Here is a 115,343-nt window from a genome sequence, read left to right as displayed (position 1 = left end):
GGCGGCCCGCCATCTGATCAAGCACCCCAACGCGGATCTCGACACCCTGATGCGCTTCGTGCCGGGCCCCGATCTGCCGACGGGCGGCCGGATCGTGGGGCTGGCCGGCGTACGGGACGCGTACGAGAAGGGCCGCGGTACGTTCAAGATCCGTGCGACCGTCGCGGTCGAGAACGTCACCGCCCGCCGCAAGGGCCTGGTCGTCACCGAACTCCCCTTCGCGGTCGGCCCCGAGAAGGTCATCTCCAAGATCAAGGACCTGGTCGGCTCGAAGAAGCTCCAGGGCATCGCGGACGTCAAGGACCTCACCGGACGCGAACACGGCCTGCGGCTGGTGATCGAGGTCAAGAACGGCTTCAACCCCGAGGCCGTCCTGGAGCAGCTCTACAAGCTCACGCCGATGGAGGAGTCCTTCGGCATCAACAACGTCGCCCTGGTGGACGGCCAGCCGCTGACGCTGGGCCTCAAGGAGCTGCTGGAGGTCTATGTCGACCACCGCTTCGAGGTGGTGCGACGGCGCAGCGAGTTCCGGCGCGGCAAGCGGCGCGACCGGCTGCATCTGGTGGAGGGCCTGCTGACGGCCCTGGTGGACATCGACGAGGTGATCCGCCTGATCCGCTCCAGCGAGAACAGCGCGCAGGCCAAGGGGCGGCTGATCGAGCGCTTCTCCCTGAGCGAGGTGCAGACCCAGTACATCCTCGACACCCCGCTGCGCCGGCTGACCAAGTTCGACCGGATCGAGCTGGAGTCGGAGCGCGACCGGCTGCGGGAGGAGATCGAGCAGCTGACCCGGATCCTGGAGTCGGACGCCGAGCTGCGCAAGCTGGTCTCCGGCGAGCTGGCCGCGGTCGCCAAGAAGTACGGCACGGACCGGCGGACGGTCCTGCTGGAGGCGCCGGAGGCCACGGTCGGCGCGGTGCCGCTGGAGGTCGCCGACGACCCGTGCCGGGTCCTGCTGTCCTCCACGGGCCTGATGGCGCGGACGGTCACGGGCGAGTCGCCGTCGCTCCCCACCGACGGCAAGCGCGTCAAGCACGATGTGATCGTCTCGGCGGTGCCGGCGACGACCCGCGGTGAGGTGGGCGCGGTGACGTCCCTGGGCCGGCTGCTGCGGGTCCCGGTGATCGATCTGCCGCAGCTCCCGGAGACCGCGGCGGCGCCCAGCCTCGCCGGTGGCGCAGCGGTCGCGGAGTTCCTGAGCCTGCAGGACGGCGAGCAGTTGATCTGTCTGACCTCGCTGGACGAGTCCTCCCCGGGGCTGGCGCTCGGCACGGAACAGGGCGTGGTCAAGCGGGTGGTGCCCGACTACCCCGCCAACAAGGAGGAGTTGGAGGTCATCACCCTCAAGGAGGGCGACCGCATCGTGGGCGCGGCCGAGCTGAGCACCGGTGAGGAGGACCTTGTCTTCATCACCTCCGAAGCGCAGCTGCTGCGCTATCCGGCCTCCCAGGTACGGCCGCAGGGCCGGCCGGCCGGCGGTATGGCGGGCGTCAAACTGGGCTCGGGCGCGAAGGTGATCTCCTTCTCGGCGGTCGAACCGGCCGTCGATGCCATGGTGTTCACCGTCGCCGGCTCACACGGCACGCTCGACGACTCGGTGGCGACGGCCAAGCTCACTCCGTTCGACCAGTACCCACGCAAGGGCCGGGGCACCGGCGGGGTGCGCTGCCAGCGGTTCCTGAAGGGCGAGGACTGCCTGACCCTGGCCTGGGCCGGGCCGGCGCCGGTGCGGGCCGCGGACGCCAAGGGCGCGCCCGTTCCGCTGCCGGAGCCCGATCCGCGCCGGGACGGCTCGGGGTTGCCGCTGGCGAAGAAGGTCGCGGCGCTGGCGGGGCCGGTGTAAACCGGTGCAACCGGTGTGAGCGGTGCAACCGGTGTGAACGCTGCCGCGGAGCGGAGCGGAGAGTGGACAGGCGGACGCCGTCGGGCCGATGAACCGGCCCGACGGCGTCGCCTTTTCCGTCAGTGCTCCTCGCCGACTGTTCCGTTGCTCCGTTGTTCCGTTGCCCCGTTGTTCCGTTGCCCCGTTGTTCCGTCAGTGCTCCTCGTCGGCTCCGTCCACATAGCGCAGCACGCCCCACATGCTGTTCGCGTCGGCCGACGGCGGTCCGGTCTCCCGGCAGTGCTCCAGCTCCTTGCGCAGCGCCGGCGCGTCGACACCGCTGCCGATCAGGACGAGCTGGGTGCCGCGCTCCTCGCCCTTGGGCCACGGGCCGGGGTAGAAGCGCAGGAAGTCGCCGACGGCGTGCAGTGTGAACTTCTGGCGGTTCTCCGGGACGTCGAAGTGGACGAAGCCCTTGATGCGGTAGAGGCCGTGGGGGCGGCTGTCGAGGAAGTCCATGAGGCGGCGCGGGTGCATCGGCTCGGCGGAGGTGAACTCCACGCTCTGGTAGGCGGCGTGGAGGTGGTCCGGGTGGCCGCACTGCCCGTCGTGGTGGTCGCAGTGGCCCTCGTCGTGGCGGTCGTGCCGGCCTTCGTCGTGGTCACGGTGACCGTCATCGTGGTGGTCATGGTGACCGTCATCGTGGTGGTGGCCACGGTGAGCATCGTGGCGGCCGTCGGCCCGGCCGGCCGGCTCCCCGTGCGCGGCGGCCTCGCGCAGCAGGTCCTCGAACGACAGCTGGCGTACGGCCGCATCGAGGTCCTCCCCCGCTCCGCGGTCGAAGAACAGCTCCGGATCGACCCGTCCGTAGGCGGTGCAGATCACCGGCCGGCCGGGGGCGAGCTCCGCGAGGGTGTCCATGAGCGCCCGGCGCGGCCCGGCACCGATGCGGTCGGCCTTGTTGAGCACCACGATGTCCGCGACGCCCACATGCCGGTCCAGTTCGGGGTGCCGGGCCCGGGTGGCGTCGAACTCGGCGGCGTCCACGACCTCGATCAGCCCGCCGTAGACGATCCGGTCGTTGTCACTGGCGAGGATCATCCGGATGAGTTCCTGCGGCTCGGCCAGCCCGCTGGCCTCGATGACGATCACGTCGATCCGGGCCGCGGGGCGGGCCAGCCGCTCCAGGTACGTGTCCAGTTCGCTGGTGTCGACCGCACAGCACAGACAGCCATTGCCGAGCGAGACCATCGAGTCCACCTGCCCGGCGACGGTCATCGCATCGATCTCGATGCTGCCGAAGTCATTGACGATCGCACCGATACGGGTGCCGTCGCCGGCGCCGAGCAGGTGGTTGAGCAGGGTCGTCTTGCCCGATCCGAGGAACCCCGCGAGCACGACGACCGGGATCTGCTGCGTGGCCAAGGGGGCGCCTCCATGGTGCGGGCGGCGGGCCGCGCGGCCCGGCGGCGGACGAGCTGTCGATCGTAACCGACCCGCCGGAACGGGCCCCGGCCCGGCCGGGCGCCACGGGACCGACCGGGCGCCACGGGACCGGGCAGGCGCGTGCTACCGCGCCGCGACCGCGGGCACCGGCTGGGGCGGGGGCGGGCCCACGTAGCGGGCCGCCGGGCGGATGATCTTCGGATCCTCGGCCTGTTCCAGGACGTTGGCGCTCCAGCCGACCGCCCGGGCCGCGCAGAACGTCGGCGTGAACATCTCCCGCGGCAGCCCGCACAGCTCCATGACGACGCCCGCGTAGAGCTCCACATTCGCGTGGAGTTCGCGGCCGGGTTTGAACTCCGCCAGCAGTTCCTCGACCCTCGCCTCCACCTGGACGGCGAACTCCGCCAGCGGGCCACCGAACCGCTCGGCGATACCGCGCAGCATCCGGGAGCGCGGATCCTCGGTGCGGTAGACGGCGTGCCCGAAACCCATGATCCGGTCGCCGCGGCGCATCTGCTCACGCACCCATGCGTCGATGCGGTCCGGTGTGCCGATGGCGTCGAGCATGTCCAGGGCGCGGCTGGGCGCACCCCCGTGCAGCGGCCCGGACAGCGCGCCGATGGCGCCGACGAGGCAAGCCGCGAGGTCGGCGCCGGTGGAGGCGATGACGCGGGCGGTGAACGTCGAGGCGTTGAAGCCGTGGTCGATGGTGGAGATGAGATAGGCCTCGATCGCCCGTACCCGGTCCGGCTCCGGCTCCTCACCGGTGAGCATGTAGAGGTAGTTGGCCGCGTGGCCGAGGTCCGCGCGCGGCTCGATGGGCCGCAGCCCCTGGCCGAGCCGGTGCAGCGCGGTGAGCAGGGTGGGGACGGCGGCACAGGCGGCCAGGGCGTCGGCCCGCCGCCGGTCGGCGTCGATGTCGTAGAGCGGCCGGAAGCCGGCCGTGGCGCCGAGCAGGGAGAGCGCGGTACGCAGCCCGGCGAGCGGGCCGGCGAGCGCACCGGCCCGGGCGAGCGCGGGCAGCGCCTCACGGACCGCGGCGGGCAGCGGGCGCAGCGCCGCCGTCTCCGCCGTGAAGGCCGCCAGCTGGTCCGCGTCCGGGAGCGCACCGTGGAACATCAGGTACCAGACGTCCTCGAAACCGCGGTTCATGGCCAGCTCGACGGCGGAGTACTGGCGGTAGTGGTAGAAGCCCTCGCGCCCCCGGACGTCGCCGAGCCGCGTCTCGGTGACGACGACTCCCGCGAGGCCGCGGGGAGCGTCGATCGGTGCGTTCGCCTCGGCAACGGGCATGGCGGATCTCCTTGGTTCGTCGGTTCGTCTCGTCGGTTCGTCTCGTCAGTTCCTCGCATCGGAGTGCGCCTCGGACGCGCTCCGAATTGATTCGACTATCCATGCTTGACTCAATCATCGTCAATATTGATTGAATCAATGTGAGGGGTTCTGGATACGGTGAGTGCATGGCGGATCAACGGACGACGCAGGACGACCCGGGCGAGCGCCGGCTGACCACCCGGGAGGCGGCCGACCGGCTCGGCGTGAAGCCCGAGACGGTGTACGCGTATGTCAGCCGGGGCCAGCTGACCAGCCGCCGCGCAGCGGACGGCCGGGGCAGCACCTTCGACCCGAAGGAGGTCGAGGCACTGGCCCGGCGCGGCGGACGGCGTGAACCCTCCGGGCCTGCCGGCGAGTTGGCGTTCCGTACGGGCATCACGCTGATCGACGGCGGCCGCTGCTACTTCCGTGGCGTCGACGCCACGGAGCTCGCCGCCCACTACCGCTACGAGGAAGTCGCCGAGTGGCTGTGGACCGGCGAACTGCACCGTGGCGTCCACTTCACCGCTCCTCCGGACGCGCTGTCCGCGGCCCGCCGCGCCGTGCGGGCGCTGCCGGAGCACTGCGGGCAGATGGACCAGCTGCGGGCCGCGCTGATCGCCGCGGCCGCCGCCGACCCGCTCCGCTTCGACCTCTCCGAAGAAGCCGTCCTGGGCACCGCCCGCAGCCTGATCCCCACACTCGTCGACGCGCTGCCCCCGGTCGGCACCGCGCACCGCGGCGCGGGCCGCCTGGCCTGGCGCCTGTGGTCGAAGCTCACGGCGCAGACCCCCGACGACGCGTCGCTGCGCGTGCTCGACGCCGCGCTGGTGCTGCTCATCGACCACGACCTCGCCGTCTCGACCGTCGCCGTCCGGGTCGCCGCCTCCGCGCGGGCCCATCCGTACGCGATCGTCTCGGCCGGTTTCGGCGCACTGGACGGGACGCTGCACGGCGCGGCGAGCGGGCTCGCCCACCGGATGCTGCTGGACGTGCTGGACCGCGGCAGCGCGGCGGCCGTGGTCGCCGACCATCTGCGGGCCGGCCGCAGGGTGCCCGGTCTGGGGCATCGTGTCTATCCGGGTGAGGACCCGCGGGCCCGCGCGCTCTTCGCGCTCCTGGAGGACGTACCGCAGGCCCGTCCCGCCCTCGGGGCCGCCCGCGAGGTGATCAGCACCGCCGCCCGCCACACCGAGCTGCACGCCAATATCGATCTGGCGCTGGCGGTCCTGACGGTCGCCACGGGGATGCCGGCCGAGGCGGGCGAGACGGTCTTCGCGCTCGCCCGTACCGTCGGCTGGATCGCCCACGCGCTGGAGGAGTACGCCGAACGCCCCGCGCGTGTGCGCCCCACGGGCCAGTACACCGGCCCCAGGCCGCCACAGCCGCTGCCGTGACGGGAACCAGTCCGGAGCCGCCCCGGAGACCCCGGGGCGGCTGCTCGGCACCGGGACGACAAGGTTAGGCTTCCCTTCGTGAGTACCTGCGCCACCGCTTCCCTCCAGGCGGCCGAACCGCTCGCCGGAACCGCGGCCACCGCCCGCACCTGGCTGCTCATCGAACAGACCGGGCCCTGGGGAGCCCAGGCGCTGACGCAGAGCCATCTCGACCCCGGTGTCGGCCGGGCGCTGGAGGCCGCGGCCGAGGGCACGGGCGTACGCGTCGCGCTCATCCGCCGGCCCGGCCGTCACGCCGACTGCCACGAGGTCTCCCGGAACCGGCTCTTCGTCGCCCACACCGCCCCGGGACGATCCTGGATCCGCACCACCGTCGCCGACCCCCGGGCGGCCCTCGACCTGGATTTCGCCGCCCTGGGCGCGGGAGAGCACCACGGCCTCTGGGAGCCGTACTCCGGTGCACCGCTGGCCCTCGTGTGCACCAATGGAAAGCGGGACCGCTGCTGCGCCCTCCAGGGCCGGCCGCTGGCCGCCGAGCTCGCCACCACCGGGGCGGAGGCCTGGGAGATCACCCACATCGGGGGCCACCGCTTCTCCCCCACGCTCCTCGTCCTGCCCTACGGCTACGCCTATGGACGCGCCTCGGCGCCCCTGGTCAAGGACGCCCTGGAGGCGGCCCACCACGGACGGATCGCCCTCGACCAGTGCCGTGGCCGCTCGGCATGGGACCGCCCGGCCCAGGCCGCCGACCTCGCCGTCCGCGAGCTCATCCGGGAGGACCGCGCGGACGCCCTCGACGTCGTACGGACGGATCCGGCGGCCGCCCCGGACCCGGCGGACCCCGAACACCCCTCCCCCGCCTGGGCCGTGACCGTCGCGCACGCCGACGGCCGTACCTGGCGGGTGACCGTCGAGCAGCGGGCCGACGGCGCTCCGGCGCCCGCGAGCTGCGGTGCGCCGCTCGGGCCGCCGGCCCGGATCGCGGTCACCTCCGTCACGGCCGTGGCCACCCCGGCCACCGGAGACATGCCCCGGACAGGGACCGGGGCAGAGACCGGGGCAGAGACCGGGGCAGGGACCACCGCCGCCCACGGCTGATCCCGGGAAGGCCCACGGCCGCCACCGGAAGCACCGCACCGGACCCGGACACCTCTCCCCCGAGCACGGGCGCCTCCCCTGCGAGCCCGGGAACTTCGTCCCGCTCGCCCAGGCGCTGGTGGGGGTGCCCGCGCCTCCCCTGCGAGCCCGAGAGCTTCACACCGAACCCGGGTCCTCCCCGCCGGCCCTGTGAAGTCCTCCCTGCCGTCCCTGTGAATCCGCCCACCCCGCCGCCCGACCGGCCGTGACGGCGCCTACTGTTCGTCCGTATGGGCAAGAACGCAGCGTCGGCTCCACGCCCGAGCGCCGCCCGGCCCTCGGGCGCCGCACCGCTGCCCGCCGGCTTCCCCGCCGCCCGCACCACGCTCCTGCCCCGCCCGCGCCTGGGCCGCCCGCGCCGGGTCTTCTCCCAGGTGCTGCTGATGCAACTCGCCATCGCCACCGGGGTCACCGCACTGGCGACCGGCCTGTTCCTCGCTCCGCTCGGCGCCCAGCTCGACGATCAGGCGATGCGCCGCGCGCTCGCCATCGCCCAGACCACCGCCGCCGAACACCGCCTCGACGACGCCCTGGAGGAATCCCGTCCGAGCCGTCACGGACCCGTCCAGAACGCCGCCGAGCGGATCCGCGCCGCCACCGGCGCCGAGTACGTGGTGATCATGGACAAGCATGGGGTGCGCTGGTCCCACACGGATCCGGACAAGATCGGACACCATGTCTCCACCGACCCCGGTCCCGTGCTCTCCGGCCAGGAGGTCATGCAGATCGACGAGGGCACCCTCGGGCGCTCCGCACGCGGCAAGGTCCCGCTGCGCGACGCAAGCGGCGCGGTCGTCGGCGCCGTCTCGGTCGGTATCGCGTACGAGAGCGTGCAGCAGCGGCTGCTCGCCACCGTTCCCCAGCTTCTCGCCTACGCGGGCGGGGCACTCGCCATGGGCGCCCTCGCCGCGTACCTCGTCGCCCGCCGCCTCCAACGCCGCACCCATGACCTGGCCTTCTCCGACATTTCGGCGCTGCTGGCCGAGCGCGAGGCGATGCTGCACGGCATCCGGGAAGGGTTCCTCGCGCTCGACGGACGCGGCCGGATCCGGCTGATGAACGACGAGGCGCAGCGCCTCCTCGACCTGCGCGCCGAGGACATCGGCCGCCCCCTGGACGCCGTCCTTCCTCCGGGCCGTACCACCGATGTGCTGGCCGGCCGGGTATCGGGAGCGGACCTGCTGGCCGTCAGCGGGCAACGGGTCCTGGTGGCCAACCGTATGCCGACCGACGACGGGGGTGCCGTGGTCACCTTGCGCGACCGCACCGAACTGGAGCGGCTGGGCCGCGAACTGGACGGCACCCGTGGGCTGATCGACGCCCTCCGGGCCCAGGACCACGAGCACGCCAACCGCCTGCACACGCTCCTCGGCCTGCTCGAACTGGGGCTGTACGAGGAGTCCGTGGAGTTCGTGACCCGGGCCGTGGGCGTACACCGGGTGACCGCGGAACAGGTCACCGAACGCGTCCACGATCCGCTGCTGGCCGCTCTCCTGGTGGGCAAGGCCACCGTCGCCGCCGAACGCGGTGTCGCCCTGCGCATCGCTGCCGGTACCCGGCTGCCCGACCGTCTCGTCGACCCGCACAGCCTGGTCACCGTGCTCGGCAACCTCGTCGACAACGCCCTGGACGCCACGTCCGGCGAGCCCGACGCCCAGGTGGAGGTGGAGATCCGCGCCGACGGCCGGACCGCGGTCGTCCGGGTCAGCGACAACGGGCCGGGGGTTCCGGAGGCGCGGCGCGCGGAGATCTTCACCGAGGGCTGGACCACCAAGGAGCCGCCCGCCCACGGGCAGCGCGGCATCGGCCTGGCGCTCGTCCGCCGTCTCGCCGAGCGCTACGGAGGCGGCGCCGAGGCCGGTGAACGGCCCGGCGGCGGCGCGGTGTTCACCGTGACGGTGCCCGACGCGCTGTCCGACGGGCCGCCCGCCGCGGCTGCCGACGGCACCGGGGGCGCGCACCGCGCCGACGGCGCCACGGAGGCCGGGCGATGAGCGGCGGGAGCAGCGGGAGCGACGTACCGATCGACGTAATCGACGTACTGGTCGTGGACGACGATCCACAGGTCGCACGGATCAACGCGGCCTACGTCGCCAAGGTCGGGGGATTCCGCGTCGTCCGCGTCGCGCACTCCGCCGCCGAAGCCCTCGCCGCCCTGGAGGAACACCCGGCCGACCTGATCCTCCTGGACCACTACCTTCCGGACGGGACGGGCGTCCAGCTCGTCGGTGACCTGCGGCGGCGCGGTCTGCTCGCCGACGTGATCATGGTGACGGCGGCGCGCGACATCGCGACCGTCCGGGCCGCGATGCGCCTCGGCGCGCTCCAGTACCTGGTCAAGCCGTTCACCTTCGCCGGGCTGCGCGCCAAGCTGGAGGGCTATGCGGCGCTGCACCGTACGTGCGCCGGCGGCGGGCAGGCCGAACAGGCCGAAGTGGACCGGATCTTCGGGGCGCTGGGGGCCGCCGGCGCCGGGGCGGCCGAGCTGCCGAAGGGGCACTCCGCCGCCACCGCCGACCGCGTCCGTTCGGTCCTGCGCACCGCGGACACCCCGCTCTCGGCCCAGGACGTCGCCCTGCGGTCGGGCCTGAGCCGGCAGACCGCCCAGCGCTACCTCAAGCTGCTGGAGCGCACCGGGCGGGTCCGCCTCACCCTCAGATACGGCGAGACCGGCCGCCCGGAGCACCGCTACGAGTGGGGCCGTCCCGCCTGATACGAGTGGGGCCGTCCTGCCTGAGGTGCCGGACGGGCGCGGCCCGCGCGGCCCCGTGTCCGTGAGCGCCCGTGGCTCCGGCTCTCGCCCATGACCTGGAGCGAACGCCCTGAGCGGCGTTCAGACGGCGCCGGAAGCCCTCGACGGGAAGATTCCCCGGCCCGGCGCCGCCGGCGCCCCACAGCCACCGTCAAGCCCCGCACAGGCCCCTCGCAGGCCCCGCGACGGCGGGTGCCTCTCCACTCCCGGGAAGAGGCACCCGCCCGGGAGCCGCCGAGCGCACTCCCGGGTGCCGCCGCACTCCCAGGTACCTCAGGAGCCGCTGCGCTCTCAGGTGTCGATGCGCGACCGGTCCAGGGTGGACGCGGAGTTGGTGATGAACTCCCTGCGGGGGGCGACCTCATTGCCCATGAGGAGATCGAAGGCCTTCTCCGCCGCTTCGAGATCGCTGATGTTGATACGGCGCAGAGTGCGGTGCCGCGGGTCCATCGTCGTCTCGGCGAGCTGGTCGGCGTCCATCTCACCCAGGCCCTTGTAGCGCTGGATGCTGTCCTTGTAGCGGATGTTCTTGGCCTCGAGCCCGAGCAGCGTCTGGCGCAGTTCGTTGTCCGAGTAGGTGTAGAGGTACTTCTCCTGGCCCCGCTTGGGGTTGATGAGTTCGACGCGGTGCAGCGGCGGGACCGCCGAGAAGACCCGGCCCTGCTCGACCATCGGCCGCATATAGCGCTGGAAGAGGGTCAGCAGCAGGATGCGGATGTGGGCACCGTCGACATCCGCGTCGGCCAGGAAGATGACCTTGCCGTAACGGGCGGCGTCGATGTCGAAGGTACGGCCCGAACCGGCCCCTATGACCTGGATGATGGCGCCGCACTCGGCGTTCTTGAGCATGTCCGAGACCGACGCCTTCTGGACGTTCAGGATCTTGCCGCGGATCGGCAGCAGCGCCTGGAACTCCGAATTCCGCGCCAGCTTCGCGGTACCCAGCGCCGAGTCGCCCTCGACGATGAAGAGCTCGCTGCGGTCGACGTCATCGCTGCGGCAGTCCGCCAGCTTGGCCGGCAGCGAGGACGACTCCAGCGCCGTCTTCCGCCGCTGGGCCTCCTTGTGCTGACGGGCCGCGATACGGGTACGGGCCGCGGCGACGACCTTCTCCAGGACGGCGCGCGCCTGCTGCTTGGCGTCCCGCTTCGTGGAGGTCAGGAAGGCCTTCAGTTCCCGGCTGACCACCTGGGCGACGATCCGGGAGGCGGCGGAGGTACCGAGCACCTCCTTGGTCTGCCCCTCGAACTGCGGCTCGGCGAGCCGCACGGTCACCACGGCGGTGAGGCCCTCCATGGCATCGTCCTTGACGATGTCGTCCTCGGCGACCCGCAGCAGCTTGGCCGACCTCAGGACCTCGTTGACGGTCTTGGTGATCGAGCGCTCGAAACCGGAGACATGGGTGCCGCCCTTGGGGGTGGCGATGATGTTGACGAACGACTTGACCGTGGAGTCGTAGCCGGTGCCCCAGCGCAGCGCGACGTCCACGCCCAGCTCACGCGTGACCTCGGTCGGGGTCATATGGCCACGGTCGTCGAGAACCGGCACGGTCTCCTTGAACGTGCCCTGGCCGGTCAGCCGCAGCACATCGCAGACGGCCTTGTCCTGTGCCAGGTACTCGCAGAACTCGCTGATCCCGCCGTCGTAGTGGAAGACCTCTTCGGTCTTGCCGGCGCCGTCGATCCCCCGCTCGTCACGGACCACCAGGGTCAGGCCCGGTACGAGGAAGGCCGTCTGGCGGGCGCGGGCGTACAGCGTCTCCAGGGAGAGCCTGGCGTCCTTCAGGAAGATCTGCCGGTCGGCCCAGAACCGCGTCCGGGTTCCGGTCTTCGTCTTGGGGATCCGCTTGCCCTTGGTCAGACCGCCGCCCGGCTTGAACGGGGCGTCGGGGCCCGCCTTCGTGAAGCTGCCCGGCACACCACGGCGGAAGCTGATCGCATGCGTCTTGCTGCTGCGGTCCACCTCGACGTCGACCCGCGCGGAGAGGGCGTTGACGACGGAGGCGCCGACGCCGTGCAGACCGCCGGACGCGGCGTACGAGCCGCCGCCGAACTTTCCGCCCGCGTGCAGCTTGGTCATCACGACCTCGACGCCGCTGAGGCCGGTCTTGGGCTCCACGTCCACCGGGATGCCGCGGCCGTTGTCCTGCACCTCCACCGACCCGTCGTCGTGGAGGATCACCTCGATATGGTCGCAGTAGCCGCCCAGCGCCTCGTCGACGGAGTTGTCGATGATCTCCCACAGACAGTGCATCAGGCCACGGCTGTCCGTCGAGCCGATGTACATTCCGGGACGCTTGCGGACGGCCTCCAGGCCCTCGAGGACGAGCAGATGCCGCGCGGTGTAGTTGGAACCGTCCCGGTCTGCCCCGGTCAGCACGGCGGTGGACGGCACGGACATCTCGGCGGTCACGCGGTTCGCTCCTCGCTGAATTTCTGGCAGTCCGCATTCCGCGGACTCGGTTGTGGCGGTGTCGCCGGTGAGAGGGTACCGAGGCCTAGTAGAGCCGATGTGACGCCACCCGTACGCATGCTCATGGTAGTAGCATTTCGCTCGCACGTTCGATACCTCGTTGGAGTGACGTCCTCGTGACGTGCACATCACGTTCCCTTCGAGGCATGAACCATTTAGGCTCCGGGCACGTCCTCATCAACAACCGGCAAGCCAGCCGGGGGGACGGACCACCCACCAACGTGCATCAGACCACCACGCAATACGGCTCATTCGCCGCCACCCGGCAGCACCCGGCCCCTCGGAGAAATTTTTTCGAGGAAAAGGCACGAGCGGGAACGTTTTCGGCCTGGTTGGATGTTGACCCTGGTACGACAGCTCGTCGAGCTAGAGAAGAGGCGACGTGACTACTGTTCTGACACCCGCGAGCCCGCTGACGGCCGCTGACCGCTGCGACCGCTGCGGCGCCCAGGCATACCTGCGCGTCGTCCTGATGTCCGGCGGAGAACTGCTCTTCTGCGCCCACCACGGTCGCAAGTTCGAGCCAGAACTCAAGAAGATCGCCGCGGAAATACAGGACGAGACGGAGCGGCTGACCGCCTCTCCCTCGGCGTCCGCACCCGATGAGGAACGCTGACACTCCGCATCCCGACGAGCGAACAGCGGCCCAGCGCCGTGCGGCGGGCGGTCACCCGGCACCACCGGGGAGGCCGCCCGCACTCCTACGCCGATGCGCGCCGCCATGGGCCCGTGCCGCCACTGGCTCGTGCCCCCTTGATGAAAGTGCGCCGTCCGGCGCTCCGCGCCCGCTCAGCGCTCCCCAGCCGCTCCCCTTGTCCGGTTGAGCCGTCCCCGCGTCCGGATCAGCCGGCCCCATGCGCGGAGACCGCCGGCAGCAGGGCCGAGGCCCGCGTATAGACCCCCGGACTGCCCGCCTGGCCACAGCCGGTCCCCCAGGACACCAGCCCCACCAGACGCCCCCGTACGACCAGTGGCCCCCCGCTGTCCCCCTGGCAGGCGTCCCGGCCGCCCTCCGGTTCTCCGGCACACAGCATCGACCGGGACCGGTACGTGCCGTCCGCACTGCCCGGATAGGCCCGGGTGCACACGGTGTCGCGCAGTACGACGATGTGCGCCGCCCGCAGGCGCGTCGCGTAGCTCCCCTCTCCGGTGGTGTCCCCCCAGCCGTAGACCGTGGCCCGGTTGCCCGGGCGATAGGCGGGGTCCTGTCGCCCCGCTATGGTGATGGGCCGGTTCGGGACGGGCTTGGGCAGCGTGAGGACGGCCATATCGCCCTCGTTCGTCCAGCTGTCATAGCGCGGGTTCACCCATACCTTCGCGGGCTTGAGCTCCTGGCCGCCGGCACCGGTGAGGTTGTCGCGTCCTATCACCACCCGCAGATCCCGCACCCGCTGCCAGGGAACGCCCAGTACCTCCTTGCTCAGACAGTGCGCCGCCGTCACAACCGTCGCGTGCCCGACCAGCACACCGCCGCAGAACTGTCCGGAGCGCTGGGACCCGAAGCGCTCGTGGGAGGCCAGTGCGACCGCCCAGGGGCTCTGCGACAGCGTGGTGGCCCTTCCTCCGATCACCGACTCGTCCGCGGCCGCCGGCGCCGGCAGGACGAGGGCCAGCATGAGGGCTCCGAAGGCGGCGCGTACGGTCGGGCGCATACGGACTCCTGACTCTGAGAGAACGTTCGCCAACCCAGCGTGAGCCAAACGGCCTTGCCGCGCACCCGGACGAGGACGCCCCCGGCCCCTGCACACAGCGCGAGCCCGGTCCCTCCACAGGGGAGGAACCGGGCTCGTGGCACGGTCCGGCCAGGACGGCCGGGCTTGGACTAGTCGAGGTAGTCGCGGAGCACCTGAGAACGGGACGGGTGACGCAGCTTCGACATCGTCTTCGACTCGATCTGGCGGATCCGCTCACGGGTGACGCCGTAGACCTTGCCGATCTCGTCCAGCGTCTTGGGCTGGCCGTCGGTGAGGCCGAAGCGCATGGAGACCACGCCCGCCTCACGCTCGGAGAGGGTGTCGAGCACGGAGTGCAGCTGCTCCTGCAGGAGCGTGAAGCTGACCGCGTCGGCCGGGACGACCGCCTCGGAGTCCTCGATGAGGTCACCGAACTCGCTGTCGCCGTCCTCGCCCAGCGGGGTGTGCAGCGAGATCGGCTCACGGCCGTACTTCTGGACCTCGATGACCTTTTCGGGGGTCATGTCGAGTTCCTTGGCCAGCTCCTCCGGGGTGGGCTCGCGGCCCAGGTCCTGGAGCATCTGACGCTGGACGCGGGCCAGCTTGTTGATGACCTCGACCATGTGGACGGGGATACGGATCGTACGGGCCTGGTCGGCCATGGCGCGGGTGATGGCCTGGCGGATCCACCACGTCGCGTAGGTCGAGAACTTGTAGCCCTTGGTGTAGTCGAACTTCTCGACCGCACGGATCAGACCGAGGTTGCCCTCCTGGATCAGGTCCAGGAAGAGCATGCCGCGGCCGGTGTACCGCTTGGCCAGGGAGACGACCAGCCGGAGGTTGGCCTCCAGAAGGTGGTTCTTCGCCCGCCGGCCGTCCTCGGCGATGATCTCCAGCTCGCGCTTGAGCTTCGGCGCGATCTTGTCGGAGTTCGCCAGCTTGTCCTCGGCGAACAGGCCTGCCTCGATGCGCTTGGCGAGCTCCACCTCCTGCTCGGCGTTGAGGAGCGGGACCTTGCCGATCTGCTTGAGGTAGTCCTTGACCGGGTCGGCCGTGGCGCCGGCCGCGGCGACCTGCTGCGCGGGGGCGTCGTCCTCGTCCTCGTCGGACAGGACGAAACCGGCGTTCTCCGCGCCCTCGGGAGCCTCCGGGTCGCCCTTGCCGGGCACCGGGGTCTCCTCGGTCACGTCGTCGTCGAGCAGCTCGTCGACGTCCTTCTTGCCGGTGGCCTTCTTGGCCGTGACCTTCTTGGCCGTGGTCTTCTTCGCAACCGCCTTCTTGGCGGTCGTCTTCTTCGCCGCTGCCTTCTTCGCAGGCGCGGACTCGGACTCACCGGCCGACGGGTCCGCCACGGAGGCGGTGGCCGCGGCGGCGGTGGTCTTCTTGACCGTGGCGGTCTTGGCCGCGACGGTCTTGGTGGCGGTGCGCTTCGCCGGACTCTTCGCTGCGACGCTCTTGCGGGTGCGCTTGGGCGCCTCTGCGGCACTGACCATCAGCGTCACACCCTCCTCGTCGAGGATCTGGTTGAGGCTGCGCAGAACGTTCTTCCACTGGGTTGGCGGAATCTGGTCAGCCTCGAAGGCCCGACGCACGTCATCGCCGGCGATCTGCCCATCTGCCTTTCCCCGCTCGATGAGCGCCATCACAGACTCGGACTCGGCGATCTCCGGCGGGAGCGTACGGGATGTGCTGGCCGACACGAACAACCTCTCGGAACGATGGAAACGGCTTCCGACCCCGTCCTGTGTGGATCGGAGCCGACGACCGCCGGTGGGGATGGACCGACGGCGCGGGGGCAACCGGGGAGTTGAACAGCGCCTCACACGCCGCTCGTATTCCCTCCTCGGCTATCACCTCTTAAGTCATCGCGCTTCCCGGAACAGCGTTACGCCCAATCTGCGTGGCCCGAGTCACACCCCATAACCACCCATTCCCAGTCATATGACATGCAACCCTCCCGGGGCCTGCCGCCGGATCCGGTCGACACTCCGGATCCGGCGATCATGCGCCTCCGCCGCGTACGGCGTGCCCCGCCCGCGGGGGACACGGGGCACGGGGGCCGCGCGGCGCCTACGGTCCGTACGCGGTCGAGTACGGGCCTTCAGTGCTCGCGGGGCGCGGGGACGACGTGGTCCACGGGCGTCCCGGAGCCCTGGCCGGCGGACTCGAGGTGGGCCGCGAGGAGCTGACGCATCGCGGATTCGGCCGCCGCGGCGTCCCCGCCGCCGATGGCGTCGACCACCCTCATGTGCTGGCCCACGGACGTCTCGACCGGCCGTTCGCAGCCGCCGGACCCTCCGGAGACGTGCAGGGCGGCGGAGACGATGCCCGAGAGGTGCTCGAGCATGCGGTTGCCGGCGAGCTGCAGCAGCAGCGAGTGGAACTCGGCGTCGGCCCGCGTGAAGGTCATGGTGTCGCCCTGGGCCGCGGAGTGGCCCATGATCTCGACCATGTCGGCGAGCCGCTGCTGGATGTCCTCGCGGCCGTGGCCGGCGGCGAGCCGGGCCGCCAGCGGCTCGATCGTCCAGCGCAGCTCACACAGCTCGCGGCGCTGGTCGTCACGCTGCGGACCGTAGGCCCGCCATTCGATGATGTCGGGGTCGAGGAGGTTCCAGTCGCTGACCGGGCGCACCCGGGTGCCCACGTTGGGGCGCGCGCTGACGAGGCCCTTGGCCTCGAGAACGCGCAGCGACTCACGGACGACGGTGCGGGAGACCTCGAAGCGCTGGCCGATCTCCTCGGGGACGAGCGGACGGTCGGCGCCGAGATCGCCGGAAACGATCATCTGGCCGAGCTGCTGGACGAGTTGGCCGTGCAGGCCACGGCCGCGGCTGCCGGCCGCGCGGCGGCCGACCCGGCCGATGTCTGCCTCGGAGCCTTCCCAGACCTGTGGGACGCGCTCGGCCCGGTCCGGACTGGCTGTGCTGTTCGCGTTCGCAGCGTTGGCAGCGTTGGCGTAGGGGTAGCGGTCAAGCTCGCCCGGGCCTGCGAGGCCGGTGTCGCCGGGGCGAGCCGCGGTCATCATGGTGTGCGCAAGGGTACTCACGCATCCTTTGTCGGCGGCACTCCGAACGCCCTTGAGGTCTTTGGTGAAAAGCACACGAAAGGGTGATCGCCCCCCATCTCCGAATTGACGCTTTATCGGAAAGAAATGCGCTCTCCATGGCGAGTTGCGGACAACGGCCAGCACAACACAGCGACAAAACAGGCTTCTTACTCGGTCAGAACCCGCAGCCGTATAGCACAACGGATGGGTTTCCGCAGACCAGGACCGGTGGGCGACAACCTCGGGACAGAGCAGGCGAATTGACCTTTGGGCCGCCGCACGACCGAACGGTCACGGTCGAATCGAGAGAGGCACTTGACGACCGCGGAACGGACAGGGAACGACCGCAGGACGAGAAAGCGGATGACCACGGGGAAGACGGCCCACACCCGGCTCGGGAACCTCGTGGAACACAGGCGCCAACTCTGTTGTTCCCGTGCCGAGTACGGCGCATGGCGCCACCCACGCACCACCCCGGTCAAGGAACGTCCCTTTCCCGAAGGGGAGTTACAAGAGCGAAGAGGGGAAGCGAAAAGGGGAGTGGAGAGGGAGGGAACGACGCGGGCGCGTCATCACCGGCGGCGCTCAGACCTCCGGGCGCAGCATCGGCGGGTTGAGCAGCGTCGCCCCGCCGGCTCTGAACAGCTGGGCCGGGCGGCCGCCCTGGCGGGTCGTGGTGCCGCCCGTGGGGACCAGGAACCCGGGGGTGCCGGTCACCTTGCGGTGGAAGTTACGGGGGTCCAGGGCGACGCCCCAGACCGCCTCGTAGACCCGCCGCAGCTCGCCGACGGTGAACTCCGGCGGGCAGAAGGCCGTGGCGAGCGAGGAGTACTCGATCTTTGAGCGGGCGCGCTCCACCCCGTCACCGAGGATCCGTGCGTGGTCGAAGGCGAGCGGCGCCCCCAGCTCGCCCTCGCGGACCCGGGTGTCGCCCTGCCCCAGCAGGGTCTCCACCGGCGCCCAGCGTGCGCTGTGCGCGTCCCCGCCCGGTGTGGGAGCCGGCAGGTCGGGGGCGAGGACCAGGTGCGCGACGCTGACGACGCGCATCCGGGGGTCACGCTTGGGGTCGCCGTACGTCGCGAGCTGTTCCAGGTGGGCACCGTACGCGGGCGACGGGCCCGTCGGGGACTGGGCGTGCAGCCCGGTCTCCTCGGCGAGCTCCCGGGCGGCGGCGGCCTCCAGGTCCTCATCGGCCCGGACGAATCCGCCGGGCAGCGCCCAGCGGCCCTGGAACGGCGGCTCACCACGGCGCACGGCCAGCGCGCACAGGGCGTGGCGGCGCACGGTGAGCACGACCAGGTCGACGGTGACAGCGAAGGGCGGGAAGGCCGACGGGTCGTAGGGAGGCATGCCGTGATCATAGTCGTCCGCCTGACGATAAACAGGCCACTCGGCACCTCACGAGCCCAGCTGCAGACCTTCCGCCGCGGCCTCCACCATGCCCATGCCGAGCCTGCTGATCCGTACGGCGAACGGCTGCTCCGCGATGCTCAGGCCGGTGAGCTGTATCGCGCCGAGCGGGGCGGTGCCGAGCGGCCGCACGGAGACCGTCCCGGCCGGGACGTCGGGGCGCAGACCGGCGAGCGCGATCAGTAGGTGCACCGCACCGGCCGCCGCCACGGCGGCCGGACGGCAGGCGGCCGGATGCGGGACCGGGGCGCCGTCGGCGGTGCGCTGCTCCCCCGCGTACATCTCCGGAAGCCGATACCCGAAGCCCTCCGCCGCGTCGAGGACACCCCTAGTCAGGTTTCCGGCCGCCCGCTCGTGACCGGCGGCGGCCAGGCCGGCGGCGGCGACCGCCGTCTCGTGGACACGAACCGCGCCACCCCGGTGGCCGAACGGGTTGTAGCCGCTCTCCTTGGCGCCGAGCCCCCGCAGGCCCCACCCGGAGTCCATCGCCGGGCCGCCGAGCAGCCTGGCCAGCTGGTCCGTCCGGGCCGCGTCCAGCAGCCCGGGAGCGAGGGCACCACCGCCGAGCAGCCCGGTGTCCAGGAGGTGGGCGGCGGTGGAGCCGAGGTGCGGTACGGGCCGTCCGCCGGCCGTGAGCAGGGCAGCGGGCCGGCCGCCCGCGCGGTCCTCGGCCCAGAAGTCCGAGCGGAACCGGGCCCGGAGCTCCGCCGCCCAGTCCCGGAGCGCCGCCCCGTCGGACAGTCCGTAGGTATCGAGGAGGTCGGCGCCCAGCAGGGCGGCCCGGTGGGCATGGGCCTGGGTTTCGCAGCGGTACGGCCCGCCGGGCGCGGGGTCCGGGACATAGCCGCCGCGTCCGCCGCCCGCGGGGTCGGCGGCGGTCTGCAGCCACCTCAGGCAGCGCTCCGCCGCGGGCATCAGCCGCTCGGTCTCCTGCTCGGGCAGGCCCCAGCGACGCGCCTCGGCGAGCACTACGGGGAAGAGCAGGGTCGCCTCGACACCGGTACAGCTGGGCGGGGCGTGCGGTCCCGCGTCCCGGAGCGCCCCGGGAATTCGACCGAAATCCGCCCCTGGTGCGGCGCATTGGCTGCGGGCGAGCGCACGGAGCGTGCCCGCAGCGAGCCGGGTGCCGAGCGGCAGCAGCATGCGGGCGGTCCACAGTGCCTCGGCCGGTGCCGGACCGCAGCGCCAGGGGAAGCCGCCCGCGACGTACACATCCGCGGGAGCGGCCGGATCTCGCAGCACCAGGCCGTACAGATCGTCGAGACTGCCGGCCATGAGGGCGTCGGCCCGGCGGTCGTCACACTCCAGGCGGGCGGACGTCCAGGGCCGGGGCGGCCGGTCGGCGCGGGCCCGCGGCGCGAACACTCCGCCGCGCTGGCCGGGGATGCGGGTCCCCCCGGAGTAGTGATGGCCGCCCGAGGGGCAGCCGCCCGGCCCGCCGGGGGTGTGCTCCAGACCGACACGCAGTTCGATGGTGCGCCGGCCACCGGGCGGCAGGTCCAGTTCCCAGCGCAACAGCCCCGCCGAGGCCAGGGCGTCCTCGGGTGCGGGCGTCGCGGACACCGTCGCGTGCACCCCCGGCCCGGACCAGCGGAGCCCGGAACCATGCACCGCGGCCCGCAGTTCGGGCCCCGGGAGGCCGACCGCGACGGCTCCCAGTTCCGCGAGGTCCGTCCCCAGCCGGATCTCGACCGGCAGCCGGACGGGCCGGACGGCGCTGCTGTGGAAGGTGATCCGTTCCGTGCCGTCGGCGCACCGCAGGCGTTCCAGACAGATCTCGGGGTCCGGCCCGCGCTCGCCGGTTCTGCGGACCGTACCGATGAACCGGGCGCGGTCCGCGCCGGTCAACCGCCCTTGGACGACGAGCGGTTCACCACCCGCCACCCGCAGTTCGCAGTGGGACAGAACTCTTCGGCCGTCGCGGTAGAAGCCGTCCAGGCCTTGGCCGGTCAGCTGCCCCGAGGCGGACGACACGGCGAGGGCCGGGAGGGCGACACAGACCAATGAATCGTGGACGGGCTGCGGCTGTGCGGCCCGGGCCGGCGCCGCGCGCCGCTCCGCGGGCGGCCGGCCGACCGGTTGGGCGGTGGGGAGGATGCCTGGCACGCTCTGCGCTCCCTGGTGAGGTCGGGGATCCGTACGGACTACGCCACTCAGGTGAACGCGCGGGCCGGCGCCCAGGTCACGCCGGCCGCTCCGGGCGGGCGCGATCACCGCCGGCTCCGGTCGTCGCCCCGGCCGGTCCGGCGCCGACCGCGTCGGTCGGTGGTCCGTACGCCCGGTCCGGTGCCGCCCCGTGGTCCGCGCGGACGGGCGGCGGCTCCGGGACGCGCCGGGGCCGGACGCCTCGTGGACCGCGGGGCGTCCTGGGCGACGGGCGCGGGTTCGGCAGGCGCTACGGATGCGCCGGCGGTGCCGACCGCTTCCCGGTGCTGCTCGCGCAGACAGCGGCGCAACGGCTCGGGATCGAGGCCCTCGTTGATGGCGCGGTGCATCAGCTGGGCGAAGATGTAGTCGGGGTCGATGGCCAAGGCGCAGCCGAGAGCGACACGGGCGGAGGGCCCGTCCCCGGTGGACCAGCAGACCCACCCGGCGAGGGTGAGCGGTGCCACCGCGTGGTCGGCGTAGCTGCCGGCGCACCGGCGGGCGAGGGCCCGCCAGAGCCGGAGAGCGGGTGCGGCGGCGGGGCCGTCCATCCACTGCGCGGCGCGGTCACGGGTGACCCGGTCCTGGAGGCCGAGGATCAGGCCGGCGGCCTCGGCGTCGGTGATCAGCGCGTCGTCGCATGCGTCCCGGGCCCGGTTGCTGCCCGCGGGGGTGTCCCGCCGGAATCGGTGGATCATGGTGGAGGCCCGGTCGAGGGTCTCCTCACGGACCGCCACCGCGCTCGCCCCGCGAAGCATCCGCGGGAGGAGCCTGGCGGCCGCCGCGTCCAGCGCCTTCTCCTGATCGGCGGCGCGCGGTCCGGTGCGGGGCTTGAGCCTGGCTTCCATCTCCTTGAGCGAACCGCGGACCTGCATCCCCGCGTACGCGGCGGCCGCGGCCATCACCGATGTGCCCGGCGCGACCATCGGTGTGCCCTCCGCCGGGCAGCAGCGGAAGTCGGGGCAACAGTACGACCAGAAACGGCCGTTGGAGAGGCAGAGGGCCTCCAGGACGGGGACGTCGAGCGCGCCGCAGGCAATACGCAGCCTCTGGGCAAGGGGGCGGAGCCGGTCCTTGACGTCCTTGCCGCTCTCGCCCGCCGCGGGTTCCTGGCACAGGTAGACGACGATCGCCGAGGGCCGGGCGGCGCCCTCCTGACCGGTCGAGATCAGGCATGCGGCGAGTTCGTCCGCGATGTCCGGCCACTGCCCGGTGTCGGTCGGGATGCCGAGCCGGACCCGGCCGCCGAAGCGTCCGCGCTCGCCGTGCAGGGCGACCATCACGATCGAGTCGTCCGGGTAGAAGCCCATCAGGTACGGGAGGGCGTCGGCGAGCTCGGCCGGGCTGCGCAGGGTGACCTGGGCTCCGGCGGGCGGGGTGTTCGGGTCGGCCGGTCCGCCGGGGCGGACGGTGCGTGCCGAGTCCGGGGAGTCCGGGGAGTCCGAGGCTGTGGGAGCAGAAGGAACGGTCGGGGAAGCCGGGGAGTTCGGAGAGGCCGGGGAAGTCCGGAAGGGCGAGGGGTCGGGGGCGCTCGGGGCCGGGGTGGTCGGCGGTGGAGGCGTGGGCCCGGGCGTCGGGGGCGTCGCCACGGGGTCGGTGTCGGTGCTGTGCTTGCGCGGTTCGCTGTGCGGATTCATGGCTCGAAGATCCCGCGACCGGCCGTTGCACCGCGACCCCTGTGGATAACTCGCGGGTGACGAAGTTATCCACAACTCCGGTCGGGGATCGGCGCGTTGTCAGTGGCATCGGGTTGCATGGAGGTATGAGCAACGAAGATCCGCGTGCCGCGGCAGTGGCGGCCGACCGAGGCGGCGCAGGCCGCGGCTGCGCCGGCCGCCGGCGATCACCGCCGTCAGCCTGCCGCGGCGAGGACCAACGGAAGGACCTGCCCGCTCCCTGCCTGGCGGAGCAGGCGGGCAGCGACTGCGAGGGACCAGCCGGAGTCGGTGTAGTCGTCCACGAGCAGGACAGGGCCCGGGGAGCCCTTCAGGGCGCCGGCCAGCTCCTCCGACACGGTGAAGGCTCCGGACAGGGTCCTGAGGCGTTGGGCGGAGTTGCTGCGACGCGTCGCGTGCGCACCGCTCGGCCCGGTGTATGCCAGGGTGCCCAGAAAGGGGAGGCGGCCGATGGCGGCGATTCCCCGTGCCAGGGAACCGACCAGCTGCGGGCGCACCAGGGACGGCACGGCGACGATTCCCACCGGCCGGGCAGCGGCATCCGGGAGATTCGATGCCCAGCCGCCCGGAGAGCGGGCCCAATCGGCGAGGACGTCCACCGCGGCCCGCAGGACATCGTCGGGTACCGGCCCGTCGGACGCGTTCTCCGCCAGCAGCGGGCGCAGACGGTTGCCCCAGCCGATGTCCGAGAGCCGCCCCAGCGCCCGCCCGGTGGAGCACTGCTCCTCGGCCGGGATACGCCCCTTGAGGTCGATGCCCAGGGCGGGCATCCCCGTCGGCCACATCCGGCGCGGCTCAACCTCCACGCCCGGGCGGTCCAGTTCCTTCGCCGCCCCCGTCAGCGTCTCCGCCGAAACAGCGGGATCGGCCCAGGCTCCCGCGCAGTTGTCGCACCGGCCGCACGGGGCCGCCCCCTCGTCGTCCAACTGCCGCCGCAGGAACTCCATCCGGCACCGGTCCGTGCTCGTGTACTCGCGCATCGCCTGCTGCTCGGCAGCCCGCTGCCGCGCCACCCAGGCATAGCGCTCGGCGTCGTACTTCCAGTCGGCCCCCGTCGCCGTCCAGCCGCCCTTCACGCGCTTGACCGCGCCGTCGACATCCAGCACCTTCAGCATGGTCTCCAGCCGGCTGCGCCGAAGGTCCACCGTCGCCTCCAGGGCCGGCACGGACAGCGGCCGTCCCGCACCGGCGAGGGCCGAGAGGGTCTGCCGAACCTGCGCCTCCGGCGGGAAGGCGGTATCGGCGAAGTAGCGCCAGATGGCCTCGTCCTCCTTGCCGGGCAGCAGAAGCACATCGGCGTGGGCCACCCCGCGACCGGCGCGGCCGACCTGCTGGTAATACGCGATCGGGGAGGACGGCGAGCCGAGATGGAGCACGAATCCCAGGTCCGGCTTGTCGAAGCCCATGCCGAGTGCCGACGTCGCGACCAGTGCTTTGACCCTGTTGCCCAGAAGGTCCGCCTCGGCCTGCAGCCGGTCGGCGTTCTCCGTGCGCCCCGTGTAGGACCCCACCCGGAAGCCTCGCTGCCGCAGGAAGGCGGCGGCCTCCTCGGCCGCCGCCACCGTCAGCGTGTAGATGATCCCGGAGCCCGGCAGCTCGTCCAGGTGCTCGGCGAGCCAGGCCAGGCGGTGTGCGGCGTCCGGCAGCCGGACCACGCCCAGCCGCAGGCTCTCCCTCTCCAGCGGGCCGCGCAGCACGAGGGCCTCGCCGGCGCCGGTGCCCAACTGCTCGGCCACGTCCGCGGTGACCCGCGCGTTGGCGGTCGCGGTGGTGGCGAGCACCGGGACGCCGGGGGCGAGCTCGGCGAGCAACGTCCGCAGCCGCCGGTAGTCCGGCCGGAAGTCGTGTCCCCAGTCGGAGATGCAGTGCGCCTCGTCGACCACCAGCAGACCGGTCGTGGCCGCGAGCCGGGGCAGCACCTGATCACGGAAATCCACGGAATTCAGGCGTTCCGGACTGACGAGGAGGACATCGGTCTCGCCGTGCTCGACCTCCTCGTAGATGGAGTCCCACTCCTCGGGGTTGGCCGAGTTGATGGTGCGCGCCCGGATGCCGGCCCGCTCTGCCGCCTCGACCTGGTTGCGCATCAGCGCCAGCAGCGGCGAGACGATCACCGTCGGACCGGAGCCGCGCCGGCGGAGCAGAGCGGTGGCGACGAAGTACACCGCCGACTTGCCCCAGCCCGTGCGCTGCACCACCAGGGCACGGCGGCGCTCCTCCACCAGAGCCGCCACCGCCTGCCACTGGTCCTCCCGCAGCCGTGCCGAGCCTCCCGGGTCACCGACGAGCTCGGAGAGGATGGCGTCGGCTTCGGTGCGGAGCTCCAGATCGTCCATGCCCCCATGCAACCCGATGGCAGGGACAATGAGCCACTTCACCCAGCGTGACAGGCAGCTCGCGAAGGGCCACGCCGTGCGCCCGGGTCCCTCAAGGCCCGCTGGGGCGGTCGGTGTCGGTGTCGGCGTACCGCAGGGCGAAAACCGCTTCGGTGGTGCGGCACAGTTCCTCCACCGCACGGCGCAGCGAGTGCCAGGACGCCGTCCACAGAAGGAGGCCGACGAGTGCCGCGGGCCACCACCAGATGCCGACGAGCGTGAAGGCGGCGCTCCACACAAGGGCCTCGCAGGCCCCCGCGTAGGCGTCACGCGCCTCGCTCAGCGCGACCCGGGACGCGTCCGGCACCTCGAGGAGCAGCCTGGTCCACGCCTCGGAGACATCTGCCCCCGTCGCCCGGCCGACGCGCCCCTCTGCCGCACGGAGCCGCTCGCCCGACCAGGTGGGGCAGCCGGGGCGGACCGACGCGGTGCGGGCCCTGTGTGCGTCGAGACGGGCGGCGCGCCACTCCCGTCCCTCCGCGCGGGCCCGTACGGCTTCCTCCCCGATCTCCCTGGGAGGCACCCAGCGCCGGGCCCGCCACAGGGTCAGCCGCCGTCCCAGCGGTACGAGCCACCAGGGCCAGGCCCCGGACACCAGCGCGCTGACCGCGGCCGCGGCGAAGGGCACGGCGAACGCGGCCCCCGCCACCGCCACGGCGACGAGGACGAGTGTCGCCACGCCTTCCCCCGCGGCGGCGCCGCTCAGCCGCAGCGCACCGGCGATCCGGTCGCGGGCGAGCCCGAGGTCGGCCCAGTGCCGCTGGCCGAGCTGCCCGCCGCCCACGACGGCGACCGCGACGAACAGCACGGCGGGCAGCAGCCGGCGCAGGAACCACCGGTCAGGTATCCGCTTCTGGAGTTCGAGGAGCAGCCCCATCACCCGTCAGTCCACCCGCCCCGTCACCCGTCAGTCCACCAGGCGCATCCGCCGGCCGGTCAGCGCGCAGGCCGGTGTCTCCGCGGCCCCGTCCTCCCGGTCCTCGCGCAGGTCGACGCGGGAGCAGCGGCCCATGGGACAGACCCAGCCGGTCGACCGCGGCGTGGGACCGCCCGGCCAGTCGCCCACGCCCATGGTGGCGCGCAAGCCGAGTCCGCCCGGAATCCCGGCCGCCTCGGCCGCGTCGTGCAGCGCGCGCACGGCGTGGCGCCACTCGTCGGCGGACGAGTCGCCGTCCCGCACGACCGCGAACGGCGTGTCCCACAGAGCAGGGCCGATCAGCTCACGCAGCCCGTCGACGTTGCGGCACAGGTACCCGACGGCGTCCCCGTACACCCTCTGCGCCTTCGCCCCATCGCCCACCGCGCCCCCTCGACTCCCCTGGAATCACTGTTCCTTGTCGGCAAATCCCATTAATGTAACGAGCGATGACCGACCTTCAAAGACGAGTCGTCGCACGCCTGTCGGCGGCTCGGGACGCCGGCGACGCCGCACCCCTGCATGCACCCGACGCGGTCGACGACGCGCTCGCCCTGCTGCGCGAAGCCGCTCCGTCGCCCGAGGGTTCCCTCGACCTCGACGCGCTCGCCGCGGTCTTCTGGACCTTCTGGTTCCGCACCGGCCCCGACGCCCCGGACGCGGAGCGGAGCGCAGCCTTCGCAGCCATCGTCTTCGGGTTTCTGCAGCCGCGCGTACCCGGGCACGTCCAGCTTCCCGAGCCCCTGCGGGAGTCCTTCGACCCCACCGACCCGGCCCATGACGCGCGCTTCGGGTATCTCGTGAGCTCGGCCCACGGCGACGTGCTCGACGCGCACGAGACGGCCGGCCCCGACCGGCTCGTCGCCCTCGACCGCGCTCTCGCCTGGTCCGACACGGCCCTGCGGCTGCTGCCCCAGGACCACGACGGTTTCGTCGAGTTGACGCTGCACGCCCTCCGGGTCCAGCTGGCCCGATTCCAGCTGGCGGCGGAGCCGGAGGCCCTGGCCGTCGCGGCCCGGCACGGGCGCGTGGTGTGCGAACGGCTGCCCGGCCTCGACCCGGCGGCCCTCGGTCCGGTCGCGGCCGCAGCGATGCCCCTTGCTCTCGGCACCGTCCTCGACGCGGCCCGGCTGCTCGGTGAGCCCTCGCTCGCCGAGGTCGAACGGCTGGTCGCGGCGGCCCCCGACGAGATGCTGACCCCGGAGGCCGGCGAGGGGCTGCGCCTCCTGCGCGAGCTGCACGCCGAACCCGCCGACTGGCCGGGCGAATTGGATCTGCGCGTCGGGGCGGCCGTCGCGGAAGCGGGTACACAGGAGCACGACGCCGGCCGTATCGCCTGCGCCGTACGCCGGCTGCGCTCGGCCCTCGTCCACACCCCACCCGGGCATCCGGCCCACCTGTTCGCGACTGCCACCCTGAGCGAGGCACTTGACGCCCTGGCCCGGGAGACCGGTGACGACGAGGCGGCCCGTGAGGCGGCCGGACTCGCGGCCGAACTGCTCGCGCACGCCGACGACATCGGCGCCGTGAGCGGTGAGGACCGGGAACTCCTCACCGTTCTCGCGGAGTTGCACGAGACGGCGGAGAGCGACGACCCGGAGCACGCGCAGCAGGTGGGGCCCCTCCTCAGCCGCGTTGTCGAGCAGTTCCAAGCGCGCGCCGCTCAGCACGATGCGCCGTTGGACATCGACCTGGAAACCCTGGGCATCACGGCCGCGTTCTCCACCGGTGATCCGGTCTCCGACCAGCAGATCGCCCGGTACCGCGCCGCCCTGGCCACGGTCCCCGCCGAGCGGCCGCTGCGTTACGCCTACGTCGCGGTGCTCGCCGCCCTCACCGGACTGCGGGCCCGTCAGCTGCGGGAGGCCGAGCCCGACGGGGCGGCGCGGCTGGACGCGGAGGCCCGCTCGCTGACCGGGCAGGCGGCGGCCGGGGCCCCGGCCGGCCTGCAGCTGTTCGGCCTGCTCCATAAGGGCGCCTACGACGCCGCGTTGTCCGTCGCCACGATGACGGTCCTCACCGGCGAGCCGGACGGCCGGGCGGACCCGGAGGCCGCCAAGGTGGTCTCCCGGCTGTCCCGCATGGCCGACATCCGCCTCGACGACCCCGGCCGCCTCGGCGCCGACATCGCGGCCCTCCGGGAACTCCTCGCGGACCTCGCGGAGGACGAGACCGTCGAACGGGCCGAGCTGTCCGCGGTCCTCGGCAGCGCGCTGGCCTCCCGCGCCGCGGCCCTCGGTGATGCCGCCCTCCTCGAAGAGGCCGTTCCGCTTCTCCGTCACGCCCGCTCTCACCTCGCCGAACTCCCGGCCGGCACCGACGGGATCCTGGCCTGGGCGCTCACGGCCCTGTCGGCCGGACGCCTCGACGCGGAGGAGGCGCGCGAGGCGGCGGTACTGCTCGCCGACATGGCGGCCGGCGGCCCACCCGACGACATCGTCCAGGCGGCCATGACGGACCAGTCGGAGTTCTTCAACGCCCTGCAGAACTACATGCTGGGGCATGAGACGGCACAGCTCGACCGGGCCCGGCAGAGCGCTCTGCGGCTGCAGGAGCTCGACGCCCGCGCCACCGACGAGGAGAGAGCGCAGCTGCCGGGGCTCGAGGTGCTGGGCGAGGACCTGCTCAACCTGCTGGAGAGCGTGGGGCCGGGCGGCGGCCCGAAGGCCGGCATCACCGACGGCCAGATCGACCGGTGCCGCGAGACATTCGCCGCATGCCCGCCCGGCCATCCGAGGCGGTTCTCCAGTGCGATGACGCTCATGCGGACACTCATCCTCCGCGCCTTCGACATCCGGGCGGAGGACCGGGAGCACGCACTCCGCCTCGTGGGCGAGGCAGGCCACCTGGTCGACGCCGTCGAGGCGGAGGCGCCCCAGGACTGGGCAGGCACGATGCGCCCCCTGGTCAGCATGATCGCCGCCATGGTCCTCGGCCGGCGCCTGCCCCCGGTCGTGTCGGAGCGGGCCCCCGGCGGCCAGGGCCGGGAACCGGCCAACGCCGTCGAAGCCGTACTGGCGCCGCTCCTGAACCGCCTCGCCGGCGTCGCCGACCCCACGGCGCTGCGCGACCCGCGGATCCCGGTCTGGTTCCGGGCACACGCCGAAATCGGGGCCGCGGCGGGTGCGTTGGGCCGGCCACAGCCGCGTATCGACCTCGCCCTCTCCCATCTCGAAGCGGCCGTCGAGGCGATGCCCGGCATCACCGACCGAGGCAGCGACCCCCAGTCCGCCGAGCACGCCCTGACGTCGTTCGAGGGGGACATCCGGGCCGTCGTCGAGCTGGTCCTCGTGACGGTCCTCGTCCGCGACGGCACCAGCCGCCTGCAGGACCACGTGAAGGCCGTGGAAGCGCATGTGGCGGCACTGGAGGAAGCCGTCGCGGCGGCCCCGGACGCCCCGCGGCTGCCGGATGCGCCGCCCGGGCTCACCCCGGCCTCCCTTCGCAGCGTCGAGGGCCCCGACGTCGATCGCGCCACCGCGCTGCTGGAGCGCGGCCGCGGACTCCTGCTGTCCCGGCGGCTCGAAGCCCGCGCCGACCTCAGCGAGCTGCGCTCCGCGTACCCGGCGCTCGCGGCCGCATTCGAGCGGCTCACCGACCAGCTCTCCGCCGAGCCCGGCCCGGACGGGTACGAGCAGCCCGAACGGGCCCGGCTCGCCGGGCTCCGCGCATCCCGTGCGCTGGACGAGCTGATCGAGGACATCCGCAGCCGGCCGGGGTTCGCCGGCTTCCTCCGCCCGCTCTCCGCCGAGCGGTTGCGCTCCCTGGCCGCCGACGGGCCGGTCGTCCTGCTCAACCACGCGCGGCGCGTGTGCCATGCGCTGGTCGTCACCGACCGGTCGATCACCGCGCTGTGCCTCGACGCCGAGTCGGACGACATCGCCGACGCGGCCCGGCGGCTGCGTGAGGCGATCTCCGCGATCAACGCACAAGGCACCTCGCGGCTGTCCCCGGCCGAACTCGTCGCCGCCGGAGCCACGGTCCGCCGCACCCTGTCGTGGACCTGGCACCGGATCGTGCGCCCCGTCCTCGACCTCGTGGGGGCCGGAGAGCCGGTATCCGCCTCAGGACCCTGGCCGCGGATCTGGTGGGTGCCCACGGGCGCCTTCAACGCCCTGCCGCTGCACGCGGCCCAATGCACGCTGCCCGACTGCTCCCTGGACGACTGCGGCGCCGCGCTGGATGCCGTGGTGTCGTCGTACGTGCCGGGTTTCCAGACCCTCGCGTACGCGCGCTCCCGCGCCGAGCACCGCGACACCGCGGGCGGGGACAGCGCCCTCCTCGTCGCGTCACCCGAGGGCGACCTGCCCGGCGTCGCGGCGGCGACCCGATACGCCGCCGGGCTGCTCGGGGCGCACGAGCCGCTGATCGGCGCGGCGGCGACCCGCGAGGCCGTACTCGCCGCGCTCGGCAGCACCCCCTGGGCGCACTTCGGCTGCCACGCGGCCACCGACCCGGCAGAACCGTCCGGTGCCCTGCTCCACCTGCCCAGCGGCGAACCGCTCTCCGTTCGCGAGGTCTGCCGGGCCCGGCCGCACGCGGCGCGCCTCGCCTTCCTCGCGGCCTGCGGGACCGCGCGCGCCTCCGAGCGGCTCAGCGACGAGGCCGTCCACATCACCAGCGCCTTCCTGCTGGCGGGCTTCCCCGCCGCGGTCGGCACGCTCTGGGAGATCGACAGCACGCACGCGGAACACGTCACCCGGGCCTTCTACCGGCGCGCGGCCGGCGCCGACGGCGGCCCGTCCGCAGACGCCCTGCACCACACCGTCCGCGAACTACGGCACGACATGCCCAACAGTCCGCACATCTGGGCGGCTTACGTCCACGCGGGGGTCTGAGTACGGCGAACCGTCGTACGCGAGGGCCCAGGGCACAAGGTCGTACGCGAGGGCCCCAGGAGACAAGACGGTCCCCGGTACGGGACGGGCAGTGCGGCAGCCCGGGACACGAGTGGTGCATGGGGCGATTCAGGCCGACTACAGGAATTGCTCGTTGCCGCATGCCTGTACGACCGGGAGAATTGGGGACGCTTCCCCGTGCCAGCCGTCCGTGGTCAGGCAGGGCGATGTCCTGGTGCAGTGTCGCATCCGGGTACGCCCCGCGCTGCCGCGTAGACGAAGGGAGGAACGTGACCTTCGGCTTCGCCCCGCATCCGTCCCCGCCCACGTCCGCCGATCCCACCGCCCGCCTGGGCCGGAAGCTGGAGCCCGCCGAGTGGGCTTCGGCCGGTATCCCGTTGCTGCGCAACCCGCGTGAGGTCGTCACCGGCCTGCACGACCGCCATCGCCCGGGGCTGTCGACGGCCATTGTGGCGGTGCTCGACCCGCAGGAGCGGGTGACCGCCAGCGCCTCGTTCACCGAACCCGCCGTCGCGCCCGACGGCTGGGAGCTCCGCAACGCCCTGCTGACGCATCTGCGCCGGGTCATCCCGCACGATCTGCGGCTCCGCGCTCCGGTCCGTACGGCCATACTGCTCTACTGCCGTGCGGGCGAACCGCGTTGGACCGAGACGGACGGGGCGTGGATGTGGGGGCTGCGCGATGCGTGCACCCTCCACGGGCTCCGCTGCGGCGCGTACATCACGCTGACCCCTGACCGCTGGCAGGTACTGGGAGAGGGCCGTGGCGGACGCCGTCCCCGCTCTTCCCCCGCGGACCGGCCGGGCCGACAACCCCGCCCAACGGGGACGGACCACACGACGGCGGCACCGCCGGATGCGCCCCGTAAGGCCGCTGCCGTCGTTCCGGGCGGTACAGCGCCCCGCAGCACCGGCGGCGGGGCTCCGGAAGCCCATCGGCACGCGGCGGCGCGCTGACCGGGCCCGGGAAGCCGTGCGGACCTGGGAGACCGTGCGGCGTCCCGCACCGGCGGGACGCGTCCGTCCGCGACCGCAAGCGAGCCCGACGGCCTCCGGGCCGACGGGCTGCTACGGAACCGGAGCGGTCAGGCGCTCGCGCCGAGAACGGCGTTGATCCGCTGCGGTTCGCCGCAGACGATCAGCAGCACTCCGGCCCGGGCCATCGCCGAGGGCAGCGCCCGCGCGGTGGTCTCGTCCGTGCCGCCGTTGACGGCGACGATCACGACCGGGCGGCCGGTAGCACGCTCGGCGGTGGCGTCCGCGTAGAACACATCGTCCGCCGCGTCGTGTTGGGCCCAGTAGGACGCCTCGCCGAAGGACAGCTCATGCGCGGCCCACGGGTGGGCTTCACCGGTGGTCAGCACGAGGATGTCGCCCGGCGCACGGCCGGAGTCCAGCAGCAGGTCGACGGCCTCGTCAGCGGCGTCGACGGCGCCGGCGACGGGCGCCGGAATCAGCTGGAGCTGCGCTCCCGCGGTGCCGCTCCGGTCGGCCGACGGCTCCGGCGAACCGTCGCGTGGCGCCGGCGGCGCGGCGACGGAGCCACGCGGTGGGGCAGGGGGTCCGGGCTTGCCCGGACGGGCGCTGGACGCGGGGGCGCCACGCGGCGGCGCGGGGCGGGGACCGGGACCAGGGACAGGACGGGGGGTCGGCGCGGTGCGGCCGGCGGCCGGAGTTGCGCGGGGACCCGGGACACTCTCGTGAATCTGAGGCTCCTCGGGGATGAGAGGCATAAAGGGATGTCTATCAAACGTAGGTGCGGGTCACGTCATCGGGTACCGAATTAACGCCCGTACCGCTCAGAAGTCGAAGCCGAGTTGGCCACCGGCTTCCAGAGCGGCTGCTTCGGGAGTGACGCGCACTTTCTTCAGATGCCGCCACCGGGGCAGGGCGTCGAGGTAGGACCACGACAGTCGGTGGTGCGGCGTGGGACCGTACTCCTCCAGGGCGTTGCGGTGGGTCGGCGAGGGGTAGCCGGCGTTGGACGCGAAGTCGAAACCGGCGTACTCCAGGCCCAGTTCGGCCATCAGCGCGTCGCGCCGCACCTTGGCGATCACGGACGCGGCGGCGACCGCGATACAGGACTGGTCGCCCTTGATGACCGTGCGGACCTGCCACGGCGCACCCAGGTAGTCGTGCTTGCCGTCGAGGATGACGGCGTCCGGCCGGACCGGCAGCGCCTCCAGGGCGCGTACGGCCGCGAGCCGCAGCGCCGCGGTCATACCCAGGTTGTCGATCTCCTCCGGAGAGGAGTGACCCAGGGCATACGACGTGACCCATTCGCCGAGCACCTCGCAGAGTTCACTGCGGCGCTTGGGGGTCAGCAGCTTGGAATCCGTGAGTCCGTCGGGCGGCCGGCGCAGACCCGTGACGGCCGCGCAGACGCTGACCGGACCGGCCCAGGCACCGCGTCCGACCTCGTCGATCCCTGCGACGATCTTGGCGCCCGTCTTGGCGCGCAATGATCGCTCGACAGTATGGGTAGGAGGCTCGTACGGCATGGCGCCAGCCAGGTTACGCCTATTCGGCCCAGCCGTCCGCACCGGCTCCCGTCTCCGCCGCCATCGGCCCGGATGACACCGGGGACGGGGTTCACCGATGCCCCTACCGACCGGTACGCGGCGGTCGGCGCCGACCGGCCCCGGGCCGGCTCTTCGCCAGGCGCCCCTTCCCCGCCCCTCCCCCGCCCCGCACACGGCGCACAAGCGCCAAGTCGCCGCACAGCGCCACCCGTTGGCGATACGGGCGGCCGATGCAGGCGTGGAAGGTGAAGGCACTCGCGGCGGCGCGAGGAGGGCAGATGAGGACAGCGGTGCGCTCCCGCGGCGGTGCCGATCGGTCAGTCGGCCAGGGCGGGAGCCCAGGGCGGAAGGGGTTCGGTGCTGTCCAGCCATGCCGCGGGCGGGGCGCCGCCGGGGCCGGCGGCGACGATGCCGCCGACGATGGCGCCGGTGGTGTCGACATCGCCGCCGGCCTGGACCGTGGTCCAGAACGCCCCCTCGTAGTCTCCGAGGTGCCGGGCCGCGGCCCACAGGGTGAACGGCACGGTGTCGTGGGCACTGGTGCGCCGTCCACAGCCCAGGACCGCCGCGACGGTGCCGGAGTCGGCGTAGTCGAGCATGTCGCGTGCGCGGCGCAGCCCGGCTTGTACGGCACTGCGCGGGATCAGCTCCAGTACGCCGTCGAGCAGCTGCTCGGGGCTCGTCTCGCGGGTCGGGTCGGCCGCCAGAGCGGCCGCAGCGGCCACCGCCATGGTGCCGACGACGGCCTCGCGGTGCTGGTGGGTGGTGTACGCGGAGATCTCCGCCTGGTGCGTGGCCTGCACGGGGTCACCGGCGTACCAGGCGCCCAGGGGAGCGATGCGCATGGCGGCACCGTTGCCCCAGGAGCCCCTGCCGTTGAAGAGCGCGGACGCCAGCTCACGCCAGTCGCCGCCCTCGCGGATCAGCCGGAGCAGACGGTTCACGACGGGGCCGTAGCCGCGGTCGGCGTCGTGGTGTTCCGCGAAGGAACGCGCGAGCGCGTCCTGGTCGATCCGGCCGTGGGCGGTGAGCACGGCCAGGACGGAGCAGGCCATCTCGGTGTCGTCGGTCCACTGCCAGGGGGCAGGCGGCAGCGCACGGCGCTTGAGGGCGGGGTAGTGGGCGGGGACGAAGAACTGGGAGCCGAGGGCGTCGCCCACGGACAGTCCGCGCAGGCTCGCCAGAGCCCGCGCACAGCGGTCTGCGTCACGGTGGTCGAGGGTCATCGCTGTGCACTTTAACCGCTGCCGCCCTAGGACTCGGGTTCACACCGGCGAACGGTCAGTCGGCCACAAGGGCCGGACGGCCGTCACGCATCCCGCAAGGACGGTCGTGATGTGTCCCGCAAGGACCGCCATCACGCATCTCGTAAGGACGACCGTCACGTGTCCCGTAGGGGCGACCGTTGCGTATCTCGTACGGCCGGCCGGAGAAGCGACGGCGCAGCAGGCGGTCGTGGGAGACCACGACCAGCGCACCGGACCATGACTCCAGGGCCGCTTCGAGCTCTTCGACGAGGCCGAGCGCCAGATGGTTGGTCGGCTCATCGAGCAGCAGCAGATCCGCCGGGCGGGCCAGCAGCCGGGCGAGAGCGAGCCGGCGCCGCTGGCCCGCCGAGAGCGCTCCGACCGGCACCCGGAGGTCGCGTTCACGGAACAACCCGAACGACAGCAGCAGGTCGGTCAGCTGATCGCCGTCCCCGGCCAGGCCTCGGCGGAAGGCATCCAGCAGCGGCTCAGCCGGCCGGGAGACCGGTATCTCCTGTGCGAGGTAGCCGATCCGCCCCCGGCGCAGCACCGTGCCGCGGTCGGGGGTCGTGACCCCGGCCAGGACCCGCAGCAACGTGGTCTTGCCGGCACCGTTGGCACCGTGGATCAGCACGCGCTCACCGGCGGTGACGGTGAAGGAATCCACCGCGAGCCGGTCGCCGACCCGCACCCCCTCGAGCTCGACGAGGGTCCCCTTCGCGTCGCCGGCACCCGGTGCGGCCCGGAAGCGGAGCGGCTCGGGCGGCCGGGGAACCGGCCTCTCCCGCAGTCTGCGCAGCCGCTCCTGGGCATTGCGCACCCGGCTCGACACGGACGCCTGGACGCGCCCCTTGTCCCGTTCGTACGCCATTTTGTTGCCGTCTTTCATGGCTCGGCCCTGAGCGACGGTACGGGCCGTACCCGCGGCGAAGTCGGTGAGCCGGCCGACCTGTTCACACCACTGGGCATACTCCTGCTCCCAGCGGCGGCGAGCGGCGGCCTTGGCCTCGACGAAGGCGCCATAGTCCCCGCCGTAGCGGACGATGCCCCGCCGGTCGGCGTCGACCTCGACGATCGTGGTCGCGATCCGCTGGAGGAAGAGCCGGTCGTGCGAGACGGCGAGGACCGTGCCGCGATGGGCGAGCAGGGCATCCTCCAGCCAGTCGAGGGCGGCCGCGTCGAGGTGGTTGGTCGGCTCGTCGAGCAACATCACCTCCGGTGCCGCGGCGATCAGGCAGGCGAGTCCCAGCCGGGCCTGTTCGCCCCCGGAGAGGCCGCCGAGTCGCCGGCCGTGGTCCAGCCGTGCCAGCCCCAGGGCATGCAGCGCCTTGTCGACACGGGCATCGGCTTCATAGCCGCCTCGCAGCTCGAAGAGGGTGAGCAGATCGCCGTACTCCGCCAGCCGCTCGTCCGTGGCATCCCCGAGCCCCTGCTCCAGCGTCCGCAGCCGGCATTCCATCGCCCTGAGATCCGCCAGAGCGGCATCGATCGCATCCTGGACGGTCCGGTCCGCCGGGAGGTCGGGGGTCTGGCCGAGATAGCCGGTGCCACCGTCGGCGCGCAGCACCACGTGCCCCTCATCGGGCCGTTCGACGCCCGCGATGATACGGAGCAGCGTCGACTTGCCGGCGCCGTTCTCCCCGACGATCCCGACACTGTCCCCCGGCCGTACCGACAGCGAGACACCGTCGAAGAGCAATCGGTCGGCGTGCGACTTGGTGATGTCGTGCAGTGAGATCTGAGTGGGCATCGCCCCTCCCCCCAATCAAACGCAACCTCTGTTGCATTACGATGAGGATGGCACATCAGCCCTCCTAACGCAACAGGAGTTGCAATTGACTGACGAAAAGGCTCGCCGGACGACGACGGGCGAGCGCGCGCACGGAGCCGACGCCGCCACACCCGAGCCCGGCACCCGGCGCCCCGGCGGCCGTACCGCCCGCACCCGCGCGGCCGTCCGTGACGCCGTGCTGGCCGGCCTGACCGAGCACGGCTATCCCGGCCTCACCGTCGAGTACGTCGCCGAGCACTCGGGCGTGCACAAGACCACGCTCTACCGCCGCTGGAAGGACGTCGAAGGGCTGGTGGCGGACGCCCTGGATCTCGCCGGCGAGGACAGCTGGCTACCGCCCGACACCGGCTCACTGGAGGGGGATCTGCACGCCCTCGCCCAGGAGGTCGTCACCTCCTTCACCGACCCGGCCGTGTCCGCGTCCGGCTCCGCGATGATCGCCGCCGGCTTCCAGTCGGAACGGGCGGCCGAAGCGCTGCGCACGTACTACGCCGAGCGCTTCACGCGCTGCGAGGCCATCGTCGAGCGCGCACTTCGGCGCGGGGAGCTGTCGACGTCACCGGACGCCGACGGCGGCGCCGAAGCCGCAGCCCCGACCCGCGCCCTCGACGCCGGTGCGCTCGTCCGCTCCGTCTCCGCGCCGCTCTTCTTCCGCCTCTTCATCACCCGGGAGCCGATCGACAGCGCCCTCGCCGAGCAGGCCGTGGCGGTGACACTGGCCGCCGCCCGCGCGGGGGTGTTCACCGACGGCCGCGCAGCGGAGGAAGGCTGACACCCCGCCCGGGGCCCGCATCCACCCGTCACACCGTCCACGACGGTTCGAGCTGCACGACATCTCCGGTGACCGCCCGGACGTCCGCGGCTATCTGAGCCCGAAGCGCCAGCCGCTCGACCCGTTCGGGCCGGTACTTCCCACGCTCGGCCGCCGACTGCCACATCGACAGCACCAGGAACTCCTCGCCCGGAGCCCGCCCCAGCATGCCCCGCAGCATGCCCGGCGAGCCCGCCATCGCCGGGTTCCAGACCTTCTCCTGCATCAGCATGAAGTGGTCGACCCGGTCCCCGCGCACCTGGCAATGCGCCAGCCGCATCACATCCACATCGCCGAACACCGGACGGAAGCCCACCTTCACGTCAAACTCGTGCTCGAACAGCCGCACTCGGGCATCTTTGAACGTGCCCACCTGGGCGGCCGCCAGCCGGTCGTGCGAACGCGCCATGAAGGAGTCGTAGAACGCCCGGCTCTCCCAGAAGGCGACGAAGTGCGCGACACCCGGCCGCACCCGGCTCCACCCTCCGCCCTGCCCCCGGAACCCCGGCTCCCCCAGTAGTCCCGCCCATTTCCGCTGCCCCCGCTCGAACCCTCGACGGTCCACGACGGTGAGGCGAATCCACTTGACCAGCACCGCGCCATCGTACGGCCCGAGGGCGAACCTGGTCACTGCGCGTCACGGCCCCACCACGCCGAACTTCCTTACGGGCGTGGGCCGATGGGTACGCGGGCGCCGCCTCCACCACCCTGGAAGCCTCCCGGCGCGGAACCTCCCGAAAGGAGCACCCACTCCCCTGTGCGCCGTACAGGCGCCTTCCACCACCCCGCCGAGCGCCGGCACCGCGGGTGCGCACCGAAGCCTGCGAGCCCCTCCGCAAGAGCAGTTTCCGGCCACCCTCACCCATTGAGCCACCCTCAATCCACCTGGCACCAGAGGGAGTTCGCTCAGCACCGCAGGACGCCTACGTGGCACGATGGCCACCCATGGAAAGTCCTGGGGAGTCGGCCACATGGCCACGCGGGTCGCCGCGTGGGTCCGTGCCGCGCCCCCGGGGGAAGGAGGGGCAAGCCGGTGAACACGTTCGACAAGGGCATCGAGAAGGTCGAGGTAGCGCTCAAGTGGGACCCCAGCCCCACCGGCACACCGGACCACGACCTCGACATCATCGCGGCGACCTATACGGCCGACGCCCCGCACGGCGACCCGGCCTACCTGGTGCACTTCGACAGCCGGTCGCCCGACGGGACCATCAACCTCAACCGGGACAGCCGGACCGGCCAGGGGTTCGGCTACGACGAGATCATGATCCTGGAACTGAACCGGCTGGCCGAAACCTATGCGCGTGTCGTCGTCGGCGTGGCCATCCAACAGGTCGCGGGCCGCACGGTCTTCGGTGACATAGCGAACGCCGCCGTACGGATCCGCGAGGGGTACGCCGAACTGGCACAGCACGACTTCGCCGCGGTCGCCGGTTCCACCGCCGCCACGGTCGCCGAATTCGCCCGGAACGAGGCGGGCAAGTGGCAGTTCCGCGCCGATGTCCGGGGATTCAGCACCGACCCGAGCACGTTCGCCCGGTCCATGGGCCGGTAGCCGGCGCGGACCGGTAGCCACCGTCGGCCGATAACCATCAGGGTCGGGCAGCGGCCATGGCCCGATATCGCCCATGGCCGGGCAACGCGACCTCGGCGCAGGGGGGGAGGGGCCCGGGTAACGTCTTGTATGCCCAAGACGTTACCGCCCGGCCCGCCTTGGAGACGACGCTCATGCCGCAGCGCCCGCCGCCCTCAGGGCCACGATCAGGATTACCGCTCTACCTGGCCGCCGCCTTCTCCGCCCGTCTGGCGGACGAGGGCATGGCCGTGGCGGTGGCTCTGCTGGCCCTGCAGCGCTCCGGGAGCGCGGCCCAGGGCGCGTTCGTCCTCGCGGCCTGGATGGCGCCGCATGTGGTCGCGGCACCCCTGGTGGGCGCCTTCGCCACACGTATGCGCCGTCCCCGGCTGTGCTACCTCGGGGCGCTGGGCGGCTTCGCCCTCGGCATCGTGGCACTGTCCGCGCTCATCGGACGGGCCCCCGCCCCGGTGGTCCTCGCCGTCGCCCTGTCCGGCGGTGCCTGCGGCCCGGCCGTGTCCGGCGGCCTCTCCAGCCTGCTCGCCGTCCTGCTGCCGGCGTACGCGCGGCAGGACCGTGCGTACGCGCTCGACGCAGCCGTCTACAACGCGGCATCGGTGGCGGGCCCCTCGGTGGCCGGCGTAGTGGCAACGCTGGCCTCTCCGGGCATGGCGATGGCACTCCTCGGCGGCTCGGCCGCACTCGGGGCGGCGCTGCTCGGCGGGATTCCGTGCGGGGGCGGACGACAGTCCTGCGAGGCCGCGCAACAGCCCATCGGTGCTGCGCCGGAGTCCGTCACGGCTTCGCATCACGAGACGGCGGCGGATCCGGTGCCGGCCGGCGGGGCGCTGCGCACCGACCTGATGGCGGGGCTGACGGCGCTCTGGCGCGTCCGGGAACTGCGCGCCCTCACCGCGGGCACCTGCCTGGCCTTCGCCGGTATCGGCGGCCTGACCACCACCGCAGTACTGCTCGCGGGCTACCGGGGGCACCCGGGAGCGGGCGGCGCCCTGATGACCGCCTTCGCCACCGGGGCGCTCATCGGCTCGCTGGCGGTGGCCCGTTGGCGGCTGCCCTGCCCGGATCAAGGGCTGGTCGTGGCGGCCCTGTGCGGCACCGGCCTCACGCTGGGCACCGCCGCGCTCGTACCGTCGCCGACGGCCGACGCGGCGCTGTTCGTCCTGGCGGGCGTATGCGACGGTCCGCTGCTGACCGCCACCCTGCGGCTCCGGGCCGCGTACGCTCCGCCGCGCGCCCGGGCGCAGGTCTTCACCCTCGGCGCGGGGCTGAAGATCACCGCGGCGGCCTGCGGAGGCGCTCTCACCGGCGCGGCGGCTGCCGCGCCACCACCCCTGTTGCTGCTCGGAATCGCCGCCGTCCAACTGGGCGCCGCGCTGCTCTACGTACGCGGCCGCCCGCGCCCACGCACCCACGACGGCGAACCGGACAAGGGCGGCACCACGACGACGGACAGTGCCCCGGACGCGACGCACCCGGACCCGGACCCGACAAACACGACGCACCCGGACACGGCAAAGGGGACCGGTACCGAACCGGTCCCCTCCGCCGGCCGCTGAACCGCCTCAGCGGTCCCGCGCGCCGAAGCCCGGGCTCAGCCCAGGCACAGCGGGGCCGCGGCGGGAAGTCTCCCCCGCCGCGGCCCCGATCCGGCTGTCAGCTGCAGCCGCTGGTGGAGCCGCAGCCCTCGCACAGGTAGCAGCTGCCGGCCCGCTGCATCTTCGTCCCGCAGGAGAAGCACAGCGGCGCGTCGGCGTTGATGCCCAGCTGCATCTCGACCAGCTCGGCGTTGGTGTGCGCCTGCTTGGCCGCCGGTGCGGCGGTCTCCCCGGCACTCTTCTTCGCCGGGGCGGGGTCCTTGGCCGTGTCCATCTGGCGCGGCGCCGACTGGGCCAGGCCCTCGACGTCGACGTCCTCGTCGACCGGCTCGTACGAACCGGTCTCCAGGTGGCGCTGGCGCTCCTCGACGGAGTGGATGCCGAGCGCCGAGCGGGTCTCGAACGGCAGGAAGTCCAGCGCCAGGCGGCGGAAGATGTAGTCGACGATCGACTGGGCCATCCGCACGTCCGGGTCGTCCGTCATACCGGCCGGCTCGAAGCGCATGTTGGTGAACTTCGAGACGTAGGTCTCCAGCGGGACGCCGTACTGGAGGCCCACCGACACCGCGATGGAGAAGGCGTCCATCATGCCCGCGAGGGTCGAGCCCTGCTTGGACATCTTCAGGAAGACCTCACCGAGACCGTCGTCCGGGTAGGAGTTGGCGGTCATGTAGCCCTCGGCGCCGCCGACCGTGAAGGAGGTGGTGATCCCGGGACGGCCCTTGGGGAGGCGCTTGCGGACCGGGCGGTACTCGACGACCTTCTTCTCGGCGGCCGGCTCGGCCTCGGCCTTCTTCTCCTCCTCCTTCTTCTTGGCGGAGAGCGGCTGGCCGACCTTGCAGTTGTCGCGGTAGATCGCCAGCGCCTTCAGGCCGAGCTTCCAGCCCTGGTAGTAGACGTCCTCGATGTCCTCGACGGTGGCCGACTCCGGGACGTTGACCGTCTTGGAGATCGCACCGGAGAGGAACGGCTGAGCCGCGGCCATCATGCGGACGTGGCCCATCGGGGAGATGGAGCGGTCGCCCATGGCGCAGTCGAAGACCTCGTAGTGCTCGGGCTTGAGGCCGGGGGCGTCGATGACATTGCCGTGCTCGGCGATGTGGGCGACGATCGCCTCGACCTGCTCCGGCTGGTAGCCGAGCCGCTTGAGCGCCTTCGGGACCGTCTGGTTGACGATCTGCATGGAGCCGCCGCCGACCAGCTTCTTGAACTTGACGAGGGCGAGGTCCGGCTCGACGCCCGTGGTGTCGCAGTCCATCATCAGGCCGATGGTGCCGGTCGGGGCGAGCACCGAGGCCTGGGCGTTGCGGAAGCCGTTCTTCTCGCCGAGGCGGAGGACGTCCTGCCATGCCTCGGTCGCCGCGGCCCAGACCGGGGTGTCCAGGTCGTCCATGCGCCGGGCGGTGCCGTTGGCGTCGGCGTGCTGCTTCATGACGCGCTTGTGGGCGTCGGCGTTCCGGGCGTAGCCGTCGTACGCGCCGACCACCGCGGCCAGCTCGGCGGAGCGCCGGTAGGAGGTGCCGGTCATCAGGGAGGTGATGGCACCGGCCAGCGCGCGGCCGCCGTCGGAGTCGTAGGCGTGGCCGGTGGCCATCAGCAGGGCGCCGAGGTTGGCGTAGCCGATACCCAGCTGGCGGTAGGCGCGGGTGGTCTCGCCGATCTTCTGGGTGGGGAAGTCGGCGAAGCAGATGGAGATGTCCATCGCGGTGATGACCAGCTCGACGACCTTGGCGAAGCGCTCGGCGTCGAAGGACTGGTTGCCCTGGTCGTCGTCGCGGAGGAACTTCAGGAGGTTGAGCGAGGCGAGGTTGCACGAGGAGTTGTCCAGGTGCATGTACTCGCTGCAGGGGTTGGACGCGGTGATGCGGCCGGTCTCCGGCGAGGTGTGCCAGTGGTTGATGGTGTCGTCGTACTGGATGCCGGGGTCGGCGCACGCCCAGGCGGCCTCGGCCATCTTGCGGAAGAGCCCCTTGGCGTCGACCTCTTCGATGACGTCACCGGTCAGACGGCCGCGCAAGCCGAACTTCGAGCCGGTCTCGACGGCCTTCATGAACTCGTCGTTCACACGGACCGAGTTGTTGGCGTTCTGGTACTGGACGGACGTGATGTCGTCGCCGCCCAGGTCCATGTCGAAGCCCGCGTCGCGCAGCGCGCGGATCTTCTCCTCCTCCTTCACCTTGGTCTCGATGAAGGCCTCGACGTCCGGGTGGTCGACGTCCAGGACGACCATCTTGGCCGCGCGGCGGGTGGCGCCGCCCGACTTGATCGTTCCGGCGGACGCGTCGGCGCCGCGCATGAAGGAGACCGGGCCGGAGGCGTTGCCACCGGAGGAGAGCAGCTCCTTGGAGGAGCGGATGCGGGAGAGGTTCAGGCCGGCGCCGGAGCCGCCCTTGAAGATCATCCCCTCTTCCTTGTACCAGTCCAGGATCGACTCCATGGAGTCGTCCACGGAGAGGATGAAGCAGGCGCTGACCTGCTGCGGCTGCTGGGTGCCGACGTTGAACCACACCGGCGAGTTGAAGCTGAAGACCTGGTGCAGCAGGGCGTACGCCAGCTCGTGCTCGAAGATCTCGGCGTCCGCCGGGGAGGCGAAGTAACCGTTCTTCTCGCCGCTCATGCGGTACGTCTTGACCACACGGTCGATCAGCTGCTTCAGGCTCGACTCACGGGTCTCGGAGCCCACCGCACCACGGAAGTACTTGCTCGTGACGATGTTGACCGCGTTCACCGACCAGAAGTCGGGGAACTCCACGCCGCGCTGCTCGAAGTTGACCGAGCCGTCGCGCCAGTTGGTCATGACGACGTCACGGCGCGCCCACTCCACCTCGTCGTACGGATGCACGCCGGGGGTGGTGTGGATGCGCTCGATGCGCAGCCCCTTGCTCGCCTTGCTGCCCTTGGCGCGGGAGCCTCGTGCCGGGCCGCTCGTCGTCTCTGTCATTCCGCCTCCCTGTATACGGGCAAACGCCCATATGTGCGCACACATTCCGTGGCACGGTGTTTGTCTTTCTGATACCGGGGCGCCCTGCTCTCGCCCCGATGCATGTCCTGAATGCGCGCCGAGCTCAGTCGGCGGCGGTGGCGGGCACGGGAACGACCGGACCGCCGGTCGCCCCGCCGGCCCCGTCTTCCTGCCCGGGCGGCCCCTGCTCGCGCTGCTCCCGCAGCTCGGCGATGGCCGCCTCGAAGTCCTCGAGCGAGTCGAATGCCCGGTAGACGGACGCGAAGCGCAGGTACGCGACGAGGTCGAGTTCCTGCAGCGGGCCCAGTATGGCGAGCCCGACGTCGTGGGTGGTCAGCTCGGCACTGCCGGTGGCGCGCACCGCCTCCTCGACCCGCTGGCCGAGCTTCGCGAGGGCGTCCTCGGTGACCGGACGGCCCTGGCACGCCTTGCGCACTCCCGCGATGACCTTGTTGCGGCTGAAGGGCTCGGTGACCCCGCTCCGCTTGATCACCATCAGTGACGCCGTTTCGATGGTCGTGAAACGGCGGGAACAGTCGGGGCACTGGCGGCGCCGGCGGATGGCCGTCCCGTCATCGGTGGTCCGGCTGTCGACGACCCGGCTGTCGGGGTGCCTGCAGAAGGGGCAGTGCATGGCTCCACCCTCCTCACCCTCGATGTACGGACGTGCATACGCCGTCGATCGCGGCGTACGACGAATAACCCCTCGGTCCGTGCGGGCCCCTCGGAGCAGCCACCAGCATAGGCGATCCCCGGACCCCGAAGGACCAGGCACCACAACTTGTGGGTGACCTGACGCGTGCAACCACTAGATGTGGTGTCGGCCCGCTTACATCCGCCTACCGCGTGTCGCGGCGGAGGCGGGCCGGGCGGTCGCCCACGAGGGTACGGGAAGCCACCCGGGCGGCCGCGCGGCGGGGCGGGAGTGACAGAATCGGCCGGGCCGCGGGAGCCCGGCGGAGGCGGACGGCGAGCCCTCCGGGGAGAGCCCTCCCGGCACGCCACGCGCCATACACCCACCCACTTGATCGGGTCAGCCAATCAGCGAATATTTCACTCGAACGTGTGTTTGGCGCAACCTTTCGAAAGCAACTACCGTTGGCTAACTAGGGAGAACATTTCGAGAGGGGCCGCCGTGACCACCACCGCAGACAGCGCGACCATCACCACACAGAGCCACTCCCCGAGCCGGTTCGATCATCCGCAGACGGCACAGCGGCCGCCGATGGACGACTCCACGTTGGACTCCGAAGAGCAGAAGCCCGCCCGCTCGCTGCCTGGTCGGCCACCCGGTATCCGCGCCGACAGCTCGGGGCTCACGGACCGCCAGCGCAGGGTGATCGAGGTGATCCGTGACTCCGTGCAGCGGCGTGGATACCCGCCGTCCATGCGGGAGATCGGCCAGGCCGTGGGGCTGTCCAGCACGTCGTCCGTCGCCCACCAGCTCATGGCCCTGGAGCGCAAGGGCTTCCTGCGGCGCGACCCGCACCGCCCCCGTGCGTACGAGGTCCGCGGCTCCGACCAGCCGACCAGCACCGCGACCGACACCGCCGGCAAGCCCGCCGCGTCCTACGTTCCGCTCGTCGGCCGGATCGCCGCCGGCGGCCCCATCCTCGCGGAGGAGTCGGTCGAGGATGTCTTCCCGCTCCCCCGCCAGCTGGTCGGCGACGGCGAACTGTTCGTACTGAAGGTCGTCGGCGACTCCATGATCGAGGCCGCGATCTGCGACGGTGACTGGGTCACGGTCCGTCGCCAGCCGGTCGCCGAGAACGGCGACATCGTCGCCGCGATGCTCGACGGAGAAGCCACCGTCAAGCGCTTCAAGCGCGAGGACGGCCATGTATGGCTGCTGCCGCACAACTCCTCGTACCAGCCGATCCCCGGCGACGAGGCGACCATCCTCGGCAAGGTGGTGGCGGTGCTGCGGCGCGTCTGACCCACCCCTCACGACCGAGCCCCGGAACCACTGCGCCGGTTCCGGGGCTCGCCTGTGCGCCTAAACCGGCGCCGCTTTCGCGGAGGTGGTGACCCGCCGTGGGGGTTGCTCAATTGTTGGTTGCGGTGGACGCAAGGGGCCGGTGGGGGGTGCAGGTTGTGTGGCGTCGAACGGCCTGCTTTCCGCGCACGGTCCCGGGGTCAGGAATCGGTGGCGGCCTTCTTCGCTGCCTCGTCGATGGCGGACAGGGAGCGGCGGACCTGGTTGCGGTCCGTGGTGTACCAGAAGTCGGGCATGGAGCGGCGGAGGAAGGAGCCGTAGCGGGCGCGTTCGACACGGGGGTCCAGGACGGCGACCACGCCGCGGTCGCCCGTGGCGCGTACGAGACGGCCGGCGCCCTGGGCCATCAGCAGGGCGGCGTGCGTGGCCGCGACGGCCATGAAGCCGTTGCCGCCCGCGTCTTCCACGGCCTTCTGGCGGGCGCTCATCAGCGGGTCGTCGGGACGGGGGAACGGCACCCGGTCCATCACCACCAGCTGGCAGTTCGGGCCCGGTACGTCGACGCCCTGCCAGAGGGAGAGGGTGCCGAACAGGCAGGTCCGGGCGTCGGCGGCGAAGTTCCGGATCAGCTCGCCGAGGGTCTCCTCACCCTGGAGCAGGATCGGCATGTCCAGGCGGCCGCGCAGCTCCTCGGCCGCGGCCTGGGCGGCGCGCATGGAGGAGAACAGGCCGAGGGTGCGGCCGCCCGCGGCCTCGATCAGCTCGGCGAGTTCGTCGAGCATGTCGCTGCGGCTGCCCTCGCGGCCCGGCTGGGCGAGGTGCTTGGCGACGTAGAGGATGCCCTGCTTCGCGTAGTCGAAGGGGGAGCCGACGTCCAGGCCCTTCCAGGGCGGGCAGTCCTCGCCTTCGGTGCCCTCCGGGGCCAGGCCCAGGGACGCCGCGACGCCGTTGAAGTCGCCGCCGAGCTTGAGGGTGGCGGAGGTGAGGGTGACGGAGCGGTCCTCGAAGAGCTTCTCCCGGAGGAGGCCGGAGACCGACAGCGGCGCCACACGCAAGGACGCCCCGAAGCGGTCGTGGCGCTCGTACCAGACCACGTCGTACTCGGAGCCGTTGGCGATGCGCTCGGCCACCGCGTGAACGTTCTCCACCGACGCCAGCGCCTGCTTGCGGACGGCGTCCTCGTCCTGCACCGACTTGTCGCGGGTCGAGCCCAGCGCCGCGATCACCGTACGGGCGGCGTCCCGCAGTGCCATCAGGCAGTACCCGAGGTCCTCGGGGATCTCCTCGAGGCGTCCGGGAAGGGCAAGCTCCATCAGGCGCTCGAAGGTCTCGGCGGCGGTCTGGAGCTGGTCCGCGGCCTTCTCGTTGACGAGCTTGGCGGCCCGGCGCACGGCACGGTTGACCTGCCCGGGGGTGAGCTCGCCGGTGGCCACGCCGGTGACCCGGGAGACCAGCTCATGGGCCTCGTCGATGATCAGGACCTCGTGCTGCGGGAGGACCGGTGCGCCCTCGATCGCGTCGATGGCGAGCAGCGCGTGGTTGGTGATCACGACATCGGCGAGTTTGGCGCGCTCCCGGGCTGCCTCGGCGAAGCACTCCGCCCCGTAGGCGCACTTCGAGGCGCTCAGGCACTCCCTGGAGGAGACCGATACCTGCCCCCAGGCCCGGTCCGAGACGCCAGGCGTCAGATCATCGCGGTCGCCGGTCTCGGTCTCGTCCGCCCAGTCGCGCAGCCGCAGCAGGTCCTTGCCGAGCTTGCTGGTCGGGGTGGCCTGCTCGAACACGTCGAAGAGGCCGTCCTCCTCTTCCTGCGGGACGCCCTCGTGCAGGCGGTGCAGGCACAGGTAGTTCGACCGGCCCTTGAGCATGGCGAACTCCGGGCGGCGGCGCAGCAGCGGACGCAGCGCGTCGACCGTACGCGGAAGATCACGCTCCACCAGCTGGCGCTGCAGCGCGAGCGTGGCGGTCGCGATGACCACCCGCTCACCGTGGGCGAGCGCCGGCACGAGATAGCCGAGGGACTTTCCGGTGCCGGTGCCGGCCTGGACGAGCAGATGGGCGTTCTCGTCCACGGCCTCGGCGACGGCCTCGGCCATCGCCACCTGGCCGGGGCGCTCGGTGCCGCCGACGGCGGTGACGGCGGCGTGCAGCAGATCGGGGAGGGAGGGCTTCGTCATAACGCTGCAAGCCTACGCGGGACCACTGACAGCCGGCCCGGTCATGCGGCGTACAGAGGGTTGGGGACGGTGCCGTGCACGGCGGCGTGCGGGCGCTCCCGGCGGTCGCGGTAGCCGTCCACATGCAGACGGTTGCGGTTCAGGCACAGGCGCTCGATCCGCGGGGTGAGCAGGTCGAAGGTCTCGTACCGCTCCTTGAGGCCGGGGAACCGTTCCTGGTGGCGCAGGATCTCCGCCCGTACGAGTGACCAGAACTCGGCCTCGGGGACGTCCAGTTGGTCCGCGCACAGCGGTGCGAGATAGCGGAAGACGCCGACGAACAGCCCGGAGTGGATGAACTGGGTGAGGAAGGCGGGCGGTTCGGTCAGCAGCACCGCGCGGACGTCGTCCGGCATGGAGTCGTGCTCGGGGAGCGGCTGGGCGGAGGTGTTGACGTCGTCGACGAAGTCCTTCATCGCCAGGCGGGTGGGGATGTCGTGCTCGTCGAAGACGACGATGGCGTTCTCTCCGTGTGGGGAGAACACCGTGCCGTACTGGTAGAGGAAGTGCAGCAGCGGCGGCAGCAGGGCGGCGAACAGCCGGCTCAGCCAGTCGCGCGGGGCCAGTCCCGAGCGGTGCACCAGCTCCGCGGTCAGGGCGCGGCCCCCGGGGTCGGTCTGCAGCAACGCGGCCAGCGTGCGGGCGCGTTCACCGGGGCCGAGGTGGCCGCTGACGGGCTCGCGCCAGATGCAGCCGAGCAGCTCCTTGAACTGGTACGGGACGCCGGGCAGCCGGTCGTAGAGCGGGTGCTCGACGGTGACGGAGGCGGTCTCGCCGAGCAGGATCATCCGGGTCTCGTCGCGGAGATACGGGTCGGTGTCGCGCAGACCGTGGACCCAGCGGGTGACGGCGGGCGCCGCGAGGGTGCGCTCGGTGGGAAGACCGCGCCAGACCAGGGTGTTGAGGATGGACAGCGGCAGTTTGACCGTACGGGCCTCGGGCCGGCTGACGTTGAGGAAGGTGCGGATCGACTGCTGCGGCAGGCGGAGGTCGTTGTCAGTGGGCAGCGCGATGATGGTGCGGTCCGCGAGTTGCGCGGCGAAGAGCGGGGCGATGGTCTCGTCCCACTGCCAGGGGTGGACAGGAAGGTAGAGGTAGTCGACGGGGTCCTGACCCGCGTCGGCGATGACGCGGGCGAAGGCGTGCCGGGTGGCGGGGGCGAGCTCCTCGCCGTAGAGACGGTCGGGGGTGGCGAGCGTGGGGATGCCGCGGTAACGGGCGATGCTGTGGTGCGCGGCGAGCCAGGGCAGCCGCTGCGGGGTGCGGGCCTCGGGGGCCCAGGTGGCCGCGTCGGCGGCGGAGAAGCCGAGCCGGCCCTTGTTCGCGACGAGCCAGGGGTGGCCGGTCTGGTGGCCTTCGAGGGCGGCGTAGTCCAGGTCCGCGAGGTCGGCGGCGCTGAGGGCGGTGGCGGCCAGGCGGGTGTCGGCGGTGAGGGTGGCGGTCAGCTCGCGGATGAGGTGGCCGGTGGTGTCGCCGGACAGGTCCAGGACGGTGTCGTGGGCGTGGGTGAGGAAGTGGAAGGGGTCGGAGTCGGGGGTGATCGAGTCGGGGTCGACGCGCCAGTGTCCGTAGGCGCCACGTCGGGCGCGGAAGCGGTATTCCAGTTCGCCGGTGACCGGCAGGCGGTAGCGCGGCGTGCCGTCGGGGGCGGCGCCGTCGGGCTCGGGGGTGAGGATTTCCTCGTACGCGAACTCGGCCAGGATCTTGGCGAAGAGCCGGCGCGCCGCGTGCTGCCAGGCGCTGTGCGAAGGCTGGGGTTCAGGAGACAAGGCGGGACTCCTCGAAACGTGACCGCCCCGGCACGGGTGGGGGACAACCGGGGCGGCGGGGTGGACAACGGACCGGACCAGGGCCGTCGACGGACGGCACCGAGGTCAGAACAGGAGGTCAGAACAGATGGCGATGGGCGCGGTCGCGAACCATCAACGCCGCGCGTTTTCCCGGGAGTTCGATCTCGTCGCAGTAGCGGAAGCCCCCGGTCAGGAACGCCGCGACGGAGGCGGTGTTGCGCAGGTCGGGTTCGGCGATGACCCGTGTGCAGTGCGGGCGGTGGTCGAGGACGAGATCCGCGGTGGCGCGCAGCAGCGCGCTGCCGAGACCGCGGCTGCGGTCGCCGCCCGCGCCGATGAGCAGATGGATCCCGGTGTCGTGCGGCCGCGCCGGATAGTGCCGGGCGAGGGGGTCCAGGTCGGCGCGGTAGATCTCCCAGTAGCTCATCGGGACTCCGGCCAGCACGCCGAGGCAGGGCACGCTGCGGCCGTCGCCGTCGAGCTGGCCCCGCAGATGAGCGGCGGTGGTCTCCGGCGGCCCGGCCAGCTCCCAGAAGGCCGCGACGGCCGGATCGTTCATCCAGGACGTGATCCGGTCGAGGTCGCGGTCCGGCCGGACGGGGACGAGTGCGAACGGACCGGCCGGGGTGCCGGCCGGGCCCCAGCCCGCCAGGTTGTCCAGCAGCGGGCCGGTGCCCGGGGCGGCGGGGGGCACGGGCTGCCGGTGGGCGTCGGTGAGCCGCGCGCGGGATTCCGGCGGGAGCGGAACGTCGCGGGTCGCGCGAGTGTCGTGGGAGCTGGAGCTGAGGCCGGAGTCGGTGTGGGGCACGGCGACGCTCTCCTCTCGTGGCCGGATGCCGCGTGGCCTTGTGGGTCGCGGGGCGTCGGCGCCGGGGACAGGAACGGGGAAGGGGACCGGGACGGGGACGGGTTGCGGGTGTCGGCTGTCGGCTGTCGGCTGTCGGCTGTCGGAGAACGCGGCGGATCCGGGAGATCCAGAGGGTCAGGGGGTCAGGGGGCGAGCGGATTGGGCAGGGTGACGTAGACGGACTGGGTGTCGACCGGGCCGACGAGTTCGTCCAGGCCGTGCAGCCGGGTCGCGAGGTTGGCCTTGCTGCGCAGGGTGCGGGCGGACAGCAGCTGCTCGGGGAGCGGCGAGCGGTGCGCTTCGGGGGCCTCGGCGGCGTCGGTGAGGAACCTCCGGAAGGCGGCGAGCAGGATCTCCTCGCGGACCAGGCGCTGGGCGCCGAAGGCCCCGATGAGACCCAGGACGTTGTTGATACCGAGGTAGTACGCGAAGCGCTCGTCGACGACGTCGTCGGCGACGAAGGTGTCGCTGACGGTGCCGATGCCGGGCAGGCGCCGCTCCAGCTCGTCGCGCCGGGAGGTGCGGAAGTAGTAGCCCTGGTTGTCCCGGTAGCGGCCGCCGGCCGGCCAGCCGTCGGGGTCGAGCAGCACCAGGGTGTTCTGCTGGTGGGCTTCCAGGGCGATGCCGACGGTGCCGTCGAGCCAGAGCAGGGGACGTACGACCGCTTCGAGGTAGCGCAGGAACCACTCGGTGGCCACCGCGCCCGGGGGACGGCCGGTGCGGGCGCCGAGCGCGGCGACGAGGTCTTCGAGGCGGGAGCGTACGCCCGCCCGGCCGGGCCAGGGCCGGGGGGAGGTGAGGCCGGCGATGCAGACCGCGTCGTCGGTGGTGGTGAAGGGGTTGTGGCGGAGAACGGCGTCGAGGCCCGGGACGGGTTCGCCGTCGGGGCCGTCGACGGCGAGGTAGGCCGGGTCGCGGACGATGTCGAAGCCCGGGTGGACGGCCTGCCACTCCTCGTGGAGCCCGGTGCGCAGCAGCCGGTGCACCTCGACACCGCGCACCAGCTCCTTGCGGAGGTTCTCCCGGCGGGAGTTGGTGATCCGCAGCCCGAGGGAGAGCTTGAGCATGGCGTCCGCGCCGGGCCGGTAGACGGTGCGGACGGAGGACGTGGGGTGCCAGCAGGGGCCGTGTGCGCCCAGGTCGTGCAGCAGGCCGGCGTCGCGGAGGGCGGCGATGTCCGGCCGGTGGGCGAGCTCCCGGGCCTGCCAGGGGTGCAGCGGCAACGGCACGGTTCCATCGGGGTGTTCGAGGCCGGCTCCGGCGAGGCGTGCGATGAGCCGCTCGGCCGGTACGGCCTTGCCGCGTTCGGTCCAGGCCGAGTCGGTGACGAGCACGGAGCGGTCCACGGCCATCCAGTGGAGCGGGAAGGCACCGCGCAGTTCGGGCGAGTAGGCCCGGGTCTCGGCGTCGGAGAGGCCTTCGCGGCTCTTGGGTGTGGGGTGCAGCGGATGGCCGAAGAGCAGGGACTGTTCGGCTTCGAGGAAGAGGGCGCTGCGGTCGTCGGCGGGCCGGGCGCGCCGGTCGGCGAGGAAGGTGGCCACCTTCCGTACGGAGTCGGCGACCCGGCCGACGAGTTCGGCGCCGCCGCCGTCCGGCGTCCGCGGCGGTGCGCCGTCCGGGTCCGGCCGTTCAGTGGCATCCGCCGCCCGGTGTTCGCCGCCGTCCGGGCTCCGCCGGTCCCCACCGTGCGCGGCCTCCCGGCGCAGCAGTGCGGCGAGGGTGACGGCGTCGAGCGGGGCGGCACCGGCCGGGGCGCCTTCGAGGGTGGGGGCGTCCAGGCGGTGCCAGCCGGTGGGCGACCAGTAGCGGACGGGGACGTGCAGGGCGCTCGCGGTGGCCCTCAGCGGGATGCGCAGCCGGTTGCCGGGCGGGCGCGGGGTGCCGTTCTCGCGCAGCCAGCAGCGCAGCAGGTGCTCGATACCGGCGGCGTCGGCGGCGACCGCCGGATCGGGGTGGTCGAGCGGGTCGTCCGCGCCGAGCCCGGCGCGGTCCTGGGGGGCGGTGGTGGTGCCGTGCGGGGCGGTCCGCGCGGAACTCTCGCGGCTCTGCCGGTGGCCGCCGTCGTCGGGGGTGCGCCGCTGCTGGCGTGGTACGGACTCGAGGGTGGCGGCGCTCTGGTGCCGGTCGGGGGCGGCCTCTCCGGACCGGGCGCTGTCGGGGCGGGGACGTTCGTTCATGGGGAGGTGCCTCGCAGTGTGGTGGGGGACGAACCCGTCGGCCCGGGGGTGGTGCGGACCGCTGCCGAGAGCGCGTCGGCGAGGCGGTCGAGGACCGCGTCCGCCTGCTCGTCGGTGATGGTCAGCGGGGGCAGCAGCCGGACGACGGAGGAGTGCCGGCCGCCCAGTTCGACGATCAGGCCGCGGTCCAGGCAGGCCTGCTGGACCGCGGCGGCGAGCTGTGGATCGGCGGGACGGGCACCGGTGGCGTCGGCGTCGGCCTCCCGGTCGACGATTTCGACGCCGAGCATCAGGCCCCGGCCGCGGACGTCGCCGATGCAGTCGTGGGCGGCGGCGAGGGCGCGGAGCCGGGCGAGCATCAGGGCGCCCAGTTCACCGGCGCGCCGGTCGAGGCCGTTGGCGCGGACGTAGGCAAGAGTGGCGGCTCCGGCGGCCATGGCGAGCTGGTTGCCACGGAAGGTGCCGGCGTGCGCGCCGGGCTGCCAGGCGTCGAGTTCCGCACGGTAGACGATGACCGCGAGCGGCAGGCTGCCGCCGATCGCCTTCGACAGGACCAGCACATCGGGCACGATCCCGCTGTGTTCGATCGCCCAGAAGGCGCCGGTGCGGCCGACCCCGGTCTGCACCTCGTCGGCGATCAGCGGAATCTGCCGCTCGGCGGTGAGCTCCCGCATCCGCCGCAGCCAGCTGTCCGGTGCGGGGATCACCCCGCCCTCCCCCTGGACGGGTTCCAGGATCATCCCGGCCGGCCGGGGCACCCCGCTCTTCTCGTCGTCGAGCAGGCTCCGGGTCCAGTGCGCGGCGAGTTCGGCGCCGCGCTCCCCGCCTGTCCCGAAGGGGCAGCGGTAGTCGTACGGATAGGGCAGCCGGGCCACGCTGGTGTGCCGCGCTCCCCCGGACGCGGCGAGCGCCTCCGCGGTCATGCCGTGGTAGGCGCCGGAGAAGGCCATCAGGCCGTCCCTGCCGGTCGCGGTGCGGACGAGTGTGAAGGCGGCCTCGACGGCGTCCGTGCCGGCCGGGCCGCAGAACTGGATGCGCGCGTTTTCCGCCAATTCCGGTGGCAGGGTGGCGAACAGCTCGGTGATGAAGGCGTCTTTGACGGGTGTGGCCAGGTCGAGGACGTGCAGCGGCGCGCCGGAGTCGAGCACCGCGCGGATCGCTTCCAGCACCACCGGGTGGTTGTGGCCGAGTGCCAGCGTCCCGGCCCCGGAGAGGCAGTCGAGGTAGCGCCGGCCGTCGGCTCCCTCGATGGTCAGCCCGCGGGCGCGCACCGGGACGATGGGCAGCGAGCGCGCATACGTACGGGCAGCGGACTCACGGAGGGACTGCCGGCGCAGAATCCCCTCGTGGGCCGGCGGGGCGGCCGCCGGCACGGTGTCGGTCAACGCCACGGCAGTTGTGACCTCCTGCTTGGTGAGCTGCGGAATACCGCGCGGGGCGGCCCGGCCGTCCCCCGTATGTACCAACGACGGTGCCGACGCGGGATCACGGCTGCGAGCAAGATCCTTGACGGCCGGGAACCGGGGACCCGGGTACCACCGTCCCCCTCGTCACCGGCATAGTGGGGGGTCGCACCGGGATCTTGCCGTTCATGACAAGTTCCGCGGCGGTGCGATCCGCTCAAGCCGTACCGGCTCAGTCCGATTCACAGGGGGACCCGCCCAATGCGATCGATACGACGGTCAGTTCTGACCGCCGCCGCGCTCTCCGCCGTCGTGGCGCTCACCGCCACCGCCTGCGGCCCGGAGGGCGGCAACGCGGACGCCAAGCCCAGTCAGTCCGCGGCCGACACCTCGGGCGGGGGTGAAATCAAGATCCCCAAGGAGATCCAGGACAAGCTCAAGGAACACAACATCGACCTGGACAAGTGGAAGAACGGGGACTGGAGGAACTGGGACAAGGACAGGTGGCTCCGCGAGGCCGGGGAGTTCATCAACCCGATCATCAAGGACTTCTGGAACCCGGACAAGATCGACAAGGTCAAGCCGCCCAAGGACCCCAGCAAGTCCGAGGACGTCTCGCAGGACCAGGGCAAGACCGACCCCGAGCCGGCCGCCGTTCCGGCCCAGGCCATCAAGACCCCCTACACCTCCACCGCCCCCGGTGTCGGTCTGCTGCTGTTCAGCACCCCCAAGGGCGAGTCCCGCTGCTCCGCCACCGTCGTCAAGGACCCGGCGCACCCCGGTAAGTCCAACCTCGTGTGGACCGCCGCGCACTGTGTGCACGCCGGCAAGGACGGCGGCTGGTACCGCAACATGATGTTCGTGCCGAACTTCAACAAGAACGGCGCACCCGCCTCCCAGATGAAGACCACGCCCTTCGAGGACCGCGTCCCGTCGGGCAAGTGGTGGGCGGACGACATGGCGACCAGCAAGGAGTGGATCAAGGACGGCGGCGCCGTGCCGGGCGTGCCGATGGCTCCGTACGACTACGCGCTGATGCACGTGAAGCCGGAGGAGGGCACCAGCGGCAAGTCGCTGGAGGAGATGGCCGGCGGCGCGTACGAGGTCAACTTCAACGCCCCGGCGATGGCCAAGATCCCGAGCCTGACCGCACAGGGCTACCCGGCCGAGCCGCCGTTCGACGGTGCGACGCAGCAGCAGTGCACCGACAAGCCCACCCGGCTGTCGCGCGACGCCAAGCAGCCGACCATGTACCGGATCGGCTGCACCATGACCGGTGGCTCCTCCGGTGGCCCCTGGTTCATCAAGGGCGCCGACGGCAAGCCGGTGCTGATCTCCAACATGTCGATGGGCCCGCGTCCGGCCCGCTGGTCGGCCGGCCCGCACCTGGGCGCCGAGTCCAAGGCCATGTTCGACGCCATGAGCAAGAAGTGGGCGAACAAGCAGTAGTCGCCTGAGGGGTGGGTGCCCGAGCGCGGCACCGGCCCCTCGTCCCGGACATACGGCGAAGGTCCGCCCCCGGTTCCCCGGGAGGCGGACCTTCGCCGTATGCGCGGGCTGTGCGCCGGTTGTCGTGGTACGGGTGGTGCTCCGCGGGGCCGCTACGCCGCAGGCGCGAACGCCTGGAGTTCGGCGGCCAGTTCCTCGTGCACCCGCGCCTTGAGGACTGTGCCGTCCGCGGTGTGCTCCTCGGAGATGACCTCGCCCTCGGCGTGCGCCCGGGAGACCAGGGCGCCCTGGGTGTAGGGCACCAGCACCTCGACCTCGACCCGCGGCCGGGGCAGCTCCTCGTCGAGCAGCTCCCGCAGCTCCGCCATGCCCTGGCCCGTACGGGCCGAGACCACGATGGCGTGCTTCTCCTTGCGCAGCAGCCGCTGGAGCACCAGCGGATCGGCCGCGTCGGCCTTGTTGACGACCACGATCTCGGGCACGTCCACCGCACCCACCTCGCGGATCACCTCACGCACGGCGGCCAGCTGCTCCTCCGGCACCGGATGCGAGCCGTCGACCACATGGAGGATGAGATCGGAATCGCCGACCTCCTCCATCGTGGAGCGGAACGCCTCGACGAGGTGGTGCGGCAGATGCCGGACGAAACCGACGGTGTCGGCGAGGGTGTAGAGCCGCCCGCTGGGCGTCTCGGCCCGCCGGACGGTCGGGTCCAGGGTGGCGAACAGGGCGTTCTCCACCAGGACACCGGCACCGGTGAGGCGATTGAGCAGGGAGGACTTGCCGGCGTTGGTGTAGCCGGCGATGGCGACCGAGGGGACCTTGTTGCGCCGCCGTTCCTGGCGCTTGACGTCCCGGCCGGTCTTCATCTCCGCGATCTCCCGGCGCAGCTTCGCCATCCGCTCGCGGATCCGCCGCCGATCCGTCTCGATCTTGGTCTCACCGGGACCACGGGTGGCCATACCGCCGCCCGCCGAACCGGAGCCACCGCCACCCATCTGCCGGGAGAGCGACTGGCCCCAGCCCCGGAGCCTGGGGAGCATGTACTGCATCTGTGCCAGCGAGACCTGCGCCTTGCCCTCCCGGGACTTGGCGTGCTGGGCGAAGATGTCGAGGATCAGGGCGGTCCGGTCGACCACCTTGACCTTGACGACATCCTCCAGGTGAATCAGCTGGCCCGGGGAGAGCTCACCGTCGCACACCACGGTGTCGGCCCCGGATTCGAGCACGATGTCGCGGAGCTCGACGGCCTTGCCCGAGCCGATGTACGTCGCCGGATCCGGCTTGTCGCGGCGCTGGATGACGCCGTCGAGCACCATGGCACCGGCCGTCTCGGCGAGCGCGGCGAGCTCGGCGAGGGAGTTCTCCGCGTCCTGGACCGTGCCGGAGGTCCAGACGCCGACGAGCACCACCCGCTCCAGACGGAGCTGCCGGTACTCGACCTCGGTGACGTCCTCCAGCTCGGTGGAGAGACCGGCCACCCGGCGCAGCGCGGCACGCTCCGAGCGGTCGTACTGGTCGCCGTCACGCTCCCCGTCGATCTCGTGGCTCCAGGCGACGTCCTCTTCCATCAGGGCGTTGGCCCGAAGGCTCTCGGGGAGGCGCTGCCGGTCCTGCGGAAGGGATGAAGAGGAGGTCATTTGATCCTTTGCGTCGTTGGGAAGCCCTCACCGGGACCGGGCGGCCCCACCGGGACTGTCGATGGTGTCAACGTACGAGCCGCCCCGGAGATTCCCGGACCCGGTCGCCGTCGACACGATGATGGTCGCACGGCCCCGGAGCGGCAGTCACGCGGATTTCCCGGCCTGTGCCGGGTTTCCCGGGCGGGCCGGAGGTACGGGAATTCCGGGATGTCCGTGGTCCGCGTGGTGTGCGGAGTTCACGGGGATCCGGGCGTGCCCGCGGTGCCCGGGGTGCCCGGACAGTCCGGGGACTCCGGGGATTCCGGGATTCATGGCCTTCCCGGCGTTCCCGGGCGCCGCGGTGGCCCGCCAGTCCGGATGCCCCGGCATCGCGGGCGTCCGGGCGCCGTAGAGCCACTCCCGGAAGAAGCCCGACAGGTCCTCCCCGGCGACCTCGGAGGCCAGCGCGATGAAGTCACCGGAGCCGGCCACACCGTCGCGGTGGCGGGCCACCCAGTCGCGTTCGAGGCGCTCGAAGGCCGCCGTGCCGACCTTCTCCCGCAGGGCGTAGAGCACCAGCGCGGAGCCGTCGTAGACGATCGGGCGGAAGATGCTGATCTTCTCGCCGGGGCTGGGGGCCTTGGGCCACGCGGGCGGCCCGCCCTCGGCGCGCCACCCGTTGGACTGCTGGTACGCCAGCCGCATACGGGTCTCCAGGGAGGCCTTGCCGCCGCTCCGCTCCTGGGCGTAGAGGGCCTCGTACCAGGTCGCATGGGCCTCGTTGAGCCAGACGTCGGACCAGCGGCGCGGGCTGACGCTGTCGCCGAACCACTGGTGGGACAGCTCGTGCAGCATCACCGACTCCACGTACCAGTCGGGCATGCGCATGGTGGTGAACAGGCCCTTCTCGAAGAGCGAGAGGGTCTGGGTCTCCAGCTCGAAGCCGGTCTGGGCGTCGGCGATCAGCAGGCCGTACGTCTCGAAGGGGTAGCGGCCGAGCCTGCGCTCCATCCAGGCCATCTGGTCGGGGGTCTTGGCCAGCCACTTCTCCAGGACGGCGCGGTCCGCGGCCGGTACGACGTCCCGGATCGGCAGCCCGTTCGGCCCCCGCCGCTTGACCAGGACGGACCTCCCGATGGAGATCTGAGCCAGCTCGGTGGCCATGGGGTGGGCGGTGCGGTACGTCCAGGTGCGGGTCGCGGCGCGGCGGGAGGCGCTCACCGGCAGCCCGTTGGCGACGGCGGTCAGCCCGTCGGGCGTGGTGACGTGGAAGGTGAAGAACGCCTTGTCGGAGGGGTGGTCGTTGCAGGGGAAGACGCGGTGTGCGGCGTCCGCCTGGTTGGCCATCACCAGTCCGTCGGAGGTACGGATCCAGCCGCCGTTGCCCGCGCGCCGGGGGTCGCTGGTGTGCCGGATGGAGATCTTCAGCTCCTTCCCCCGGGAGATGTGGGAGGCCGGGGTGAGCACCAGGTCCTCGCCGTGCCGCTGGTGCTCGGCGGGCCGCCCGCCGATCGTCACGGAGCGCACGGTGCCGCCGGCGAAGTCGAGGTTGAGGTGGTCGAGCTCGGTGGTGGCGCGGGCGGTGATCTCGGTGGTGACGTTCAGCTGCCGGTCGTTGTGGCCGGAGTAGTCGAGGGAGACGTCGTACGCCGTGACGTCGTAGCCGGTGTTCCCCAGCGTGGGGAAGAGCCGGTCGCCGAGGCCCTGCGGCCCCAGGGGCTGCGGCTCGGCCATGCCGAGGGTGGCGAGGGCTGCGAGCCCGAGGGCGGCGGCCCGGCGGCCGTGCCACCGCAGCCGGCCGCTCGGGACGGTCTGCAGCGCACGGGCGGGAACGGGGCGAGGGTCGCGGGACGAACGGCGCGAAGGATAGGCCATGCACTAGGGCTACCAACGCGGCCGCCCTCACCGCTGGCAGGGCGCCAAACGGCACCCGAACGGGCGGCACCCCCTGCGTCCGTCCCGGGGCCCTGTGCCCACAGGGGGTTTGACACCCCGTCACCCATGGACAGGTTCAGGTGTTCAGGGGCCCGTCATGGCGGCCTGGCGGGCCCGGCCGGCCCGCAACACATCGAAGACGCCGGGCACTTGGCGCATGGCGCGCATCAGGGACGGCAGCGTGGCGGCGTTCGGCAGGTGGAGCGTGTACGTGTGGCGGACGCGCTGTTCGCGCGGGGGTTCGACGGCGGCCGAGACCACGGCGGCGCCCTGGCAGGCGATCGCCTCGGTGAGGTCGGCCAGGAGGTGCGGCCGGCTGAAGGCCTCGGCGAGGAGCGTGACCCGGCAGCCGTGGCCGCCCTGCCCGGCGCCGCGCCAGCGCACCCCGACGGGCTGACGGCCGGTGGCCGCCATACGGGCCACGGCCGGGCACAGGGCGCGGTGCACGGTGACCGCGCCGCCCCGTACGGCGAATCCGGTGACGGCATCGGGCGGCACCGGCGTACAGCAGCCGGCCAGCCGGACCGTGGCACCGGGCAGATCGGCCACCGCCAGGACCGAGCCCGGGGTGACCGGCACCGGGCCGGAGCGGTCCGGGGGCACGGTGGGCCGGCCGGCCGGGGGCGCCGCGGCGGGCACCTCGCCGGCGGCCGCCGGGCGACCGCCGGGCTCACGCGGACCGGCCAGCCACCGGGCGATGGCGAGCCGGGCGGCCGGGGTACGGGCGTGGTCGAGCCATTCCGGCGAGGGGCCGGCCGCGGAGTCCGGAGCCATCAGCAGTTGCAGGCTGTCACCGTCCCGCAGGACGGTGGCGAGGGTGGCGAGCCGCCCGTTCACGCGCGCGCCGATGCAGCAGTGCGCCGCCTCGCCGTACCGCTCGTACGCCGCGTCCACACAACTCGCCCCGGCCGGCAGGTCGATGGCGCCGCCCGAGGCCCCGGCCGACCCCCCGGAAAGACCTGAACCGGCCGAACCAGCCGGGCCGCCCGAACCGCCCGAGGTGCCCGAACCGCTCGACGCCGCCCCGACGCAGAAGACGGTGATCTCCCGGTCCTGGGCGAGGTCGTCGCGCAGCGAGGTCCAGAACGTGTCCGGGTCGGGGGTGGTGCGCTGCCACTCCAGCAGCCGGGAGAGCCACCCGGGGCGGGTCGGGTCGGCCCGCTCCCCCTCGGGGGCGTCCGCGCCGTCCGTGGGGGCGTACGGGTTGCCCAGCGCGACCACCCCCGCCTCGGCGACCCGGTGCATCTGGTGCGTACGGATCAGGGTCTCGGCGATCTCCCCGGACGGGCCGGCGATGGCGGTGTGCAGCGACTGGTAGAGGTTGTACTTGGGGGCCGCGATAAAGTCCTTGAACTCCGAGACGACCGGGGTGAAGCAGGTGTGCAGCTCTCCGAGGACGCCGTAGCAGTCGGCGTCCTCGGACACCAGCACCAGCAGCCGCCCCAGGTCCGCACCGGTCAGTTCGCGGCGGGCCAGCCGCACGCGGTGCACGGAGACCAAGTGCCGTGGCCGGACAAGGACTTCGGCGCCGATCCCGGCCTCGTCCAGGACCGTACGCATCCGCTCGGCGAGTGCGGCGAGCGGATCGGTCCGGGTGGCGTACTCCATGACCAGGGAGCGGGTGGTGGCGTACTCCTCGGGGTGCAGGACCGCGAAGACCAGGTCCTCCAGTTCGGCTTTGAGCGCCTGGACACCGAGGCGTTCGGCGAGCGGGATGAGGACATCACGGGTCACCTTGGCGATCCGGGCCTGCTTCTCGGGCCGCATCACGCCGAGGGTGCGCATGTTGTGCAGCCGGTCCGCGAGCTTGATCGACATCACCCGGACGTCGTTGCCGGCCGCCACCAGCATCTTGCGGAAGGTCTCCGGCTCGGCGGCGGCACCGTAGTCGACCTTCTCGAGTTTGGTGACCCCGTCGACCAGGTAGCACACCTCGGCACCGAACCGCTCCCGCACCTGATGGAGCGTCACTTCGGTGTCCTCGACGGTGTCGTGGAGCAGCGAGGCGGTCAAGGTCGTGGTCTCCGCGCCCAGTTGGGCGAGGATCAGGGTCACCGCCAGTGGGTGCGTGATGTACGGTTCGCCGCTCTTGCGCAGTTGGCCGCGATGGGAGGACTCGGCGAGCTGATAGGCCTGGGTGAGGATGTCCAGATCGGCGTCGGGGTGATGCCCCCGGTGCACCTTGGCGACATGCTCGAGCGCGTGCGGGAGGCCGTCGCGCGGGGCCGTACCGAGGAGGGCGGCCCGGCCGATGCGGCGCAGCCCTCTGAGTTCCAGTCGGCGGCGGCCGCGCCTACGGCCCGCTGCTCCAGGGTTACCAGGGTTAGTGGCCTCTGCGCTCATGGGCACCTCCGGCAGCGTCGACCGGCGGCGGGACGCGGCAGTGTCGGACGCCCGGGCCGGTGCTTGATGCTATCGAGCCCATCACGCTGCGCTGTCCACCTCTCGCTCAGAGTGATACGGACCACCCGTTCGAGCGAACCTTTTGGCCGGAACCGTTTCCCCCGGGGGTGGCACCACCCGGATTCTCCCGGTCCCGTCAGGCGTGCGGTCCGCGTCCCGTCAAACGTGCGCGCATCCCGCGCCCGCCTTCACCGCGCTTGCGTCAGGCGAGCGCGCCGGCCAGCCAGGCGGGGTCGAACGTGCCCTCGGCGACGATCTCGGCCGGCCCGGTCATCTCGACCGTGCCGTCGGGCAGCTCGGTGATCGAGAGACTGCCGCCGAGCACATCGACCGTGTAGGTCACGGGGGTGCCGGTCTCCGCCGGGTTCACGCCGTCCCTGCGCGCGGTGGCCACGGCGACCGCGCAGGCGCCGGTGCCGCAGGAGCGGGTCTCGCCCGCGCCGCGCTCATGGACCCGCATCGCGACATGCCGCGGACCACGGTCGACGACGAACTCGATGTTGACCCCATCGGGATAGACCGCGGCCGGGCTGAAGGGCGGTACGGAGCGCAGCTCACCGGCGTGCGCCAGGTCCTCGACGAACGCGACGGCGTGCGGATTGCCCATGTTCACGTTACGGGCCGGCCAGCTACGGCCCCCGAGGGTGACGACGACGCCCTCTTCGGGAAGCTCGGCGCGCCCCATCGAGACCGTGACATCACCGGTCTTGGAGAGGTGCACACGGCGTACGCCGGCGCGGGTGGCGATGGCCAGATCACCGGCCTCGACCAGGCCCGCGTGCAGCAGATAGCGCGCGAAGACCCGGACACCGTTGCCGCACATCTCGGCGATGGAGCCGTCGCCGTTGCGGTAGTCCATGAACCACTCGGCCTCATCGGCCTGGGAGCGCGCCTCCGGGTGCGCGGCGGACCGTACGACGTGCAGCAGCCCGTCACCGCCGACTCCGGCCCGCCGGTCGCAGATCCTGGCGACGGCGGCCGCGGGCAGGTCGAGACGGCCGTCCGGGTCCGGGACGATCACGAAGTCGTTCTCGGTGCCGTGGGCCTTGAGGAAGGCGATGCGGTCGGGGCGCTCGGTGCTGGTCACGCTTGCATCGTACGGGGGCGGCGGGGGTACGGCCCTACGGGGGCGGAGGCACGTACGCGCGGGGAGCCGCGTGCCGGTACGCACCGGGGGTGCCGGCTCAGCGCAGCCGGGCCACCCGCCAGATGGCCAGGGACGCGGGGACGGCCACCACGAGGGCGTACAGCAGGATCACCCGCCAGCCGGCGCGGCGGCCGGAGCCGCGGGCCGGAAGGCCGGGCCAGGTGTGGCCGACGCGACGGGCGGCCATCATCCCCCAGCCCGCGGCACAGCAGCACAGCAGGAGGCCGAGCATCGCGATCACCGCGCGGCCGTCGCCGCCGAACTGGAAGGCCAGGGGGAAGGCGAACATCAGCGAACCGACGGCGGCGAGCCCGACAACCGGTGCGAGCTGCCACAGCCGCAGCCGGCGCGGCGGGCGCAACTCGCGGAAGGACTCGCCGCACCCGCCGCCGTCGCCGGGGCCGTCGGCGTCGGTGTCCGGGCCGTCGGATCCGTCCAGGGCGTCCGGAGCGGTGAACGAGCCGATACCGGACAGCTCTTCCGGTACGTCGCGTACGTCCTGGGCGTCCGGCCCGTCCTCGGACAGCGGTGCCGTATCAGCGCCGTTGTCCGGTTGCTGCGCTCTGTTGCGAGGGCCGGCCTCCATTGCCACGCGCCCTCCCCACTGCAGACTGCACGCCTCGATCGAAGGTCGATGATGACACGCCCTCAGCGGCCCGGATGACGGCCGGGGCGTCCCGATGCCATGACGTGATCAGGCTGTGACCGGTCGTTCGAGCAACGCCAGTGCCTGCCCGGGAAGTTCCGCACGGTGCTCGGCCGCGCCGCTCAGCCAGTGGACCCGAGGGTCCCGGCGGAACCACGAGTCCTGACGGCGCGCGAAGCGCTTCGTGGCGCGCACCGTCTCATCGCGCGCCTCCTGCTCGGTGCACTCCCCCGCCAGCTGGGCGAGCACCTGCTGGTAGCCGAGCGCCCGGGACGCCGTAAGGCCTTCGCGCAGGCCCTCGGCCTCCAGGCGGCGCACCTCGTCGACGAGGCCCGCCTCCCACATCAGGTCGACCCGCCGCGCGATCCGCTCGTCGAGTTCGGGCCGCCCGACGTCGACGCCGATCTGGACCGTGTCGTAGACCGCTTCGTGGCGGGGGAGGTTGGCGGTGAAGGGGCGGCCGGTGATCTCGATGACCTCCAGGGCGCGCACGATACGGCGCCCGTTGCCGGCCAGGATCGCGCGGCCGGCCTCGGGATCGACGGCGGACAGCCGGGCGTGCAGGGCGCCGCTGCCATGTTCGGCCAGCTCGGCCTCCAGACGGGCGCGCACCTCGGGGTCGGTGCCGGGGAAGTCGAGGACGTCGATCGCACCGCGTACGTAGAGGCCGGAGCCGCCGACGAGGACCGGGGTGCGGCCCTCGGCGAGCAGCCGGTCGATCTCGGCGCGGGCCAGCCGCTGGTACTCGGCGACGTTCGCGGCGCGGGTGACGTCCCAGATGTCCAGCAGGTGGTGCGGTACGCCGTGCCGCTCCTCAAGGGTGAGCTTGGCGGTGCCGATGTCCATACCGCGGTAGAGCTGCATGGAGTCGGCGTTGATGACCTCGCCGCCCAGGTGCTGGGCGAGCGCGACCCCGAGATCGGACTTTCCGGCCGCGGTGGGGCCGACGACGGCGATGACCCGCGGAGCGGGAACGGCGGTGTTCACCCCGTCAGTCTCGCAAACCTCACGGCCTCATCTCGAACGAGCGACGTGACGGGCCACCGACGTCGTCGTTGCCTGTTGCGAGGTCCCGACAGATCCGGTGCAGCACCGGCGCCCGTGGGCGGCGTAACGGTCCGCTCCGAGCGACCCGGGATGTCGCCACATGAAGAGCGTAGGAGCAGTTATGGGCGTGTTTTCGCGGTTTCGTCGCCGCAAGTCCGAAGCGTCGACGGAGGCAGGTGCCGTTGCGACGGTGACGGCCGAGGCGGAGGAACCGGCGGAGCCGGCCGCTTCGGCGGACGCCGAGGGCGCCACGGAAGCGGAGGGGAACGAGGGGGGCAAGGGAGCCGCGGGGGCCGCGGGGGCTGCCGCCGAGCAGGTCGACGACGCCCAGGGGGCCGCGGGCGACGAGGAGTCTCGCGAGGACGATGCGTCGCCCACGGCGGGGGCCCCGGTGGAAGCGGGGGACGTCATGGCTTCGGCGGCGGCCGGTGACGCGAAGGGGGACGAGCAGAAGGGGGACGAGCAGGGGGACGGGGAGGCCGTCGGCACGGCGGCACCGCAACCGGCCGCCGACGGCGAGGCGCGTACGGAGAAGGCCGCCGAGAGCGCCGGTATCCCCCGCCAGCAGTCGGCACCGGCCGCCACGGACAGCGAGTCCGGCGAGGGCGCGCGGAAGTAGTCCGCGCGCCGGTCGTGCGCGCGGCTCGAGCAGGCGTGGCCCAGCGGCCGCGGGGAAACCGCCCCGCGGCCGCTGTCGTGTCCACGGATGCGGATGCGGATGACGCACGTGACGGGGGCCCTCCGGGGATCGCGCATGACGGCCGTCCCGGGAGCACGACCGTCCCGGCGCACGGCCGTCCCGGGACGACGCGCGCTACGACCAGGTGGCCGCGAAGTAGCCCACGCCGTACGGAGCCTCCTCGCGCAGCAGCCGGCCGCTCAGCCCGGCCCCCTCGGCCGCGCCTGCGAGGACCTGCCAGCAGGCCCGTCCGGACGCCTGGAGGCCGGCGGCCAGCCGCTCGTCGAGCGCGGTCAGCGCGGGAAGGTCGGCGGCGCCCAGGGCACGGGCCACGGCGGCGTCGAAGCCCTCGGCCCGCTCGTCGAAGTAGCCGGGCGCCTTGACCGTCCGGCAGGCGCTGCCGTCGCCCATCACCAGCAGCGCCACCCTGGGCGCCGCCGCCGCGATCTCCCGGCCGGCGGACGGACACCGCTCACCGGGCAGCGACTCCGCGACGCCCAGCCCCTCCACCGGGGAGTCGTCCCAGTCCGCACGGGACAGCAGCCAGGCCCCGACGGCCAGCGACGGCGGGAGTTCCCTCTCGGGCCCCTCCCCGGCCACGTCCTCCGCCGCGCCCAGCACCACCTGGAGATCCACCCCGAAGCCCCGGAAGGAACCGACGGCGCCCTGCGGGTACGTACCACGGCCGGTCTCATCGGCGGGACCGAGGACGACCAGCCGGTCGGGGCGGGATGCGGCGAGCACACCGATCGCGTCCAGACAGGCGGCGCGCAGCCCGTCCAGCTCAGGGGCGGCGCCGACGGCCACCTCCGGGACGAGCAGCGGCGGACACGGGCAGATGGCAGCGGCTACGAGCATGCCACGCAGCGTAACGCCCCGGGGGCGCCGCTCGGCATGCACCGCATCCGGTACGCCGGTCCTCCGGGTCAGTCGCAGCCGCAGCCGGCGGCCGGGGCCGGGCCGGGCGCCGGAGCGCCGATCGTCGGCAGGCCCAGCAGCACGCCCTTGGGCTTCGCCGTCGCGGCAGCGTTGCGCTTCTCCCAGGCGTCGCCGGCCCGGGTACGGCGGACCGCCTTGGCCGGCCCCTCGGCCAGGAGGTGGTGCGGGGCGGCGTACGTGACCTCCACGGTCACCACATCGCCCGGCCGCACCGGCTCCTCCGGCTTGCTGAAGTGCACCAGCCGGTTGTCGGGCGCACGCCCGGACAGCCGGTGCGTCGCCTCGTCCTTGCGCCCTTCGCCCTCGGCGACCAGGACCTCCAGCGTGCGGCCGACCTGCTTCTTGTTCTCCTCCCAGGAGATCTCCTCCTGGAGGGCGACCAGGCGCTCATAGCGCTCCTGGACGACGGCCTTGGGGATCTGATCGTCCATGTCGGCCGCCGGGGTGCCGGGGCGCTTGGAGTACTGGAACGTGAAGGCCTGCGCGAAGCGCGCCTCCCGCACCACGTGCATGGTCTGCTCGAAGTCCTCCTCGGTCTCGCCGGGGAAGCCCACGATGATGTCCGTCGAGATGGCGGCGTCCGGCATCGCGGCGCGCACCTTCTCGATGATGCCCAGGAAGCGCTCCTGGCGGTACGAGCGGCGCATCGCCTTGAGGACGCGGTCGGAGCCGGACTGCAACGGCATGTGCAGCTGCGGCATCACGTTCGGCGTCTCGGCCATGGCGGCGATCACGTCGTCGGTGAAGTCGCGGGGGTGCGGGGAGGTGAAGCGGACCCGCTCCAGCCCCTCGATCGTGCCGCACGCGCGCAGCAGCTTGCTGAAGGCCTCACGGTCCCCGATGTCGGAGCCGTAGGCGTTGACGTTCTGCCCGAGCAGGGTGATCTCGCTGACGCCCTCGGCGACCAGCGCCTCGGCCTCGGCGAGGATGTCGCCGGGCCGGCGGTCCTTCTCCTTGCCGCGCAGCGCCGGGACGATGCAGAACGTGCAGGTGTTGTTGCAGCCGACCGAGATCGACACCCAGGCCGCGTACGCGCTCTCGCGCCGGGTCGGCAGCGTGGACGGGAACGCCTCCAGCGACTCGGCGATCTCGACCTGTGCCTCTTCCTGGACGCGGGCGCGCTCCAGCAGGACCGGCAGTTTGCCGATGTTGTGCGTGCCGAAGACCACATCGACCCAGGGCGCCTTCTTGACGATGGTGTCCCGGTCCTTCTGCGCGAGGCAGCCGCCCACGGCGATCTGCATGCCGGGGTGCGCGGCCTTCTTCGGGGCGAGCTGCCCGAGGTTGCCGTAGAGACGGTTGTCGGCGTTCTCCCGCACCGCGCAGGTGTTGAACACCACGACATCGGCGCCCTCGCCGCCCTTGGGCGCGGGGACGTACCCGGCCTCCTCCAGCAGCCCGGACAGCCGCTCGGAGTCATGGACGTTCATCTGGCACCCGTAGGTGCGGATCTCGTACGTCTTGCTCTGCTGAACGTCCACTGCTGCCTGGCTCCGGTCGCTGCTGGTCATACGACAAGGGTAGGCGGTGCCCGGCGTACCTCTCGACGCCGATGCCGGGGTGCGGGGGATGCACGCAAAGTGATAGTTATAACGAACGAAGGGGCGCTATCGCCCCTTTCATGACCTTAATCAGGTGAACGCGCGTCATCGATGCGGATGTCCGCCGGCAAGTAGTGCCGTACGACGCCCAGTCGGCCCCGTACGACGCGGAGAGCCGCCCTCGGCGGCCGCGCTCCCCCGAAGCCCCGCAGCCGGCGGCCGACCGCCGAGGCTGCCTGTCGAAAAGACCACCATTGGCCACGTCACACACCACCCGACGCACCGTTCTGTCCGCTTTCGCCGCCGCGACAGCCGCCCCGCTGCTGACCTCGGCATGGGGCGCCGGTGAAGCCCACGCATCCGGGATCGGGGACACGTACCGCTCCAGCACGGACCTGTACACCAAGCTGCCGGACGGCGAGGGGACCGAGTACGCCCGTCGCTACAAGCGGCACGAGATGACCGACAACGACATCCGGCGCTCCTTCCCCTACAACCGCACGATGATCATGGCCATGCACGGCGGCGGTATCGAGCCCGGGACGTCCGAACTCTGCCTGGGAATCGCGGGATACGACCCCGGCGGCCTCGCCGTCCGCCCGGCCGGGGGACCCGTCTACGACTACTGGATGTTCGAGGGGCTGCGGAAACCGTCGAAGTCACAGCCGAAGGACGCCCCGTCCAACCGCGAACTGCATGTCACGGCGAAGAACTGCGACGACCACGTCGCCCTGTCCATGGCCGCGAGCAGCCTGAACGTCCTCAGCCTGCACGGCTGCACCGCCGAACAGGCCGGTGCCCCGGCCAAGCGGCCCGAAGCGGTCGTGATCGGCGGACGCAACACCGCCTTCCAGCGGTACCTCACCGAGGAACTGCGCGGCGCGGGGTTCCAGACCGTTGACGGCGCGACCAAGCCCGACCTCAACGGTGACCACGTCGACAATCCCTGCAACCGCACCATGCTCGGCAAGGGCGGCCAGCTGGAGATCACGACAGAACTGCGCAAGAGCATGTTCGACGGCTTCACCCTGAAGGAACGCCCCACCAGCACCAACGACACCTTCCGGCGGTTCACCGACGCCTGCCGCGCGGCCATCGCCCGCCTGGAAGCCGGCCCGGACCAGGTCATCCTGTGACGTGTGCCCTGGGCCCGGTCGTCAACGGTCCAGGGATTCCGGCCACCCCTCCCGATCAAGCCAGTCTCCTGGCAGGATCCCGCCCATGGCCACAGCCCTCCCCCTCCCCGGCCGCCGGGCCCTCCAGGCGGCGATCGCCGCACTGGTCGCGCTCGGCCTGGCGCTGTGGTGGCCGCTGTCGACGGGCGGTGAGCGGTCGGCGGGCGGCCGGGTAACCCTGGCCACGGGCCTGCCGACCGGCGTGTACGCACGCTACGGGGAACTGCTCCAGCGGGATCTGGCGCACGACATGCCGGAGCTGGACCTGCGGCTGGCCCGCAGCGAGGGGTCGATCGACAATCTGCGGCAGCTGGCCGCCGGGCACGCGCAGTTCGCCATCGCCACGGCGGACGCGGTGGCCACGTACCGGAGCAGGGGCGGGCCCGGCGCGGACCGGCTGCGCGCCTGCGCCCGGCTGTACGACGACTACATGCAGCTGGTGGTGCCGAAGGGGTCCACGGTGCGCTCGGCGAAGGACCTGCGGCGGCTGCGGGTGGGGGTCGGGACCGACGGCTCCGGAGTTCAACTGATCACCCGGCGGCTGCTGACGGCGGCCGGACTCCGCTTCGACCGGGACATCGAGCCCGTACGCGTCGGCATCGACCGGATGCCGGAGCTGCTGGAGCGGGGGGAGCTGGACGCCTTCTTCTGGTCGGGCGGGCTGCCGACGACGGCGGTGCAGCGCCTGGTGCAGCGGTTCCCGGTCCGGCTGGTCCAGCTCGGGGACCTGATCGAGGGGCTGCACCGGCAGGACGAGCGCACCCGCTACTACCGGGCGGCGGTGATGCCCGCCGACGCCTATCCGCGGGCCCAGGAAGGACAGGCGGTGAAGACCATCGCGGTGGCGAATCTGCTGGTGACGACGGACCGCTCGGACGCCGCGCTGACCGAGGGCATCACCCGTACCGTGATCAACAGCCGGGACCGCATCGGACGCCAGGTGCACGCCGCACAGCGGGTGGACCTGCGCACGGCGGTGTTCACCGAACCGCTGGGGCTGCACGAGGGCGCCCGGCGGTACTACCTATCCCAGAAGCCGTGACGCACCAGAAGCCGTGACGCATCAGAAGCCGTGAGGCACCGGAGCACGAAGCACCGGAGCATGCGGCACCGAAGCGCGCGGCTCCGGAAGAAGAACGGGCCGGGGCCCGCACCGGCTCTGCGGTGCGGGCCCCGGCCACGGGACGCAAGCTGCGTCGGGCGCGTCGGACGACGTCAGGCGCCGACGATGTTCTCCGCCTGCGGGCCCTTGGGGCCCTGGGTCACGTCGAAGGTGACCTTCTGGCCCTCGAAGAGCTCACGGAAGCCCTGGGCGGCGATGTTCGAGTAGTGGGCGAAGACGTCGGGGCCGCCGCCGTCCTGCTCGATGAAGCCGAAGCCCTTCTCGGGGTTGAACCACTTGACGGTGCCGGAAGCCATGTCTTTCTCCTTCATGGGGCAAACCGGAGACCACACTGCGCGGCCTCCCTTGTCGCCGAATTGATCGCCCCACACCGGAACAGGCCCGGAAACAAGGAACGCCCGGGGCTTCCAGCCTCCGGGCGCGCACAAAGTTCATCATGGGTACCACAACTGCAACACCGTTCACGCTAGCACAGGCATGGTGCGGACCGACCAGTGATCCGCGTCACATCACGCACCTGCGGAACGGCCCGCCGTACCCGGTCAGGGGCCTCAGGCCCCGGTGCGCGGCACGGTCACGGTGACCTTGAGACCGTGCGGCGGATGCGGGGCGTACGCGATGGTGGCGCCGCCCGCGGCGAGCAGGGCGCGGGTGATCGACAGCCCCAGTCCGGAGCCGGAGACGTTCTGGTGGCGGCTGCTGCGCCAGAAGCGGTCGCCGATCCGGGCGAGTTCATCGTCGCTGAGGCCCGGCCCGCGGTCGGCGACGGTGATGTGGACCCGCTCGCCGTCCGGCGCGGTGCCGACGACGACGGGCCGGCCTGCCGGGGTGAACTTCAGGGCGTTGTCGACGACGGCGTCCAGCGCGCTGGAGAGCGCTACCGGGTCGGCCCAGCCGGTGACCGCGTCCTGCCCCTCGTAGGTGAGGCGGACGCCCTTGGCGGCGGCCAACGGGCGCCAGGAGTCGACGCGTTCGGCGGCCAGCGCGGCGACATCGGTGAGCTGGAGGTCGGCGGCGGAGTGCTCGGCGAGCGCCAGGTCGAGCAGGTCGTCCAGGACCCGGGCCAGCCGCTTGCCCTCGGTACGGACCGAGGCGATCTCCTCGTTGCCGTCGGGGAGTTCGAGCGCCAGCAGCTCGATCCGCAGCAGCAGCGCCGACAGCGGGTTGCGCAGCTGGTGGGAAGCGTCCGCGACAAAGGCGCGCTGCTGCTCCAGGACGTCCTCGACGTGGTCGGCCATCTCGTTGAAGGAACGAGCCAGCCGGCGCAGCTCGGGCGGTCCGGCGGTGGCCGCGACCCGGGACTTCAGCCGGCCGGTGGCGATGTCATGGCTGGCCACGTCCAGGACCCGCACCGGCCGCAGCACCCAGCCGGTGAGTCGGAAGGCGGCGGCGACCGCGACAAGCATGGCCGCGCACTCCCCGGCCCCGATCAGCGCCCAGCCGCGCAGGATGCGCGACCGCATCTGCCCGGTGGGCGAGTCGGTGACCACCACCGCGACCACATCGCCGTCGCGGATGACCGGTGAGGCCACCGGGACCCGGCCGCCCTCCTCCCAGGGCCAGACCTGGTGCGGATCATGGCTGCGACGCCCGGCCAGCGCCTCGCTGAAGGCCCGGGCGCCCTCGCCGTGGGCAGGCACCGGCATGTCCTGCGGAGCGGCGGCCATGGGGGTGCGGTCGCGGTAGAAGACGCCGGCGCGTACGCCGTAGAGGTCGTGGTAGCGCGCCAGCTCGGCGCCGAGGGCGGCCAGCCGCTCGTCCTCCCCGGGCATCCCGTTCCGGGTGCCCGCGTCGGAGCGGGCGGTGACGAACTGGGCGAGAGAGGCGAACCGGGCGGCGTCGTCGATCCGGTCGATGACCACCTTCTGCTGCTCCACACCGGCCGTGATGACGGCGAGCGGGACGCCGAGCGCCAGCAGCACACCGGCCATGAGGACGATGAGGAGCGGGAGGAGTCGGGTGCGCACGGGCCGGCGGCGGCCTTCAGGGCGCCGGGGAAGCGGGTCGGCCGGGGGCGGGCACGACGAGGCGGTAGCCGACGCCACGCACCGTCTGGATCAGGGCGGGCATACGCAGTTTGGCGCGGAGTGAGGCGATATGCACCTCCAGGGTCCGGCCCGTGCCCTCCCAACTCGTCCGCCACACCTCGCTGATGATCTGCTCCCGGCGGAAGACCACCCCCGGGCGCTGGGCGAGCAGCGCCAGCAGATCGAACTCCTTGCGGGTGAGCGGCACCGCGGTGCCGTCCACGGACACCTGCCGGGTGGACAGCTCGACGGTGACCGCGCCCAGCCGCAGCGGCTCGGCCACGGCGCCCTCGGCGGCCGGCTGCTCCCCGCCGCCGTCCCCCGGGGACACCGCGCGCCGGCTCACCGCGTGGATACGGGCCAGCAACTCACCGGTGTCGTAGGGCTTGACCACATAGTCGTCCGCGCCCAGATTGAGGCCGTGGATACGGGACCGCACATCGGCGCGCGCGGTGACCATGATCACCGGGGCGCTGCAGATCCTGCGGATCCGGCCGCACACCTCGAAGCCGTCCTGATCGGGCAGCCCGAGATCGAGCAGCACCACCGAGAAGGGCTCCGCGTCATCGGGCAGCAGGGCCTGGAGCGCCTCCTCCCCGCTGCGCGCGTGCACGAGGGCCAGGCCGTGCCTGGCGAGCACCGCGGACAGCGCCGCGGCGACATGATCGTCGTCCTCGACCAGCAGCAGTCTCATCGGTCCTCCTCCCGGGTGCGTGCGTACGGGCCACGTGCGTACGGGCCACAGGGCATCTACGGCGATGGGGGGTACACACGTCAAGAGCAGGCCACCCCCGGGCCGCCATCCGTTACCCAGCCGGTACCCCGTGACCGCTGGAACCTGCCTCCAGGCCCGCCGCCAGGACCCGCCTCCCCGTTTCACACAGAGTGTTCCGCTGCGACCGGATCGTTATGCTCAATTTCCCCTCAGATGTGCTGACGGTGTTCTCGCCCCGGCCTAGGGTCCTCCCAACCGAGGAGGACGGAGCTGTACGCCGATGAGCGAAGTATCGGTGACCAAGAACGCCGAGGGCCCCGCGCGGACCGGGGACCCGCTGGTCGTGCTGGACAACGTGAACAAGCACTTCGGCGCGCTGCACGTACTCCAGGACATCGACCTGACGATCCACCGGGGTGAGGTCGTCGTCGTGATCGGGCCCTCGGGCTCCGGCAAGTCGACGCTCTGCCGCACGATCAACCGCCTGGAGACCATCGACTCCGGCACCATCACCGTCGACGGGAAGCCGCTGCCGCAGGAGGGCAGGGAGCTGGCCCGGCTCCGCGCCGACGTGGGCATGGTCTTCCAGTCCTTCAACCTCTTCGCGCACAAGACCGTGCTCGAGAACGTGATGCTGGGGCAGACCAAGGTCCGGAGAACGGACAAGGCGAAGGCCGCGCAGACGGCCCGCGCCCTGCTGGACCGGGTGGGGGTCGGCACCCAGGCCGACAAGTACCCCGCACAGCTCTCCGGCGGCCAGCAGCAGCGCGTGGCGATCGCCCGCGCCCTGGCGATGGACCCGAAAGTGATGCTTTTCGACGAGCCGACCTCCGCACTGGACCCGGAGATGATCAACGAGGTGCTGGACACGATGCAGCAGCTCGCCCGGGACGGAATGACGATGGTCGTCGTCACGCACGAGATGGGGTTCGCGCGCTCGGCGGCGAACCGGGTCGTCTTCATGGCGGACGGCCGCATCGTCGAAGAGGCCGAGCCCAACCAGTTCTTCACCAACCCGCGCAGCGACCGCGCCAAGGACTTCCTGTCGAAGATCCTCCATCACTGAGACCGCGGTTGGGCCACCATGTCCCCAACACGTGCTGAACCAAAGGATGTTGACCATGAGGATGGGTAAGACGGCTGCGGCCTGTGCGGTGGCGCTCACCCTGGCGGCCACGGCAACCGCGTGCGGCGGCGAGGCCGGTACGGCGGGCGACAAGCCGGCCGGCGGGGAGGTCTTCAGCGGTACGTACAAGGTCGCCTCGGACGTCACGATCGACTCGCCGGTGCTGAAGAAGGCCCAGAAGGCCAAGAAGATCGTCGTCGGCGTCAAGGCCGACCAGCCGTTCCTGGGCTTCAAGGACCCGGCCACCGGCACGTACTCCGGGTTCGACATCGAGATCGCCAAGATGATCGCGGCCGACCTGGGCTTCTCGGAGAAGCAGATCGACTTCCAGACGGTCGACTCCAACGTCCGGGAGACCAAGATCTCCCACGGCGGCGTCGACTTCTACGTCGGTACGTACACCATCAACGACGAGCGCAAGAAGCAGGTCGGCTTCGCCGGCCCGTACTACACCGCCGGTGCGGACCTCCTGGTGCGCAAGGAGGACAAGGCCATCACCGGCCCGGACGCGGTCAAGGGCAAGAAGGTCTGCTCGATCGTCGGCTCCACGCCGCTCCAGGAGATCAAGAAGGACAAGTACGGCGCCGAGACCACCGAGATGGGCAAGTACTCGGAGTGCGTCAAGAACCTGCTGGACGGCTCGGTCGACGCGGTCACCACCGACGACGCGATCCTCAAGGGGTACGCCGCCCAGCGCCCCGAGAAGCTCCGGGTCGTCGGCCGGCCGTTCACCAAGGAGCCCTACGGCGTCGGCATGAACAAGGACGACAAGGCGCTGCGGGAGGCGATCACCAAGGCGCTGGAGAACCACATCAAGAACAGCGACTACCAGAAGGCGTACGAAGGCACGCTCGGCAAGTCGGGTTCGAAGTACGTCGCCCCGCAGACGCCGCTGCCGCGGTACTGAGGCGCCGGCCCGCTCCTCCCCTGCTGACCGCGCCGCCCCGTACGCCCGTCGTGGCCGGGTGTACGGGGCGCGCTGTCTCCGCTGTACGGGGCGCGCGCTGTCGCCGCGCTCGCGCGCCCCGATCGGGCGCCTGCCCGCCGGCTCTCCCCGGCTCCTGTGGCTCCCTGAGTTCCTGGCTCCTGCGGCTTCCCCGCCAACTTCCCGCAGATTCCCCCTGATTCCCGCAGATTCCTGCTAACTCCTGCTGATTCCGCCGTTTCCCGCTGTTTTCCGCTGTTTCCCCGCCGCCGACCTGACCGCTACCGCGGAGACCCCATGAACGTACTCCTCGATTATTTGCCCGAGTTCCGGGACGGGTTCCTCGGGACCCTGGTGATCACCGCGTCCAGCGGCCTGCTCGCGCTGGTACTCGGCGTACTCATAGCCGGTTTCCGGGTCTCCCCGATTCCGCCGCTGCGCGCCTTCGGGACGGCCTGGGTCACGGTGCTGCGCAACACCCCGTTGACCCTGCTCTTCCTGGTCGCGTTCTTCGTCGTGCCGCTGGTCCTCTTCACGGGCGCCAGCCCGTACGTGCTGGCCACTCTGGCGCTGGGCTTCTACACCTCGTCGTTCGTGTGCGAAGCGGTGCGGTCCGGCATCAACACCGTCCCGCTGGGGCAGGCGGAAGCCGCGCGCAGCCTCGGTATGACCTTCGGCCAGACCCTCCGGCTGATCGTGCTCCCGCAGGCCACCCGCACCGTGCTCCCCCCGCTGAGCAGCATCTTCATCGCCCTGACGAAGAACTCGGCGATCGCCGGCGCGTTCAGCTTCCCCGAGCTGTTCAGCGTCTCCAAGCTGCTCAACGACAAGGGGTACGCGATCGCCTGGATCTTCCTCTGGGTCGCCCTGTCCTACCTCGTCATCACCTTCGCCATCAGCGGCCTCTTCCGGCTGCTTGAGCGCCGGCTGGGGGTGGCCCGATGAACGGCCGCGGCAGACACAGCACGGGATGGACGAAACGAGTGCCGCGCGCGGGCGAGGCGGAACGAAGTGAGGTAGGGGCATGACGGCGAGCGTTCTCTACGACGTTCCGGGACCGAAGGCCAGGGCACGCAACCGCGTCTACACCGTCCTCGGCTCCCTCGCGGTGCTCGGTCTGGTCGTCTTCGCCGTACTGCGGCTGAGCGCCAAGGGCCAGCTGGAGCCCGAGGTGTGGAACATCTTCAACTACGCCGGCGTGCGGACCAGCATCCGCGACGGCGTCCTGACGACACTTCAGGTCTTCGCGGTCGCCGCGGTGCTGTCGCTGGTGCTGGGCGTGCTGCTCGCCGTGGCGCGGCTGTCGGACCACAAGCCGATCCGCTGGTTCGCGACCGGGTTCATCGAGCTCTTCCGGGCCGTCCCGCTGCTGATCACCATCTACGCGGTATGGGTGATCTTCCTCAGCAACCGTGAGAGCCTCGGACTCACCGGCGCCCAGCCGCAGTTCTGGGCGCTGGTCCTCGGCCTGACGGTCTACAACGGCTCGGTGCAGGCCGAGGTCCTGCGGGCCGGTATCAACTCCGTACCCAAGGGGCAGCGCGAGGCCGCCTACGCACTCGGCATGCGGAAGACCCAGGTCATGACGACGGTCCTGATCCCGCAGGCCGTCCGGGCGATGCTGCCGACCGTCATCAGCCAGCTCGTGGTGACCCTGAAGGACACCTCCCTCGGCTACATCATCACGTTCGAGGAGCTCCTCTACACCGCCCGGCTGATGAGCTCCAACATCATCGTCAACGGCAACGACACCTACGTCCCGATCATCATCGTCACCGGCTCCCTCTACGTCGCGATGTGCCTGGCGCTGTCCGGCCTCGCCCACTGGATCGAGCGGCGCGGCCGTCGGGCCAGGACCGGCATCAGCGTGGCCGACGCCGCCGAGCCGGTGGCCGCCACCGACGCGATGGAGGTCGCCGAAGCGGCCCCGGACGGCCCCATGGGCACGAAGGGCTAGGTGTATTGCCCTTCTGACGGATCCCCGTGGGAGAAGGGCCCTGGCCGTGTCATCCCGGCCGGAGCCCGGCGGAGCCGCTTCGTCGTCCCTGGCCGAACCCGGCTGATATCCGACCGTGCGGAGGCGGTGGCGAGGGCGCCACCGCCTCCGTCACTTGACGCCGACGCCCGCAGTGGGTTGCATACGCTGTGTGATCACGCACCGGGCTCCCAGCGCCAGTTCCCGCATGTCCCGTACGTTCCAGCGGCCCCAGGGAGCGGCGCCGTGGACCCGGTGATCGTCGTCGGGGCCGGCCCGGTCGGCCTGTCCCTCGCCCTCGCCCTCGCCCGGCTCGGCGTGCCCTCCGTCGTCCTCGACGAGACCGCCGGCCAGGAGGACACCCGGCCCGCCCGTACGGCCGTACTCCGCGCGGACACCGCGGCCTTCGTCGGCCGGCTCGGCTGCGCCGACGCCCTGGAGAGCGACGGTACCCGCTGGACGGCCTGGCGCATCATGCGCCGCCGGCGCCTCGTCGAACGCGTCGCCTTCGCTCCGCGCACCCCGGACGGCGAGGCCGGCTCGTCCGCCGTGGCCTCCCCGGTCCATCTCCCCCAGCACACGCTCACCCGCGCCCTGCGCGCCGCGCTGGCCCGCGAGAAGCTCGCCGAGGTCGTCACGGGCAGCCGGCTCGTCGGCCTCGAACAGGACGAGCACGGCATCAGCGCCCACACCCGCGGCACCAACGGGACGTGGTGGCGCGGGAGTTACCTCATCGGCTGCGACGGCCCACGGTCGTCCGTCCGCAAGCTGCTGGACATCCGCTTCCCGGGCCGTACCGCCGTCGAGCGGCACGCGGTGGCCGCGCTGCGCTGTGAACTCCCCTGGCCCGGTGAGGCCCTGCTGCACCGCTCGCCGCCCCGGCAGAGCGGCGGACCGGGCAGCGAGGTATCCGCCCGCCCGCTGGCCGACGGCGTGTGGCGGCTGGACTGGCTGCTGCCACCGGGGCGCGAACTCGTCACCCCTGATGCCCTGGTGGCCCGGATCCGCGACTCCCTGGCCGGCTGGACCGCCGGGTTTCCGCCCGGGTCGCCGGACGGCCCCTCGGGCGGCACGTCGGTGGACGGAACCGGTCCGGACGCCGGCGGGGCGCTCTCACACGGTCACGACCGGCTCGTCCCCCCGTACGAACTCCTCGACACCGGCGTGCACACCGTCCACCACCGGCTGGCGCGCTGCTGGCGGCAGGGCCGCGCCTTTCTCGCCGGTGACGCCGCGCACCTGCTGGGCGCACTCGGCACACAGGGCCTGGACGAAGGGCTGCGCGACGCCGAGAACCTCGCCTGGAAGCTGAGCCTGGCCTGGCACCACGGCGCCTCCGAGACGCTGCTCGACAGCTACCAGGACGAGCGCCGAGCCGCGGTCGCGGCCCGGCTGCGCGCCGCGGACCAGGCGCTGCCGCTGCTCCGGGACGGCGGATCGGCCCGCTGGCGCACCGTGCTCCCGGGCGCGGCACGCGGCCGCAGCACCCTGCTGACCGACGGGCATCTGGGCCGCGGCCCCCTGGGCGCGCCGCCCGTCTACGCCCGCACTCCGCTGGCTCCGCCTGCTGAACACACCGGCGGTCCGCTCACCGAGACGCCTCCGGGGGCGCCGGTCACCGATGTGCCGGTGACCGCGTCCGACGGCTCGGTGGTCCGGCTGCGGGACCGCCTGGGGCGGGGTCTCCTGGTGGTGCTGGTGGCCCCCGGCACCACCGTCTGGGACCGCCGGCACTGGCGGTCGGCGGGCCTGATGCCGCAGCTGACCGGCGCGGTCGCGGCCCTGCCGATGCCCGCCGAGATCCTCGTCACCGAGGCCTATCCGGGCGCCGCCGCCCACACCGTCCTCCTCGTACGCCCCGACGGCCACCTGGTCACCGCCCTGTCGGGCGTCCGCCCGGCCGAGATGTCCGCCTGCGCGGCGGCCGTACGGGGCGGAGACGCGGGTACGGGCGGGGGCGGGGGTGCGAGGCCGGGTGCAGGTGCGGGCACGGGCGCGAGGGCGGGTACGGGGACCGGGACTGCGGGGTCCGGGGCGAGCAGGCCCGGCGAGGACACCGAAGCCGCCGAGGCCGAGGAGCAAGCCCCGGACAGGGAGGGAACCACGGACGAGGGGGGACCCGTGAGCGAGGAGGGCCCCGAAGACCGGCGACAAGTCCGACACGGCTTCGACACGGCCTCCGCTGTTGACCCTGTGGGATCCCCCATGTTTCACTCCGAGCGTGACTGATCCCGGCTCGCGATTCTGGCGGAGGGTCCATCTGGACCTGGTCCGCCATGCGGGCTGCATGTGTCGTCCGTCCTGTTGATCCGCGTCTCCCTCCCCGCGCTGCCGCCTTCTCCTGCCCGGCGGCCGCGCCCCTTCGCGATCCCCCAGGACGGTCTCCGTGCCCGACGTACGTACCTCCGCGCGCCCGCATGCCCCCGGCACCCGCAGCGGGCCCAGCGCTTCCGAACTCCTCGGCTTCGCCCGCCGCACCGCCGCGGACGCAGCGCTCATCGCCTCGCTCCCGCTCGACCCCGAAGGCCGCACCTGGATCCGGCTCGACGGTCCTGACGGCAGTGAGGCCTGGCTGATCGGCTGGCCGCCCGGCACCGGCACCGGCTGGCACGACCACGGTGGCTCCCGCGGCGCCTTCGCAGTCGCCGACGGCGAGCTGACGGAACAGTCGCTCACCGCCCAACTGCCCACCGAGGGCTGGAAAACCCTGGAGCTCGCCGACGGTGTGGACCGCGCACGCACGCTCCGCGACGGCCACGGCCGGGCCTTCGGTCCGCACCATGTCCATCAGGTGCTCAACTTCTCCGCCGACACCCATGCGGTGTCGGTGCACGCCTACTATCCGCCGCTGCCGCTGATGCGCCGCTACAGCCGCACCGGACAGGTACTCCGCCTCGAACAGGTCGAGCGCCCGGAGGAATGGGGCCCGGAGGTATGAGCGAGCGTCGCGAGCGAGTCAGGGAGAGGTGCGTGCCGCGCGCATACGAGGCCGAGCGAAGCGAGGCTGAGGTTTCCGCATGAGCGCCGTTGACGCACTACTGGCCCGGGCCCGGCGGGAACTGGGCCGGCGGGTGGACCCCCAAGAGGCCGCCGCGGCCCAGAAGGCCGGCGGTCTGCTGGTGGACATCCGGTACGCACAGCTGCGTGCACGCGACGGGGCCATCCCCGGCGCCCTGATCGTCGAGCGCAACGAACTCGAATGGCGCCTCGACCCCACCAGCCCGCATCGTGCCCCCGCAGCGACCCACCACGATCTGCCCATCATCGTCATCTGCAACGAGGGCTATGCCTCCACCCTCGCCGCCCTCTCCCTGCGCCGGCTGGGCCTGCACCGCGCAACCGACCTCGCGGGCGGCTTCCAGTCCTGGCGCCGCGCGGGATTCCCGGTACTCAATCGTCCGGCAGATGCTGATCCAGCAGCTCCGGATCCTCTCCTTCCTCTTCCAGGGCCTGTTTGACGACGCGGAGGGCGACGCCTTCCGAGTAGCCCTTGCGGGCCAGCATTCCGGCCAGCCGGCGGAGGCGCTTCTCACGGTCCAGGCCGCGCGTCGCGCGCAGTTTCCGGCCGACCAGCTCCCGGGCGGTGGACTCCTCCTGCTCGGAGTCGAGGCGGCCGACGGCCACATCGATCAGGGTGGAGTCCACCCCCTTGGTGCGCAGTTCACGGGCCAGCGCGCGCCGGGCCAGGCCGCGGCCGTGGTGGCGGGACTCCACCCAGGCATCGGCGAAGGCCGCGTCATTGATCAGGCCGACATCCTCGAAACGGGACAGCACGTCCTGTGCGGCCTCCTCGGGGATGCCCCGCCGGCGCAGGGCGTCCTCGAGTTGCTTGCGTGTGCGCGGTGTCCCGGTGAGCAGGCGCAGGCAGATCGCCCGCGCCTGCTCCTCGGGTGTACGCGGTGGTCCCGCCTCGGCCCTCGACGAGGAGCGACCACCGCTGTCCTCAGTGCCGCGACGGCCCCTGCGGCCATGACGGGTCTCGGCGTCACCGGCAGCGCTGGTGGTCTCCCCCGCGCTGTCCGGCCATTCCGTTCGCCGTGTCATGACGGATCAGCTCTTGGCCGCGGCGGCCTTGGAACCCTTGGCACCCTTGGCCGCCGGTGCGGGGGTGGCCGGGGCGGCCGCCCCGGCGGCGTCCGCCCCGGGCTCCGCCGTGTCCTGCGGCTTGACGCCGATACCGAGCTTCTCCTTGATCTTCTTCTCGATCTCATTGGCGAGATCGGGGTTGTCCTTGAGGAAGTTGCGGGCGTTCTCCTTGCCCTGGCCCAGCTGGTCGCCTTCGTACGTGTACCAGGCGCCGGACTTGCGGATGAAGCCGTGCTCCACACCCATGTCGATCAGACCGCCCTCACGGCTGATGCCCTGGCCGTAGAGGATGTCGAACTCGGCCTGCTTGAACGGCGGGGAGACCTTGTTCTTGACGACCTTGACGCGGGTGCGGTTGCCGACCGCCTCCGTACCGTCCTTGAGGGTTTCGATACGGCGGATGTCGAGGCGCACCGAGGCGTAGAACTTCAGCGCGCGGCCACCGGTCGTGGTCTCCGGGGAGCCGAACATCACGCCGATCTTCTCGCGGAGCTGGTTGATGAAGATCGCGGTGGTCTTGGACTGGTTGAGCGCGCTGGTGATCTTTCGGAGGGCCTGGCTCATCAGCCGTGCCTGGAGGCCGACGTGGGAGTCGCCCATCTCGCCTTCGATCTCGGCCCGCGGCACCAGGGCGGCCACCGAGTCGATCACGATGAGGTCGAGTGCGCCGGAGCGGACCAGCATGTCCGTGATCTCCAGGGCCTGCTCGCCGTTGTCCGGCTGGGAGAGGATCAGGGCGTCGGTGTCCACACCGAGCTTCTTGGCGTACTCGGGGTCGAGGGCGTGCTCGGCGTCGATGAACGCGACGGAGCCACCGGCCCTCTGGGCGTTCGCGACGGCGTGCAGGGTCAGGGTCGTCTTACCGGAGGATTCCGGGCCGTAGACCTCGATCACGCGACCGCGGGGGAGGCCGCCGACGCCGAGCGCGACGTCCAGCGCGGTGGAGCCGGTGGGGATGACCTCGATGGGCTCCTTGGAGCGCTCCCCCATGCGCATCACGGCGCCCTTGCCGAATTGCCGTTCAATCTGTGCGAGCGCGGCGTCCAGCGCCTTCTCGCGGTCAGTGCCTGCCATGGGTTCCACCCGGTTTGCTTGAGTCGATCGCTTCACGTCCATGACGCTAACGCCTGCCACTGACAACGCGCCCGGACCCGCCTCCGGCCTGTGGATAACTCCGCGAAAACCCCGGAATCTCAGGCCCGAACCCCAATAAGAATGGATGTTCGATTTCCCTGTCAAGCGGCCGCCCCCTCTCCCGACGCGGGGCCGTCGCCCCGCTCCGCTGAGCCCAGGACCGCGGCAAGAGCGGTTCGCCGAGGGCACAACTCGTAAGCTTCCGGCGTACCCCCTGTTGTTCGCCGGGTTCTGGGCGCAGGCTCGGCGGCATGAGACTTCTGGTGATCGGTGGATCAGTGTTCCTCGGGCGGGCGTTCGCCCAGGAGGCCCTGCGGCGCGGCTGGGAGGTGACCACCTTCAACCGAGGCAGGACCCAAGCCGACCTGGACGGCGTTCAGGTGGTGCGCGGCGACCGGGAGCGCCCCCAGGACCTGGCGCGGCTCGCCGGGGCGGGGCCCTGGGACGCGATCGTGGATGTCTGCGGCTACGTTCCCCGTGTGGTCGGGGCCTCGGTCGAAGCCCTGGCACAGTCCGCGTCGACGTATCTGTTCATCTCCTCGATCAACGCCCGCCCCGGCTGGCCCGCCGAGCCCGTCGACGAAAGCTCGCCCCGTCACCACAGCAGCATCGACGCGGGCGCGGAGGACGGTGACTACGGCACGCTGAAGGCCGGCTGCGAGAGGGCCGTCGAGCAGGGCTTCCCGGGGCGCACGCTGATCCTTGAACCCGGCCTGGTCATCGGACCGCACGACCTCGCACGCCGCGCCACCTGGTGGTTGCGCCGCGCCGCTCAAGGCGGCCGGATGCTCGCTCCCGGCGCGCCCGACCGTGAGATGCAGCTGATCGACGCCCGCGACATCGCCACCTTCGGCCTGGACCGGATCGAAGCCGAGGACGCCGGGATGTACCTGGTCAGCGGCACGCCCGCGAACGCGACCTGGGGCGGGTTCCTGGGCGCCTGCGTCGCCGAGACCGGCGGCAAGGCGGAACTGGAGTGGGTGGACGAGGAGATCCTGACCGAGCATGAGATCGGTGTCTGGACCGAGCTCCCGCTGTGGGCCCCGCTGGAAGGGGAGACAGCCGCGATCTGGAAGCCCAGCTCGGCCAAGGCCATCGCCGCAGGCCTGCGCTGCCGCCCCGTCGAGGAATCCCTCCACGACACCGCCACCTGGCTGTTCGGCCCCGGCGGTCTCGACGAGGCGTTCGGCGAGGTTCGCACAGGCCGGGAGGCCACAGGCATCACTCCCGAGCGTGAGCAGGCCCTGCTACGGGCGGCAGACGCACGGCCGGCCGGAGCCGGACGTACCGCTCCACGGACCGGACGTACCGATCCACGGGCCGACAGTGGCGCCCAGGCCGCGGAGCGCCGACAACCGTGACCCGGGTCCCCACCGGGGCGGCTCAGCGGTTCTCCGGGCTGCCTTCGGCCGCGCCGCTCTCGCGCTTCCCCCCGGCGGCGCCGTTCCCCTCGGCGGTCTCAGCGGCGGCAGAGGCCCGCGGCGACGGCTCGTCCGCGCGCAGGGTGCCGCGGATCCGGCCGACGAGCCCGGCGGCCCGGCGGCGCGGGGTCCGGCCGCGGACCCGGAGATCGTCGGGGACCTCGTAGCGCTTCACGTACGCGCCGAGGAACGCCTGCAGTGTCGCCGTCGCCGGGATCGCGATCAGCGCGCCGACCGCGCCCATCAGGGCGGTACCGGCGACGACCGATCCGAAGGCGACGGCGGGGTGGATGTCCACCGTTTTGGCGGTGATCCGCGGTTGCAGAAGGTAGTTCTCGAACTGCTGGTAGATCACGACGAAGGCGAAGACCCACAGGGCGTGCCAGGGGTTGACGGTGAACGCGATCAGGATGGGCAGCGCACCCGCCAAGTACGTACCGATGGTGGGGATGAACTGCGAGATCAGGCCGACCCACATGCCCAGGGCCGGGGCGTACGGGACGCCCATCAGCTCCAGCAGGACGTAGTGGGCGATCCCGGATATCAGAGCCATCAGCCCTCGGGAGTAGAGGTAGCCGCCGGTCTTGGCCACCGCGATCTCCCAGGCGCGCAGGACCTCGTCCTGGCGGTGCGGCGGCAGGACGGAGCACAGGGCGCGGCGCAGCCGGGGGCCGTCGGCGGCGAAGTAGAACGAGAACAGGGCCACTGTCAGGAGGTTGAACAGGCTGCCCAGCACCGTCGCGGAGACGGCCAGCACGTTGTTGGCGCTGTCCTGGACGTAGTTCTGCAGCCAGTCGGACTTGAGCAGGTTGTTCTGCACCTCCACCCGCGAGAGGCGGGTGTGCAGGGTGCTGTTGATCCAGCTGATCACGTCGTCCAGGTACTGGGGGAACTCCTGGACCATGGTGGCTATCTGGCCGGCGAGCATCGATCCCAGCAGCGTGAAGAAGCCGACCGCGGCGACGAAGATGCCCAGGAACACCAGCGCCGTGGCGAGCCCGCGCCGCATGCCGCGGGCCGCCATCCAGTCGACGGCCGGCTCTATGGCGAGCGCGAGGAAGAACGCGATCAGCACATTCAGCAGCAGGGTGATCAGCTGGTGGAAGCCCCAGATGGCGAGCTGGTAGCACGCCACGAGGGCGAGCGCGAGCACCATGGCACGCGGCAGCCAGCGCGGCATCCGCACGTCGGACCGGTCCTCGGACCGGCTCTCGGGCCGGCCCCCGGGCAGGTTCGCGCGCCGGCCGCCGGACCGGTCCTCCGGCCGTGGGGCTTCATTGGTGATCTCATCAGACACGGGCACGCAGCCCAGTGTCCCGCACGGCACCGACAACCCCGCCCATCGGCCGCGGGGAGCCACCGCCCGCCTCAGGGCTCACCGCTTGTCGTGCGGCACGTCCATCACCCTGCAGACCACCCGCCACACCTCTTTGGCGCTCCAGCCCGCTTCCAGCGCCCCGTGGACGGTACGTCCGCCGAGATCGGACATCACATGATCGCGTGCGAAGGATTCGGCGTACGCGGCGCCGAAGTGGTCCGCCATCCGCTCCCAGAAGATCGTCAACCGCATGAATCCCGCTCCATAACCACTCTGAGCTCCATACCCACTCTGACCTGCACGTCCACGACCCTTTCGGCCCCTGATGGCCCTCACGGCCCGTACCGGGCATGACGTGCGCGCGTGTCGGACATGACGTGTGTGCAGAAGAGCAGGGTAAGGCCAGGGAGACATACCTGCTCGCGCTAGTGTGCGAGCGTGAGTCTTTACGTCGTCATAGGTTTCGGGCCCGCCGGGGCGGCCACTGCCCGACTGCTGGCCGGACAGGGTCATACGGTCCGCGTCGTCACCAGGACGGGCCGTGGCCCGGAACCCGGCATCGAGCACCTCACGTTGGACGCGACGGACAGCGAGCGGCTGATCGCGGCCGCCCGGGGAGCGGCCGCGATCTTCAACTGTGCCGGGCCGCCCTACCCTCGCTGGGCGAGCGCATGGCCACCGCTGGCCTCGTCGGTCTGCGCGGCGACCGAGGCGACCGGAGCCCTCCTGGTCATGCTGGGCAACCTGTACGGCTACGGTCCGGTGGACGGCCCCATGACCGCGGATCTGCCGCTCGCGGCGAGCGGCCCCAAGGGGCGGGTGCGCGCCGCCGTCTGGGAACAGGCGCGGAGACTGCACGAGCAGGGGCGTATCAAGGCGGTCGAGGTACGGGCCTCGGACTTCTTCGGCCCCGGCGTGACCGACGGCGGGCACCTGGCCGCACGGGCCATGCCACGTCTGCTGCGCGGCAAGCCGGTCGCCACGCTCGGGGACCCGGATGCCCCGCACAGCTGGAGCTACCTCCCCGATGTGGCCAGGGCCCTGGTCGAGGTCGCGGGTGAAGAACGGGCCTGGGGAAGGGCCTGGCACGTCCCGACCGAGCCGGCACTGTCCGCCCGGGACATGGTCGGCCGCCTTGCCGCTCAGGCGGGGACGGGGCCGGTCGCGGTGCGCGGACTGTCGCCGGCCGTGCTGGGCATCACTTCGCTGTTCTCCCCGCTGATCCGCGAACTCAAGGAGATCCGCTACCAGTTCGACCGTCCGTTTGTCGTGGATGCGAGCGCCTACGAGGCCTCATTCGCGGTACGAGCCACCCCCGTCGATGAGCAGATCAAGGCGACGGTGGACTGGTGGCGTGATCGATCGGCCGCCACTGGATAACAGCGGGGACAACGGGGACAACGGGGACAGCCGTGACAGCGGAGCGCCGGACCGGAGGCGTCAGGTCGGCACGCGTCACATCAGGGTGCGTCAGGTCAGGGGTGCGTCAGGTCAGGGGTGCGTCAGATCAGGGTGCGTTCGATCCGGCTGAGCACGGCGCCCTTCCCGGATTCTCCGGCCGGGGACGCACAGGGCCGCCCCCCGGTGCCGCCCATCCGCTGGGCGAGCAGATAGGCGATGACCTCGGCTTCCTGCTCCTGGACGTCGTCATAGGCAGCGCGCAGGAGCATGTCGCGCACGAGGCCGGGATCGAGGTTCGGGAAGAGGAGGCGGGCGCTCGCCTCGTCCAGCCAGCCCGCTCCGCGATGGCAGCAGATGATGTGGCCCAGCTCGTGCAAGATGATGTGCTCCTGATGCGCGCTGGTCGTGTTGGCGTCGTAGAAGATGAGGTCCTCGTCGCGTGCGGCGACCCACATGCCGCACGGGTGCGAAGCGGGCATCTGCATCGGGACCAGCGTGATCGGACGATCGCGGATCTCACCGAGGTGGCGGCAGAGTTCGGCCACATCGGCCACCTTGGGCAGATCGAGTTCCGCGATCCGCCGCGCGCCGGCCTTCCGGAGCCTCTTGAGTTGACTGCGGCGGTCCTGATCGGCGGACCGCCTCCTTCTCTCACCCCTCACTCCGCCGCGCCTCTCACTCGGGGGCCAAGGGGTCGGTGACGGGCGGAAGACCCTGCATCTGCCGGTACTGGTCCATGATGGCCGTGATGGCCTGGAGGTTCTCCGTCTTCATCCCGGCCGCCCGCATCGCCACGGCCCGGACCCCGGCCTGCCGCAGCGCCTCGATGGCGGCGACCTCGCCCAGCACCGACTCGGCGATCTCGTCGTCGAAGAAGTAGGCGACGGACACTCCGAAGAAGCGAGCCAGGGCGGCCAGAAGATCCGGTGAGGGATTGGCGCGCTTACCCGTCCGCAACTGCGACAAGTACACGCCCCCGACCCTGAGTTCAGGGTTGGTCTGCTTCAGCTCCTCCGCCACCTCGGCATTGGTCCAGTGCCTGCCCTTGGGACGGACCGTCTTGAACAGGTTGTCCAGACGCACTGCCAGCACAGGCCTGTCGCCAGTCCCGGACATCGTGAATCTCCCTTCCGTCACCTCCCCGGCATTGCCCTTGGCTAACCGTCAGTTTCACAGATTAGCTGACAGTTGACAATCGGCCGACAGTCCGCCAACGTGGTCCCCGCCGATAGCTGTCAGCTAACTCCGCTCACGGGGGTAGCCGAGTTGACTGCTGGCCATATCGGCCCGGCCCGCCCTCGGGGGATGACGGGCCGGGCCGGGCGGGACTCATCCGCCCGGCCCGACGGGACGCACCCGTCCGGTCTGACGGGGGGGGGACAGACCGGACGGGCGTTCTCTCACCACGTCCGCTTCTTCGTCCACCGCACTCAACCCACGTTCTCGATCCTCTCGAGTCTGCGGTAGGCGGACGCCACCTTGGTGAGCCAGGCGACCTCCGCGGTGAAGTTGTCGGTGTCATGGTCTTCGAAGTCGCCGGCGTCCTTGTTGTCATCCGGGATGGTGCCGGCGCGCTTGGCCCGCAGGGCCTGTTCGATCTGCGCCGCTTCGGCGAACGCCTGCCGGGACTCGTCGCTCGCCCCGGGATCCTCGCCGCCGACGCCATGGGCGGAGCGGTCGATGTAGGGGCGCAGGCCCCGCCATCCGTCCCGTATTTCGATGACCCGCCGGTGGAGGCGGTAGTCGAGGTCGGAGACCGAAGCCCCGGGCGGCTCCAGGACGATGTCCGGGGACGACTCGTACAGGTCCCGCCAGAGCGGGTAGAGGGTCCGGTACGCACGGTAACTGCGCGCCCACTCCAGCAGTTTGGCGGCTGAGGATCCCCAGGAGGAGATGGTCAGGCTGAGCGAGAGGATGACGATGCCCACCGCGCTGAAGACGGAGGCGGCGACCTGCCAGACGCCGATGTCGATCCCGCACGCGGCGGTGAGGATGTTGACCGTCCTGGCCAGGCAGTAGAGGAACAGGACCACCGCGGCGACGGAGAGCATCCGCAGGGCCTGTCGCAACGAGGCCTTGCTCGCCATACGGGCGTAGGGGCCGCACTGCCGGAAGATGGTGACGCACGGAAGCGCCTGGGAGACGATGAAGACCAGGAGGTAGGTGAGGACCAGCGGCCGGCCACTGCCGGTGTTGAAGTCCGAAGCCGGCCGTCCGGGGCCGTCGGCGATGAAGAAGAGCGCTGTCAGAAGCGCGTTGAGGGCGATGCCGGTCATCAGCCAGTAGCGGGTCTTCCGTACCGCCTCCTCGGCGGCGGTCGCCCAGCGCAGCAGGATGATCTGCGCGCTGACGCAGAAGGCGACCGCCGATATGTGCATCACCAGGATGGCGAGGTTGCCGACGCCGAGGAAGCTCGCGTTTCCCATGGCGACGGCGCCCATCGTGAAGGTGAGGCACTGGAGCAGCAGAGTGATCACCAGCGTGCGGTAGGCGTTCTCCCGCCAGCTGCGCCTTACTTGGCACAGCCGGTAGGCGAGCGCGGCGTAGGACGAGAGCGCCGCGATGACGAAGCAGAGGGTTTTGGTGGTGTTCACGGCCTCATTCCCGCCGGTGCCGCGCATGCGGCAGGGGTCTGGTGGATGTTCTCGCGCAAGGGAATCACGAGGCCGCTCCGTCGGCCCGGCCGGCCTGTCGTCAACCGCATGCCCTCGGTGTCCCGCCCTGGGTGGGCAGGGTGCGCGAGGCGGTGCCACCGGGGGATTTCAGCCCTACGGTCAGGCCATGGCCGAAAATGCAAGCCCTTCCGCGTCCCCTCTGGCGCGTGCCGAACGCTTCATCTGGCTGACCGCACGGGTACTGGAACAGCGGCTCTTCGCGTACTACTTCTTCGGCAAGGACACGGACGCGGTCGAGACCGCGCTCGCCGCGTACCGCAATGACGACGGCGGCTACGGCCACGCCCTGGAGCCCGATCTGCGCGGCCCCGTCAGTCAGCCGCTGCACACCGCGCACGCCCTGAGGGTGCTCGATGCGATCGGACGCTGCGGCGGCTGCCGGGCGGAGCGGATCTGCCGCTATCTGACGAAGGTCTCGACCCCGGAGGGGGCGCTGCCGGCGCTGCACCCCTCGTCACGCGGCTGTCCGGTCGCACCGTGGATCCCGGTGTCCGACGATCCGCCGAGCTCCCTGCTGGCCACCGGCCCCGTGGTGGGGCTGCTGCACCGCAACGAGGTGTGGCACGCGTGGCTGTTCCGGGCCACGGACTACTGCTGGTCGGCCGTGGAGTCCCTGACGAGGACCCATCCGTACGAGGTCGAGGCGGCGGTGGCCTTTCTGGAAGGGGTTCCGGACCGGCCCCGGGCCGCCGCGGCGGCCGAGCGGCTGGGCCGGCTCGTACGGGAGCAGGGCCTGGTGCTGCTCGACCCCGGGCGGTCCGCGGACGTCCCGGTGGCGGAGGGCTATGCCCCCGGGGAGCATCACCTGGCGTACGACTTCGCGCCCACACCCGGTTCCCTCGCCAGGAGTTGGTTCACCGACGAGGAGATGGGACGGGCCCTGGACCACCTCGCCGGGCTCCAGGGAGAGGACGGCGGCTGGCCACTCACCTGGCGGGAGTGGGCACCGGGCACCGCGCTGGAAGGCCGCCCGATGGTGACCCTGCGGGCCCTGCTGACCCTGAGGGCGTACGGGCGGCCGCTCCGCTGAGCGCCGGGCGCGGGCCTGCCCATGCGCCGGGCGCGCGGGCCGGGAGCGGGCCGCCGTAGCGGCTCAGCAGCCGGGCGACGACGGTGCTGCGCCGGTGGCGGGCCCACTCCCCGCGCGCCTGCGGCGCGGCGTCCCGGTCCGGTGCTCCGGCCGCGGACACGGTGCCCTCGCCGGCCCTGCCGCCGTCCCCGGCACCGGCCCCGGCTCCGTCCGCCCCGTCCACGGCCCTCCCCACGAGCGTGCCCATGCGTTCGTTCCGCGTCCGCCATGTGGGCTGTGACCTGCGTGTCCGAGGCGTGGACGGGTCGGGGGGCGCCGGGTCGCGGCGGGCGGCGGGCGACGCGGGAGCCGCGTGGTTGCCGGTGTGAGGGCCGCGTTGTCAGTGGTCGGGTGCACGATGGGGGACATGGCCAAGTCAGCGCTCGCATCGTTCTCGCCCGCGACCCGGGGATGGTTCGCCGGGGCGTTCAGCGCGCCCACCGCCGCGCAGGAGGGCGCCTGGCAGGCGATCGGTGCAGGTTCGGACGTCCTGGTGGTCGCGCCGACGGGATCGGGCAAGACCCTCGCGGCATTCCTCGCGTCGCTGGACGCGCTGGCGAGCGCTCCGCCGCCCGCCGAGCCGAAGAAGCGCTGCCGGGTGCTGTATGTGTCGCCGCTGAAGGCTCTGGCTGTTGATGTGGAACGGAATCTGCGCAGTCCGCTGACGGGCATCCGGCAGGAGTCGGTCCGTCTGGGGCTGCCGGAGCCCGACATCAGGGTCGGCATCCGGTCCGGGGACACCTCGCCGGCTGAGCGCCGGTCGATCGCCGGCCGTCCGCCGGACATCCTCATCACGACCCCCGAGTCGCTGTTCCTGATGCTGACGTCCTCGGCCCGGGAGGCGCTGGCCGGCGTCGAGACGGTGATCCTGGACGAGGTCCACGCGGTCGCCGGCACGAAGCGCGGCGCGCATCTGGCGCTCTCCCTGGAGCGGCTGGACGAGCTGCTCGCCCGGCCGGCCCGCCGGATCGGGCTGTCGGCGACGGTGCGCCCGGTGGAGGAGGTGGCCCGCTATCTGTCGCCGGGGCGGCGGGTGGAGATCGTCCAGCCACCGTCCGGTAAGCGCTTCGACCTCTCGGTGGTCGTCCCGGTGGAGGACATGGGAGAGCTGGGCGGTGCTCCGGTCCAGGAGGGGGAGACCGGCGACAAGCCGTCCATCTGGCCGCAGGTGGAGGAGCGGATCGCGGATCTCGTCCAGGCCCATCGCTCCACGATCGTCTTCGCCAACTCCCGTCGCCTGGCGGAGCGGCTGTGCAACCGTCTCAACGAGATCGCCTATGAACGGACGACGGGGACGGCCCTGCCCGAGGATCACTCCCCCGCGGAGCTGATGGCCGAGGCGGGGGCCGCCAGGGGCGCGCCGCCGCTGCTGGCCCGGGCGCATCACGGTTCGGTGTCCAAGGAGCAACGCGCCCAGGTGGAGGAGGATTTGAAGGCGGGCCGACTGCCGGCCGTGGTCGCCACGTCCAGTCTGGAGCTGGGTATCGACATGGGCGCGGTCGATCTGGTCGTCCAGGTGGAGTCGCCGCCGTCGGTCGCGTCCGGGCTGCAGCGGGTCGGCCGGGCCGGGCATCAGGTCGGCGCGGTCTCCAAGGGCATCGTCTTCCCCAAGTACCGCGGCGATCTGGTGCAGGCCGCAGTGGTCACGGAGCGGATGCGCGCGGGCGCCATCGAGGCGTTGCGGGTGCCCGCCAATCCGCTGGACGTGCTCGCCCAGCAGCTGGTCGCCATGTCCGCGATGGACACCTGGGACGTCGAGGAGCTGCTGGCCGTCGTCCGGCGGGCCGCGCCATTCGCCGCGCTGCCGGAGTCGGCGTTCACGGCCGTACTGGACATGCTCGCGGGGCGCTATCCGTCGGACGCCTTCGCCGAGCTGCGGCCTCGCCTGGTGTGGGACCGCGTCGCGCAGACCGTGACGGGCCGTCCCGGTGCGCAGCGGCTGGCCGTGACGTCCGGTGGGACGATCCCCGACCGCGGCCTGTTCGGCGTGTTCCTGGCGGGCGGCGAATCCGGCACAGGAGGCTCCCGGGGTGGCGGGCGGCGGGTGGGAGAGCTCGACGAGGAGATGGTCTACGAGTCCCGCGTCGGTGATGTCTTCACGCTCGGCACGACGTCCTGGCGCATCGAGGACATCACCCGGGACAGGGTGCTGGTCACCCCGGCGCCCGGGGTCCCCGGGCGCCTGCCCTTCTGGAAGGGTGACCAGCTCGGCCGTCCGCTCGAACTGGGGCGTGCGCTGGGCGCGTTCCTCCGGGAGATCGGCTCGATGGCCCCGGAGGAGGCCCGGGCCCGGCTGTCCGCCGCGGGGCTGGACGACTGGGCTGCCGCCAATGTGCTCGGCTATCTCGCCGAGCAGAAGCAGGCCTGCGGGCATGTCCCCGACGACCGCACGATCGTCGTCGAGCGGTTCCGCGACGAGCTCGGCGACTGGCGGGTGGTCATCCACTCCCCCTTCGGCGCGCAGGTCCACGCCCCGTGGGCGCTGGCGCTCGGCGCCCGTCTCACCGAGCGCCATGGCATGGACGCCCAGGTGATGCACGCCGACGACGGCATCGTGCTGCGGCTGCCCGACGCCGACTTGCTGGGCCTCGACTTCCTCGACGGAGACATCGGCTCCGCTCCATCCGCTTCGTCCGCGGGCTCCTCCGCCGGCCCTGACCCGGCCGCCCGCGGCGCCGAGTACGACCCGGAGCAGTCCCCGGTGGGGGCCGCCGATGTCGCCTTCGACCACGGCGAGATCGACCAGCTCGTCACGGACCAGGTGGGCGGGTCCGCGCTGTTCGCCTCCCGGTTCCGCGAGTGCGCCGCCCGCGCCCTGCTGCTGCCGCGGCGCAGCCCCGGCAAACGCACACCGCTGTGGCAGCAGCGCCAGCGCGCCGCCCAACTCCTCCAGGTGGCCAGTGAGTTCGGGTCCTTCCCCATTGTGCTGGAGGCCGTCCGAGAGTGCCTGCAGGACGTCTTCGACGTTCCGGGACTGGCGGAGCTGATGGGCGACATCGAGGCGCGCCGGGTGCGGCTGGTGGAGGTCACCACTCCGGAGCCGTCCCCCTTCGCCCGCTCCCTCCTCTTCGGCTATGTCGCGCAGTTCCTGTACGAGGGGGACTCCCCGCTCGCCGAGCGCCGTGCCGCCGCGCTGTCCCTGGACTCCCGGCTGCTCGCCGAGCTGCTGGGCCAGGCCGAGTTGCGCGAGCTGCTGGACGTCGAGGTGCTCGCCGAGCTGGAACGTGAGCTCCAGTGGCGTACGGAGGACAGGCGGGTCAAGGACGCCGAGGCCGTCGCCGACGTCCTGCGGCTGCTGGGCCCGCTGACCGACGCCGAGCTGGCCGAGCGCGGAGCGGATCCGGCCTGGGTCAGGGAGCTGGCCGCCGCCCGGCGCGCCATCCCGGTGCGGATCGCCGGGGCCGACCACTGGGCCGCGATCGAGGACGCCGGCCGGCTCCGTGACGCGCTGGGTACGGCGCTGCCGGTCGGCGTCCCGGAGTCGTTCACCGAACCGGTCAAGGACCCGCTCGGTGATCTGTTGTCCCGGTATGCCCGTACGCACGGCCCGTTCACCTCCGAGCAGGCCGCCGCCCGCTTCGGCCTCGGTAGGGCCGTCACCGACGGCGCGCTGCACCGCCTCGCCGCCGCCGGCCGGGTCGTCGAGGGCGAGTTCCATCCGGCGGGCATCGGCCAGGAGTGGTGCGACGCCCAGGTGCTGCGCAGGCTGCGGCGGCGGTCGCTGGCCGCGCTGCGCGAGGAGCTGGAGCCGGTGCCGCCCGCCGCGCTCGCCGCGTTCCTCCCCCGGTGGCAGCATGTCGCCGTCCCGCGCCCGGCGGCGATGAACGGTATGCCGGCACCGTCCGGCGGTGCCGCGTACAGCCTGCACGGTATCGACGGCCTGGTCCGGGCGATCGAGCAGCTGCAGGGCGCACCGGTGCCGGCGTCCGCGCTGGAGAAGCTGGTGCTGCCCTCCCGCGTCGGCGGCTACACCCCCGCCCTGCTGGACGAGCTGACCGCCACCGGTGAGGTGGTGTGGGCCGGTGCCGGCGCGCTCCCCGGCAAGGACGGCTGGCTTTCGCTCCATCTCGCCGACTCCGCCCCGCTGCTGCTCCCGCCACCGCTGCCGCTCGAACTGACCGCCCTGCACGAGTCGCTGCTGGCCGCCCTGGCGCCCGGATACGGCCTGTTCTTCCGTCAGCTCGCCGACCAGGTCCGTGCCACCACCCACCCGGACGTCACCGATCCGCAGCTTGCCGACGCCCTGTGGGATCTGGCCTGGTCGGGCCGGCTGACCAACGACACCCTCGCCCCGCTGCGCGCCCTCCTCGGCTCGGGCCGCACGGCAGGCTCGACCGCCCACCGCGCCCGGCGTGCGGTGCCCCGCGGCCGATATGGCTCACCGGCGGTGGCCGCGGGGCGCGGCGGCCGTCCCACCGCCTCCCGCTCGGGCCCGCCGACCGTGGGCGGCCGCTGGTCGCTGCTGCCCACCCCCGAGCCGGACGCCACCCACCGCGCCCATGCGCTGGCCCGTACGCTCCTGGACCGGCACGGGGTCGTCACCCGCGGTGCGGTCGCCGCCGAGGGGGTCCACGGCGGATTCTCCGCCGCGTACCGGGTGCTGTCCGCGTTCGAGGACTCCGGTCAGGCCCGCCGGGGCTATGTCGTCGAAGGGCTGGGCGCCGCCCAGTTCGCCATGGACAGTGCGGTGGACCGGCTGCGCGCGGTCAGCGCCGAGCGGGAGCGTGCCGCCGAAGGCGACCTGCCGGAGGCCGGTGCGGCGCCGTCCCGGCGCGGCGGTCCGGAGCGCGCCGTCGTCCTGGCCGCCGCCGACCCGGCCAACGCCTACGGCGCCGCCCTGCCCTGGCCCGATCCCCCCGGGAACGCCACCCACAAGCCCGGCCGCAAGGCGGGTGCGCTGGTCGTCCTGGTCGACGGCGAGCTGACGGTCTATGTGGAGCGCGGCGGCAAGACGCTGCTCATATGGCCGCTCGGCCAGGATCCGGCCCGGGCTGCGGCCGACCCGCGCCTCCGGCTCGCGGTCGAGGCGCTCACCGACGCCGCCCGCGCCGGCGCGCTGGGCACCCTCACCACCGAGCGCATCAACGGTGCCGCGGCCCTGACCTCCCCGTTCGCGGCCATGCTGGAGTCCGCGGGCTTCCACCCGACCCCGCGGGGTCTGCGACTCCGAGGATGAGGCCCCGGACCCGTGGCCCCGGATGTCCCGCTCCCCGCCTCCCTCCCCCGTTGTCTCCGCGTTCCCGCCCGGCATGATGGAGCCATGCCCGAAGGTGACACCGTCTGGCGCCTGGCACAGCGGCTCCACGATGCGCTGGCCGGTCGTCCGCTGACCCGCTGTGACCTGCGCGTTCCCCGGCTGGCGACAGTGGATCTCACCGGCCGGGAGGTATCCGAGGTGGTCCCCCGCGGCAAGCATCTGCTCACCCGTTTCGAGGGCGGGCTCACCCTCCACTCCCATCTGCGGATGGACGGCACCTGGCGGGTCTACGCTGCCGGGGAGCGCTGGCGCGGCGGTCCCGCCCACCAGATCAGGGCGGTCCTCGGCACCGTCGAGCGGACCGCCGTCGGCTACCGCCTCCCCGTTCTCGACCTACTGCGCACCGCCGACGAATCGCAGGTCACCGGCCACCTCGGTCCCGACCTGCTCGGCCCCGACTGGGATCCGGGGGAGGCTCTGCGACGGCTGCTGGCCGCTCCGGAGCGACCATTGGGTGAGGCCCTCCTCGACCAGCGCAATCTCGCCGGTATCGGCAATGTCTACAAGTCCGAACTGTGCTTCCTGCTGCGCACCTCACCCTGGCTCCCCATCGGAGAGCTCCCCGGCCCGGAACGGGTACCCGCTCTGGCGAAGAAGCTCCTGGAGGCCAACAAGCAGCGCACGGCCCGTACGACCACGCTCTGGGGGCACCGATCACCCCCGTTCGACGGCCGTGCGGGAGCCCGCTCCGACCGGCGGCTCTGGGTCTACGGTCGGGCCGGCCTGCCCTGTCTGCGCTGCGGGACGACGGTCCGTACCACCGGCCAGGAGTCCACCGCGGACGAACGCGTCACCTACTGGTGCCCAGCCTGCCAGCCCGACGGACCCGACCGCCGCGACACCCCGCCACCCGCCCGCTGACGCCTCGCCGCGCCCCTCGTCGGCCTCGGGTCACTCCCCTCCCGTACGGCGTCGCCGCGCCCTGGTCAGCACCGCCCGTACCTCCCGGGCCGCCGCGCGCCGCCAGGTGCCCTCGCCGCTGCCCGTCCACGGCACGCAGTGCACCGGCAGCAGGCTCAGCCCCCAGCCGCCCAGCACCACGGTCCCCTCGATCACCCCCGCCGACTGCGGCCACACCGCCAGCCGGAGCGCGGCCCACCACCACAGCCCCCCGATGACGGCCGCGGATATCCGGCGCCCCGGCGCGATACGCGGGCGCGGCCCGGCCTGCTCACGCTCCGGGAGCCGGCCGCTCCGACCGCGGGCCGCGGGTCCGCACCACGCCATGATTGCCTCCTCCGGCCGACGCTAAGCGGAACCCGCGGCCGGCAGGGAGGGCGCACCGGCGTACCCCAGGCGCGCAAGCGGCATCGTGAGCCCCACTCAGTGGTGCGCCTCGGCCTGGAACATCCAGTGGTGCTTCTCCAGGTCGGCGGTGAGTCCGATGAGGATGTCCTGGCTGACCGGGTCCGGCTCCGCGGTGGCGATGATCCGCTCGCGCATCCGGGCGATGATCGCGCCCAGCGCACTCACCATGGCCCGGACCACCTCACCGTCCTTGATCCAGCCGTCCTGCACCTCGCTGATACCGCTGGTCTCGGCGACCGTGGAGGCCCGCCCGTCGGGCGTCACCCCGATCGCGGACGCCCGCTCGGCCACCGTGTCGGCGTGCTGGCGCGCGGTGGCCACCACGTCGTCGAGCTGGAGGTGGACGGAGCGGAAGCGCGGGCCGACGACGTTCCAGTGCACCTGCTTCGCGACGAGCGACAGGTCGACGAGGTCGACCAGGGCTCCTTGCAGGGCGTACCCGACGGCACGGCGGTCTTCGTCGGACAGCGTGCTCTTGACGACAGACATCCAGATACTCCTGTTCGGGCGATTCGGTTGTTCCGCGGCAGCGGTAGCGGCAGCGGCAGCGGCAGCGGTTCGACCGGGCATGCGACCAGGTGAGGGGCCGGGATCATCTACGCGCCATGCCCGCATTTATCCGCATTCGCCATCGTATAAATGAATTCCCGGACCGGGCGGCTCGGACGGGCCACCCGGGGAGGCCTGGCCACCCCGGCCCTCCCGGGGCAGCGGCGCACTCCCGGACAGCACGGAACCCCGGCGGGCTGCTGCCCACCGGGGTTCTCTCCGCCCGGAAGTCTCACCTCGCCGGGAAGCTCCGGGCACAGGCTCCAGGGCTACGGACAGGGGGTGTCAGGCCGCGACGACATCCACGACGTCGGCCGGCGGCTTGATCGTCACACGCTCCTCGGGCACACCGGCCAGGGACGTGACGGACACCGCGTTGAACTTGGGCCGCACCGGTGCGGGCACCGTGTCGCTCGCGGCCGCGGACGCGGCCAGCTCGGCGAGCGCCAGCTCGTCGCTGACCTCGCGCATCAGCTCGGACATGCGCACATCCAGCGCGTCACAGATCGCCGAGAGAAGCTCGGAGGACGCCTCCTTCTGGCCCCTCTCGACCTCGGACAAATAGCCGAGCGATACCCGGGCGGAGGAAGAGACCTCGCGCAGGGTTCGGCCTTGGCGCTGACGCTGTCGGCGCAGCACGTCACCCAGCAGGCGACGAAGCAGAATCATCGCTGGCTCCCTCCTCGGACCTCGGATCCGGATCCTTCTCGCCCCACCGTACCGCCTCGGGCCGTGGCCGTGCCGGGCGTGAGTACGTGTTCACTCAGGGCTGCAAACATCCATTCCCCCCGCGTTGTTCCGTATCCTGTGCCCGCACATTTTCTGTCAGTTCGCTCAACAACAGCGCGAGCACGGCGCCGATGGTGTCCCGGCGGATCCGCTCGCGATCCCCGGAGAGCGCCAGTCGGCGCACCGCCCCGTCACCGGCCGGGCCCCGCACGGCCACGAAGACCGTGCCCACCGGCTGCCCGTCCTGGGCGTCCGGCCCGGCCACACCGGTCGTCGCGATGCCCCAGTCGGCGCCCAGCACCCGCCGCACACCGCCCGCCATCTGGCGCGCGACCTCGGCGTCCACCGCCCCGCGCGCCGCCAGCAGATCCCCGTCGACGCCCAGCAGCTCCCGCTTGAGATCGGTGGCATACGCCGTGACCGAGCCGCGAAGCACCCGTGAGGCTCCGGGGACGGCGGTCAGGGCGCCCGCCACCAGGCCGCCGGTCAGCGACTCGGCCACCGCCAGCGTCTGCCCCCGGCCGGCCAGCAGCTCCAGGGCCTCGACCGCGGCGGAACCCGGTCCGCTCATCGGCCGGCGTCCCGGTCCGCGCCCTCCGCCCGGGCCACCTGTTCGGCCTGTTCGTCCTGCCCGGCGCGCTCCCGGGCCAGGCCGGCCCGGCGCAACATCACGGCCTGCCGGACGTAGTCGAGCCCGGTCACGACCGTCAGCACCACGGCCACCGCCATCACCCACCAGCGGAGGGTGGCCAGCGGTCCGGTCAGCACCAGCACGTACATACCGGTCGCGGTGCCCTGCGCCAATGTCTTGATCTTGCCGCCACGACTGGCCGGAATCACTCCGTGCTTGATCACCCAGAACCGCATCAGGGTGATCCCGAGCTCCCGGAAGAGGATCACGCCCGTCACCCACCAGGGCAGATCACCCAGCGCCGACAGACAGATCAGCGCGGCACCCATGATCGCCTTGTCCGCGATCGGGTCGGCGATCTTGCCGAAGTCGGTGACCAGGTTGTACGTGCGCGCCAGATGCCCGTCGAAGACATCGGTGATCATGGCGACGGCGAAGGCGGCCCAGGCGAACGCGCGCCAGGCCGGATCGGTCCCGTTGTCGTGTATCAGCAGCATGACGAAGGCCGGGACCAGCACCAGCCGCAGCATCGTCAGAACGTTGGCGATGTTCCACAGCCCGACTTGCCGGACGGACGGCGCCGGGCGCGGCCCACCAGCTGCGGAAGCCGGGACTCCGGTCATCTGCCCGCCTCCTCGGTACACCCCGTGCCGTCCACCGACAGCACCTCCGCCACGAGGTCCACGCCCTCGCTGGCCACCACCTTTGCTTCGACCATACGGCCGGGGCCGAGGTCCAGGCCGGTCGACAGCAGGGTGACGCCATCGGTCTCCGGCGCCTGGTGCGCCGCCCGCCCCACGAGGCCGTCCTCGTCGTCGATCCGGTCGACCAGCACCCGCACCGTCTCGCCGATCCGCTCCTCGGCCCGCTGCGCGGTCAGCTCCTCGGCCAGCCGCGACACCCGCGCGAGCCGCTCGGCGACCACGTCCGGGTCGACCTTGTGCTCGTACGAGGCGGCCTCGGTGCCGTCCTCGTCGGAGTAGCCGAAGACGCCGATGGCGTCGAGCCGGGCCTCGGTGAGGAAGCGCTCCAGCTCCGCCAGGTCGCCTTCGCTCTCCCCGGGGAAGCCGACGATGAAGTTGGAGCGGGCGCCGGCCTGCGGCGCCTTCGCCCGGATCCGCGCCAGCAGCTCCAGGAAGCGGTCGGTGTCGCCGAAGCGCCGCATCGCCCGCAGCACACCGGGCGCGGAGTGCTGGAAGGACAGATCGAAGTACGGCACGACCTTGTCCGTGCCGGTCAGCACATCGATCAGCCCGGGCCGCATCTCGGCCGGCTGCAGGTAGCTGACCCGGATCCGCTCGATGCCGTCGACGGCCGCCAGCTCCGGCAGCAGCGTCTCCAGCAGGCGGATGTCGCCGAGGTCCTTGCCGTAGGAGGTGTTGTTCTCGGAGACCAGCATGATCTCCTTGACGCCCTGCTCGGCCAGCCAGCGCGTCTCGCCGAGCACGTCCGAGGGGCGGCGGGAGACGAACGAACCGCGGAAGGACGGGATGGCGCAGAACGAGCAGCGCCGGTCACAGCCGGAGGCCAGCTTCACGGAGGCGATGGGGCCGGCGTCCAGGCGGCGGCGCAGCGGGGCCCTCGGCCCGGACTTCGGCGCGACGCCCTCCGGAAGGTCCTCGGGGGCGGACGCCAATGCGTCCCCGTGCCCCGGGAGGGCCACGTCGGCCCCCTGCCGCTCGGCCGGGCTGATCGGCAGCAGCTTGCGGCGGTCGCGCGGGGTGTGCGAGGCGTGGATGCCGCCGCTCAGGATGGTCTGGAGGCGATCGGAGATATCGGCGTAGTCGTCGAAGCCGAGCACACCATCGGCCTCGGGCAGCGCCTCCGCGAGCTCCTTGCCGTAGCGCTCGGCCATACAGCCGACGGCGACCACGGCCTGGGTTCTGCCGCCCTCCTCGCGCGCCGCGGTCTTCAGATCGTTGGCTTCCAGCAGGGCATCGACGGAGTCCTTCTTGGCGGCCTCGACGAATCCGCAGGTGTTGACGACGGCGACATCGGCATCGGCGGCTTCCTCGACCAGCTCCCAGCCGTCCGCCGCCAGGCGGCCTGCGAGCTCCTCCGAGTCCACCTCGTTACGGGCGCAGCCAAGGGTGACAAGGGCGACGGTACGGCGTTCGGGCATAGGGCTCAGCCTACTTCGTCCCGGACACCCCTTTGGCGCGCAGGTCTCCGCCGCCGGTCCCGGGCGCCCCGGCGCCCGTGGCGGACACCTGCCGTACGGCGGCGGTCAGCCCGCCTGCGGGTCCCCCGGCGTATAGCTGAGCCGCTCCACCGGCCCCTTCTTGCCGATCTCCTTGACCTCCTTGCCATTGACGTACAGCTGTACGGCCGGGGCATTGCCGAGGACCAGGTCGATCCGCTGCTTGTCGGTGAATGTCTTGGATTCGCCCCGCTTGAGCAGGCTGTCCTCCAGCAGCTTGCCGCTGCCGTCCTTGGCGGAGACCCAGCTCTGGCCGTCACGGGCGGTGACCTTGATGGTGACCTTGTCCTTCGGCAGGCCGGCCACCGCGCTGTCGGAGGGCTCGGGCAGCGGAGGCTTGATCGTCGAGGGGTGGCGGGTGGGGGCCGGCGCCGGCTTCGCATGGGAGCCGCCGGCCACGATCGGCCCCTTGTCGCCACCGTCCCCACCGGAGAACAGCGTGAAGCCGACGAAACCGACCACGGCGACGATCGCCGCGACCATCGCGGCGGTCCAGTTGGGCCGGCGCGGCTCGGAGCGGATCCGCTCGGTCTCGAAGATCGGGGCGGAGAGATCGGTCGGGGTGGGCCGCCCGCCGTGTTCGGCATCGAACAGGTCGATCAGCGGCCCGGGGTCGAGGGAGACGGCGCGGGCGACCGCTCTGATGTGTCCCCGGGCGTAGACGTCGCCGCCACAGCGCGAGAAATCGTCCTGCTCGATCGCGTGCACGATGGGGATGCGCACCCGTGTCGTCGTACTGACCTCTTCGACGGTCAGTCCCGCCGCGATACGGGCCTGCTGGAGGGCACGACCGACGGAAGGCCGGTCTGCTTCGGGGGAGTTGCCGATGGACACGGGGGCGCCTTTCGAGCGTGTAGCCACCTGCTGGAAGTTCAGTCTAGGGGTGGAGCGAAAGGGTCGGGCAAGCGGAAGAGCGGGGTTTGTACGCCATCGGAACGCCCGCGGGGTGCCGTACAGGCCACTGATGAAGCATCGTCCCCTCGCCTCCCTCAACTTGACGTATCGACAGGAGAAATGGTTGCGGGATCTGCTCGTACGGGTGAACCAGCCACGCCTGGGGTGAACGGCCCGGGTCAGCGACCCGGATGTATGTGCTACCCAGTAGCCTCCCCCCGGATCACCGCCAGCACTCCGTCCAATTCATCCGGCTTCACCAGGACGTCCCGCGCCTTGGAGCCCTCGCTCGGCCCGACGATGTTCCGCGACTCCATCAGGTCCATCAGCCGCCCCGCCTTGGCGAAGCCCACCCGCAGCTTGCGCTGGAGCATCGACGTCGACCCGAACTGGGTGGAAACCACCAGCTCAGCCGCCTGGCACAGCAGATCGAGGTCATCGCCGATGTCCTCGTCGATCTCCTTCTTCTGCTTGCCGCCCACGGTGACGTCGTCGCGGAAGACCGGCGCCATCTGGTCCTTGCAGTGCTGGACGACGGCCGCGACCTCGGGCTCGGCCACGAAAGCGCCCTGCATACGCACCGGCTTGTTCGCGCCCATCGGCAGGAACAGCCCGTCACCCTTGCCGATGAGCTTCTCGGCGCCCGGCTGGTCGAGGATGACCCGGCTGTCGGCCAGGGACGAGGTGGCGAACGCGAGCCGGGACGGCACATTGGCCTTGATCAGGCCCGTCACGACATCGACGGACGGACGCTGGGTGGCGAGCACCAGATGGATACCGGCGGCGCGGGCGAGCTGGGTGATGCGGACGATCGCGTCCTCCACATCACGCGGCGCGACCATCATCAGGTCCGCCAGCTCATCGACGATCACCAGCAGATACGGGTACGGCTGGAGCTCCCGTTCGCTGCCCTCGGGGGTGGTGAGCTTGCCGTCGCGTACGGCCTGGTTGAAGTCGTCGATGTGCCGGTACCCGAACGCCGCCAGGTCGTCGTAGCGCAGATCCATCTCGCGGACGACCCACTGCAGCGCCTCGGCCGCGCGCTTGGGGTTGGTGATGATCGGCGTGATCAGGTGCGGAATGCCCTCGTACGCGGTCAGCTCCACCCGCTTGGGGTCGACCAGGACCATCCGGACGTCCTCGGGCGTGGCCCGCATCATGATCGAGGTGATCAGGCAGTTGATGCAGGACGACTTGCCGGAACCGGTGGCGCCGGCGACGAGGACATGCGGCATCTTCGCGAGGTTCGCCATCACATAGCCGCCCTCGACGTCCTTGCCGAGCGCGACCAGCATCGGGTGCTCGTCCTCGGCGGCGTCGGCGAGGCGCAGCACATCGCCGACGTTGACCATCTCGCGGTCGGTGTTCGGGATCTCGATGCCGACCGCGGACTTGCCCGGGATCGGGCTGATGATGCGGACGTCGGGGCTGGCCACGGCGTACGCGATGTTCTTGGCCAGCGCGGTGATCTTCTCGACCTTGACGGCCGGGCCGAGCTCGACCTCGTAGCGGGTGACCGTCGGGCCGCGGGTGAAGCCGGTGACCGCGGCGTCGACCTTGAACTCCTGGAAGACCGTGGTCAGCGCGGTCACTATGGCGTCGTTCGCGGCACTGCGGGTCTTGCCGGGGCCACCCCGGGAAAGCAGGTCCAGCGGCGGCAGCGCGTAGGTGATGTCGCCGGACAGCTGCAGCTGCTCGGCGCGTGGCGGCAGATCGCCGGACGGCTCGGGCGGGGCCTTGGTGAAGTCGGGTACGGACGAGGTGGGCGCGGCGGCCGCCGGCCCGGGCTCGGCACCGCGGGCCGGGGGGACGGTGCCGGCCGGTGCCACGTCGGCCGGGCCGGCCGGGCTGTCGTCGTGGCCGTGGTCCCGGCGCTCGCCGGAGACGCTGGTGCTGAGCCCGGCGACGAGCGGCGAGGGCTGGACACCGTGCAGCACCGCGCCGTCCAGCGCGGCGGCCGCCGCGGCGGCGACGTCCACCGCGTCCATCGGCCGGTCCGCGGCGGGCCGGGCGGAGGCCCGGCGCGGCCGGTGCCGCTTGGCCGGCGCCGCTTCCTCCATGGCGTCCGGGTCCTGCCCGTCCGGTGCCGCGGCGGCGCTGCGGCGCGGTGTGCGCACCGGCTGCTCGCGCCACTCCTCGGCGTACTCCCCGTACGCGTCGTACTCCCCGTACCCCCCGGCCCGGTCGTGGCCCGCCTCGGACTCCACGGGGTGGATCACGCCCAGCCGGACGCCGAGCGCCCGCAGCCGCTGCGGGATGGCGTTCACCGGCGTCGCGGTGACCACCAGCAGCCCGAAGAGCGTCAGCAGGGCGAGCAGCGCCACGGCGAGGGTCTGGCCGACGGTGAAGATCAGCGGCTTGGAGGCGACCCACCCGAGGTAGCCGCCGGCGTCCTGTATGGCGGCGAGGCCGTCGTTCCGGCCCGGCGATCCGCAGGCCATCGCGACCTGTCCGAGGACACCGACGACCAGCGCCGAGAGCCCGATGACGATCCGTCCGTTGGCCTCCGGCTGCTCCGGGTGCCGGATGAGGCGTACCGCGATGCCGCCGAGCAGTATCGGTACGACCAGGTCGAGCCGGCCGAACGCGCCGGTCACCAGCAGGGCGACGAGGTCCCCCACCGGGCCGCTCAGGTTGGACCAGGTGCCGGCCGCGATCACCAGCGCCAGGCCGAGCAGCCCGAGCGCCAGCCCGTCCTTGCGGTGCGCCGGGTCGAGGTTCTTGGCGCCGCGGCCCATCCCGCGGAACAGCGCCCCGATGGCGTGCGCGAGCCCGAGCCAGCAGGCGCGGACGAGGCGGTAGACGCCGCCGGTCGGTGACGGCGCCGGCTGCGGCGCGGGCCGCCTGGCGGCCGCCTTCTTGGCCGGGGCTCTCTTCGCCCCCGCCTTCCCGGCCGCCTTCCCCGCTGTCTTCTTCACCGGCGGTTTCGCGGGCGCCCGCTTCGCGGCGGTCTTCTTGGCCGCGCCTCCGGTCCGTCCGGCGCGCTGCTTCGAGGGGCCCGCCGTGCTCTGGGTTCCCTTGCCGGACGTACGTGAGGCCATGCCGACGAGATTACAGGCGAACACTGACATGGCACGAGCGCACACGGCTTCACCCATCCGTGTCGCGCCCGGGTCGTGAAGGGGCGTCAGCGGCCCTACGGCCGCCCCCGGGTCACCCCGAGGCGCTCCCCGTCCCCGGCTCCAGGGCATCCAGGGCCCGGCGCAGGCCGGTCAGTTTGCGCTCCAGATGCGCGGCGGTGGCCACCGCCGCGGCGTCCGCGGTCTCGTTCAGCTGCTTGGAGAGCGCTTCGGCCTGCTCCTCGACCGCGGCCAGCCGCGCGGAGAGCTCGGCGAGCAGCCCCGCGGACTCCTTCGCCTCATCGGCGCTCGCCCGGCCGCCGCCGCTCTCCAGTTGCAGCCGCAGCAGGGAGGCCTGCTCGCGCAGTTGGCAGTTCTTCATGTACAGCTCGACGAAGACCGAGACCTTCGCGCGCAGCACCCATGGGTCGAACGGCTTGGAGATGTAGTCCACCGCCCCGGCCGCGTAGCCGCGGAAGGTGTGGTGCGGGCCGTGGTTGATGGCCGTGAGGAAGATGATCGGGATGTCACGGGTTCGCTCGCGCCGCTTGATGTGCGCGGCGGTCTCGAAACCGTCCATCCCCGGCATCTGCACATCGAGCAGAATCACCGCGAAATCGTCCGTGAGCAGTGCTTTGAGCGCTTCCTCCCCGGACGATGCCCGCACCAGTGTCTGATCGAGCGCGGAGAGGATCGCCTCCAGCGCCAGCAGATTCTCCGGCCGGTCATCGACCAGGAGGATCTTGGCCTTCTGCACCATGGCCCGTCCTCCTCGCCCCGGCATGGAACCGGACGCCGCCCCAGGGGACGGCTCCGTCACGCCGCCCGTCCTTGTGCCGGTCATGGTAGCTGCACCCCGCCTGTCGCCACACCCTGTCACCGCGATGTCACTGTGCACGTAGCGGAAACGCAGACGGAGACGAGAAGGTTCCCCGGATCCGGAGCTTCCACACGTCCGCGGCCACACTCAGTCAGCACGCGATGATCCTCTTTCGGCTCCCATACTGGCGCCCCGTCACTCCGCCCGCATCCATTGCTGCATGACCGACAGCAGATGATCTGTGTCCACCGGCTTGGTGACGTAGTCGGAGGCCCCGGAGTCGATGCTCTTCTCCCGGTCGCCCTTCATCGCCTTCGCGGTCAGCGCGATGATGGGCAGCCCGGCGAACTGCGGCATCCGGCGGATCGCGGCCGTGGTCGCGTACCCGTCCATCTCCGGCATCATGATGTCCATCAGCACCAGCACGATGTCATCGTGCTGCTCCAGCACCTCGATGCCCTCCCGGCCGTTCTCGGCGTACAGCACCGACAGGCCGTGCTGCTCCAGCACGCTGGTGAGCGCGAAGACATTGCGGATGTCGTCGTCGACGATCAGCACCTTCTCACCGTGGAAGCCGCCCTCGAAGCCCGGGTCCACCAGGTCCTGGCCGTTGCCGAGCCAGTGCTCGTCCCCGGACGGCTGGACGGCCGGCTGGGACGCCACCTGGGGCATGTGCTGCGGCGGCGCGGACGGCTGCTGGCCCGGCAGCGCGAAGCGGCGCTGGGCGCCCGACACCGCCCGGCGGCGGCGCCGGCTGAGGCTGCCCCCGCCCGTCCGGCGGTCCTCCGGCTGCTCGCTCTCGTGCCCGCCGGCCTCCGTCTCGTGCGCCTCCGCGTCCATCGCCAGCCCGCCGGCCACCAGCTGCGGGTAGCCCTGCGGCGGCAGCCCGCCCGGGTTGTGCGGCAGGTAGAGCGTGAACGTGGAGCCGCGGTTGGGCTCGCTCTGCGCGTGGATCTCACCGCCCAGCAGCCGGGCGATCTCCCGGCTGATGGACAGGCCCAGGCCGGTGCCCCCGTACTTGCGGCTGGTCGTGCCGTCCGCCTGTTTGAAGGCCTCGAAGATCACCCGCATCTTGCTGGACGCGATGCCGATACCGGTGTCGGTCACCGAGAAGGCGATCATGTCGGCGTTCGGGTCCCGCAGCGAGCCGTGCTCCAGCAACTGCTCGCGGATCGCGACCGGAACGTCCGCGCCGGCCGGCCGGATGACCAGTTCGACGGCGCCGGTATCGGTGAACTTCACCGCGTTGGACAGCAGGTTGCGCAGCACCTGCAACAGTCGCTGCTCGTCGGTGTGGAGCGTGGCCGGCAGCTCCGGGGAGACCCGTACGGAGAAGTCGAGCCCCTTCTCCGCGGTCAGCGGCCGGAACGTGGCCTCCACATAGTCGACGAGCTGGACCAGCGCGATCCGCGTCGGGCTGACGTCCATCTTGCCGGCCTCGACCTTCGACAGGTCCAGGATGTCGTTGATCAGCTGCAGCAGGTCGGAACCGGCGCCATGGATCGTCTCGGAGAACTCGACCTGCTTCGGGGAGAGGTTCCCCTCCGCGTTGTCGGCCAGCAACTTGGCCAGAATCAGCAGGGAGTTCAGCGGCGTCCGCAGCTCGTGCGACATGTTCGCCAGGAACTCCGACTTGTAGCGCATGGAGACCGCGAGCTGCTCGGCGCGCTCCTCCAGGACCTGCCGCGCCTCCTCGATCTCGGAGTTCTTGATCTCGATGTCGCGGTTCTGCGCCCGCAGCTGCTCGGCCTTCTCCTCCAGCTCCGAGTTGGACAGCTCCAGCGCCCGCTGCCGGCTCTCCAACTCGCCCGACCGCTCCTTGAGTTGCTCGGTCAGTTCCTGCGACTGCTTGAGCAGCACCTCGGTCTTGGTGTTGACGGAGATGGTGTTGACGCTCGTCGCGATCATCTCGGCGATCTGGCTGAGGAAGTCCTTCTGGATCTGGGTGAACGGCTGGAAGGACGCCAGCTCGATCACGCCGAGCACCTTGTCCTCGAAGAGCACCGGCAGCACGATGATGTTCGCCGGCGGCGCCTCGCCCAGCCCGGACGCGATCTTCAGATAGCCGGAGGGCACGTTCTCCACCAGGATCGTCCGGCCCTCCTCCGCGGCCGTACCGATCAGCGTCTCGCCCGGCTGGAAGGCCGTCGGCATCCCGCCCATGGCGTAGCCGTACGAGCCCATCAGCCGCAGCTCGTACGCGCCCGCCTCGCCGCCGTCCGCACCGATCTCCCGGCTGTCCGGCTGCGCCGCGAGGAAGAACGCGCCGTGCTGGGCGGAGACCGCGGGCGACAGCTCGCTCATGATGAGCGTGGCGACGTCCTTGAGGTCGCGCCGCCCCTGCATCAGACCGGAGATCCGGGCCAGGTTGCCCTTGAGCCAGTCCTGTTCCTCGTTGGCCAGGGTGGTCTCGCGGAGCGTGGAGATCATCGTGTTGACGTTGTCCTGGAGTTCCAGGATCTCGCCGGCCGCGTCCACATCGATCCGTACGTTGTGGTCGCCGAGGGTCACCGCGGCGGCGACCGCGGCGATGGCGCGCACCTGACGGGTCAGGTTGCCGGCCATCTCGTTCACCGACTCGGTCAGGTCCCGCCAGGTGCCGGCCACCCCCCGCACCTGCGCCTGGCCGCCCAGCTGGCCTTCCGTACCCACCTCACGAGCCACCCTGGTGACCTCTTCGGCGAAGGACGACAGCTGGTCGACCATGGTGTTGATGGTGGTCTTCAGCGCCAGGATCTCACCGCGCGCGTCGATGTCGATCTTCTTGGTCAGATCGCCCTTGGCGATGGCCGTGGTGACCATCGCGATGTTGCGGACCTGGCCGGTCAGGTTGTTGGCCATCGAGTTCACGGACTCGGTGAGGTCCTTCCACGTTCCGGCGACGCCGGGAACACGGGCCTGACCGCCCAGGATGCCGTCGGTGCCCACCTCGCGGGCCACCCGCGTGACCTCGTCGGCGAACGACGACAGCGTGGTGACCATCGTGTTGACCGTGTCGGCGAGCTGCGCCACCTCGCCGCGCGCCTCCACCGTGACCTTCTTGGTGAGGTCGCCGTTGGCGACCGCCGCCGAGACCTGGGAGATGTTCCGCACCTGGATGGTCAGGTTGTTGGCCATCAGGTTGACGTTGTCGGTGAGGTCCAGCCAGATACCGGTCGCGCCCGGCACCCGCGCCTGGCCGCCCAGTTGGCCCTCGGTGCCCACCTCACGGGCCACCCGGGTCACCTGCTCGGCGAACGACGACAGCTGGTCGACCATCGTGTTGACGGTCGTGACGAGTTCGAGGATCTCGCCCTTGGCATCGACGGTGATCTTCTTGGAGAGGTCACCGCGGGCGACCGCGGTCGTCACCTCGGCGATGTTGCGCACCTGGGACGTCAGGTTGTTCGCCATGAAGTTGACGGACTGGGTGAGGTCCTTCCACGTACCGCTGACGCCCTGTACCTCGGCCTGGCCGCCCAGGATGCCCTCGGTGCCCACCTCGCGGGCGACCCGGGTGACCTGCTCCGCGAACGAGGAGAGCTGGTCGACCATCGTGTTCAGGGTGTTCTTCAGCTCCAGGATCTCGCCCCGGGCGTCCGCGTCGATCTTCTGCGACAGGTCGCCGCGCGCGACCGCCGTGGCGACCTGCGCGATATTGCGGACCTGAGCCGTCAGGTTGCCGGCCATGCCGTTCACCGAGTCGGTCAGGTCGCGCCATACGCCCGCGACACCGGGCACCTGCGCCTGACCGCCCAGCCGGCCGTCCGTACCGACCTCCCGGGCGACCCGGGTGACCTGCTCGGCGAACGCCGAGAGCTGGTCGACCATCGTGTTGATGGTGTTCTTCAGCTCCAGGATCTCGCCACGCGCGTCCACATCGATCTTCTGGGACAGGTCACCGCGCGCGACCGCCGTCGTCACCTGCGCGATCTGCCGCACCTGCGAAGTCAGGTTCCCCGCCATGAAGTTGACGGAGTCGGTCAGTTCCTTCCACGTACCGCTGACGCCGTCCACCCGGGCCTGACCGCCCAGCCGGCCCTCCGTACCCACGTCCCTGGCCATCCTCGTGACCTGGTCGGCGAACGAGGACAGCTGGTCCACCATGGTGTTGACGGTGTTCTTCAGCTGGAGCATCTCGCCGGAGACGTCGACGGTGACCTTCTGCGACAGATCGCCGTTCGCGACCGCGGTCGTCACCTGCGCGATATTGCGCACCTGGCCGGTGAGGTTGCGGAACGCGGTGTTGACGGAGTCCGTCAGGTCCTTCCACGTCCCCGCCGCGCCGGGCACCGCCGCCTGGCCGCCCAGCTCGCCCTCGACGCCGATCTCCCGCGCCACTCGCGTCACTTCGGCACCGAACGCGGAGAGCTGGTCCACCATCGTGTTGACGGTGTTCTTCAACTCCAGCATCTCACCGGCCACATCGACGGTGACCTTCTGCGACAGATCCCCGTTCGCGACCGCGGTCGTCACCTGCGCGATGTCCCGCACCTGACCCGTCAGGTTGCGGAACGCGTTGTTCACCGAATCGGTGAGGTCCTTCCACGTCCCGGCCGCGCCCGGCACCTGCGCCTGGCCGCCCAGCTGCCCCTCGGCCCCGACCTCGTTCGCCACCCGCGTCACTTCGTCCGCGAAGGTCCGCAGCGTCTCGGTCATGATGTTGATGGTGTCGGCGAGCTGCGCGACCTCGCCGCGCGCGCTGACCGTGACCTTCTGCGACAGGTCGCCGTTCGCGACCGCCGTGGTGACCTGGGCGATCCCGCGCACCTGCGCGGTGAGGTTGCCGGCCATCAGGTTGACGGAGTCGGTCAGGTCCTTCCACACGCCGGCCACCCCGGGGACCTGCGCCTGACCGCCGAGCTCGCCCTCCGTACCGACCTCGCGGGCGACCCGGGTCACCTCGGACGCGAAGGAGGACAGCTGGTCGACCATCGTGTTGACGGTGTTCTTCAGCTCGAGCATCTCGCCGGCGACATGCACCGTCACCTTGCGCGACAGATCGCCCTTGGCGACCGCGGTGGTGACGAGAGCAATGTCACGCACCTGGGCTGTCAGCCGGGATGCCATGGTGTTGACGGATTCCGTCAGGTCCTTCCACGAACCGGACATTCCGCGCACCCGCGCCTGGCCGCCGAGCTTGCCCTCCGTACCGACCTCACTGGCCACCCGCGTGACCTCGTCGGTGAACGCGGAGAGCTGGTCGACCAGCCCGTTGACCGTCCGGCCGACCTTGAGGAACTCACCGCGCAGCGGATGCTCCGAGGAGCCGTCCGCGCTGCGCACCCGCAGGTCCATCCGCTGTTCCAGGTCGCCCTCGGATACCGCCGACAGCACCCGTCCCACCTCGGACACCGGCCGTACCAGGTCGTCGACGAGGGCGTTCGAGGCGTCGATGGCCGCGGCCCAGGAGCCCTCGGCGGCGCCGACCTCCAGCCGCTCGGTGAGCTTTCCCTCACGCCCGACGACCCGGCGCACCCGCGCCAGCTCCCCGGTCAGATGCAGATTGCGGTCCGCGACCTCGTTGAAGACCGCCGCGATCTCCGACATCAAGCCGTCGCCGGACACCGTCAGCCGCTTGCGGAAATTCCCGTCCCGCATGGCGACCAGAGCGACCAACAGCCGGTTCAGCGCAGCCGTATCCACCTCGGTCGTCCCATTACTCCGGGATCGTCCGCCTTTCGCGCGCGTGCTTGCGCCCCGCGCCGCTGCGCCAGACTCCACCGTGTCCCTCCCGCAGGGTCGACCGTCCTACCCGGGCCTTCTCTTGAAGCCTGCCCAGTGTTTCACCCTGGCCCAACCAGGCCATAACACTTCGGCAGCATCGCATACCGTCCCACGGCACGATTGGGGCGGAAACACATGTGACCGGCATCCTCGGGTGCGGCGAAGGTAAGTAACCTGGCATACGGCTGTCCACCGCCCGGCCATGGGCCCGGGCGGTGGTGCACGCACGACAGGTATTCGGAGGGCGCCGCGACCATGGGGGAGCAGTTCACCGACACACGCATGAGGAGACCAGTGATCACCGCGCGGGCCACCGCAACATTCGAGCCGGTGGGGCGCTCGGTCGCCACTGCCCGTGCGTTCGTCCGTGACACCCTCCAGGGCTGGGGCTGCGCCGACATCGTCGACGACGCCGTCGTCCTGACCAGCGAACTGGTCACCAACGCGGTGGTGCACGCCGGCACCGCGGCCGACGTACTGTGTCTGCGCAATGACGCGGGGGTACGGATCTCCGTCGCCGACCGTTACCCCGAACGTGAGATTCCGCTCCAGAACACCGGCCAGATGATGGTCCACCCGGACCGCGAGGGCGGCCGCGGACTCCTGCTCTGCGGCGCCCTGGCCACCCGCTGGGGCGTCGAGTACACCGCCGCCCAGAAGCACGTCTGGTTCCAGCTCGACCTCCCCGAGCGCCCCGCCGGCACCCGCTCCGCCGGCCCCGCCCTCCCCGTCGACGCCCTCCCGGTCACCGACACCCGCGTCCGCGTCGCGGTGGCCCAGATCGACCGCGGCGGCTGCATCAGCTTCTGGAACGAGGACGCCCAGGAGCTCTTCGGCTACGACTCCGAGCAGGTCATCGGCAAACCGCTCACCGACCTCGCCGCCTGGCCGCACACCCCCGGCACCGGCACCGGCATCGCCGAGGCCCTCCAGCTCTCCCGCTGGGAGGGCTCGTACGGCATGCGGGACGCCGACGGCCGGGTCGTCCCCGTATACGCCTCCCACCTGCGCGTCCGCGACGCCGACGGTGAAGCCTCCACGGTCTGCCTCCTGGTGCGCGACCACGAACGCGCGATCCTCCAGAGCCCCCCGCGCACCCCCGCACCGGACACCGCCGCCCAGACCTCCCCGTCCGCCCAGTCGGCGCTTCACCCCGCCGACCCCTTCGAGGTCTTCATCGGCTCCCCCGCCCCCGACGATCTCGACGGCCTGCTCCAGCGCACCGTCGAACGCGCCCGCGACATGCTCGACGGCGACGCCGCCTACCTGCTGCTGGCCACCGACGACGAGACCGAGCTGGAGGTCCGGGCCTCCACGGGCCTGCCCTCCGCCCGCCAGCGCTTCGCCCGCGTCCCCGTCGAGGCCGGAACCGGACGCTACGGCTCCGCCCGGATGCCCGCCGTCCACGAGGACCTCACCGCCGTCCCCGGCGCCGTCCCCCTGCTCAGCGGCACGGGCATGCGCTCGGTCGTCACCGTCCCGCTGAAGGTCGAGGGCCGGCTCACCGGCTCCCTCGGCGTCGCCGCGGAGAGCCCCGGCCGCTATACGAACGAAGAGGCCCTGCGCCTCCAGTTCGCCGCCGACCGCATCGCCCTCGCCGTCGAACGCGCCCGCCTGACCGAACTGGAGAAGCTGCGCCGCGGCTCCCTCTCCTTCCTCGTCGAGGCCTCCGACCTGCTGGCCGGCACCCTCGACCGGGACCAGACCCTGGCCCTGATGGCCCAGATGACCGTCCCCACTCTCGCGACGTGGTGCGCCGTCTACACCGTCGCCGACCAAGCCTCCGAGCCCGAGCTCTCCTACGTCCTGCACGAGGACGAGGACCGCATCGACGGGCTCAAGACCCTCCTGATGAAGGTCGACCCGCCCGAGCCGGTCCCCACCCCCGGCGCCCGCGTCTGGACCGCCCCCGGCGACGCCGCGCACGACGCCGCCCTGCGCACCTCCATGCGCAGCCTGGGCCTGGGCGACTCTGCCCGCCCGTCCACCGGCCCCGGCGCCACGCTCGCCACCGCCGCGGCCGTCGGCGGGGAGACCGTCGTCCTCCCCCTCGTCGCCCGCAACCGCGTCATCGGCATGCTCACCCTCGGCAAACCCACCGAGGAGCACTTCCGCCAGGAGATCCTCGAACTCGCCGAGGACCTCTCCCGGCGCGCCGCACTCGCCCTGGACAACGCCCGCCTCTACTCCGAGCGCACGGCCATCAGCCAGTCCCTCCAGCGCAGCCTGCTGCCCCCGGAGCAGCCCGAGGTCCCGGGCGTCGAGGTGGAGGTCATCTACCGCGCGGCCGGCGAGGGCAACGAGGTCGGCGGTGACTTCTACGACCTCTTCCCGATCCGCGACGGCGCGTACGGCTTCGCCATCGGCGACGTCTGCGGTACGGGCCCGGAGGCCGCGGCGGTCACCGGCCTGGCCCGGCACGCCCTCCGCCTCCTCGCCCGCGAGGGCTTCGGCGGCCCCGCCGTCCTGGAACGGCTCAACGCCGCCATCCTCGACGAAGGCGCCCGCAGCCGCTTCCTGACGCTCCTCTACGGCGAACTGTGGCCCCAGGACGACGGCAGCGCACTCCTCAAGGTCGTCTGCGCCGGCCATCCCCTGCCGCTCCGCCTGCGCCAGAACGGCACGGTCGAACCGGCCGCCGAGCCCCAGCCCCTGCTGGGCGTCATGGACGACCTCGAACTCTACGAACAGACCGTCACCCTCGACCCCGGCGACGTCCTGCTGTGCGTCACCGACGGCGTCACCGAACGCCGCGAGGGCACCCGCATGCTCGGCGACGACGGCCTCACCGACGTCCTGATGAGCTGTACGGGCCTGACGGCCGGCGCCGTCGCCGCCCGCGTCCTGCGCGCCGTGGAACGCTTCGCCGCCGAACCGGCCTCCGACGACATGGCCATCCTCGCCATGCGCGTCCCCGAGTCCCGGGCCGGCTGAACTGAGGGCGGCGGCCACCGGCCCCTGTGGCCCGCCTCACATCCGATCGGCCGCTCCCCCGCCGCCACCAGCACCCTTGCCCCGCACGCACGGCACCCCTGCCCACAGTGCACTGGAGTCATCCGCAACCCCCGCCCACGATACGGACCATGACTCCTGCCACCACCGCCCGTCCGGGCACGCCCGGCGATCTACTCGCCGTCGTCAGCCAGACCGGCCCCACTGTCACCTTCTTCGACGCCACCACCCACGAGCGCCTCGACGTCCTCACCGTCCCCCCGCAGCCCCACGAACTGTGCTTCGACCCGGACCGCCGACTGCTGTACTGCGCCAGCACCTACCAGTCCGGCTTCTACCACGCCAACACCGGCCGTTCGCACGAGATCACCGTCATCGACGTCGACACCCGCACCATCGTCGCCACCCTCGACATCAGCCCCGACCACGCCCCTCACGGCCTGGCCCTCGACCGCGAGCGCGCCCGCCTGTACATCAGCGTCGAGGCCACCGACACCGAGCCGGGCGGCGTCCTCGTCCTCGACAGCCGCACCCACGCCCGGCTGGGCCGTATCCCCACCATGGCCCCCGGCCCGCACTGGTTCGCCCTCACCCCCGACGGACGACACGGCTACACGACCAACAAGGAAGCCCCGTTCGTCTCCGTCGTCGACCTCGACCGCGGCGTCTGCACCGACCGCATCCCGGTCCCCGGCAGCGAGGGCCTCTCCGTCGCCCCCGACGGCCGGCATCTCTACGTCGCCGCCCCCAAGGCCGACTTCACCACTCCGCCCACCGCGCCCACAGGCGTACGCGTCATCGACACCGCCACCCACGACATCGTCCGCGTCCTCCCCACCGAGGGTGTGATCATGCCCGTCCACGCCACGGCCACCGGCATGCTCCTGGTCGGCGAACTCCGCCCGGACACCTCACCCGGGGGACCGCTCGGCTCCCAGCTCCCCGGCGTCCTCACGGTGTTCGCTCCCGAGACGCTCGCTCCCCTCGGCCAGGTGCAGGTCGGCGAGTTCCCCCTCACCATCACCTCGTCACCGGACGGCCGCTTCGGCTATGTCTCCGGAAATCTCTCCAGCACGGTGACCGTCGTCGACCTCACCACCCTGCAAGCCGTCACCACCCTCGAAGTCGACCGCACCGACATATCCGGCGCCCATGGCCTCGCCTATATCGAATCCCCGGCACAACTGCCCCCGCACAACTGACACCTGACGGGGCCACCACCACATCCACATACAGCAGAGGCCCCCACCATCCGGTGGGGGCCTCGCCCTCTGGAGCCCCAATACGGAATCGAACCGTAGACCTTCTCCTTACCATGGAGACGCTCTGCCGACTGAGCTATTGGGGCGCAGCAACAGAAAGAATATTACCCCAACTCCCCGCAGACGACGAATCGGCGCCACCACGGCTGACATACCGCCACCACCCCACTAAAAGGCCGGCGACAGCAATCCCCCCAACGCATTGCACATACTGACCATCCTGTGCAGCTCCCGCCGCGACATCCCCGCATGCACCGGCAGCGCCAGCGTCTCGTCCACCGCCCGCTCGGTCTCCGGCAGCACCACATCCCGCCGCAGCCCCGGCATCCGGTACACCGGCGCCGGTACGGGCACCGCGCAGGCAACTCCCTTGGCCCGCAAGGCCCGTGCGAACGCGTCCCGGTCCGGCCGCCCGTTCCCCGGCACCCGCACCACATACCGCTCATAGGTGTGCCCCACCGCCGCCTCCGGCGTCCGGACCCCACGGAGCCTGCTGTCCAGATACGTCACATGCTCCCGCCGCAGCTCCACCGCCCCCGGTTCCGCCCCTTCCGGATCCGTCCCGGGCTCCTCCACCACCCGCACCAACAGCCCGTGCCGCTCCCCTACTTCACGGAGCCGGCCGGCCTCGGCCCGCCGCCCGAACCGGTGCACCGCCACCACCGCGGCGGTCCGACCGGTCACCACATCCGAGACCGCGGCCGGGTCCAGGCAGTAGCTGCCACCGTCCACGTCCCCGAACACCGGCACCGCGCCCAACTCCACCACGACCCGGGCCACTTCGGCGTTCCCGTACGCCGGCACCACGACCTCGTCACCAGCACCCACACCGGCCAACTTGAGCGTTTCCAGTGTCCCCATGCCGCGGATCCTGGTCAGATGAGATGAACGTCGCGTTACACCCACCACCCAAGGACCAAAACAAAAAAGCTCTGGTCTCTGAACCACATGGGTTCAGAGACCAGAGCTGAAAATTTGTTCGGCGGCGTCCTACTCTCCCACAGGGTCCCCCCTGCAGTACCATCGGCGCTGAAAGGCTTAGCTTCCGGGTTCGGAATGTAACCGGG

83 protein-coding genes, 1 tRNA gene and 1 rRNA gene (1 of these 85 running past the window's edge) are annotated in these 115,343 nt (G+C 71.9%); 30 read left to right on the top strand and 55 right to left on the bottom strand.

Translation table 11 applies throughout. The features are described from left to right. Positions 1-1,843: the 3' portion of a DNA topoisomerase (ATP-hydrolyzing) subunit A gene (locus ACFY12_RS32770; RefSeq protein ID WP_390719603.1), read on the top strand. Its footprint begins 608 nt before the window's first position; the window shows 1,843 of its 2,451 coding nt (coding positions 609-2,451); its start codon lies beyond the left edge, outside the window; its stop codon occupies positions 1,841-1,843. Positions 1,844-2,035: 192 nt separating this feature from the next. Here the strand turns inward: ACFY12_RS32770 and ACFY12_RS32765 are convergent, their stop codons facing one another. Both ACFY12_RS32765 and ACFY12_RS32760 read right to left on the bottom strand, forming a co-directional pair. Then, positions 2,036-3,247, bottom strand: coding sequence for a CobW family GTP-binding protein (locus ACFY12_RS32765; protein WP_390719602.1), 1,212 nt, complete (start codon positions 3,245-3,247; stop codon positions 2,036-2,038). 144 nt (positions 3,248-3,391) lie between these two features. Next, on the bottom strand, positions 3,392-4,561 hold the full coding sequence (locus ACFY12_RS32760) for a citrate synthase (protein WP_390719601.1): 1,170 nt from the start codon (positions 4,559-4,561) through the stop codon (positions 3,392-3,394). 167 nt (positions 4,562-4,728) lie between these two features. Here ACFY12_RS32760 and ACFY12_RS32755 point away from each other — a divergent pair, with 167 nt between their 5' ends. The 4 genes from ACFY12_RS32755 to ACFY12_RS32740 all read left to right on the top strand — a co-directional run bounded on the left by ACFY12_RS32755 (position 4,729) and on the right by ACFY12_RS32740 (position 9,829). Further along, the gene (locus tag ACFY12_RS32755) at positions 4,729-5,979 is read left to right on the top strand and encodes a citrate synthase (protein WP_390719600.1); all 1,251 of its coding nucleotides are present in this window, start codon (positions 4,729-4,731) and stop codon (positions 5,977-5,979) included. 78 nt (positions 5,980-6,057) lie between these two features. After that, positions 6,058-7,077, top strand: coding sequence for a sucrase ferredoxin (locus ACFY12_RS32750; protein ID WP_390719599.1), 1,020 nt, complete (start codon positions 6,058-6,060; stop codon positions 7,075-7,077). A gap of 422 nt (positions 7,078-7,499) precedes the next feature. Beyond that, complete coding sequence (locus ACFY12_RS32745) at positions 7,500-9,110, top strand: ATP-binding protein (protein ID WP_390719621.1); 1,611 nt, start codon at positions 7,500-7,502, stop codon at positions 9,108-9,110. Continuing rightward, positions 9,107-9,829, top strand: a complete 723-nt coding sequence (locus tag ACFY12_RS32740; protein WP_390719598.1) for a response regulator — start codon at positions 9,107-9,109, stop codon at positions 9,827-9,829. The genes ACFY12_RS32745 and ACFY12_RS32740 overlap by 4 nt, the downstream gene beginning before the upstream one ends. Before the next feature lie 330 nt (positions 9,830-10,159). On the opposite strand, the gene ACFY12_RS32735 is transcribed toward ACFY12_RS32740, so the two are convergent. Beyond that, complete coding sequence (locus ACFY12_RS32735; protein ID WP_390719597.1) at positions 10,160-12,280, bottom strand: type IIA DNA topoisomerase subunit B; 2,121 nt, start codon at positions 12,278-12,280, stop codon at positions 10,160-10,162. A gap of 442 nt (positions 12,281-12,722) precedes the next feature. On the opposite strand from ACFY12_RS32735, the gene ACFY12_RS32730 reads away from it, so the two are divergent. Next, positions 12,723-12,956 carry a hypothetical protein gene (locus ACFY12_RS32730; RefSeq protein WP_390719596.1) on the top strand — a complete coding sequence of 78 codons (234 nt, stop codon included), beginning with the start codon at positions 12,723-12,725 and terminating at the stop codon, positions 12,954-12,956. A gap of 226 nt (positions 12,957-13,182) precedes the next feature. Here the strand turns inward: ACFY12_RS32730 and ACFY12_RS32725 are convergent, their stop codons facing one another. The 9 genes from ACFY12_RS32725 to ACFY12_RS32685 all read right to left on the bottom strand — a co-directional run bounded on the left by ACFY12_RS32725 (position 13,183) and on the right by ACFY12_RS32685 (position 25,965). Continuing rightward, positions 13,183-13,992, bottom strand: coding sequence for a serine protease (locus ACFY12_RS32725; RefSeq protein WP_390719595.1), 810 nt, complete (start codon positions 13,990-13,992; stop codon positions 13,183-13,185). A gap of 170 nt (positions 13,993-14,162) precedes the next feature. Next, on the bottom strand, positions 14,163-15,719 hold the full coding sequence (locus tag ACFY12_RS32720; RefSeq protein ID WP_390719594.1) for an RNA polymerase sigma factor: 1,557 nt from the start codon (positions 15,717-15,719) through the stop codon (positions 14,163-14,165). Positions 15,720-16,114: 395 nt separating this feature from the next. After that, positions 16,115-17,113, bottom strand: a complete 999-nt coding sequence (locus ACFY12_RS32715; protein WP_390719593.1) for a FadR/GntR family transcriptional regulator — start codon at positions 17,111-17,113, stop codon at positions 16,115-16,117. A 531-nt stretch (positions 17,114-17,644) separates the two neighbouring features. Further along, positions 17,645-18,409 carry an NUDIX domain-containing protein gene (locus ACFY12_RS32710; RefSeq protein ID WP_390719592.1) on the bottom strand — a complete coding sequence of 255 codons (765 nt, stop codon included), beginning with the start codon at positions 18,407-18,409 and terminating at the stop codon, positions 17,645-17,647. Between the two features lie 48 nt (positions 18,410-18,457). Beyond that, complete coding sequence (locus tag ACFY12_RS32705) at positions 18,458-20,575, bottom strand: glycogen debranching N-terminal domain-containing protein (protein WP_390719591.1); 2,118 nt, start codon at positions 20,573-20,575, stop codon at positions 18,458-18,460. A 104-nt stretch (positions 20,576-20,679) separates the two neighbouring features. Next, entirely contained in the window at positions 20,680-22,251 is a 1,572-nt protein-coding gene (locus tag ACFY12_RS32700) for a DUF4192 family protein (RefSeq protein ID WP_390719590.1), read from the bottom strand. 215 nt (positions 22,252-22,466) lie between these two features. Beyond that, positions 22,467-24,626 (bottom strand): RecQ family ATP-dependent DNA helicase, encoded by a 2,160-nt coding sequence (locus tag ACFY12_RS32695; protein ID WP_390719589.1) that lies wholly within the window; start codon positions 24,624-24,626, stop codon positions 22,467-22,469. 91 nt (positions 24,627-24,717) lie between these two features. After that, positions 24,718-25,542 carry a hypothetical protein gene (locus ACFY12_RS32690; protein ID WP_390719588.1) on the bottom strand — a complete coding sequence of 275 codons (825 nt, stop codon included), beginning with the start codon at positions 25,540-25,542 and terminating at the stop codon, positions 24,718-24,720. Between the two features lie 30 nt (positions 25,543-25,572). Further along, complete coding sequence (locus ACFY12_RS32685; RefSeq protein ID WP_390719587.1) at positions 25,573-25,965, bottom strand: hypothetical protein; 393 nt, start codon at positions 25,963-25,965, stop codon at positions 25,573-25,575. Positions 25,966-26,030: 65 nt separating this feature from the next. Here ACFY12_RS32685 and ACFY12_RS32680 point away from each other — a divergent pair, with 65 nt between their 5' ends. Together ACFY12_RS32680 and ACFY12_RS32675 are read left to right on the top strand one after the other, a co-directional pair. Beyond that, positions 26,031-30,419, top strand: coding sequence for a CHAT domain-containing protein (locus tag ACFY12_RS32680; protein ID WP_390719586.1), 4,389 nt, complete (start codon positions 26,031-26,033; stop codon positions 30,417-30,419). Between the two features lie 290 nt (positions 30,420-30,709). Further along, positions 30,710-31,396, top strand: a complete 687-nt coding sequence (locus ACFY12_RS32675) for a hypothetical protein (protein ID WP_390719585.1) — start codon at positions 30,710-30,712, stop codon at positions 31,394-31,396. A 128-nt stretch (positions 31,397-31,524) separates the two neighbouring features. On the opposite strand, the gene ACFY12_RS32670 is transcribed toward ACFY12_RS32675, so the two are convergent. The 4 genes from ACFY12_RS32670 to abc-f all read right to left on the bottom strand — a co-directional run bounded on the left by ACFY12_RS32670 (position 31,525) and on the right by abc-f (position 35,958). Continuing rightward, the gene (locus ACFY12_RS32670) at positions 31,525-32,172 is read right to left on the bottom strand and encodes a hypothetical protein (RefSeq protein WP_390719584.1); all 648 of its coding nucleotides are present in this window, start codon (positions 32,170-32,172) and stop codon (positions 31,525-31,527) included. Positions 32,173-32,238: 66 nt separating this feature from the next. Then, positions 32,239-32,940: a ribonuclease HII gene (locus ACFY12_RS32665; RefSeq protein WP_390719583.1), complete on the bottom strand. Its 702-nt coding sequence runs from the start codon at positions 32,938-32,940 to the stop codon at positions 32,239-32,241. 338 nt (positions 32,941-33,278) lie between these two features. Further along, entirely contained in the window at positions 33,279-34,187 is a 909-nt protein-coding gene (locus tag ACFY12_RS32660; protein ID WP_390719582.1) for an ADP-ribosylglycohydrolase family protein, read from the bottom strand. 55 nt (positions 34,188-34,242) lie between these two features. Continuing rightward, on the bottom strand, positions 34,243-35,958 hold the full coding sequence (gene abc-f, locus ACFY12_RS32655; protein WP_390719581.1) for a ribosomal protection-like ABC-F family protein: 1,716 nt from the start codon (positions 35,956-35,958) through the stop codon (positions 34,243-34,245). 85 nt (positions 35,959-36,043) lie between these two features. Here abc-f and ACFY12_RS32650 point away from each other — a divergent pair, with 85 nt between their 5' ends. Continuing rightward, complete coding sequence (locus tag ACFY12_RS32650) at positions 36,044-36,772, top strand: TetR/AcrR family transcriptional regulator C-terminal ligand-binding domain-containing protein (protein ID WP_390719580.1); 729 nt, start codon at positions 36,044-36,046, stop codon at positions 36,770-36,772. A 28-nt stretch (positions 36,773-36,800) separates the two neighbouring features. On the opposite strand, the gene ACFY12_RS32645 is transcribed toward ACFY12_RS32650, so the two are convergent. Further along, positions 36,801-37,406, bottom strand: a complete 606-nt coding sequence (locus ACFY12_RS32645) for a YdbC family protein (RefSeq protein WP_390719620.1) — start codon at positions 37,404-37,406, stop codon at positions 36,801-36,803. Positions 37,407-37,844: 438 nt separating this feature from the next. On the opposite strand from ACFY12_RS32645, the gene ACFY12_RS32640 reads away from it, so the two are divergent. Further along, entirely contained in the window at positions 37,845-38,366 is a 522-nt protein-coding gene (locus ACFY12_RS32640; protein WP_390719579.1) for a TerD family protein, read from the top strand. 173 nt (positions 38,367-38,539) lie between these two features. Then, positions 38,540-39,961: an MFS transporter gene (locus tag ACFY12_RS32635; protein WP_390719578.1), complete on the top strand. Its 1,422-nt coding sequence runs from the start codon at positions 38,540-38,542 to the stop codon at positions 39,959-39,961. A gap of 97 nt (positions 39,962-40,058) precedes the next feature. Here the strand turns inward: ACFY12_RS32635 and ACFY12_RS32630 are convergent, their stop codons facing one another. Both ACFY12_RS32630 and nrdR read right to left on the bottom strand, forming a co-directional pair. After that, on the bottom strand, positions 40,059-42,941 hold the full coding sequence (locus tag ACFY12_RS32630; protein ID WP_390719577.1) for a vitamin B12-dependent ribonucleotide reductase: 2,883 nt from the start codon (positions 42,939-42,941) through the stop codon (positions 40,059-40,061). A 124-nt stretch (positions 42,942-43,065) separates the two neighbouring features. Further along, positions 43,066-43,596 carry a transcriptional regulator NrdR gene (gene nrdR / locus ACFY12_RS32625; RefSeq protein WP_066935767.1) on the bottom strand — a complete coding sequence of 177 codons (531 nt, stop codon included), beginning with the start codon at positions 43,594-43,596 and terminating at the stop codon, positions 43,066-43,068. A gap of 501 nt (positions 43,597-44,097) precedes the next feature. Between nrdR and lexA the strand changes: the two genes are divergently transcribed. Beyond that, the gene (gene lexA, locus ACFY12_RS32620; RefSeq protein ID WP_390719576.1) at positions 44,098-44,898 is read left to right on the top strand and encodes a transcriptional repressor LexA; all 801 of its coding nucleotides are present in this window, start codon (positions 44,098-44,100) and stop codon (positions 44,896-44,898) included. A 200-nt stretch (positions 44,899-45,098) separates the two neighbouring features. Here the strand turns inward: lexA and ACFY12_RS32615 are convergent, their stop codons facing one another. The 5 genes from ACFY12_RS32615 to ACFY12_RS32595 all read right to left on the bottom strand — a co-directional run bounded on the left by ACFY12_RS32615 (position 45,099) and on the right by ACFY12_RS32595 (position 53,319). Then, positions 45,099-47,075, bottom strand: a complete 1,977-nt coding sequence (locus ACFY12_RS32615; protein ID WP_390719575.1) for an ATP-dependent DNA helicase — start codon at positions 47,073-47,075, stop codon at positions 45,099-45,101. A 41-nt stretch (positions 47,076-47,116) separates the two neighbouring features. Continuing rightward, entirely contained in the window at positions 47,117-48,883 is a 1,767-nt protein-coding gene (locus ACFY12_RS32610) for an IucA/IucC family protein (protein ID WP_390719574.1), read from the bottom strand. A 118-nt stretch (positions 48,884-49,001) separates the two neighbouring features. Further along, complete coding sequence (locus ACFY12_RS32605) at positions 49,002-49,712, bottom strand: GNAT family N-acetyltransferase (RefSeq protein WP_390719573.1); 711 nt, start codon at positions 49,710-49,712, stop codon at positions 49,002-49,004. Positions 49,713-49,894: 182 nt separating this feature from the next. Further along, a complete protein-coding gene (locus ACFY12_RS32600; RefSeq protein WP_390719572.1) occupies positions 49,895-51,928 on the bottom strand; it encodes an IucA/IucC family protein in 2,034 nt (677 codons plus the stop codon). Further along, on the bottom strand, positions 51,925-53,319 hold the full coding sequence (locus ACFY12_RS32595) for a diaminobutyrate--2-oxoglutarate transaminase family protein (protein WP_390719571.1): 1,395 nt from the start codon (positions 53,317-53,319) through the stop codon (positions 51,925-51,927). Before ACFY12_RS32595 ends, ACFY12_RS32600 begins: the two co-directional genes overlap by 4 nt. Positions 53,320-53,592: 273 nt before the next feature. Here ACFY12_RS32595 and ACFY12_RS32590 point away from each other — a divergent pair, with 273 nt between their 5' ends. Continuing rightward, positions 53,593-54,780 carry a trypsin-like serine peptidase gene (locus tag ACFY12_RS32590; RefSeq protein ID WP_390719570.1) on the top strand — a complete coding sequence of 396 codons (1,188 nt, stop codon included), beginning with the start codon at positions 53,593-53,595 and terminating at the stop codon, positions 54,778-54,780. Positions 54,781-54,932: 152 nt separating this feature from the next. On the opposite strand, the gene hflX is transcribed toward ACFY12_RS32590, so the two are convergent. The 6 genes from hflX to miaA form a co-directional block, all read right to left on the bottom strand. Beyond that, positions 54,933-56,420 carry a GTPase HflX gene (gene hflX, locus ACFY12_RS32585; protein WP_390719569.1) on the bottom strand — a complete coding sequence of 496 codons (1,488 nt, stop codon included), beginning with the start codon at positions 56,418-56,420 and terminating at the stop codon, positions 54,933-54,935. Between the two features lie 147 nt (positions 56,421-56,567). Next, positions 56,568-58,277, bottom strand: coding sequence for a M1 family aminopeptidase (locus ACFY12_RS32580; protein ID WP_390719568.1), 1,710 nt, complete (start codon positions 58,275-58,277; stop codon positions 56,568-56,570). 144 nt (positions 58,278-58,421) lie between these two features. Then, positions 58,422-60,680, bottom strand: coding sequence for a RelA/SpoT family protein (locus ACFY12_RS32575; protein WP_390719567.1), 2,259 nt, complete (start codon positions 60,678-60,680; stop codon positions 58,422-58,424). Positions 60,681-60,942: 262 nt separating this feature from the next. After that, the gene (gene dapF, locus ACFY12_RS32570) at positions 60,943-61,827 is read right to left on the bottom strand and encodes a diaminopimelate epimerase (RefSeq protein ID WP_390719566.1); all 885 of its coding nucleotides are present in this window, start codon (positions 61,825-61,827) and stop codon (positions 60,943-60,945) included. Between the two features lie 97 nt (positions 61,828-61,924). Next, complete coding sequence (locus ACFY12_RS32565) at positions 61,925-62,473, bottom strand: hypothetical protein (RefSeq protein WP_390719619.1); 549 nt, start codon at positions 62,471-62,473, stop codon at positions 61,925-61,927. Positions 62,474-62,581: 108 nt separating this feature from the next. Beyond that, complete coding sequence (gene miaA, locus ACFY12_RS32560) at positions 62,582-63,520, bottom strand: tRNA (adenosine(37)-N6)-dimethylallyltransferase MiaA (RefSeq protein ID WP_390719565.1); 939 nt, start codon at positions 63,518-63,520, stop codon at positions 62,582-62,584. Positions 63,521-63,770: 250 nt separating this feature from the next. Between miaA and ACFY12_RS32555 the strand changes: the two genes are divergently transcribed. Further along, positions 63,771-64,199, top strand: coding sequence for a hypothetical protein (locus tag ACFY12_RS32555; RefSeq protein WP_390719564.1), 429 nt, complete (start codon positions 63,771-63,773; stop codon positions 64,197-64,199). A gap of 195 nt (positions 64,200-64,394) precedes the next feature. On the opposite strand, the gene ACFY12_RS32550 is transcribed toward ACFY12_RS32555, so the two are convergent. Both ACFY12_RS32550 and miaB read right to left on the bottom strand, forming a co-directional pair. Continuing rightward, entirely contained in the window at positions 64,395-65,117 is a 723-nt protein-coding gene (locus ACFY12_RS32550) for a class III extradiol dioxygenase subunit B-like domain-containing protein (RefSeq protein WP_390719563.1), read from the bottom strand. 68 nt (positions 65,118-65,185) lie between these two features. Beyond that, positions 65,186-66,709, bottom strand: coding sequence for a tRNA (N6-isopentenyl adenosine(37)-C2)-methylthiotransferase MiaB (gene miaB, locus ACFY12_RS32545; RefSeq protein WP_390719562.1), 1,524 nt, complete (start codon positions 66,707-66,709; stop codon positions 65,186-65,188). Positions 66,710-66,993: 284 nt separating this feature from the next. Between miaB and ACFY12_RS32540 the strand changes: the two genes are divergently transcribed. Continuing rightward, positions 66,994-67,875, top strand: coding sequence for a poly-gamma-glutamate hydrolase family protein (locus ACFY12_RS32540; RefSeq protein ID WP_390719561.1), 882 nt, complete (start codon positions 66,994-66,996; stop codon positions 67,873-67,875). An 85-nt stretch (positions 67,876-67,960) separates the two neighbouring features. After that, the gene (locus tag ACFY12_RS32535; protein ID WP_390719560.1) at positions 67,961-68,956 is read left to right on the top strand and encodes a TAXI family TRAP transporter solute-binding subunit; all 996 of its coding nucleotides are present in this window, start codon (positions 67,961-67,963) and stop codon (positions 68,954-68,956) included. Between the two features lie 173 nt (positions 68,957-69,129). Here ACFY12_RS32535 and ACFY12_RS32530 read toward each other — a convergent pair whose 3' ends face one another. The 3 genes from ACFY12_RS32530 to ACFY12_RS32520 form a co-directional block, all read right to left on the bottom strand. Continuing rightward, positions 69,130-69,333, bottom strand: a complete 204-nt coding sequence (locus ACFY12_RS32530) for a cold-shock protein (RefSeq protein ID WP_362918331.1) — start codon at positions 69,331-69,333, stop codon at positions 69,130-69,132. Between the two features lie 255 nt (positions 69,334-69,588). After that, a complete protein-coding gene (locus tag ACFY12_RS32525) occupies positions 69,589-71,004 on the bottom strand; it encodes an ATP-binding protein (RefSeq protein WP_390719559.1) in 1,416 nt (471 codons plus the stop codon). A 16-nt stretch (positions 71,005-71,020) separates the two neighbouring features. Next, positions 71,021-71,758, bottom strand: coding sequence for a response regulator transcription factor (locus ACFY12_RS32520; protein ID WP_390719558.1), 738 nt, complete (start codon positions 71,756-71,758; stop codon positions 71,021-71,023). A 301-nt stretch (positions 71,759-72,059) separates the two neighbouring features. Between ACFY12_RS32520 and ACFY12_RS32515 the strand changes: the two genes are divergently transcribed. From ACFY12_RS32515 to ACFY12_RS32485, 7 genes are all read left to right on the top strand, one after another. Further along, entirely contained in the window at positions 72,060-72,845 is a 786-nt protein-coding gene (locus tag ACFY12_RS32515; protein WP_390719557.1) for an amino acid ABC transporter ATP-binding protein, read from the top strand. A gap of 55 nt (positions 72,846-72,900) precedes the next feature. Next, positions 72,901-73,812: a glutamate ABC transporter substrate-binding protein gene (locus ACFY12_RS32510; RefSeq protein ID WP_390719556.1), complete on the top strand. Its 912-nt coding sequence runs from the start codon at positions 72,901-72,903 to the stop codon at positions 73,810-73,812. A gap of 315 nt (positions 73,813-74,127) precedes the next feature. Then, complete coding sequence (locus ACFY12_RS32505) at positions 74,128-74,775, top strand: amino acid ABC transporter permease (protein WP_390719555.1); 648 nt, start codon at positions 74,128-74,130, stop codon at positions 74,773-74,775. Between the two features lie 79 nt (positions 74,776-74,854). Then, a complete protein-coding gene (locus tag ACFY12_RS32500) occupies positions 74,855-75,787 on the top strand; it encodes an amino acid ABC transporter permease (protein ID WP_390719554.1) in 933 nt (310 codons plus the stop codon). A gap of 264 nt (positions 75,788-76,051) precedes the next feature. Then, positions 76,052-78,034, top strand: coding sequence for an FAD-dependent monooxygenase (locus ACFY12_RS32495; RefSeq protein ID WP_390719553.1), 1,983 nt, complete (start codon positions 76,052-76,054; stop codon positions 78,032-78,034). 157 nt (positions 78,035-78,191) lie between these two features. Then, positions 78,192-78,743, top strand: coding sequence for a cysteine dioxygenase (locus ACFY12_RS32490; RefSeq protein WP_390719552.1), 552 nt, complete (start codon positions 78,192-78,194; stop codon positions 78,741-78,743). 79 nt (positions 78,744-78,822) lie between these two features. Continuing rightward, the gene (locus tag ACFY12_RS32485; RefSeq protein WP_390719551.1) at positions 78,823-79,263 is read left to right on the top strand and encodes a rhodanese-like domain-containing protein; all 441 of its coding nucleotides are present in this window, start codon (positions 78,823-78,825) and stop codon (positions 79,261-79,263) included. On the opposite strand, the gene recX is transcribed toward ACFY12_RS32485, so the two are convergent. Both recX and recA read right to left on the bottom strand, forming a co-directional pair. Next, positions 79,196-79,849, bottom strand: a complete 654-nt coding sequence (recX, locus tag ACFY12_RS32480; RefSeq protein ID WP_390719550.1) for a recombination regulator RecX — start codon at positions 79,847-79,849, stop codon at positions 79,196-79,198. The two genes, ACFY12_RS32485 and recX, sit on opposite strands and share 68 nt — an antisense overlap. Positions 79,850-79,855: 6 nt before the next feature. Continuing rightward, entirely contained in the window at positions 79,856-80,965 is a 1,110-nt protein-coding gene (gene recA / locus ACFY12_RS32475; RefSeq protein ID WP_390719549.1) for a recombinase RecA, read from the bottom strand. A 311-nt stretch (positions 80,966-81,276) separates the two neighbouring features. Between recA and ACFY12_RS32470 the strand changes: the two genes are divergently transcribed. Next, positions 81,277-82,386 carry an NAD-dependent epimerase/dehydratase family protein gene (locus ACFY12_RS32470; protein WP_390719548.1) on the top strand — a complete coding sequence of 370 codons (1,110 nt, stop codon included), beginning with the start codon at positions 81,277-81,279 and terminating at the stop codon, positions 82,384-82,386. Between the two features lie 22 nt (positions 82,387-82,408). On the opposite strand, the gene ACFY12_RS32465 is transcribed toward ACFY12_RS32470, so the two are convergent. Both ACFY12_RS32465 and ACFY12_RS32460 read right to left on the bottom strand, forming a co-directional pair. Next, complete coding sequence (locus tag ACFY12_RS32465) at positions 82,409-83,749, bottom strand: AI-2E family transporter (RefSeq protein ID WP_390719547.1); 1,341 nt, start codon at positions 83,747-83,749, stop codon at positions 82,409-82,411. A gap of 72 nt (positions 83,750-83,821) precedes the next feature. Continuing rightward, positions 83,822-84,016, bottom strand: coding sequence for a DUF3046 domain-containing protein (locus ACFY12_RS32460; protein ID WP_390719546.1), 195 nt, complete (start codon positions 84,014-84,016; stop codon positions 83,822-83,824). A gap of 186 nt (positions 84,017-84,202) precedes the next feature. Between ACFY12_RS32460 and ACFY12_RS32455 the strand changes: the two genes are divergently transcribed. Beyond that, positions 84,203-85,144: an NAD-dependent epimerase/dehydratase family protein gene (locus ACFY12_RS32455; RefSeq protein ID WP_390719545.1), complete on the top strand. Its 942-nt coding sequence runs from the start codon at positions 84,203-84,205 to the stop codon at positions 85,142-85,144. Between the two features lie 122 nt (positions 85,145-85,266). On the opposite strand, the gene ACFY12_RS32450 is transcribed toward ACFY12_RS32455, so the two are convergent. The 3 genes from ACFY12_RS32450 to ACFY12_RS32440 form a co-directional block, all read right to left on the bottom strand. Further along, positions 85,267-85,827 carry a toxin gene (locus ACFY12_RS32450; RefSeq protein WP_390719544.1) on the bottom strand — a complete coding sequence of 187 codons (561 nt, stop codon included), beginning with the start codon at positions 85,825-85,827 and terminating at the stop codon, positions 85,267-85,269. 13 nt (positions 85,828-85,840) lie between these two features. Then, the gene (locus ACFY12_RS32445; protein WP_390719543.1) at positions 85,841-86,281 is read right to left on the bottom strand and encodes a helix-turn-helix domain-containing protein; all 441 of its coding nucleotides are present in this window, start codon (positions 86,279-86,281) and stop codon (positions 85,841-85,843) included. Positions 86,282-86,595: 314 nt separating this feature from the next. Then, positions 86,596-87,759 carry an MAB_1171c family putative transporter gene (locus tag ACFY12_RS32440; protein ID WP_390719542.1) on the bottom strand — a complete coding sequence of 388 codons (1,164 nt, stop codon included), beginning with the start codon at positions 87,757-87,759 and terminating at the stop codon, positions 86,596-86,598. A gap of 187 nt (positions 87,760-87,946) precedes the next feature. Here ACFY12_RS32440 and ACFY12_RS32435 point away from each other — a divergent pair, with 187 nt between their 5' ends. The 3 genes from ACFY12_RS32435 to ACFY12_RS32425 all read left to right on the top strand — a co-directional run bounded on the left by ACFY12_RS32435 (position 87,947) and on the right by ACFY12_RS32425 (position 95,027). Beyond that, positions 87,947-88,870 carry a hypothetical protein gene (locus tag ACFY12_RS32435; protein ID WP_390719541.1) on the top strand — a complete coding sequence of 308 codons (924 nt, stop codon included), beginning with the start codon at positions 87,947-87,949 and terminating at the stop codon, positions 88,868-88,870. A 406-nt stretch (positions 88,871-89,276) separates the two neighbouring features. Beyond that, positions 89,277-94,085, top strand: a complete 4,809-nt coding sequence (locus ACFY12_RS32430) for a DEAD/DEAH box helicase (protein WP_390719540.1) — start codon at positions 89,277-89,279, stop codon at positions 94,083-94,085. Between the two features lie 84 nt (positions 94,086-94,169). Next, the gene (locus ACFY12_RS32425) at positions 94,170-95,027 is read left to right on the top strand and encodes an Fpg/Nei family DNA glycosylase (RefSeq protein WP_390719539.1); all 858 of its coding nucleotides are present in this window, start codon (positions 94,170-94,172) and stop codon (positions 95,025-95,027) included. A gap of 30 nt (positions 95,028-95,057) precedes the next feature. On the opposite strand, the gene ACFY12_RS32420 is transcribed toward ACFY12_RS32425, so the two are convergent. The 10 genes from ACFY12_RS32420 to ACFY12_RS32375 form a co-directional block, all read right to left on the bottom strand. Next, complete coding sequence (locus ACFY12_RS32420) at positions 95,058-95,393, bottom strand: hypothetical protein (RefSeq protein WP_390719538.1); 336 nt, start codon at positions 95,391-95,393, stop codon at positions 95,058-95,060. Between the two features lie 96 nt (positions 95,394-95,489). Continuing rightward, on the bottom strand, positions 95,490-95,963 hold the full coding sequence (locus ACFY12_RS32415) for a Dps family protein (RefSeq protein WP_390719537.1): 474 nt from the start codon (positions 95,961-95,963) through the stop codon (positions 95,490-95,492). 345 nt (positions 95,964-96,308) lie between these two features. After that, positions 96,309-96,692: a helix-turn-helix domain-containing protein gene (locus tag ACFY12_RS32410; protein ID WP_390719536.1), complete on the bottom strand. Its 384-nt coding sequence runs from the start codon at positions 96,690-96,692 to the stop codon at positions 96,309-96,311. Between the two features lie 94 nt (positions 96,693-96,786). Beyond that, a complete protein-coding gene (locus tag ACFY12_RS32405; protein WP_390719535.1) occupies positions 96,787-97,323 on the bottom strand; it encodes a CinA family protein in 537 nt (178 codons plus the stop codon). Further along, the gene (gene pgsA / locus ACFY12_RS32400) at positions 97,320-98,006 is read right to left on the bottom strand and encodes a CDP-diacylglycerol--glycerol-3-phosphate 3-phosphatidyltransferase (protein ID WP_390719534.1); all 687 of its coding nucleotides are present in this window, start codon (positions 98,004-98,006) and stop codon (positions 97,320-97,322) included. The genes ACFY12_RS32405 and pgsA overlap by 4 nt, the downstream gene beginning before the upstream one ends. After that, positions 98,003-99,505, bottom strand: a complete 1,503-nt coding sequence (rimO, locus tag ACFY12_RS32395) for a 30S ribosomal protein S12 methylthiotransferase RimO (RefSeq protein WP_390719533.1) — start codon at positions 99,503-99,505, stop codon at positions 98,003-98,005. Before rimO ends, pgsA begins: the two co-directional genes overlap by 4 nt. A gap of 105 nt (positions 99,506-99,610) precedes the next feature. Further along, the gene (locus tag ACFY12_RS32390; protein ID WP_390719532.1) at positions 99,611-100,417 is read right to left on the bottom strand and encodes a helix-turn-helix domain-containing protein; all 807 of its coding nucleotides are present in this window, start codon (positions 100,415-100,417) and stop codon (positions 99,611-99,613) included. A gap of 260 nt (positions 100,418-100,677) precedes the next feature. Beyond that, a complete protein-coding gene (locus ACFY12_RS32385; RefSeq protein WP_390719531.1) occupies positions 100,678-103,518 on the bottom strand; it encodes a DNA translocase FtsK in 2,841 nt (946 codons plus the stop codon). 112 nt (positions 103,519-103,630) lie between these two features. After that, positions 103,631-104,296, bottom strand: a complete 666-nt coding sequence (locus ACFY12_RS32380) for a two-component system response regulator (RefSeq protein WP_390719530.1) — start codon at positions 104,294-104,296, stop codon at positions 103,631-103,633. Positions 104,297-104,551: 255 nt separating this feature from the next. After that, positions 104,552-110,059, bottom strand: coding sequence for a HAMP domain-containing protein (locus ACFY12_RS32375; protein ID WP_390719529.1), 5,508 nt, complete (start codon positions 110,057-110,059; stop codon positions 104,552-104,554). Positions 110,060-110,317: 258 nt separating this feature from the next. On the opposite strand from ACFY12_RS32375, the gene ACFY12_RS32370 reads away from it, so the two are divergent. Beyond that, the gene (locus ACFY12_RS32370; protein WP_390719528.1) at positions 110,318-112,996 is read left to right on the top strand and encodes a SpoIIE family protein phosphatase; all 2,679 of its coding nucleotides are present in this window, start codon (positions 110,318-110,320) and stop codon (positions 112,994-112,996) included. Between the two features lie 149 nt (positions 112,997-113,145). After that, positions 113,146-114,216, top strand: a complete 1,071-nt coding sequence (locus ACFY12_RS32365) for a YncE family protein (protein WP_390719527.1) — start codon at positions 113,146-113,148, stop codon at positions 114,214-114,216. 70 nt (positions 114,217-114,286) lie between these two features. Here the strand turns inward: ACFY12_RS32365 and ACFY12_RS32360 are convergent. The 3 genes from ACFY12_RS32360 to rrf form a co-directional block, all read right to left on the bottom strand. After that, positions 114,287-114,362, bottom strand: a tRNA-Thr gene (locus ACFY12_RS32360). A gap of 82 nt (positions 114,363-114,444) precedes the next feature. Further along, on the bottom strand, positions 114,445-115,137 hold the full coding sequence (locus ACFY12_RS32355) for a DegT/DnrJ/EryC1/StrS family aminotransferase (RefSeq protein WP_390719526.1): 693 nt from the start codon (positions 115,135-115,137) through the stop codon (positions 114,445-114,447). A gap of 116 nt (positions 115,138-115,253) precedes the next feature. Further along, positions 115,254-115,343: ribosomal RNA gene (gene rrf / locus ACFY12_RS32350) — 5S ribosomal RNA — on the bottom strand; the annotation flags it as partial.

Origin of the sequence: Streptomyces sp. NPDC001339 (assembly GCF_042895955.1) — a bacterium.
GTDB lineage: Bacteria > Actinomycetota > Actinomycetes > Streptomycetales > Streptomycetaceae > Streptomyces.
The sequence above is the reverse complement of the archived record's forward strand: the minus strand, read 5'-3'. Positions and strand labels throughout refer to the sequence as shown.

Excerpts from the sequence above, each read along its gene's own strand:
- ACFY12_RS32760 (WP_390719601.1), bottom strand. The coding sequence starts at position 4,561 with ATGCCCGTTGCCGAGGCGAACGCACCGATCGACGCTCCCCGCGGCCTC.
- ACFY12_RS32755 (WP_390719600.1), top strand. The coding sequence starts at position 4,729 with ATGGCGGATCAACGGACGACGCAGGACGACCCGGGCGAGCGCCGGCTG.
- ACFY12_RS32745 (WP_390719621.1), top strand. The coding sequence starts at position 7,500 with ATGCAACTCGCCATCGCCACCGGGGTCACCGCACTGGCGACCGGCCTG.
- ACFY12_RS32740 (WP_390719598.1), top strand. The coding sequence starts at position 9,107 with ATGAGCGGCGGGAGCAGCGGGAGCGACGTACCGATCGACGTAATCGAC.
- ACFY12_RS32725 (WP_390719595.1), bottom strand. The coding sequence starts at position 13,992 with ATGCGCCCGACCGTACGCGCCGCCTTCGGAGCCCTCATGCTGGCCCTC.
- ACFY12_RS32710 (WP_390719592.1), bottom strand. The coding sequence starts at position 18,409 with ATGCCTCCCTACGACCCGTCGGCCTTCCCGCCCTTCGCTGTCACCGTC.
- ACFY12_RS32700 (WP_390719590.1), bottom strand. The coding sequence starts at position 22,251 with ATGAATCCGCACAGCGAACCGCGCAAGCACAGCACCGACACCGACCCC.
- ACFY12_RS32695 (WP_390719589.1), bottom strand. The coding sequence starts at position 24,626 with ATGGACGATCTGGAGCTCCGCACCGAAGCCGACGCCATCCTCTCCGAG.
- ACFY12_RS32690 (WP_390719588.1), bottom strand. The coding sequence starts at position 25,542 with ATGGGGCTGCTCCTCGAACTCCAGAAGCGGATACCTGACCGGTGGTTC.
- ACFY12_RS32680 (WP_390719586.1), top strand. The coding sequence starts at position 26,031 with ATGACCGACCTTCAAAGACGAGTCGTCGCACGCCTGTCGGCGGCTCGG.
- ACFY12_RS32670 (WP_390719584.1), bottom strand. The coding sequence starts at position 32,172 with ATGCCTCTCATCCCCGAGGAGCCTCAGATTCACGAGAGTGTCCCGGGT.
- ACFY12_RS32665 (WP_390719583.1), bottom strand. The coding sequence starts at position 32,940 with ATGCCGTACGAGCCTCCTACCCATACTGTCGAGCGATCATTGCGCGCC.
- ACFY12_RS32660 (WP_390719582.1), bottom strand. The coding sequence starts at position 34,187 with ATGACCCTCGACCACCGTGACGCAGACCGCTGTGCGCGGGCTCTGGCG.
- abc-f (WP_390719581.1), bottom strand. The coding sequence starts at position 35,958 with ATGCCCACTCAGATCTCACTGCACGACATCACCAAGTCGCACGCCGAC.
- ACFY12_RS32635 (WP_390719578.1), top strand. The coding sequence starts at position 38,540 with ATGCCGCAGCGCCCGCCGCCCTCAGGGCCACGATCAGGATTACCGCTC.
- ACFY12_RS32630 (WP_390719577.1), bottom strand. The coding sequence starts at position 42,941 with ATGACAGAGACGACGAGCGGCCCGGCACGAGGCTCCCGCGCCAAGGGC.
- nrdR (WP_066935767.1), bottom strand. The coding sequence starts at position 43,596 with ATGCACTGCCCCTTCTGCAGGCACCCCGACAGCCGGGTCGTCGACAGC.
- ACFY12_RS32615 (WP_390719575.1), bottom strand. The coding sequence starts at position 47,075 with ATGACGAAGCCCTCCCTCCCCGATCTGCTGCACGCCGCCGTCACCGCC.
- ACFY12_RS32600 (WP_390719572.1), bottom strand. The coding sequence starts at position 51,928 with ATGAACGAACGTCCCCGCCCCGACAGCGCCCGGTCCGGAGAGGCCGCC.
- ACFY12_RS32590 (WP_390719570.1), top strand. The coding sequence starts at position 53,593 with ATGCGATCGATACGACGGTCAGTTCTGACCGCCGCCGCGCTCTCCGCC.
- hflX (WP_390719569.1), bottom strand. The coding sequence starts at position 56,420 with ATGACCTCCTCTTCATCCCTTCCGCAGGACCGGCAGCGCCTCCCCGAG.
- ACFY12_RS32580 (WP_390719568.1), bottom strand. The coding sequence starts at position 58,277 with ATGGCCTATCCTTCGCGCCGTTCGTCCCGCGACCCTCGCCCCGTTCCC.
- ACFY12_RS32575 (WP_390719567.1), bottom strand. The coding sequence starts at position 60,680 with ATGAGCGCAGAGGCCACTAACCCTGGTAACCCTGGAGCAGCGGGCCGT.
- ACFY12_RS32565 (WP_390719619.1), bottom strand. The coding sequence starts at position 62,473 with ATGGAGGCCGGCCCTCGCAACAGAGCGCAGCAACCGGACAACGGCGCT.
- ACFY12_RS32550 (WP_390719563.1), bottom strand. The coding sequence starts at position 65,117 with ATGCTCGTAGCCGCTGCCATCTGCCCGTGTCCGCCGCTGCTCGTCCCG.
- miaB (WP_390719562.1), bottom strand. The coding sequence starts at position 66,709 with ATGACCAGCAGCGACCGGAGCCAGGCAGCAGTGGACGTTCAGCAGAGC.
- ACFY12_RS32535 (WP_390719560.1), top strand. The coding sequence starts at position 67,961 with ATGGCCACAGCCCTCCCCCTCCCCGGCCGCCGGGCCCTCCAGGCGGCG.
- ACFY12_RS32530 (WP_362918331.1), bottom strand. The coding sequence starts at position 69,333 with ATGGCTTCCGGCACCGTCAAGTGGTTCAACCCCGAGAAGGGCTTCGGC.
- ACFY12_RS32520 (WP_390719558.1), bottom strand. The coding sequence starts at position 71,758 with ATGAGACTGCTGCTGGTCGAGGACGACGATCATGTCGCCGCGGCGCTG.
- ACFY12_RS32515 (WP_390719557.1), top strand. The coding sequence starts at position 72,060 with ATGAGCGAAGTATCGGTGACCAAGAACGCCGAGGGCCCCGCGCGGACC.
- ACFY12_RS32510 (WP_390719556.1), top strand. The coding sequence starts at position 72,901 with ATGAGGATGGGTAAGACGGCTGCGGCCTGTGCGGTGGCGCTCACCCTG.
- ACFY12_RS32505 (WP_390719555.1), top strand. The coding sequence starts at position 74,128 with ATGAACGTACTCCTCGATTATTTGCCCGAGTTCCGGGACGGGTTCCTC.
- ACFY12_RS32500 (WP_390719554.1), top strand. The coding sequence starts at position 74,855 with ATGACGGCGAGCGTTCTCTACGACGTTCCGGGACCGAAGGCCAGGGCA.
- ACFY12_RS32485 (WP_390719551.1), top strand. The coding sequence starts at position 78,823 with ATGAGCGCCGTTGACGCACTACTGGCCCGGGCCCGGCGGGAACTGGGC.
- recX (WP_390719550.1), bottom strand. The coding sequence starts at position 79,849 with ATGACACGGCGAACGGAATGGCCGGACAGCGCGGGGGAGACCACCAGC.
- recA (WP_390719549.1), bottom strand. The coding sequence starts at position 80,965 with ATGGCAGGCACTGACCGCGAGAAGGCGCTGGACGCCGCGCTCGCACAG.
- ACFY12_RS32470 (WP_390719548.1), top strand. The coding sequence starts at position 81,277 with ATGAGACTTCTGGTGATCGGTGGATCAGTGTTCCTCGGGCGGGCGTTC.
- ACFY12_RS32460 (WP_390719546.1), bottom strand. The coding sequence starts at position 84,016 with ATGCGGTTGACGATCTTCTGGGAGCGGATGGCGGACCACTTCGGCGCC.
- ACFY12_RS32445 (WP_390719543.1), bottom strand. The coding sequence starts at position 86,281 with ATGTCCGGGACTGGCGACAGGCCTGTGCTGGCAGTGCGTCTGGACAAC.
- ACFY12_RS32435 (WP_390719541.1), top strand. The coding sequence starts at position 87,947 with ATGGCCGAAAATGCAAGCCCTTCCGCGTCCCCTCTGGCGCGTGCCGAA.
- ACFY12_RS32430 (WP_390719540.1), top strand. The coding sequence starts at position 89,277 with ATGGCCAAGTCAGCGCTCGCATCGTTCTCGCCCGCGACCCGGGGATGG.
- ACFY12_RS32425 (WP_390719539.1), top strand. The coding sequence starts at position 94,170 with ATGCCCGAAGGTGACACCGTCTGGCGCCTGGCACAGCGGCTCCACGAT.
- ACFY12_RS32420 (WP_390719538.1), bottom strand. The coding sequence starts at position 95,393 with ATGGCGTGGTGCGGACCCGCGGCCCGCGGTCGGAGCGGCCGGCTCCCG.
- ACFY12_RS32415 (WP_390719537.1), bottom strand. The coding sequence starts at position 95,963 with ATGTCTGTCGTCAAGAGCACGCTGTCCGACGAAGACCGCCGTGCCGTC.
- ACFY12_RS32410 (WP_390719536.1), bottom strand. The coding sequence starts at position 96,692 with ATGATTCTGCTTCGTCGCCTGCTGGGTGACGTGCTGCGCCGACAGCGT.
- ACFY12_RS32405 (WP_390719535.1), bottom strand. The coding sequence starts at position 97,323 with ATGAGCGGACCGGGTTCCGCCGCGGTCGAGGCCCTGGAGCTGCTGGCC.
- pgsA (WP_390719534.1), bottom strand. The coding sequence starts at position 98,006 with ATGACCGGAGTCCCGGCTTCCGCAGCTGGTGGGCCGCGCCCGGCGCCG.
- rimO (WP_390719533.1), bottom strand. The coding sequence starts at position 99,505 with ATGCCCGAACGCCGTACCGTCGCCCTTGTCACCCTTGGCTGCGCCCGT.
- ACFY12_RS32385 (WP_390719531.1), bottom strand. The coding sequence starts at position 103,518 with ATGGCCTCACGTACGTCCGGCAAGGGAACCCAGAGCACGGCGGGCCCC.
- ACFY12_RS32380 (WP_390719530.1), bottom strand. The coding sequence starts at position 104,296 with ATGGTGCAGAAGGCCAAGATCCTCCTGGTCGATGACCGGCCGGAGAAT.
- ACFY12_RS32370 (WP_390719528.1), top strand. The coding sequence starts at position 110,318 with ATGGGGGAGCAGTTCACCGACACACGCATGAGGAGACCAGTGATCACC.
- ACFY12_RS32365 (WP_390719527.1), top strand. The coding sequence starts at position 113,146 with ATGACTCCTGCCACCACCGCCCGTCCGGGCACGCCCGGCGATCTACTC.
- ACFY12_RS32355 (WP_390719526.1), bottom strand. The coding sequence starts at position 115,137 with ATGGGGACACTGGAAACGCTCAAGTTGGCCGGTGTGGGTGCTGGTGAC.